119 protein-coding genes (2 of these 119 only partly in view) are annotated in these 110,350 nt (G+C 62.0%); 66 read left to right on the top strand and 53 right to left on the bottom strand.

Annotated features, from left to right (window positions below):
* Window positions 1-528, top strand: the 3' portion of a protein-coding gene (locus V5N13_RS13500) for a helix-turn-helix domain-containing protein (RefSeq protein ID WP_336361181.1). Its footprint begins 117 nt before the window's first position; only the last 528 of its 645 coding nucleotides appear in the window; its start codon lies beyond the left edge, outside the window; the stop codon is at window positions 526-528.
* Here V5N13_RS13500 and V5N13_RS13495 read toward each other — a convergent pair whose 3' ends face one another.
* Entirely contained in the window at window positions 529-1,950 is a 1,422-nt protein-coding gene (locus tag V5N13_RS13495) for a YjiH family protein (RefSeq protein ID WP_336361180.1), read from the bottom strand.
* Window positions 1,951-2,114: 164 nt separating this feature from the next.
* Between V5N13_RS13495 and V5N13_RS13490 the strand changes: the two genes are divergently transcribed.
* Window positions 2,115-3,620 carry an aldehyde dehydrogenase gene (locus tag V5N13_RS13490; RefSeq protein WP_336361179.1) on the top strand — a complete coding sequence of 502 codons (1,506 nt, stop codon included), beginning with the start codon at window positions 2,115-2,117 and terminating at the stop codon, window positions 3,618-3,620.
* Between the two features lie 6 nt (window positions 3,621-3,626).
* Here V5N13_RS13490 and V5N13_RS13485 read toward each other — a convergent pair whose 3' ends face one another.
* Both V5N13_RS13485 and V5N13_RS13480 read right to left on the bottom strand, forming a co-directional pair.
* Entirely contained in the window at window positions 3,627-3,944 is a 318-nt protein-coding gene (locus V5N13_RS13485) for a Zn-ribbon domain-containing OB-fold protein (protein ID WP_336361178.1), read from the bottom strand.
* The gene (locus V5N13_RS13480) at window positions 3,944-5,101 is read right to left on the bottom strand and encodes a thiolase domain-containing protein (protein ID WP_336361177.1); all 1,158 of its coding nucleotides are present in this window, start codon (window positions 5,099-5,101) and stop codon (window positions 3,944-3,946) included. Before V5N13_RS13480 ends, V5N13_RS13485 begins: the two co-directional genes overlap by 1 nt.
* Before the next feature lie 74 nt (window positions 5,102-5,175).
* On the opposite strand from V5N13_RS13480, the gene V5N13_RS13475 reads away from it, so the two are divergent.
* The 10 genes from V5N13_RS13475 (at window position 5,176) to V5N13_RS13430 (ending at window position 15,969) form a co-directional block, all read left to right on the top strand.
* On the top strand, window positions 5,176-5,940 hold the full coding sequence (locus V5N13_RS13475) for an enoyl-CoA hydratase/isomerase family protein (RefSeq protein ID WP_336361176.1): 765 nt from the start codon (window positions 5,176-5,178) through the stop codon (window positions 5,938-5,940).
* Between the two features lie 41 nt (window positions 5,941-5,981).
* Window positions 5,982-7,619 (top strand): acyl-CoA synthetase, encoded by a 1,638-nt coding sequence (locus V5N13_RS13470; protein WP_336361175.1) that lies wholly within the window; start codon window positions 5,982-5,984, stop codon window positions 7,617-7,619.
* A 55-nt stretch (window positions 7,620-7,674) separates the two neighbouring features.
* Window positions 7,675-8,952, top strand: coding sequence for an amidohydrolase (locus V5N13_RS13465; protein WP_336361174.1), 1,278 nt, complete (start codon window positions 7,675-7,677; stop codon window positions 8,950-8,952).
* On the top strand, window positions 8,949-9,941 hold the full coding sequence (locus V5N13_RS13460) for an asparaginase (RefSeq protein WP_336361173.1): 993 nt from the start codon (window positions 8,949-8,951) through the stop codon (window positions 9,939-9,941). Before V5N13_RS13465 ends, V5N13_RS13460 begins: the two co-directional genes overlap by 4 nt.
* 33 nt (window positions 9,942-9,974) lie before the next feature.
* Entirely contained in the window at window positions 9,975-10,958 is a 984-nt protein-coding gene (locus tag V5N13_RS13455) for an NADPH:quinone reductase (RefSeq protein WP_336361172.1), read from the top strand.
* Between the two features lie 264 nt (window positions 10,959-11,222).
* Entirely contained in the window at window positions 11,223-12,683 is a 1,461-nt protein-coding gene (locus tag V5N13_RS13450) for a TIGR00366 family protein (protein ID WP_336361171.1), read from the top strand.
* Window positions 12,684-12,819: 136 nt separating this feature from the next.
* Window positions 12,820-14,502, top strand: a complete 1,683-nt coding sequence (locus V5N13_RS13445; protein WP_332898437.1) for an acyl-CoA mutase large subunit family protein — start codon at window positions 12,820-12,822, stop codon at window positions 14,500-14,502.
* Window positions 14,503-14,549: 47 nt separating this feature from the next.
* The gene (mce, locus tag V5N13_RS13440) at window positions 14,550-14,933 is read left to right on the top strand and encodes a methylmalonyl-CoA epimerase (protein ID WP_336361170.1); all 384 of its coding nucleotides are present in this window, start codon (window positions 14,550-14,552) and stop codon (window positions 14,931-14,933) included.
* Window positions 14,933-15,349: a VOC family protein gene (locus V5N13_RS13435; RefSeq protein ID WP_336361169.1), complete on the top strand. Its 417-nt coding sequence runs from the start codon at window positions 14,933-14,935 to the stop codon at window positions 15,347-15,349. The genes mce and V5N13_RS13435 overlap by 1 nt, the downstream gene beginning before the upstream one ends.
* Window positions 15,350-15,351: 2 nt before the next feature.
* Window positions 15,352-15,969, top strand: coding sequence for a LysE family translocator (locus V5N13_RS13430; RefSeq protein ID WP_336361168.1), 618 nt, complete (start codon window positions 15,352-15,354; stop codon window positions 15,967-15,969).
* Here the strand turns inward: V5N13_RS13430 and V5N13_RS13425 are convergent.
* Window positions 15,928-16,509 carry an NUDIX hydrolase gene (locus tag V5N13_RS13425; protein WP_336361167.1) on the bottom strand — a complete coding sequence of 194 codons (582 nt, stop codon included), beginning with the start codon at window positions 16,507-16,509 and terminating at the stop codon, window positions 15,928-15,930. The two genes, V5N13_RS13430 and V5N13_RS13425, sit on opposite strands and share 42 nt — an antisense overlap.
* Before the next feature lie 39 nt (window positions 16,510-16,548).
* A complete protein-coding gene (locus tag V5N13_RS13420; RefSeq protein ID WP_336361166.1) occupies window positions 16,549-17,184 on the bottom strand; it encodes an FAD-dependent oxidoreductase in 636 nt (211 codons plus the stop codon).
* Between the two features lie 99 nt (window positions 17,185-17,283).
* Here V5N13_RS13420 and V5N13_RS13415 point away from each other — a divergent pair, with 99 nt between their 5' ends.
* Both V5N13_RS13415 and V5N13_RS13410 read left to right on the top strand, forming a co-directional pair.
* The gene (locus tag V5N13_RS13415; RefSeq protein ID WP_336361165.1) at window positions 17,284-19,047 is read left to right on the top strand and encodes a 2-oxoacid:acceptor oxidoreductase subunit alpha; all 1,764 of its coding nucleotides are present in this window, start codon (window positions 17,284-17,286) and stop codon (window positions 19,045-19,047) included.
* Window positions 19,044-19,907 (top strand): 2-oxoacid:ferredoxin oxidoreductase subunit beta, encoded by an 864-nt coding sequence (locus V5N13_RS13410; RefSeq protein ID WP_332898430.1) that lies wholly within the window; start codon window positions 19,044-19,046, stop codon window positions 19,905-19,907. Before V5N13_RS13415 ends, V5N13_RS13410 begins: the two co-directional genes overlap by 4 nt.
* Before the next feature lie 19 nt (window positions 19,908-19,926).
* On the opposite strand, the gene V5N13_RS13405 is transcribed toward V5N13_RS13410, so the two are convergent.
* Window positions 19,927-20,088 carry a hypothetical protein gene (locus tag V5N13_RS13405; RefSeq protein ID WP_336361164.1) on the bottom strand — a complete coding sequence of 54 codons (162 nt, stop codon included), beginning with the start codon at window positions 20,086-20,088 and terminating at the stop codon, window positions 19,927-19,929.
* A gap of 178 nt (window positions 20,089-20,266) precedes the next feature.
* Here V5N13_RS13405 and V5N13_RS13400 point away from each other — a divergent pair, with 178 nt between their 5' ends.
* From V5N13_RS13400 to V5N13_RS13390, 3 genes are read left to right on the top strand one after another with little or no spacing between them, the layout of a single operon-like run.
* Window positions 20,267-21,640: a geranylgeranyl reductase family protein gene (locus tag V5N13_RS13400; protein ID WP_336361163.1), complete on the top strand. Its 1,374-nt coding sequence runs from the start codon at window positions 20,267-20,269 to the stop codon at window positions 21,638-21,640.
* Window positions 21,641-21,691: 51 nt separating this feature from the next.
* The gene (locus V5N13_RS13395; protein WP_336361162.1) at window positions 21,692-22,516 is read left to right on the top strand and encodes an aldo/keto reductase; all 825 of its coding nucleotides are present in this window, start codon (window positions 21,692-21,694) and stop codon (window positions 22,514-22,516) included.
* Between the two features lie 56 nt (window positions 22,517-22,572).
* Window positions 22,573-23,316: a hypothetical protein gene (locus V5N13_RS13390; RefSeq protein ID WP_336361161.1), complete on the top strand. Its 744-nt coding sequence runs from the start codon at window positions 22,573-22,575 to the stop codon at window positions 23,314-23,316.
* On the opposite strand, the gene V5N13_RS13385 is transcribed toward V5N13_RS13390, so the two are convergent.
* Window positions 23,313-23,780 (bottom strand): hypothetical protein, encoded by a 468-nt coding sequence (locus V5N13_RS13385; protein WP_336361160.1) that lies wholly within the window; start codon window positions 23,778-23,780, stop codon window positions 23,313-23,315. The genes V5N13_RS13390 and V5N13_RS13385 overlap by 4 nt on opposite strands.
* A 40-nt stretch (window positions 23,781-23,820) precedes the next feature.
* Window positions 23,821-24,780 (bottom strand): phosphoadenosine phosphosulfate reductase family protein, encoded by a 960-nt coding sequence (locus V5N13_RS13380; RefSeq protein ID WP_336361159.1) that lies wholly within the window; start codon window positions 24,778-24,780, stop codon window positions 23,821-23,823.
* A gap of 90 nt (window positions 24,781-24,870) precedes the next feature.
* Here V5N13_RS13380 and V5N13_RS13375 point away from each other — a divergent pair, with 90 nt between their 5' ends.
* The gene (locus V5N13_RS13375; RefSeq protein WP_336361158.1) at window positions 24,871-24,993 is read left to right on the top strand and encodes a hypothetical protein; all 123 of its coding nucleotides are present in this window, start codon (window positions 24,871-24,873) and stop codon (window positions 24,991-24,993) included.
* Window positions 24,994-25,044: 51 nt separating this feature from the next.
* Here V5N13_RS13375 and V5N13_RS13370 read toward each other — a convergent pair whose 3' ends face one another.
* From V5N13_RS13370 to V5N13_RS13350, 5 genes are all read right to left on the bottom strand, one after another.
* Window positions 25,045-26,004 (bottom strand): phosphoadenosine phosphosulfate reductase family protein, encoded by a 960-nt coding sequence (locus tag V5N13_RS13370; RefSeq protein ID WP_336361157.1) that lies wholly within the window; start codon window positions 26,002-26,004, stop codon window positions 25,045-25,047.
* Window positions 26,005-26,128: 124 nt separating this feature from the next.
* On the bottom strand, window positions 26,129-26,719 hold the full coding sequence (locus V5N13_RS13365; protein ID WP_332898422.1) for a DUF7110 family protein: 591 nt from the start codon (window positions 26,717-26,719) through the stop codon (window positions 26,129-26,131).
* A 169-nt stretch (window positions 26,720-26,888) separates the two neighbouring features.
* Window positions 26,889-27,230 carry a glutaredoxin family protein gene (locus V5N13_RS13360; RefSeq protein WP_336361156.1) on the bottom strand — a complete coding sequence of 114 codons (342 nt, stop codon included), beginning with the start codon at window positions 27,228-27,230 and terminating at the stop codon, window positions 26,889-26,891.
* Window positions 27,231-27,400: 170 nt separating this feature from the next.
* The gene (gene gfcR, locus V5N13_RS13355) at window positions 27,401-28,048 is read right to left on the bottom strand and encodes a transcriptional regulator GfcR (RefSeq protein WP_336361155.1); all 648 of its coding nucleotides are present in this window, start codon (window positions 28,046-28,048) and stop codon (window positions 27,401-27,403) included.
* 141 nt (window positions 28,049-28,189) lie between these two features.
* Complete coding sequence (locus V5N13_RS13350) at window positions 28,190-28,525, bottom strand: 2Fe-2S iron-sulfur cluster-binding protein (protein WP_332898419.1); 336 nt, start codon at window positions 28,523-28,525, stop codon at window positions 28,190-28,192.
* A 131-nt stretch (window positions 28,526-28,656) separates the two neighbouring features.
* Here V5N13_RS13350 and V5N13_RS13345 point away from each other — a divergent pair, with 131 nt between their 5' ends.
* Window positions 28,657-30,027, top strand: a complete 1,371-nt coding sequence (locus tag V5N13_RS13345) for a geranylgeranyl reductase family protein (RefSeq protein WP_336361154.1) — start codon at window positions 28,657-28,659, stop codon at window positions 30,025-30,027.
* Window positions 30,028-30,081: 54 nt separating this feature from the next.
* Complete coding sequence (locus tag V5N13_RS13340) at window positions 30,082-30,876, top strand: hypothetical protein (RefSeq protein WP_336361153.1); 795 nt, start codon at window positions 30,082-30,084, stop codon at window positions 30,874-30,876.
* Here the strand turns inward: V5N13_RS13340 and V5N13_RS13335 are convergent.
* The 3 genes from V5N13_RS13335 to V5N13_RS13325 form a co-directional block, all read right to left on the bottom strand.
* A complete protein-coding gene (locus V5N13_RS13335) occupies window positions 30,873-31,253 on the bottom strand; it encodes a methylated-DNA--[protein]-cysteine S-methyltransferase (protein WP_336361152.1) in 381 nt (126 codons plus the stop codon). The genes V5N13_RS13340 and V5N13_RS13335 overlap by 4 nt on opposite strands.
* Before the next feature lie 103 nt (window positions 31,254-31,356).
* A complete protein-coding gene (locus V5N13_RS13330; protein WP_336361151.1) occupies window positions 31,357-32,646 on the bottom strand; it encodes an amidohydrolase in 1,290 nt (429 codons plus the stop codon).
* A gap of 45 nt (window positions 32,647-32,691) precedes the next feature.
* Window positions 32,692-33,018, bottom strand: a complete 327-nt coding sequence (locus V5N13_RS13325) for an uS10/mL48 family ribosomal protein (RefSeq protein ID WP_336361150.1) — start codon at window positions 33,016-33,018, stop codon at window positions 32,692-32,694.
* Between the two features lie 153 nt (window positions 33,019-33,171).
* On the opposite strand from V5N13_RS13325, the gene V5N13_RS13320 reads away from it, so the two are divergent.
* Together V5N13_RS13320 and V5N13_RS13315 are read left to right on the top strand one after the other, a co-directional pair.
* Window positions 33,172-33,609 carry a bis(5'-nucleosyl)-tetraphosphatase gene (locus V5N13_RS13320; RefSeq protein WP_332898413.1) on the top strand — a complete coding sequence of 146 codons (438 nt, stop codon included), beginning with the start codon at window positions 33,172-33,174 and terminating at the stop codon, window positions 33,607-33,609.
* Between the two features lie 98 nt (window positions 33,610-33,707).
* On the top strand, window positions 33,708-34,673 hold the full coding sequence (locus V5N13_RS13315) for a DUF5787 family protein (protein WP_336361442.1): 966 nt from the start codon (window positions 33,708-33,710) through the stop codon (window positions 34,671-34,673).
* Here the strand turns inward: V5N13_RS13315 and V5N13_RS13310 are convergent.
* A complete protein-coding gene (locus tag V5N13_RS13310) occupies window positions 34,662-35,156 on the bottom strand; it encodes a DUF5797 family protein (RefSeq protein ID WP_336361149.1) in 495 nt (164 codons plus the stop codon). The genes V5N13_RS13315 and V5N13_RS13310 overlap by 12 nt on opposite strands.
* Before the next feature lie 82 nt (window positions 35,157-35,238).
* Here V5N13_RS13310 and V5N13_RS13305 point away from each other — a divergent pair, with 82 nt between their 5' ends.
* Window positions 35,239-36,012, top strand: coding sequence for an enoyl-CoA hydratase/isomerase family protein (locus V5N13_RS13305; RefSeq protein ID WP_336361148.1), 774 nt, complete (start codon window positions 35,239-35,241; stop codon window positions 36,010-36,012).
* Here V5N13_RS13305 and V5N13_RS13300 read toward each other — a convergent pair whose 3' ends face one another.
* A complete protein-coding gene (locus V5N13_RS13300; protein WP_336361147.1) occupies window positions 36,013-37,272 on the bottom strand; it encodes an MFS transporter in 1,260 nt (419 codons plus the stop codon). It lies immediately after the preceding gene.
* Window positions 37,273-37,498: 226 nt separating this feature from the next.
* Here V5N13_RS13300 and V5N13_RS13295 point away from each other — a divergent pair, with 226 nt between their 5' ends.
* The 3 genes from V5N13_RS13295 to V5N13_RS13285 all read left to right on the top strand — a co-directional run bounded on the left by V5N13_RS13295 (window position 37,499) and on the right by V5N13_RS13285 (window position 40,018).
* Window positions 37,499-37,756 carry a DUF5789 family protein gene (locus V5N13_RS13295; RefSeq protein ID WP_332898409.1) on the top strand — a complete coding sequence of 86 codons (258 nt, stop codon included), beginning with the start codon at window positions 37,499-37,501 and terminating at the stop codon, window positions 37,754-37,756.
* Between the two features lie 88 nt (window positions 37,757-37,844).
* Window positions 37,845-38,159, top strand: a complete 315-nt coding sequence (locus tag V5N13_RS13290) for a transcription factor S (RefSeq protein WP_332898408.1) — start codon at window positions 37,845-37,847, stop codon at window positions 38,157-38,159.
* Window positions 38,160-38,329: 170 nt separating this feature from the next.
* The gene (locus V5N13_RS13285) at window positions 38,330-40,018 is read left to right on the top strand and encodes a DUF7096 domain-containing protein (RefSeq protein ID WP_336361146.1); all 1,689 of its coding nucleotides are present in this window, start codon (window positions 38,330-38,332) and stop codon (window positions 40,016-40,018) included.
* Here the strand turns inward: V5N13_RS13285 and V5N13_RS13280 are convergent, their stop codons facing one another.
* The 3 genes from V5N13_RS13280 to V5N13_RS13270 are packed head-to-tail and all read right to left on the bottom strand — an operon-like array spanning window position 40,019 to window position 41,656.
* Window positions 40,019-40,741: a methyltransferase domain-containing protein gene (locus tag V5N13_RS13280; RefSeq protein WP_332898406.1), complete on the bottom strand. Its 723-nt coding sequence runs from the start codon at window positions 40,739-40,741 to the stop codon at window positions 40,019-40,021.
* Window positions 40,738-41,136 (bottom strand): nascent polypeptide-associated complex protein, encoded by a 399-nt coding sequence (locus V5N13_RS13275; protein WP_332898405.1) that lies wholly within the window; start codon window positions 41,134-41,136, stop codon window positions 40,738-40,740. The genes V5N13_RS13280 and V5N13_RS13275 overlap by 4 nt, the downstream gene beginning before the upstream one ends.
* A gap of 52 nt (window positions 41,137-41,188) precedes the next feature.
* Window positions 41,189-41,656 (bottom strand): PUA domain-containing protein, encoded by a 468-nt coding sequence (locus V5N13_RS13270; RefSeq protein WP_336361145.1) that lies wholly within the window; start codon window positions 41,654-41,656, stop codon window positions 41,189-41,191.
* Window positions 41,657-41,805: 149 nt separating this feature from the next.
* On the opposite strand from V5N13_RS13270, the gene V5N13_RS13265 reads away from it, so the two are divergent.
* The gene (locus V5N13_RS13265) at window positions 41,806-41,988 is read left to right on the top strand and encodes a hypothetical protein (RefSeq protein ID WP_332898403.1); all 183 of its coding nucleotides are present in this window, start codon (window positions 41,806-41,808) and stop codon (window positions 41,986-41,988) included.
* On the opposite strand, the gene V5N13_RS13260 is transcribed toward V5N13_RS13265, so the two are convergent.
* Window positions 41,985-42,482 carry a LabA-like NYN domain-containing protein gene (locus V5N13_RS13260; protein ID WP_442905077.1) on the bottom strand — a complete coding sequence of 166 codons (498 nt, stop codon included), beginning with the start codon at window positions 42,480-42,482 and terminating at the stop codon, window positions 41,985-41,987. The two genes, V5N13_RS13265 and V5N13_RS13260, sit on opposite strands and share 4 nt — an antisense overlap.
* A gap of 348 nt (window positions 42,483-42,830) precedes the next feature.
* Between V5N13_RS13260 and dapA the strand changes: the two genes are divergently transcribed.
* From dapA to V5N13_RS13230, 6 genes are read left to right on the top strand one after another with little or no spacing between them, the layout of a single operon-like run.
* Window positions 42,831-43,736, top strand: a complete 906-nt coding sequence (gene dapA / locus V5N13_RS13255) for a 4-hydroxy-tetrahydrodipicolinate synthase (RefSeq protein WP_332898401.1) — start codon at window positions 42,831-42,833, stop codon at window positions 43,734-43,736.
* Window positions 43,733-44,497 (top strand): 4-hydroxy-tetrahydrodipicolinate reductase, encoded by a 765-nt coding sequence (dapB, locus tag V5N13_RS13250; protein WP_332898400.1) that lies wholly within the window; start codon window positions 43,733-43,735, stop codon window positions 44,495-44,497. Before dapA ends, dapB begins: the two co-directional genes overlap by 4 nt.
* Complete coding sequence (locus V5N13_RS13245; protein WP_332898399.1) at window positions 44,494-45,324, top strand: 2,3,4,5-tetrahydropyridine-2,6-dicarboxylate N-succinyltransferase; 831 nt, start codon at window positions 44,494-44,496, stop codon at window positions 45,322-45,324. Before dapB ends, V5N13_RS13245 begins: the two co-directional genes overlap by 4 nt.
* A gap of 5 nt (window positions 45,325-45,329) precedes the next feature.
* Window positions 45,330-46,565, top strand: a complete 1,236-nt coding sequence (lysA, locus tag V5N13_RS13240; protein ID WP_442905101.1) for a diaminopimelate decarboxylase — start codon at window positions 45,330-45,332, stop codon at window positions 46,563-46,565.
* The gene (dapF, locus tag V5N13_RS13235; RefSeq protein WP_336361142.1) at window positions 46,562-47,428 is read left to right on the top strand and encodes a diaminopimelate epimerase; all 867 of its coding nucleotides are present in this window, start codon (window positions 46,562-46,564) and stop codon (window positions 47,426-47,428) included. Before lysA ends, dapF begins: the two co-directional genes overlap by 4 nt.
* A gap of 1 nt (window position 47,429) precedes the next feature.
* Window positions 47,430-48,503 carry a M20 family metallopeptidase gene (locus V5N13_RS13230; RefSeq protein ID WP_336361141.1) on the top strand — a complete coding sequence of 358 codons (1,074 nt, stop codon included), beginning with the start codon at window positions 47,430-47,432 and terminating at the stop codon, window positions 48,501-48,503.
* On the opposite strand, the gene V5N13_RS13225 is transcribed toward V5N13_RS13230, so the two are convergent.
* Entirely contained in the window at window positions 48,500-49,150 is a 651-nt protein-coding gene (locus V5N13_RS13225) for a TVP38/TMEM64 family protein (RefSeq protein WP_336361140.1), read from the bottom strand. The two genes, V5N13_RS13230 and V5N13_RS13225, sit on opposite strands and share 4 nt — an antisense overlap.
* A gap of 74 nt (window positions 49,151-49,224) precedes the next feature.
* Window positions 49,225-50,628, bottom strand: a complete 1,404-nt coding sequence (purB, locus tag V5N13_RS13220; protein ID WP_336361139.1) for an adenylosuccinate lyase — start codon at window positions 50,626-50,628, stop codon at window positions 49,225-49,227.
* Between the two features lie 168 nt (window positions 50,629-50,796).
* On the opposite strand from purB, the gene purH reads away from it, so the two are divergent.
* The 3 genes from purH to V5N13_RS13205 all read left to right on the top strand — a co-directional run bounded on the left by purH (window position 50,797) and on the right by V5N13_RS13205 (window position 55,732).
* Window positions 50,797-52,374 carry a bifunctional phosphoribosylaminoimidazolecarboxamide formyltransferase/IMP cyclohydrolase gene (purH, locus tag V5N13_RS13215; RefSeq protein ID WP_336361138.1) on the top strand — a complete coding sequence of 526 codons (1,578 nt, stop codon included), beginning with the start codon at window positions 50,797-50,799 and terminating at the stop codon, window positions 52,372-52,374.
* A gap of 178 nt (window positions 52,375-52,552) precedes the next feature.
* A complete protein-coding gene (folP, locus tag V5N13_RS13210; RefSeq protein ID WP_336361137.1) occupies window positions 52,553-54,985 on the top strand; it encodes a dihydropteroate synthase in 2,433 nt (810 codons plus the stop codon).
* A gap of 75 nt (window positions 54,986-55,060) precedes the next feature.
* On the top strand, window positions 55,061-55,732 hold the full coding sequence (locus V5N13_RS13205; RefSeq protein ID WP_336361136.1) for a helix-turn-helix domain-containing protein: 672 nt from the start codon (window positions 55,061-55,063) through the stop codon (window positions 55,730-55,732).
* Between the two features lie 196 nt (window positions 55,733-55,928).
* Here V5N13_RS13205 and V5N13_RS13200 read toward each other — a convergent pair whose 3' ends face one another.
* Window positions 55,929-56,990, bottom strand: a complete 1,062-nt coding sequence (locus tag V5N13_RS13200) for a glycosyltransferase (RefSeq protein WP_336361135.1) — start codon at window positions 56,988-56,990, stop codon at window positions 55,929-55,931.
* Window positions 56,991-57,099: 109 nt separating this feature from the next.
* Between V5N13_RS13200 and V5N13_RS13195 the strand changes: the two genes are divergently transcribed.
* Together V5N13_RS13195 and V5N13_RS13190 are read left to right on the top strand one after the other, a co-directional pair.
* Complete coding sequence (locus V5N13_RS13195) at window positions 57,100-58,893, top strand: S9 family peptidase (RefSeq protein ID WP_336361134.1); 1,794 nt, start codon at window positions 57,100-57,102, stop codon at window positions 58,891-58,893.
* A 178-nt stretch (window positions 58,894-59,071) separates the two neighbouring features.
* Entirely contained in the window at window positions 59,072-59,587 is a 516-nt protein-coding gene (locus V5N13_RS13190; protein WP_336361133.1) for an NUDIX hydrolase, read from the top strand.
* Here V5N13_RS13190 and V5N13_RS13185 read toward each other — a convergent pair.
* The 5 genes from V5N13_RS13185 to V5N13_RS13165 all read right to left on the bottom strand — a co-directional run bounded on the left by V5N13_RS13185 (window position 59,584) and on the right by V5N13_RS13165 (window position 68,453).
* Window positions 59,584-60,642 carry an NAD(P)-dependent glycerol-1-phosphate dehydrogenase gene (locus V5N13_RS13185; protein WP_336361132.1) on the bottom strand — a complete coding sequence of 353 codons (1,059 nt, stop codon included), beginning with the start codon at window positions 60,640-60,642 and terminating at the stop codon, window positions 59,584-59,586. The genes V5N13_RS13190 and V5N13_RS13185 overlap by 4 nt on opposite strands.
* 57 nt (window positions 60,643-60,699) lie before the next feature.
* On the bottom strand, window positions 60,700-61,683 hold the full coding sequence (locus tag V5N13_RS13180) for an NAD-dependent epimerase/dehydratase family protein (protein ID WP_336361131.1): 984 nt from the start codon (window positions 61,681-61,683) through the stop codon (window positions 60,700-60,702).
* A gap of 69 nt (window positions 61,684-61,752) precedes the next feature.
* Window positions 61,753-66,282 (bottom strand): glutamate synthase large subunit, encoded by a 4,530-nt coding sequence (gene gltB, locus V5N13_RS13175; protein ID WP_336361130.1) that lies wholly within the window; start codon window positions 66,280-66,282, stop codon window positions 61,753-61,755.
* A 166-nt stretch (window positions 66,283-66,448) separates the two neighbouring features.
* Entirely contained in the window at window positions 66,449-67,906 is a 1,458-nt protein-coding gene (proS, locus tag V5N13_RS13170) for a proline--tRNA ligase (RefSeq protein ID WP_336361129.1), read from the bottom strand.
* Window positions 67,907-67,973: 67 nt separating this feature from the next.
* Window positions 67,974-68,453, bottom strand: coding sequence for a hypothetical protein (locus V5N13_RS13165; RefSeq protein WP_336361128.1), 480 nt, complete (start codon window positions 68,451-68,453; stop codon window positions 67,974-67,976).
* Window positions 68,454-68,779: 326 nt separating this feature from the next.
* On the opposite strand from V5N13_RS13165, the gene V5N13_RS13160 reads away from it, so the two are divergent.
* Window positions 68,780-70,693, top strand: coding sequence for a beta-CASP ribonuclease aCPSF1 (locus tag V5N13_RS13160; protein ID WP_336361127.1), 1,914 nt, complete (start codon window positions 68,780-68,782; stop codon window positions 70,691-70,693).
* Here V5N13_RS13160 and V5N13_RS13155 read toward each other — a convergent pair.
* Window positions 70,690-71,136 (bottom strand): MaoC/PaaZ C-terminal domain-containing protein, encoded by a 447-nt coding sequence (locus tag V5N13_RS13155; protein WP_336361126.1) that lies wholly within the window; start codon window positions 71,134-71,136, stop codon window positions 70,690-70,692. The two genes, V5N13_RS13160 and V5N13_RS13155, sit on opposite strands and share 4 nt — an antisense overlap.
* Window positions 71,137-71,221: 85 nt before the next feature.
* Here V5N13_RS13155 and V5N13_RS13150 point away from each other — a divergent pair, with 85 nt between their 5' ends.
* Genes V5N13_RS13150 through V5N13_RS13140 form a run of 3 tightly spaced genes read left to right on the top strand, consistent with a single transcriptional unit; the run spans window position 71,222 to window position 72,824 of the window.
* A complete protein-coding gene (locus V5N13_RS13150; protein WP_336361125.1) occupies window positions 71,222-71,959 on the top strand; it encodes a DsbA family protein in 738 nt (245 codons plus the stop codon).
* A complete protein-coding gene (locus tag V5N13_RS13145) occupies window positions 71,946-72,368 on the top strand; it encodes a disulfide bond formation protein B (protein ID WP_332898379.1) in 423 nt (140 codons plus the stop codon). The genes V5N13_RS13150 and V5N13_RS13145 overlap by 14 nt, the downstream gene beginning before the upstream one ends.
* Before the next feature lie 39 nt (window positions 72,369-72,407).
* Complete coding sequence (locus tag V5N13_RS13140) at window positions 72,408-72,824, top strand: EamA family transporter (protein WP_332898378.1); 417 nt, start codon at window positions 72,408-72,410, stop codon at window positions 72,822-72,824.
* Here V5N13_RS13140 and V5N13_RS13135 read toward each other — a convergent pair.
* From V5N13_RS13135 to V5N13_RS13120, 4 genes are all read right to left on the bottom strand, one after another.
* Complete coding sequence (locus V5N13_RS13135) at window positions 72,821-73,618, bottom strand: endonuclease III domain-containing protein (RefSeq protein WP_336361124.1); 798 nt, start codon at window positions 73,616-73,618, stop codon at window positions 72,821-72,823. The two genes, V5N13_RS13140 and V5N13_RS13135, sit on opposite strands and share 4 nt — an antisense overlap.
* A 42-nt stretch (window positions 73,619-73,660) precedes the next feature.
* Window positions 73,661-73,843, bottom strand: coding sequence for a hypothetical protein (locus V5N13_RS13130; protein ID WP_336361123.1), 183 nt, complete (start codon window positions 73,841-73,843; stop codon window positions 73,661-73,663).
* 54 nt (window positions 73,844-73,897) lie between these two features.
* Window positions 73,898-74,311, bottom strand: coding sequence for a DUF371 domain-containing protein (locus V5N13_RS13125; RefSeq protein WP_336361122.1), 414 nt, complete (start codon window positions 74,309-74,311; stop codon window positions 73,898-73,900).
* Window positions 74,312-74,448: 137 nt separating this feature from the next.
* A complete protein-coding gene (locus V5N13_RS13120) occupies window positions 74,449-74,625 on the bottom strand; it encodes a hypothetical protein (RefSeq protein WP_336361445.1) in 177 nt (58 codons plus the stop codon).
* Window positions 74,626-75,183: 558 nt separating this feature from the next.
* Here V5N13_RS13120 and V5N13_RS13115 point away from each other — a divergent pair.
* The 5 genes from V5N13_RS13115 (at window position 75,184) to V5N13_RS13095 (ending at window position 80,205) form a co-directional block, all read left to right on the top strand.
* A complete protein-coding gene (locus V5N13_RS13115; protein ID WP_332898373.1) occupies window positions 75,184-76,074 on the top strand; it encodes a coiled-coil protein in 891 nt (296 codons plus the stop codon).
* 103 nt (window positions 76,075-76,177) lie between these two features.
* A complete protein-coding gene (gene sppA, locus V5N13_RS13110; RefSeq protein WP_336361121.1) occupies window positions 76,178-77,200 on the top strand; it encodes a signal peptide peptidase SppA in 1,023 nt (340 codons plus the stop codon).
* Between the two features lie 36 nt (window positions 77,201-77,236).
* A complete protein-coding gene (locus V5N13_RS13105; RefSeq protein ID WP_336361120.1) occupies window positions 77,237-78,373 on the top strand; it encodes a DUF373 family protein in 1,137 nt (378 codons plus the stop codon).
* Window positions 78,374-78,412: 39 nt separating this feature from the next.
* On the top strand, window positions 78,413-79,147 hold the full coding sequence (locus V5N13_RS13100; protein ID WP_336361119.1) for a diphthine--ammonia ligase: 735 nt from the start codon (window positions 78,413-78,415) through the stop codon (window positions 79,145-79,147).
* 8 nt (window positions 79,148-79,155) lie between these two features.
* Window positions 79,156-80,205, top strand: coding sequence for a dipeptidase (locus V5N13_RS13095; protein WP_336361118.1), 1,050 nt, complete (start codon window positions 79,156-79,158; stop codon window positions 80,203-80,205).
* Between the two features lies 1 nt (window position 80,206).
* Here V5N13_RS13095 and V5N13_RS13090 read toward each other — a convergent pair whose 3' ends face one another.
* Entirely contained in the window at window positions 80,207-81,178 is a 972-nt protein-coding gene (locus V5N13_RS13090) for an NDP-sugar synthase (RefSeq protein WP_336361117.1), read from the bottom strand.
* A 199-nt stretch (window positions 81,179-81,377) separates the two neighbouring features.
* Between V5N13_RS13090 and V5N13_RS13085 the strand changes: the two genes are divergently transcribed.
* Window positions 81,378-81,674 (top strand): transcriptional regulator, encoded by a 297-nt coding sequence (locus V5N13_RS13085; protein ID WP_332898367.1) that lies wholly within the window; start codon window positions 81,378-81,380, stop codon window positions 81,672-81,674.
* Here the strand turns inward: V5N13_RS13085 and V5N13_RS13080 are convergent.
* The 7 genes from V5N13_RS13080 to V5N13_RS13050 all read right to left on the bottom strand — a co-directional run bounded on the left by V5N13_RS13080 (window position 81,671) and on the right by V5N13_RS13050 (window position 87,984).
* Complete coding sequence (locus tag V5N13_RS13080) at window positions 81,671-82,087, bottom strand: Rieske (2Fe-2S) protein (RefSeq protein ID WP_332898366.1); 417 nt, start codon at window positions 82,085-82,087, stop codon at window positions 81,671-81,673. The genes V5N13_RS13085 and V5N13_RS13080 overlap by 4 nt on opposite strands.
* 242 nt (window positions 82,088-82,329) lie before the next feature.
* On the bottom strand, window positions 82,330-83,211 hold the full coding sequence (locus V5N13_RS13075; RefSeq protein ID WP_336361116.1) for an aminotransferase class IV: 882 nt from the start codon (window positions 83,209-83,211) through the stop codon (window positions 82,330-82,332).
* Window positions 83,196-83,819: an anthranilate synthase component II gene (locus V5N13_RS13070; RefSeq protein ID WP_336361115.1), complete on the bottom strand. Its 624-nt coding sequence runs from the start codon at window positions 83,817-83,819 to the stop codon at window positions 83,196-83,198. The genes V5N13_RS13075 and V5N13_RS13070 overlap by 16 nt, the downstream gene beginning before the upstream one ends.
* Complete coding sequence (pabB, locus tag V5N13_RS13065; RefSeq protein ID WP_336361114.1) at window positions 83,816-85,291, bottom strand: aminodeoxychorismate synthase, component I; 1,476 nt, start codon at window positions 85,289-85,291, stop codon at window positions 83,816-83,818. Before pabB ends, V5N13_RS13070 begins: the two co-directional genes overlap by 4 nt.
* A gap of 49 nt (window positions 85,292-85,340) precedes the next feature.
* The gene (locus V5N13_RS13060; protein ID WP_336361113.1) at window positions 85,341-85,931 is read right to left on the bottom strand and encodes a helix-hairpin-helix domain-containing protein; all 591 of its coding nucleotides are present in this window, start codon (window positions 85,929-85,931) and stop codon (window positions 85,341-85,343) included.
* A 25-nt stretch (window positions 85,932-85,956) separates the two neighbouring features.
* On the bottom strand, window positions 85,957-86,754 hold the full coding sequence (locus tag V5N13_RS13055) for a shikimate dehydrogenase (RefSeq protein ID WP_336361112.1): 798 nt from the start codon (window positions 86,752-86,754) through the stop codon (window positions 85,957-85,959).
* 57 nt (window positions 86,755-86,811) lie between these two features.
* The gene (locus tag V5N13_RS13050) at window positions 86,812-87,984 is read right to left on the bottom strand and encodes a sodium:calcium antiporter (protein WP_336361111.1); all 1,173 of its coding nucleotides are present in this window, start codon (window positions 87,982-87,984) and stop codon (window positions 86,812-86,814) included.
* An 83-nt stretch (window positions 87,985-88,067) separates the two neighbouring features.
* On the opposite strand from V5N13_RS13050, the gene V5N13_RS13045 reads away from it, so the two are divergent.
* The 5 genes from V5N13_RS13045 to V5N13_RS13025 all read left to right on the top strand — a co-directional run bounded on the left by V5N13_RS13045 (window position 88,068) and on the right by V5N13_RS13025 (window position 92,167).
* Window positions 88,068-89,390: a D-aminoacyl-tRNA deacylase gene (locus V5N13_RS13045; protein WP_336361110.1), complete on the top strand. Its 1,323-nt coding sequence runs from the start codon at window positions 88,068-88,070 to the stop codon at window positions 89,388-89,390.
* Window positions 89,391-89,487: 97 nt separating this feature from the next.
* Window positions 89,488-90,642, top strand: a complete 1,155-nt coding sequence (ftsZ, locus tag V5N13_RS13040) for a cell division protein FtsZ (RefSeq protein WP_332898358.1) — start codon at window positions 89,488-89,490, stop codon at window positions 90,640-90,642.
* A gap of 65 nt (window positions 90,643-90,707) precedes the next feature.
* The gene (locus tag V5N13_RS13035; protein WP_336361109.1) at window positions 90,708-91,508 is read left to right on the top strand and encodes a helix-turn-helix transcriptional regulator; all 801 of its coding nucleotides are present in this window, start codon (window positions 90,708-90,710) and stop codon (window positions 91,506-91,508) included.
* Window positions 91,509-91,554: 46 nt separating this feature from the next.
* Entirely contained in the window at window positions 91,555-91,728 is a 174-nt protein-coding gene (locus V5N13_RS13030; RefSeq protein ID WP_332898356.1) for a protein translocase SEC61 complex subunit gamma, read from the top strand.
* Window position 91,729: 1 nt separating this feature from the next.
* Window positions 91,730-92,167: a transcription elongation factor Spt5 gene (locus tag V5N13_RS13025; protein ID WP_332898355.1), complete on the top strand. Its 438-nt coding sequence runs from the start codon at window positions 91,730-91,732 to the stop codon at window positions 92,165-92,167.
* 75 nt (window positions 92,168-92,242) lie between these two features.
* On the opposite strand, the gene V5N13_RS13020 is transcribed toward V5N13_RS13025, so the two are convergent.
* Window positions 92,243-92,548, bottom strand: coding sequence for a DUF7565 family protein (locus tag V5N13_RS13020; RefSeq protein ID WP_336361108.1), 306 nt, complete (start codon window positions 92,546-92,548; stop codon window positions 92,243-92,245).
* Between the two features lie 120 nt (window positions 92,549-92,668).
* Between V5N13_RS13020 and V5N13_RS13015 the strand changes: the two genes are divergently transcribed.
* Window positions 92,669-93,403, top strand: a complete 735-nt coding sequence (locus tag V5N13_RS13015) for a PHP-associated domain-containing protein (protein WP_336361441.1) — start codon at window positions 92,669-92,671, stop codon at window positions 93,401-93,403.
* Here the strand turns inward: V5N13_RS13015 and V5N13_RS13010 are convergent.
* Entirely contained in the window at window positions 93,400-93,879 is a 480-nt protein-coding gene (locus tag V5N13_RS13010) for a metal-dependent hydrolase (protein ID WP_332898353.1), read from the bottom strand. The two genes, V5N13_RS13015 and V5N13_RS13010, sit on opposite strands and share 4 nt — an antisense overlap.
* A 27-nt stretch (window positions 93,880-93,906) precedes the next feature.
* A complete protein-coding gene (locus V5N13_RS13005) occupies window positions 93,907-94,419 on the bottom strand; it encodes a CinA family protein (protein WP_336361107.1) in 513 nt (170 codons plus the stop codon).
* 78 nt (window positions 94,420-94,497) lie between these two features.
* On the opposite strand from V5N13_RS13005, the gene V5N13_RS13000 reads away from it, so the two are divergent.
* Complete coding sequence (locus V5N13_RS13000) at window positions 94,498-95,595, top strand: pyridoxal phosphate-dependent aminotransferase (protein ID WP_336361440.1); 1,098 nt, start codon at window positions 94,498-94,500, stop codon at window positions 95,593-95,595.
* 163 nt (window positions 95,596-95,758) lie between these two features.
* A complete protein-coding gene (locus tag V5N13_RS12995; protein ID WP_332898351.1) occupies window positions 95,759-96,802 on the top strand; it encodes an ArsA family ATPase in 1,044 nt (347 codons plus the stop codon).
* On the opposite strand, the gene V5N13_RS12990 is transcribed toward V5N13_RS12995, so the two are convergent.
* Genes V5N13_RS12990 through V5N13_RS12980 form a run of 3 tightly spaced genes read right to left on the bottom strand, consistent with a single transcriptional unit; the run spans window position 96,799 to window position 99,297 of the window.
* Complete coding sequence (locus V5N13_RS12990) at window positions 96,799-97,620, bottom strand: SDR family oxidoreductase (protein WP_336361106.1); 822 nt, start codon at window positions 97,618-97,620, stop codon at window positions 96,799-96,801. The two genes, V5N13_RS12995 and V5N13_RS12990, sit on opposite strands and share 4 nt — an antisense overlap.
* A 25-nt stretch (window positions 97,621-97,645) precedes the next feature.
* Complete coding sequence (locus V5N13_RS12985) at window positions 97,646-98,377, bottom strand: endonuclease V (RefSeq protein WP_336361439.1); 732 nt, start codon at window positions 98,375-98,377, stop codon at window positions 97,646-97,648.
* Entirely contained in the window at window positions 98,374-99,297 is a 924-nt protein-coding gene (locus tag V5N13_RS12980) for a rhomboid family intramembrane serine protease (protein WP_336361105.1), read from the bottom strand. The genes V5N13_RS12985 and V5N13_RS12980 overlap by 4 nt, the downstream gene beginning before the upstream one ends.
* Window positions 99,298-99,401: 104 nt before the next feature.
* Between V5N13_RS12980 and V5N13_RS12975 the strand changes: the two genes are divergently transcribed.
* Genes V5N13_RS12975 through V5N13_RS12965 form a run of 3 tightly spaced genes read left to right on the top strand, consistent with a single transcriptional unit; the run spans window position 99,402 to window position 102,012 of the window.
* On the top strand, window positions 99,402-99,836 hold the full coding sequence (locus tag V5N13_RS12975) for a DUF5788 family protein (protein WP_336361104.1): 435 nt from the start codon (window positions 99,402-99,404) through the stop codon (window positions 99,834-99,836).
* Window positions 99,833-101,572, top strand: a complete 1,740-nt coding sequence (gene polX, locus V5N13_RS12970; RefSeq protein ID WP_336361103.1) for a DNA polymerase/3'-5' exonuclease PolX — start codon at window positions 99,833-99,835, stop codon at window positions 101,570-101,572. The genes V5N13_RS12975 and polX overlap by 4 nt, the downstream gene beginning before the upstream one ends.
* Entirely contained in the window at window positions 101,572-102,012 is a 441-nt protein-coding gene (locus V5N13_RS12965; RefSeq protein ID WP_336361102.1) for a Mut7-C RNAse domain-containing protein, read from the top strand. Before polX ends, V5N13_RS12965 begins: the two co-directional genes overlap by 1 nt.
* On the opposite strand, the gene V5N13_RS12960 is transcribed toward V5N13_RS12965, so the two are convergent.
* Complete coding sequence (locus V5N13_RS12960; protein ID WP_336361101.1) at window positions 102,009-102,866, bottom strand: DUF7139 domain-containing protein; 858 nt, start codon at window positions 102,864-102,866, stop codon at window positions 102,009-102,011. The two genes, V5N13_RS12965 and V5N13_RS12960, sit on opposite strands and share 4 nt — an antisense overlap.
* A 151-nt stretch (window positions 102,867-103,017) precedes the next feature.
* Here V5N13_RS12960 and V5N13_RS12955 point away from each other — a divergent pair, with 151 nt between their 5' ends.
* Genes V5N13_RS12955 through V5N13_RS12945 form a run of 3 tightly spaced genes read left to right on the top strand, consistent with a single transcriptional unit; the run spans window position 103,018 to window position 104,469 of the window.
* Window positions 103,018-103,302 (top strand): DUF5789 family protein, encoded by a 285-nt coding sequence (locus tag V5N13_RS12955; protein WP_336361100.1) that lies wholly within the window; start codon window positions 103,018-103,020, stop codon window positions 103,300-103,302.
* 16 nt (window positions 103,303-103,318) lie between these two features.
* Window positions 103,319-103,981 carry a CPBP family intramembrane glutamic endopeptidase gene (locus V5N13_RS12950; protein ID WP_442905100.1) on the top strand — a complete coding sequence of 221 codons (663 nt, stop codon included), beginning with the start codon at window positions 103,319-103,321 and terminating at the stop codon, window positions 103,979-103,981.
* A 38-nt stretch (window positions 103,982-104,019) separates the two neighbouring features.
* Window positions 104,020-104,469, top strand: a complete 450-nt coding sequence (locus V5N13_RS12945) for a DUF302 domain-containing protein (protein WP_336361098.1) — start codon at window positions 104,020-104,022, stop codon at window positions 104,467-104,469.
* Here V5N13_RS12945 and nreA read toward each other — a convergent pair whose 3' ends face one another.
* Window positions 104,470-105,732 (bottom strand): DNA repair protein NreA, encoded by a 1,263-nt coding sequence (nreA, locus tag V5N13_RS12940; protein ID WP_336361097.1) that lies wholly within the window; start codon window positions 105,730-105,732, stop codon window positions 104,470-104,472.
* A 170-nt stretch (window positions 105,733-105,902) separates the two neighbouring features.
* Complete coding sequence (locus V5N13_RS12935; protein ID WP_332898340.1) at window positions 105,903-106,868, bottom strand: transcription initiation factor IIB; 966 nt, start codon at window positions 106,866-106,868, stop codon at window positions 105,903-105,905.
* 180 nt (window positions 106,869-107,048) lie between these two features.
* Here V5N13_RS12935 and rnhA point away from each other — a divergent pair, with 180 nt between their 5' ends.
* Together rnhA and V5N13_RS12925 are read left to right on the top strand one after the other, a co-directional pair.
* A complete protein-coding gene (rnhA, locus tag V5N13_RS12930; RefSeq protein WP_336361096.1) occupies window positions 107,049-107,642 on the top strand; it encodes a ribonuclease HI in 594 nt (197 codons plus the stop codon).
* Window positions 107,635-108,186 (top strand): DUF7108 family protein, encoded by a 552-nt coding sequence (locus V5N13_RS12925; protein ID WP_336361095.1) that lies wholly within the window; start codon window positions 107,635-107,637, stop codon window positions 108,184-108,186. The genes rnhA and V5N13_RS12925 overlap by 8 nt, the downstream gene beginning before the upstream one ends.
* Here V5N13_RS12925 and V5N13_RS12920 read toward each other — a convergent pair.
* Complete coding sequence (locus V5N13_RS12920; protein ID WP_332898337.1) at window positions 108,181-108,540, bottom strand: PadR family transcriptional regulator; 360 nt, start codon at window positions 108,538-108,540, stop codon at window positions 108,181-108,183. The genes V5N13_RS12925 and V5N13_RS12920 overlap by 6 nt on opposite strands.
* Before the next feature lie 188 nt (window positions 108,541-108,728).
* Here V5N13_RS12920 and V5N13_RS12915 point away from each other — a divergent pair, with 188 nt between their 5' ends.
* Together V5N13_RS12915 and V5N13_RS12910 are read left to right on the top strand one after the other, a co-directional pair.
* Window positions 108,729-109,262 (top strand): inorganic diphosphatase, encoded by a 534-nt coding sequence (locus tag V5N13_RS12915; protein WP_332898336.1) that lies wholly within the window; start codon window positions 108,729-108,731, stop codon window positions 109,260-109,262.
* Window positions 109,263-109,464: 202 nt separating this feature from the next.
* A protein-coding gene (locus V5N13_RS12910; RefSeq protein WP_332898335.1) for an alkaline phosphatase family protein crosses the window boundary here: on the top strand, window positions 109,465-110,350 show its 5' portion. Its footprint extends 458 nt past the window's final position; only the first 886 of its 1,344 coding nucleotides appear in the window; the start codon lies at window positions 109,465-109,467; its stop codon lies beyond the right edge, outside the window.

The raw sequence follows: 110,350 nt of genomic DNA, 5'->3' as shown, positions 1-110,350 counted from the left end.
GGCGAGCACACAGACGACGTGCTCGCGCGCGTCGAAGCGGAGGTGGGCGTCCGCGAGCGCATCGATAACGGCGCAGACCAAGTCATCATCACGAACGCCTGTCTGAAAGAACACGGCACAGACTACATCGAATCGTATCTCGCCGACCACGACTGCTTGCTGTTGCCGCCGCTTCGCTACGAGAAGGGGGCGAAAATAGTGCGCGTGCTGGCCCTCGACTCGGCGAATCTCACCAACTTCTATCGGGCGATTACCGCAGACCAGCAGGTGACGGTCGAATCGAAACAGGAACTCGAAAGCATCGCCTCGGACACGCCGCTCATGTCGATTGAATCGGCGCTTCCGACGCTCTCTGCTCGCCAACGCGAGGTGTTCCTCGCGGCACACGAGGGTGGATACTACGAAATTCCTCGGGGGACGACGACAACTGAAATCGCTGAACAAGTCGGCGTGGGACGGCGAACCGTCGAACACCACCTCAGACGCGCAGAACAGAAATTTGCGGATATGCTGGTTGAATTTCTCTGATTAGAGCAGGCCCAATGCCGCGACGAGATGGGTCATCCCGGCGATGACCGGGACGAGGATGACCGTCCGGATGACGAACAGCCCCACGAGGTCGCGAAAGCGAATCGGCACGTCGCTGAACATGTCCATAATCATCGGCCCCACAGAGGAGAAGAAGATGAGCTGGGACACGGCGAGGACGGCGATGAAGAACTTCGCCATCGGTGCGGTCTCGGTCACAAGCAAGACGGGGACGTACATCTCGGTGATGCCGACGATGGTCGCGGGCGCGACGGCGGCGGCATTCGGGATGCCGAGGGCAGCGATAATGGGAACCAAGGGCCGCCCGAGGATGTCGAAGACGGGCGTGTTCGCAGACAGCAGGGTGGCTGCCAAGCCAACGGCGAGGATGGTTCCCAAGATGAGGCTTGTAAGTTTGAGACCATCGACGAACCCGCGGGTTGCGGCTTCAAGGAACGATTCACCCTCGTCCGCCTTTTTGACAGCTTCAGAGAGCGCAAAGCGGGCGTAGTCTGCGAGTGAGCCGGTGAAGCCGACTTCTGGATCCGGCTCTGCGATGTACTCTTTCGGCGTCGTGGAGATGGGTGGGATCCGGACGAGGATGATGCCCGTGAGGACGACGCAGACGAAGTACGCGCCAAAGATGACGGGGAACAGTGCAAGCATGTCGAGGGTAGCGGCAACGACGCCGACAAAGCCGATGCTCACCGTCGAAAAGCAGGTTGCGATGGTGAACACGTCGCGCTTGTGGTAGCCGCCCTGTTCGAACACGTTGCGAGTGACGTAGAGGCCGACGCTGTAGGAGCCAACCCACGACGCGAGGCTGTCGAGGGCGGCGCGGCCGGGCACCTTGAACAGCGGCTTCATCACCGGCCGCGAGAGGGTTCCGACGAATTCGAGGCCGCCGAGTTCGACGAAGATGGTGATGAACACCGCGCCGATGGGGATGATGATGCCGACGCTGTAGACGAGCGTTCCCCACATCAATCCACCCGTGCCGGGCGTGTGAAGCCACGCCGGGCCGAGGTTGAAGAACATGATGGGGGCGAGCACCAGCCCAGCGAGTCTGAGTATCCAAAACACGACCGAAGTCTCGAAATACGAGAGGTCAACGCCCACAATCGGTTCGTCGGTGAGCATCGCAAGCGTCGTCAACACGCCGCCCGCGACGATAATCGCCAGCGCGTAGACGCCGACTGCGCCGGGGAAAGTTTCGGTGATGTAGCTCACCGCGATGTCGAAGGGAACCGTGATTTCGCCGCCGTAGCGAACCGGCAGCAGGAAGAACACGCCGCCGATGAGGAAGGCGAGCAGGAATTTCAGCACCGGCTGCATCGCCAAGTCGTGTAAGTCAATCTCCTCGATACTCCGTGCCCGTTGGTCGCCGTCGACCGTCCACGTTCTGCCGCCTTCAGTAGCCATACTCCCGTCCAATGTGAACGTATTGCATAGACGTTCGATTTCCGTATGGAGGGTAGTTTAACAGTGCCTCCTGCAGTAATCATCCGTATTTGTCACGTTCCAGTCGCCTGTCTTGCAGTTGTCCATGCGCTTATTAACGAGTACCTGAACCACTCAATTGAGCCATGTCAACAACAAACATCGAGGGAGTCACAGACTACGAGTTGTTCATCGACGGTGCGTTCCGGGCATCCCACGGCGACGACCGTATCGATGTGTCGTTCCCGTACGACGGAACGGTGTGGGCGACCGTCCCAGATGCGACCGAAGAAGACGTAGACGACGCTGTCGCCGCGGCACGCGCCGCCTTTGAGCGCGACGAGTGGCGAGACACCAAGCCGAGCGACCGACGCGTCATCCTAAACCAAATCGCCGACACCATTGACGCGCACGCAGACGAACTCGCCGAACTCGAAACGCTCCAGAACGGCAAGCTGCTGCGCGAAATGAAAGAGCAACTGAGCGGGTTGGGGGAGTGGTATCGCTACTACGGCCGCATCGCAGAGGAGGTCGAATCCGGGCGCACGGTTCCCGTCGATAAGAAAGACGGGCAGATGTTCAACTACATCCGCCACGAGCCGTTCGGCGTCGTCGGCGCGATTACGGCGTGGAACTCGCCGTTACTCCTGACGGCATGGAAACTCGCACCCGCGCTCGCAGCGGGCAACACGTTCGTCCACAAACCGAGCGAAGAGACGCCCGTGAGCGCGCTCCGATTTGTGGAACTCATCTACGAGCACACCGACTTACCAGACGGCGTGTACAACGTCGTACCTGGACAGGGGCAGACCGGCGCGGCGCTCACCGCACACGCGAACGTGAACAAACTCGCATTCACCGGGAGTACCGCCGTCGGACGCAAAGTGGCGAAAGCGGCGGGCGAGAACCTCACCAAAGTCTCGCTCGAACTCGGCGGGAAGAGTCCGAACGTCATCTTCTCTGACGCCAACCTTGATGACGCGGTAAACGGCGTGATGAAGGGCATTTTCGCCGCGACGGGCCAGACCTGCATGGCGGGGTCGCGCGTGCTCGTCCACGAAGACGTTCACGAGGAGTTCGTGTCGAAATTGACCGAACGGGCGGGCGACATCAAGATGGGCGACCCCCGGAACATGGACACGCAGATGGGACCGGTCGCCTTCCGCGGGCAGTGGGAGACTGTCCACAAGTACGTCCAGTCAGGACTCGAAGAGGGTGCAACGCTCGAAATCGGCGGCGAGATGCCCGCAGACCAGCCGGGTGAGTGTTTCATCCAGCCAACGGTGTTCGTGGACGTGGAAAACGACATGACCGTCGCCCGCGAGGAGATTTTCGGCCCCGTTGCGAGCGTCATCTCATTTTCGAGCTTAGACGAGGCGCTCGAAATCGCCAACGACACCGACTTTGGCCTCGCGGCGGCCATCTGGACCCAAGACATGGACCGCGCAAACGAGTTCGTCGAAACTGTCGAGGCCGGGACGGTGTGGGTAAACGAGTATCGCCTCATCGCGCCGAACTCGCCGTTTGGCGGCTACAAGGCGAGCGGCCTCGGCCGCGAGAACGGCCGCGAAGGCCTAGAGGAGTACTATCAGACCAAAAGCGTCTGGTACAACCACGCGGGCGAAGTGGGCGACCCGTTCGTGCTCGAATAAGCTGCGTCAGGCCGCCTCAAAGAAGAAAACGCCGTCGCGGGCTTCGACAAACTGTACAGAGTCGCCCGGAGAAAGGCCGGGGTTGTCGAGAATCCGTGCGGTGATGCGGATGTCGGCTGCGAGGTCGACGACGCACACCTCGAACGGCTCTTGGCCCTGATGGTCTGCGCCAGGCACGCGGATGGTTGTCCGAGCGTAGACGGTTCCCGACCCGTCTACGTCGTGAGCCTCGAACGACTCGCTCCCGCAGGCGCGACAGGCGACGACCGGGAAGCCATACAGTTCGCCACAGTCGGCGCACTCCGTGGCGGGGAACGCGGGCATCACGCATCCCTCCCGAGGACGGTGACCGTACAGACGGCACCGCTCCCACCCAGATTGTGCGTGAGCGCGAGTTCTGCACCATCGACCTGATTTTCGTGTTCGCCGAACAGTTGGAGACAGACTTCGTACACCTGCCCGATACCCGTCGCGCCGACCGGATGCCCTTTCGAGAGCAGGCCACCGCTCGGGTTGATTGGCACGTCGCCATCGACCGCGGTCACGCCCTCTGCGGCCGCCGTTGCTCCCTCGCCTTTCTCGAACAGCCCAAGGTCTTCTGAGTCGCCGATTTCTGCGGCGCTGAAGCAGTCGTGGAGTTCGACCACGTCAAGGTCGGTCGGTGAAATGTTCGCCTGCGCGTAGGCGTCGGTCGCGGCAGTGACCGTCGCGTCGAGCGTGGTCAGGTCGTCGTAGCGATACGCGCCGCTTCGCCCGCTCGCGTGGCCGCTCCCGAGCACCTGAATTGGTGTCTCGGTTAACTCGCGCGCTCGGTCGCTCGCGGCGATGACGAGCGCTGCGCCGCCGTCTGCGGCCGGACAACAGTCGTAGAGACGCAGCGGGTCTGCGACCAGTCTGGACTCGACGACATCGTCGATGGTGATTGGGTCGCGGAATCGCGCTCGTGGATTGGTCGCCCCATTTTTGCGATTTTTCACTGGAATCGCGGCCACCTCCTCGCGGGTCGTCCCGTGTTCGTACATATAGCGGTCAAGCCAGAGGCCGTAGAAGCCGGGGAAGGTGAGGCCGGTTTTCCCTTCGGTTTGGGTGTCTGCGGCGCTGTTGAGTGCGCGGGTGAACTCCGTGGTTTCGGCGCTCGTCATGCTCTCGACGCCCGCGACGACCACCACGTCGTGGACGCCGGTGGCGACGGCCTGATAGGCTTGCCGCAGGGCGATACCCGAACTCGCACACGCACCTTCGGTTTTCATCGTGGGAATGCCCGTGAGTCCCACGCTGTCTGCGACGAGCGGCGCGATGTTCTCTTGTCCTTCGAGAATCCCCGCGACGAAGTTGCCGAGATACAGCGCATCGACGTCCGCCCTACTCACGTCGCACGAGCGCAATGCTCGTGAGACGGCCCGTACCCCGAGGTCTTTGACGCCAGCATCGAGCACCCCGAACTCGGTCGTGCCCATGCCAACGATACTCACATCTCGCATGGTGCTAGCTTCCGGTGGAGGCGAATAAGCCTACCTGTGTTACCGTTTATCACCGTGGCCGTGGAGTGTGGCGTATGACTGACCACGTCACCTACGACCTCGAAGCCGGCGTTGCGACGATTACCCTCTCACGGCCGGAGAAGCTGAACGCGCTCACGCTCGAAATGTGGGAAGCCGTAGACGACTTGCTCACCCGAGCAGACCGAGACGGCGCGCGCGTCGCGGTGCTCACGGGCGAAGGGCGCGCCTTTTGTGCGGGCGACGACATCGCCACGTTGCGCGACATCGACGACACGCGAACAGTGCGTGAACTCACCAAAATTGCCTTAGACTGCTTTGGCGCGATTGAAGACGCACCGATGCCCGTGGTCGGGAAAGCTAATGGTTCGGCCTACGGCGGCGGCTTCGAGTTGCTCCTCGCCTGTGACCTCACCGTGGTTCCCGACGACGCGGAATACGCCCTGCCGGAGGTGCAGATTGGGGCGTACCCGTTCTACGGCGCAAAGCGCCTCGCGCGGATGATTGGCCGCCAGCGCGCCGCCGACCTCGCGCTCGCGGGGCGCACGCTCTCCGGTGAGGAGGCCACAGAGTGGGGACTGTTCGCCAGAGCCGTCTCCCGCGACGACGTGGACGAAACCGTCGAATCGCTCGTGGCGAACCTCAAACGCGGGTCGCCGCCCGCCATCGAGACGACCAAAGCGTGGCTGAACACGAGCCTCAAGTTCGCGGGTGAAGACGACGCGATGCGAACCGGGCTTGGCTACCTGTTCGCCGGACCGGAGGCACACGAAGGGGCACTCTCGTTTCTCGAAAAGCGCGACCCGGACTATGCTGAATGAGAACAACACACACATAGTTCTGGGGGTGAAAACCTGCAGCCATGACGGGCATTCCAGCAGCCAACGAGTTCTCTTGGGAGGCGGTCTGGGCACAGTTCGATTGGGACGCACCCGCAGAACTCAACATCACCCACGAAGTCGTGACACGGAACGTCGGGCGCGGCACGGCACTCTCGTGGTTCGGCGCAGATGGCGAGCAGGTCGAACAGACCTACGAAGACCTCGAAGCCGAGAGTTCGAAGGTGGCAAACGCCCTCGCGCACCTCGGCGTCGAACGCGGCGACCCCGTGGCGACGCTGGTTCCCCGAGTTCCAGAACTCTATCCGCTTTTTCTCGGCATCTGGCGGACCGGCGCGGTGTATGTCCCACTGTTCACCGCCTTCGGTCCTGATGCGATTGCGGCGCGGGCGGGCGACGCCGACGTGAACGTAATTTTCACGACGCCCGAGTACCGTGACCGCGTGGCCGCCGTCGAGGACGAAATCGGTTTCGAACACATCGTCGTGCTCTACCGCGAGGACGTCGGCATAGAGGGCGACGACATCTCTCACGAGAGCCTCCTCGCAGACCAGTCCACCAGCCACGAGACGGTCAAAACGAGCGCAGACGACGTGTGCACGCTCGAATACACCTCCGGTACGACGGGGCCGCCGAAGGGCTGTCTCCTGACCCACCGCGTGCTCGGCGCGCTCTACCCCTACCTCTGGTACGGCATGGGCCTCACCGGCGATGAGGTGTTCTGGGGCGCAGCAGACCCGGGTTGGATGTACGGCCTGCTGTCTGCGGGCGTCGCGCCCGTGAGCATGGGTGTCCAGAACGTGATGTACGCGGGTGAGTTCGATCCGACGGCGTGGTACGACGTGATGGAGCGCGCGGGCGTCACCATGCTTGCGAGCAGCCCGACCGCGTATCGCGGGCTGATGGCCGAAGCCGAGTTGCACGAACAGTACGACCTCGCGCTCGAACGTGGCAACAGCGCGGGCGAACCGCTCAACCCAGAGGTCGTCCGCTGGTTCGAAGACGAACTCTCGGTTCCCGTTTACGACCAGTACGGCGTCACCGAGGCGGGCATGGTCGTCTGCAACCAGCACGCAGCACCCGAGCAGTTCGTGCAAGGGAGCATGGGAACGCCACTGCCCGGCTTCGAGGTGGCAGTGCTCGGCGATGGCGAGCGTGTCCCGGAAGGTGAGACGGGCGAACTCGCAGTCAAGCGCACCGACGGCACGTACTTTTCCGGCTATCTGAACCGTCCGCAGGCGACCGAGAAGGCGTGGACGACGCTCGACGGCGAGGAGTACTTCCTGACCGGCGACGCGGTCACCAAAGAGGACGGTGTGTACTGGTTCGTCGGGCGGGCAGATGACGTTATCATCTCCTCTGGGTATCGCATCGGCCCCTTCGAGGTCGAGAGCACGCTCCTCGAACACGAATCGGTCGCGGAGGCGGCGGTCATCGGCGTGCCGGACGACCAACGCGGCGAGGTCGTGACGGCGTTCGTCGTCCTCCGTGGCGGGTTTGAGGCGAGTCCCGGCCTCCGCGAGGACATCGTCTCGTTCGTGAAAGGAAAACTCGCGCGCCACGCCTATCCGCGGCGGGTGCACATCGTCGACGAACTGCCGAAAACGTCGAGCGGGAAGATTCGGCGCGTTGAACTCCGGAGTCGCGCGCGCTCGCTGTAACCTCGCCGCCACCCTGAACACTATATTCTTCTCTCGCATCGTGGGTGGTGAACCCATGAGCCAAGGAATCAGAGACCGGGCAGTCGAGATTCGGCGGACGTTCCATCGATATCCGGAGCCGTCGTGGCGCGAATTTCTCACGACCAGTCGGCTGGTGGACGAACTCGAAGCGCTAGGCGTAGACGAACTACACGTTGGGTCTGACGTGCTCGTCTCCGAGTCGCGGATGAGCGTCCCCGACGACGCTGTCCTCAATGAGTGGTTCGAGAAAGCGCGCGAAAACGGCGCACGCGAAGACGTGCTCGAAAAGACGAAAGGCGGCCACACCGGCGTCGTCGCCGTCATCGAGAAGGGCGACGGTCCCGTGCTCGGCCTGCGCGTGGATATCGACGCGCTACCGCGGCCCGAATCGACCGACGAGAGCCACTATCCGAACCAAGAAGGCTTCCGTTCCGAGAACGACGGCGCGATGCACGCCTGCGGCCACGACTCGCACATGACGATGGGCCTTGGCACCATTGAAGCCATCCAGCAGAGCGACTTTTCGGGCACGCTCAAGGTGTTCTTCCAGCCCGCAGAGGAAGTCCTCGGTGGCGGCAAGCCGATGTCAGAATCGCCGCTCGTAGACGACGTCGAAGCGCTCCTTGCCGTCCACATTGGCCTCGATCACCCCTCCGGCGAAGTGGTTGCGGGGAGCGACAAGCCGCTCGCTGTTCGCCAATCGCGCGTCACCTTCACGGGTGAGTCGGCCCACGCAGGACTCGCACCGAACGAGGGACGAAACGTCATGCAAGCGGTCGGGACGGCCATCCAGAACCTCTACGCGATTCCGCGCCACCGTGACGGCCTGACGCGCGTGAACGTCGGCTGGGCGGACGTGGGAGAGGCGACGAACGTCATCGCGGACGACGGCGAACTCGGCATCGAAATCCGTGCCGAGACGAACGAACTGCTCGACTACATGAACGAGAAAGTCGAGCGCACGCTCCGGGCGGCCGCCGACATGCACGACGTGGAAGTCGAAACCGAACTGCTGAGCATCGCCCCGCGCGAGGACAGCGACGAAGCCGCCGTTGACGCCGTTGCGACCGCCGCAGAGAGAGTCGAAGGCGTCACGTCGCTGGTGCGCCGGGCGGACTTCGGCGCGAGCGAGGACGCCACCTACCTGATGAAAGCGGTCAAGGAAAACGGCGGAATCGCCGCATTCCCTATCATCGGCACCGACCACCCCGGCGGCCACCACACCGCGACGTTCGACGTGAACGAGGACGACATCTTCGTCGGCATCGACGTGCTCTCGGGCGCACTGCTGGAACTTGAAAACCGAGTATGACCCCACACATTACCGTCCTCTCGACAGGCGGCACGATTGCGAGCACCGGCACGTCCGCGGGTGCGACCCCGACGAAAGAAGGCGGCGAACTCGTCGAGGCGGTTCCCGAACTCACCGACTACGCCGACATCAGCGTCGATGAGGTGGCCCAGATTTCGAGTTTCGCCATGAACTTCGAGACACTTGCCGCGATCGCAGCGCGCGTGCGAGAACTGGCCACAGACGGCACCGACGGTGTCGTAGTCACCCACGGCACGGACACGATGGAGGAATCGGCCTACTTCGTTGACGTGGTCGCGGGCGATACAATTCCCGTGGTGTTCACGGGCGCACAGCGACGCCCGGACGAGCCGGGCGCAGACGGGCCTGCAAACCTACTCACCGCGGTTCGTGCGGCGAGCAACGAGCGCATTCGGGAAGCGGGTGGTGCGTACATCGCGTTCGCTGACAGCCTCTATTCGGCGCGTACCGTGACGAAGGGGCACACGAGCAACCTCGACACGTTCTACGCGCCGGATGCAGGCCCCGTTGCCAACTTCCTGCGCGGGGACGTGCGCTTTTTCCGCCAGCCGGGAAGCGAGACGGTGTCGATTCCAGTGAGTGAAATCACCGCCAGCGTCGAGATGGTCAAAAGCGGCGCGGGCGTCGACGGGCGACAAATCGAACGCGCCCTTGACGCCGGTGTGGACGGTCTCGTGCTCGAAGGAACCGGCCTTGGAAACACCACGCCTGCACTCGAATCGGCCGTCGCAGGTGCGATTGCAGACGGCGTCCCCGTCGTCGTCACCTCGCGGTGTCACGGCGGCGCAGTCAACGGAATTTACGGCAAGGGTGGCGGCGCGCGCACGCTCGAAGACCACGGTGCGATACTCGGCGGCGACCTCCCGACACACAAAGCGCGACTCGCGCTCGCGCTCGCGCTCTCTGCGAGCGACGACCCAGCCGAGGTGCGCGAGTACGTCGAACTTGCGTCGATGTCCGGCATCTGAAGCGTTTTCCGGGTGCTCTCCATAGCACCCACTATGCGTGCTATTCGATACCACGACTACGGCGACGAGTCGGTGCTCTCGCTCGACGAGGTTCCGCGCCCGGAACCCGCGGCAGGCGAGGTTCGCGTCGCCATCGAGGCGGCGAGCGTCAACCCAATCGATGCCAAACTCCGCGAGGGGTTGCTCAAGCCAACGGCGGGGCTCCCCCACGTCTGCGGCGTTGACCTCGCTGGCGTCGTCGACGAAGTCGGCGCGGGCGTCACCCGTCTCGAACCGGGCGACCGCGTGTACGGCACCGGGTTTGGCTGGCAAGACGACGGGACGTACGCGGAGTTTGCGGCGGTTCCGGCAGACCGACTTGCCGTGCTTCCCGAGGGCGTTTCCTTCGAGACGGGTGCGGCCGCCGCGCTCGTCTGTACGACGGCGTGGCGCGCGCTCGTGACGCGCGGTGACCTCCGCGTCGGGGAGACGTGTCTGGTTCACGGGGCGAGTGGTGGCGTCGGTCACGTTGCCGTGCAAATCGCGGCTCGTGCTGGCGCGACCGTTGTCGGTACCGCCCACGGCGCGGAAGCGGCCGAGTTCGTCACCGGACTGGGCGCGGATGCGGTGCTCGACTACCGCGAGGACGAGTTGGCCGACGCCGTCCACGAGGCTCTCGGCGGACGGCCCGCAGACGTTGTGCTCGACGCCCACGCCGCCAAACACCTCGAAACCGACCTCGCCGCGGTTGGTCGTGGCGGTCGCATCGTCGTCATCGGGCAAGGTGCCCCCGTGACGCTCTCACCGTCGGTATCGCTCGCTGCAATGTTTGACGACGTGGATGTGCGCTTCATGTCAATTATGGCGTCAACGGATGACCAGCGACGGGTTCTTGACGCCGTTTCGCCGTTGCTCGAAACCGGAGAAATTAGCCCGAGTATCGAAGCAACCTACCCACTTTCTGAGGCATCGGCTGCGATGAAACACGCCGCGTCATCGGGAGTGTTAGGAAAAATAGTGATAAATGTAACTAACTGATGTTTTACATTTAGGAAATTCGTGATGATCAGCGGTGTGAACACGACGAATCGTTGGGACAAAACCACTGAACTGACCATTCCACTCTGGAGAATATTGTGTGTGTGGCATCCAGCAATGTAGCATGATAATTCCGGACACTCTCTGCAGAAATATCTTTATTTCTACATTATTTCTTAATCAATTAACAATATGATTGGTGACAACGTGTGCCAAACCATTATATAGCACTTCTTCAATGGATGAACACGGTGCAGTAAGGTAATGGCAATCACAGATCCAATACGTCGTCTTGGTGGCATTTTCGCAGAGCTTTCACTGAGATACGTTCCAAACCCGTACGTTCTTGTAATAATATTAACAGTACTTGCATTTGGTGGTGCAATTGCTGTTGGGTCGTCCCCAACAGCCGCGATGGACGCCTGGGTCGGTGGCGTGTGGACGCTCCTTGGCTTCATGGCCGCGTTCGCCGTGACGCTGATGATGGGAGACGCTATCGCAAAATCACCTGCAGTAACTCGTTTCCTCGCACGGATTGCGAAGCTGCCATCCAGCCCGTTCACCGCGGTGGCCTTCGTTTCGTTCGTCGGAATGGTCGCTGGCCTCATCTCCTGGGGGCTTGGTCTCATCGTCGGTGCGGTGATGGCAAAGCAAGTCGCCTACCAGGGCAAAGAAAAGGGGATGAATCTTCACTACCCACTGCTCGCCGCAGCCGGGTACACCGCGCTCATGATTTGGCACTCCGGGCTGACCACCTCAAGTGGGCTCATCATGGCCGACCCAGCGCTCATCCCACCAACGTTCGAGGCGGCACTCGCGCAATTCCCGAACGAGAACGTCATGGAGAATGGCTTCTCGCTCGGTCGAACCATTGGCCACCCAGTGAACCTGGTGACGGTTGGCCTCATGCTCGTCCTCATCCCACCGCTGATGGGTGCACTTCACCCCAAAGAGGATGACGAAATCAAAACGCTGCCCGACAAAGTCTACCGGCAGATGTCCGGTGACAAAGCCGCCACCGACGGCGGCGTGGCAGAAGAATCGAAGACGGGCGTCGCATCCGGCGTTGCTGGGACGACGTTCGCAGACAAACTGAACAATTCGAAAATTCTCGGACTCATCATCGCACTGTTCCCACTCTACTATGTCATAGACGCGTGGATCCTCAGCGGAGGGGGCATTTCCAGCCTCACGCTGAACAGCATCAACGCGATGTTCATCTTCCTCGCGATGATTCTCTGGGTCACCCCAAAGCGCATCGTCCAGCAGATGGACGAATCCGTCGAAAACGTCGGTGGCATCATCTTCCAGTTCCCGTTCTACGCGGGTATCTCTGGACTGCTCACCGGCACCGCGCTGACCGCAACTATCGCGAACTTCTTCGCGTCCATCGCCACGCCAACGACGTGGCCAGTTATCGGCCTCATCAGCGCCGGAATCGTCAACATCTTCGTGCCATCCGGCGGTGGCCAGTGGGTCGCACAGGGTCCAATCCTGCTCGACACCACCGCACAACTCGGGATGCCACTCGAAACGGCAATCCTCATCGAGATGATGGGCGACCAGCTCACCAACATGGTGCAGCCGTTCTGGGCGCTCCCACTGTTGGCACTCGCAAACCTGCGTGCCCGTGACATCATCGGCTACTCCACGGTCGCAATGGTTGGCGGCTTCATCATCATGGCCATCACCATGACCGTGATGCTCGGCCTCCCAGCAGCGTAATCTCGACTTTCGACCACTAAACACCCGATTTTTCGGGTACTTTTCACCGCACACTCACGAAACCGAGCCGCAGGCTCACGGCAAGGTTGGGATGGTCTCTCAAACCTTAAGGCGGCGGGTCACCTCGCTTCTATTCATGTTTGACCCCGACGAGCTTGCGCAGATTCGGGAGGAAAAAGAGACGTGGGAGGACGCACAGGTCTCCCCGACCGTCGAACGATTTGGTGAGCGCGAAGACGAGTTCACGACCGATACGGGCGGTCAGACCGTCAGGCGTCTCTATACGCCTGCCGACATTGCAGACCTCGACTACGACGCAGACATCGGCTTCCCGGCGCAGGAACCCTACACGCGCGGCGTCTACTCCACCATGTATCGCGGGCGGCTCTGGACGATGCGCCAGTACGCCGGATTCTCCACCGCAGAAGCGACCAACGAGCGGTTCAACTACCTCCTCGACAGCGGGTCGTCCGGGCTCTCGATGGCCTTCGACTTGCCGACGCAGATGGGCTACGACTCAGACGCGACGATGGCGCAGGGCGAAGTCGGGAAGTCCGGTGTCGCCATCGACTCGCTCGCGGACATGGAAACGGTGTTCGACGGGATTCCACTCGACGAGGTTTCGACGAGTATGACCATCAACGCGCCCGCCTCCATCCTGCTCGCCATGTACATCGCCGTTGGCGATAATCAGGGCGTCTCTCGCGAGCAGTTGCGTGGGACGATTCAAAACGATATTCTCAAAGAGTACGTCGCGCGCAACACCTACATCTTCCCGCCAGAGCCGTCGATGCGCATCATCACGGACATCTTCGAATTCTGTGCAGAGGAAGTCCCCAAATTCAACACCATTTCCATCTCTGGCTACCACATCCGCGAGGCCGGTTCGACAGCCGCCCAAGAACTCGCCTTCACGCTTGGTGACGGCATCGAGTACGTCGAAGCCGCCTTGGACGCGGGCCTCGACGTGGACGACTTCGCGCCACAACTCTCCTTTTTCTTCAACGCCCACAACAACATCTTCGAAGAGGTCGCCAAGTTCCGCGCCGCCCGCCGCCTCTGGGCACGCATCATGGAAGAGCGCTTTGACGCACAGAACCCGAAATCGAAGCAGCTCAAGTTCCACACCCAGACCGGTGGCTCGACCTTGACTGCCCAACAGGTCGAGAACAACGTCGTCCGCGTGGCGTATCAGGCGCTCGCGGCGGTTCTCGGCGGCACCCAAAGCCTCCACACCAACGGGAAAGACGAGGCCATCTCGTTGCCGACCGAACAGTCGGTGCAAACGGCCCTTCGCACCCAGCAGATCCTCGCCCACGAGTCGGGTGCGGCCGACACCATCGACCCGCTCGCAGGCTCCTACTACGTCGAGAGTCTGACCGACACCTTAGAAGAGGAAGCGATGGCGCTCATCGAGGACGTAGACGAGCGCGGCGGCATGCGCGAGGCAATCGAAGACCAGTGGGTCCAGCGCCAGATTCAGGACGTGGCCTTCGAGCGCCAGAAGGAAATCGAAAACGAGGAGCGCATCATCGTCGGCGTGAACAAGTATCGCGTCGACGAAGATCCACAGCCGGACATCCAAGAAGTGACCGAGGAAGACGAGCGCCGCCAGATTTCGCGGTTAGAGGACGTGAAGGCAGACCGCGACGAGGAAGCGGTCGAAGCCGCCCTCGAAGCACTCACAGACGCCGCAGAAGGCGACGAGAACCTCATGCCATACATCATCGACGCGGTGAAGGCTTACGCGACGACCGGCGAGGTGTCGAACACCCTGCGCGACGTGTTCGGTGAGTACCGCCCCGGCGCGGCGCTATAAGTTCGCACTCCCTCGATTTTATCACCTGTTCGGCCCCTACGTCAGCCATGCACTTCGACCACGCGGGGATTGCCACCGACGACGCAGACGCGCTCATCGACCTGTACGGTGACCTGTTTTCGATGCCCGCCGTCCACGAAGAGGAGTTCGGTGACCTGCGCGTCGTCTTCTTAGACTGCGGCGACGGCTACTTCGAACTACTCGAACCAATCGAGGAGGGCACGGTGTCGCGCTACCTCGAAAAAAACGGGCCGGGCATCCACCACCTCGCGCTGGCGACCGACGACATCGACGCCGCGCTCGACAACGCCCGCGACCACGGCGTGACGCTCATCGACGAGGAGCCGCGCCCCGGCGCGTGGGGCCATGACGTGGCCTTCCTCCACCCAAAATCGACCGGCGGTATTCTCATCGAGTTCGTCCAACACTAATGCCCACCGTCAAAGCCCTCGGCGAAATCGCCTTCCGCACGGAATCGCTCGACGAGATGGTGGAGTTCTACGAGAACGTGGTCGGCTTGTCCCTGCTGAAACGCGGCGACACGTACGCCTTTTTCGACCTCGGTGAGTCCTACGGCGGGCACACGCAGGTGTTCGTCCTGTTCGACCGCACCGAGTTGGACGAGTATGAGGGACTCGACAAACGGCACACGACGATGGACCACGTCGCCTTCGCCATCGACCTCGCGGACTTCGACTCGGAGAAAGACCGACTGGAAGCCGCGGGCCTCGACGTTCGGACGGCGACCCACGGCTGGGTCAAGTGGCGCTCGCTCTACTTCGAGGACCCGGACGGCCACTCAGTTGAGTTCGTCGCCTACGACGAGTCGGTTCCGACGGACGAGTAACGATGCCCGCACCGCTTGAGACGTTCGTGCTCGGGGCGGTGTTCGGCGTCTCCATCGCCGCGCCGGTTGGCCCAATCGGGATTCTCTGTATCCAGCGGACGCTGACTCGCGGCTGGCGGTCGGGCGTCGTCTCGGGGCTTGGTGCGGCGTCTGCGGACGCGATGTACGGCGCGGTTGTCGCCTTTGGCGTGACGGTAATTTCGTCGCTGCTGCTCGCTTATGCGTCACCGCTGCGGCTGGTTGGCGGGCTGTTGCTCATCTGCCTCGGGGTTCAGACGCTCCGAGCGTCACCGGCCACCGAGCCAGCAGACGAATCGAGTGGCTGTGGCCTCGTTTCTGACTACACCACGACGCTCGCGCTCACGCTTGCGAACCCCGTCACGATTCTCGCGTTCGTCGCCATCGTCACGGGCTACAGTGTGGCCGTTGGCTCCGCGGTCGAAGCCGGGGCGCTCGTCGCAGGGGTCTTTCTCGGGTCGGTCGCGTGGTGGCTGTTTCTCGCAACGCTCGTCTTGCGCATCAGCGCGCGCGTGACGACGCAGTGGCTCCACTGGGTCAATCGCGCCGCAGGAGTGGTGCTACTTGGATTCGGCATCGGTGCGCTCTCCGGCCTGCGCTGACTCCCACGCCTCGACCGTCGGCCGGAGCATCACTGGGATGGTGTCGAGCGGCGGCGGCGTCTCGAACCACCGCGCTTCTAGCACCTCGTCGTTCGGCGTCGAGAACGCGCCGCCGGTGGCTATCGCGTCGAAAAACACGCCGAACGCGAGAATCGTCTCGTCGCGCGTGTCGGTCGTGTAGTAAAAGCGGTAGGGGAGACACACGCCGGTCGACTCGCACTCGATGCCCGTCTCCTCTTGTGCCTCGCGCACTGCCGTGGCTTCGAGCGACTCGTCGTCGGGTTCGACCCCGCCACCGGGGAACGTCCAGTCATTCGGGTCGTCCCGGTCGCGCAGCATGAGCAGACGCCCCGCCTCGTCTACGACGCGCGCGCCAGCCGCCGAGACGAAGCCGTCCTCAGCGTAGTCCCAGAAGCCGTCAAAGCGCGCGCCCGAGATTGCCAGTGTCTCCTCGTACACGTCGGGCAGGTCGCCGTAGTCGGCGCACAGGCGGTCTGTGAGCCGCGTGGCTTCTCGCTCTGCGTGCGGGGTGTGGGACACGAACCGACCGTTGGGTTCGCGCAGGAAAACGCTACTGGCTTAGCCGAAGTTCTCGACTTTCGCGGTTTCGGGGTCTGCACCTGCCGCCTGCAGGGCGTCGGTTGCGGCGTCTAAGAAGTCCGCAAAGCCGTAGATGAACAGCTGTTCGTCGCCGGTCAGCACCGACGCAACGGCGTCGGTCATCGACTCGCCTGCGTCGAGAATAAACACGGCTGCGCCCTGCTCTTCGAGCGCGGCGAGTCTGGCTTCGTGGACGGGCGCGTCGTCGAGATAGACGATGCCCGCTTCGCCGCCGTCTTCGAGCGCGCGCTCTGCGATGCCGATTGCTGGCCCGACGCCGGGGCCGCCCGCGAGGATGACGACGCGCGCCTCACCTTCGTAGTAGTCGTTGCCGAATGGCCCGGCGATGGTGACCGTGTCTCCGGCTTCGAGCGCTTCGATGTGCGGGGCGACATCTCCTTCGGGGTCGATGCCGACGGTGAGTTCGAAGGTGTCGGTCACGCTCGGAGAGGAGAGCGTATAGAAGCGTGAGACGGATTCACCCTCTACGTCAAGGGTGAGTTTGACGAACTGGCCGGGCTCTGCGCTGAAGCCATCCGGCGTTTTCACGTCCAGTGCGACCGTATCTGGGCCGACGCGGCGATTCGCAGCGACGGTTACTTCGCGTGGTTCCATACCCCACACATGTGGGTTATCGGCAAATGCACTTTCGTTCCCAGTTTACTGACTGATTCAGAAGCCTTTTGCACCGGTACAGCAAACCCATCACCGACAATGCCAGAGGACCTGAACTGGGCCATCGGCGGTGAAGCCGGCGATGGAATCGACTCCACTGGGAAGATTTTCGCCCAGGCACTCTCTCGCGCAGGCCGACACGTCTTTACATCCAAAGACTTCGCATCGCGTATTCGTGGTGGCTACACCGCATACAAGATTCGAACCTCGGTCGACCGCGTCGAGAGTGTCGTAGACCGACTCGACATTCTGATTGCACTGACCCAACGCACGGTCGAAGAGAACATGGAAGAGCTCCACGAGGGCTCGGTCATCATCTACGACGGTGAGCGAACTACGATGAAGGACTTCGAAGCCCCAGACGGCATGATTGGGCTGAACGTCCCGCTTCGCCGCCTCGCAGAAGAGGCCGGGGGAGCCATCATGCAGAACATCGTCGCTCTCGGCGCGGCGTGTGAAGTCTCCGAGTTCCCCATCGAGAACCTCGATGAATCGCTCGAAAAGCGATTCGGACAGAAAGGTGGCTCCATCGTCGAGAACAACTCGAAAGCCGCGCGCGCGGGCCAGGAGTACGTCCGCGAGAACTACGACTTAGACCTCGATTACGAACTCGAAACCACCGACGCAGACTACGTGCTATTGAACGGTGACGAGGCGATTGGCATGGGCGCAATCGCGGCTGGCTGTCGGTTCTACGCTGGCTATCCAATCACGCCCGCGACCAACGTCATGGAGTACATGACCGGACGCGTAGAGCAGTTCGGTGGCGCTGTCGTCCAGGCAGAGGACGAACTGTCCGCCATCAACATGGCCCTCGGTGCGGCGCGCGCCGGTGCCCGTTCGATGACCGCAACCTCTGGGCCGGGCATCGACCTCATGACCGAGACGTTTGGCCTCATCGCAACGAGCGAGACGCCGCTCGTCATCACGAACGTCATGCGCTCTGGCCCATCCACTGGGATGCCAACCAAGCAAGAGCAAGGCGACTTAAATCAGATGCTCTACGGCGGCCATGGCGAGATTCCGCGCTTCGTCCTCACGCCAACGAGCATCTCCGAGTGTTTCCACAAGACCGTCGAAGCGTTCAACTTAGCAGAAAAGTACCAGACGCCGGTCTATCTGGCCGCAGACCTCGCGCTCGCCGTGAGCGAACAGACCTTCCCACCGGAAGAGTTCGACATGGACAAGGTCGAAATCGACCGCGGCAAGGTTGTCGACGAAGAGTCCCTTGGCGAGTGGGTCAACGACAAACAGCAGTTCAAGCCACACGCGCTCACCGAAGACGGCGTCTCGCCGCGCGCGTTCCCCGGCACGAAAGGCGGTGCGCACATGTCCACTGGTCTCGAACACGACGAACTCGGTCGTCGTACCGAGGACACGGATATGCGCGTAGAACAGGTCGACAAGCGCAACCGCAAAGTCGAGACGGCAATCGAAAACGAAGACTGGTCGCCACGCGAGTTCGGTGACGCAGACTCCGGTAATCTCGTCATCTCGTGGGGGTCGAACGAAGGCGCAATCCGCGAGGCGATGGAGTTCCTCGAAGAAGACGACGTCTCCGTGCGCTTCCTCTCTGTGCCGTACATCTTCCCACGGCCAGATCTGACCGAGGAAATCGCCGCTGCAGACGACGTTATCGTCGTCGAATGTAACGCGACCGGTCAGTTCGCAGACCTCATCGAACACGACGCACTTCGCCGCGTAAAGCGCCTAAACAAGTACAACGGTGTCCGCTTCAAGGCAGACGAGCTGGCAGCAAAAATTAAACAGGCTCTCTCCGAGTCTGTGGAGGCAACCCCATGAGCTCCGACGTTCGATTCACTGATTTCAAATCCGACAAGCAGCCGACCTGGTGTCCCGGATGCGGTGACTTCGGGACGATGAACGGCATGATGAAAGGCCTCGCCGAAACCGGCAACGACCCGGACAACACGTTCTTGGTCGCCGGGATTGGCTGTTCGGGCAAAATCGGGACGTACATGCACAGCTACGCGCTGCACGGCGTCCACGGTCGCGCCCTCCCCGTTGGCATCGGTGCCAAACTCGCAAACCCGAACCTCGAAGTGATGGTTGCGGGTGGCGACGGTGACGGCTTCTCGATTGGCGCGGGCCACTTCGTCCACGCCGTTCGCCGGAACGTCAACATGACGTACGTCGTGATGGACAACCGCATCTACGGGCTGACGAAGGGACAGGCATCCCCGACCAGCCGTGAGGACTTCGAGACCTCAACGACGCCCGATGGCCCGATGCAGGCCCCGGTCAACCCACACGCGCTCGCGCTCGCTGCGGGTGGCACGTTCATCGCCCAGTCGTTCTCCTCTGACGCACTGCGTCATGTCGAGATCATCAAACAGGCAATCGAGCACCCCGGCTTCGCGTTCGTCAACTGCTACAGTCCGTGTGTCACGTTCAACGACGTGGACACCTACGACTACTTCCGCGACTCGCTCGTGGACCTCAAAGAAGAAGACCACGACCCAACGGACAAAGACGCCGCGAAGGACGTCATCTTCGACTCCGAAAAGGAGTACATGGGCGTCATCTACAAAGACGAGAACTCGGTTCCGTTCGAGGAACGCTGGGGCATCTCAGAGGACATGTCCCAAATCGAGGACAAGCCGCCGGAAGGCGCAATGGACCTCGTCCGCGAGTTCTACTGAGCGAAACCCAATTTTTTGTTTATTCGTCGGTGAGCGGCGCGTCTTTTCGCTTTACTACGACGTGTTCCGGGAGGATTACGCACGGTTCGTCCCCAGAGAGGTCAACGGTGATGACGCCCGTAAATCCGTCTACGGGGATGGTTCGGTTCAGGAGGCTATTGGTGAGTTTGATGTGTCCCATGGGTGATTTGACGCCGACGATACGACGCCTTGTTCGAACACATATTACCCAAATAACAAGTATGTGTTGGCCATCTAACCTATTTTCGGAAGGGGCGACAGGCAAACAAAGTGAAAAACGACCCGAGAGCAGGGGCACATACATCGTTTTTTTAAGACCCGACGGTATAGTGGGTGTAATGGCAGCCGAACGCTACGATATTATCATTGTTGGGGGTGGCACCTCCGGGACCTTTGCGGCCGCTACGGCTGCAAACGAGGGTCTCTCCGTCGTTATTCTCGAGCGGAAGTCCAGAGAGGATGGTGGCATGATTGCCTGTGGTGATGCAATCAAGGGGAAAAGTACGTTCCCCGACGTCATCGACCGCGAGTATCTCCGGGCCGAATCGTTCACGAACGAGAACATCCTGAAAGCGCGCTTCGAGAACCCGCTGACCGAGTCGCACTTGGACATCCCGTTCCGGGCACCGGGAGCAGTCGTAGACCGCAAGCGTTACGGCGAGGTGCTGCTCGAAGAAGCAGAGCGCGCCGGTGCAGAGATTCACTACGACACGGTCGTCCGCGATGTCATCCAAAACGACAGCGGGCGGGTCACCGGCGTCACGACGACGCGAAAAGGGAACGTTAAAAACTACGAGGCAGAAATCGTCATTGACGCCGCCGGTTCCCTTTCATTGCTCCAGGACAAAGTCGACTTCTCGAACACTACCTTCGACACCAAGGTGAGCTACTCGCAGTTCTGTTCTGCTTACCGGGAAGTGCTCATCACGAAAGAGCCGGTTGACTACCACGACGCCATCGTGTTCAAGCCAACCGAAGAACTGGGCTACCTCTGGTACTTCCCACGTTCGCCGACGGAAATCAACGTCGGGCTTGGCTTCCAGATGAACAAGCCGCCGATGAAGCTCGTCGAGGTGTTGAAAAACGACATTCGCTCGCGCCCTGAATTCGACGGCGCGAAAATCAAGAACAAGCTCGGTGCGGCGCTGCCGACCCGGCGGCCGTACGATTCTGCGACCGCAAACGGCTACATCGCGGTGGGCGACGCCGCGGGCCACGTCAACCCAACGACGGGCGGCGGCATTCCGGGTGCGGCGAAAGCCGGCCACTGGGCCGCGCTCGAAGCCATCGACGCAATCAGCGAAGGCGACGTGACCGAAGCAAACCTCTGGAACTACAACCAGCGCGTGATGCAGGACTTCGGCAAACGGTTTGCGGCGATGGACATCTACAACATCTTCGGTGGGGCCCACGACGTGAACGAACTCGTGAAGGTCATCAGTGCGCTGCCGGGCCAACAGCTCCTCGACACGCTTGGCAAAGAAGGCACGGCATCGATGAGTTTCGGCCTCAAAGTCAAAACCGCGCTCAAGACCATCGGACACTGGAACGTCCTCTACGAGCTCTATAAGGTCCAACAGAAGGCAAACGAACTGCGGAGCGTGTACGACGAGTACCCAGACGACCCGAGCGGGTTCGAGTCGTGGCGCGAGTCGCGCGACGCCGTGATGGACGACGTGTACCGAATCACGGGCGCGACCCCGAAGTACTGAGTTCCGCTTTCCCAATCCCTTTTCTGCTGGCTCACATAGGGCCGGGTGATTATGTCCCTGCCAACCAGTGACGACTGTCCGCGTACCGACGGCATGCCGCTTCTCGGCCTCGGCACGTGGGAGAACGAAGACCAAGCACAGTGTGCAGAGAGCGTCAAAACCGCCCTCGAAATGGGTTATCGCCACATCGACACCGCCCAGATTTACGGCAACGAGGAGGGCGTTGGCCGCGGTATCGCGCAGGCGGACGTGTCCCGTGAAGACATCTTCCTCGCGACGAAGGTGTGGATTGACGAACTCGCACCCGAAGACGTGAAAGCCTCCACGGAAGAGAGCCTCCACAAACTCGGTGTGGATTACGTAGACCTGCTCTACGTCCACTGGCCCGCCCGCGAATACGACCCAGAAGCGACCTTGGCGGCGTTCGAGGAACTAAAAGCCGAGGGGAAAATTCGCCGTATCGGCGTGAGCAACTTCGAACCCGAACAACTTGAAACTGCCCAAGAAATCCTCGGTGACGACGTGTTCGCCAATCAGGTCGAACTCCACCCGCTGCTCCCCCAACACGACCTACGCGAGTACTGTGAAGCACACGACATCGAACTCGTCGCCTACTCGCCGCTCGCCCGCGGCGACGTTTTTGACGTCCCTGAACTCACCGCGATTGCAGACGATCACGACGCCTCCGCCGCACAGGTCAGTCTTGCGTGGCTGCGCGAGAAGGGGATCACGGCGATTCCGAAGGCGACGAGCGAAGCCCACATCAGCGACAACTGGCAGTCGCTCGACCTCGACCTCACCGACGCAGAAATCGCTGCCATCGACGAGCTCGACCAGACCGACCGAAAGGTCGACCCGTCGTTCGCGCCGTGGTGACAGTCTCGGTTCCAGAAGGTTGAGAGTTAAGGGCACGCGCCCGAAATTCAGGTGCAATGTCGGTCGGTGAACGAAACAGCGGGCTGGTGTCGGGCATACGCGTCGACGTGACGCGCTTACACGAGACGTGGATGGAGCTAGTGTTCCCGCGCCAGCTGGACACAGCGCACACCGTTCTCGGGAAGTGGAAGCCGAACAACACCCTCGGGATGGTCGCCTATCGTCTCTGGGGTGCCCTCGGCGTGCCGCTCGTCGCCATTCTCTACCCGCTCGCCCTCTTTGGCTACATGACGCGGTTTTACACACGAAAAATAGACGGGACAGCCACGCGCCTCGGCGTCGTCGGCGTCCTCTTGCTCTCGCTGCTCGTCTGGGGTGGACTCACCGCGCTCGCCCGAATCCGCTTTTCTGCAGACGGTTTCATCGCCGTCGCTGCCGCGAGCGTCGTCGCCACCCTCGCTGCGGTGCTCGCCGTCCTTTTCAACCGCGTCGGCGGCAGGGGCACGACCGTCATGCTCGCCTATCCGTTCGGGATGACGGCGCTGTTTCTCCCGCCGGTCGTGGCGGCGCTCTACTCGCCCACGCTCGCAGACGCCATCTTCCCCCAGAGCACGACGCTCGCGCGGTGGATTCTCGACAACCTGCTCTCGATTGGCAATCTGAACACCTACATCCGCACGAGATACGACTTAGAGGGCGTGGCCTACGTTGGCATGTGGTTCGGCATCGCGGTGCCGCTTGGCTGGCTGCTCGGCATTCTCGTCACCATCGCAGACGTGTTGCGACCGGCGCGCGACTAACGGCCAAGTCGGTCGAGTGCCTCGATAAATTCTCGTGGTTGTTGTGTCCCGACGAGCAGCGTTTTCCCCCGGTATCTGAGTTCGACGCCCGCTGTTCCGCGCACATTGTACGCCCAGCCGTTTCTCCCCCGGCGAATGCCCCAGCCGCCGTACTCGGCAAGCGGGCGGTACTCGCGGGCGTCGAAGCCAGTGAGTTCGTTGGCGGAAATGTGGCGTTCTGAAAGGTGCAGCGGGAAGAATTTGAGGTGAATGCCGTCTTCGCGTACCTCGGTTCTGAGGCCGAGGACGGCGAAAAACAGCAGAAAGACGAGGCCGAGCGCTCCAAACAGGACGCGCTGAAATACGGATTCTGCCTCAGCGAGCGCCGCCCAAAACAGGATGAGAGACACAAAAATGAGAATCGCCCACAGCCACGGCTGTCTGAAGCGTTGGGTCTCACGGAAGTAGACGGGTGAGTCGGTCACAGTAGCTGATAGACGAACCGCAGGCAAAACGGTTTCCCGCTCACATGTAGCCGAGGTCGCGCAGGCGCGCCATCAGCCCCTCTTTGTCCTGGGCGCGACCGGCGCGTTCGGTGGTGTGCTCTAAGTCCTGGAGCCACGCCGGGCGGTCGTCACTCTTCGCAGAACCCTTTGAGGTTCCAAGGCTGCGGAAACCTTCGAAGTATTTTGGCCCAACCGGCAGGTCTTCTGGTGTCAGGCCGTTCGGCAGGTCGTCGTAGCCCTGTGGCACGTAGCCTTCCTGTGGGTAGTCGGCCACGAGGTCGGGGACGAGGTAGTACCAGAAGGCGTCCCAGAGCGACCGTTCGTTGAACTGGAGAATCGGGTGCACCCGGTCGTGTGGCGGGTACTTCTCCGAGTCGTGGCGCGGGCTGAAGAAGGTCTCATTCTTGCGGGCGTCCTGTTCGTCCCAGCGCACGCCGGAGAACACGCCGTCGATGTCGTGTTCGGTGATGGTGTTGTTGAGCGCGACGGTCTTGAGCAGGTGATTGCCCGCGTACGAATCCGCAGAGAGCACGAACGTGTCGTCGGTGTGGTCGAGCCGGTCGCGCAGTTCGCGCTGGTTTTGCGCGCTCAGGTCAGAAACGAGAATCTCGTCGCCCGGCGATGCGCCGAGGCGGGCGAAGTCCTCGTTGCGCGAGATGATGAGGTCTAAATCGAGCTTGTCGGCCCAGTGGTGGACGAACGCCGTCACGTCGTCGAAGTGTTCGTAGTGGTCGATGAACACGACCGGCGGCATCTCGTAGCCGAATTCGTCTGCCACTTCCTTTGCGAAGTAGAGCACGAGCGTCGAATCCTTCCCGCCGGTCCACATGATGGCGGGGTTCTTGTACTGCGAGAGCGCGGTCTGGGTGACGTTGATTGCCTTTGCAATCTTCTCGTCTACGCTTGGGTAGTCTGCGGCGCTCTGCGAGTGACCGTCTTCGTAGTCTACGCTGAGATACGAAGGAAACCCTTCAGGCATTGGTATCTGCATTTGCGCGCCCGCGGCATATTGGTATGGGCTGCCTACCGGGCTACGGACAGTCGGTTGGCACTGCTTACTCGACACACCATGGCAGCACAGCTCACGGGCGTGAAAACGGAAAAAGCCGACTCCTCGGTGGCGAGTGTGGAACCCAACCATGCGTGTGTCGGAGCCTCCCCAGACCCCGAGTATGCCACCGTGGGAGCGTGAACGGAGCCCGACAGGGATGACAGCTGTCGGGTGTAAGTCAGCCGACCGACTTCACATGTAGCCGAGGTCGCGCAGGCGCTCCATCAGGTCTTCTTTGTCCTGTGCGCGGCCCGCGCGCTCGGTCGTGTTGGCCAAGTCCTGCAGCCATGCAGGCTCGGTGTCGCTCTTTTCGGTGCTGACTTCGCTGCCGAGGCTGCGGAAGCCTTCGAAGTACTTCGGGCTGACCGGGATGTCTTTGTGCGTCAGGCCGTTTGGCAGGTCGTCGTAGTCCTGTGGGACGTAGCCTTCTGCCGGGAAGCCTTCGACCGTCTCCGGGACGACGAAGTTCCAGAACGCTTCCCACACGTCTGCCTCGTCGAACTGGAGAATCGGCTGAATGCGGTCGTGCGGTGGGTAGATGTCGGGGTCGTGTCGAGGGCTGAAGAACGTCTCGTCTGCGCGCGCTTCCTGTTCGTCCCAGCGGATGCCGGAGATGACGCCATCGATGTCGTACTCCTCAAGGGCGTTGTTGAGCGCGACGGTCTTGAGCAGGTGGTTGCCGACGTAGGTGTCGAGCAGGAACGGGAACGTGTCCTCCTCGTATTCGAGGATGTTGCGGACGTGGTGTTGGTTCTGCTCGTTCAGGTCGGAGACGTTGATGGTGTCGCCCGGCTCGTCTGCGAGCGAGCCAACGTCGTCGTTGCGGGCGTAGATGACCTCTACGTCCCACTCGTCGGCCCAGTGTTCGACGAAGTCGAGCAGATCATCGAAGTGCTGGAAGTGGTCGATGAACACCGCAGGCGGCATGTCGAGGTCGAATCGCTCTGCGACCTCTTTGACGAAGTAGAGCACGAGCGTCGAGTCCTTCCCGCCGGTCCACATGATGGCGGGATTCTCGTACTCTTCGAGGCCCTTTTTGGTGACCTCGATTGCTTTCTCGATTTTATGCTCGATAGATGGGTAATCTTCGGGGTTCTCGCCTTCGCCGTCGGTGTAATCGACGGTGACGTAGTCGGGGAAGTTCGTTGCCATCTTCGTAATTAGATATAATTAGGTGTGTAAAAGGCGTTACGGCCCCGGAAACGGGTGATACTGACACACATGGGGCGGGTGGAGCAGTGGCTCACAGGAGAGAGAGCCGAGAAAACCAACCGCGTTACGAGATGAACTTGTTGTCGCGCCAGTTGACACCTTTCTTCGAGGCGGCGTCTTCGGTCGGGTTCTCGACGACGTCGATGGATGCTGGCCGGACTTCGCCGTCTACGATGCGCGTGGCGACGAGGTCGTCGTCCACGGCCGAGATGGCCGTGAGCGTGCCTTTCTCTGCAATCTTCGCGAGCGAGCAGAGCACCTCGAACATCGGGTACTGGAGTGCGGTATTTTGTAAGACAGTCTCGCGGTCGCCTTTGAAGCAGGCGTACTCGACGAGTTCGGATGGGGGTTTTTCCTGCTCTTCTTGCTGGGCGGCTCCCCAGTTGGGTGCGCCGCCGCGCTGGGCTTTGTTCCACTCGTCGAGTGGGACTTCGTACACGCGGTTTTCCGTGACGCTGGCTTTCAGCTGCGCCGTTGGCGTGTACTTGCTGATGCTGTCATCAGCGGAGACGGCGCTGATGATGAGCGTGTTATTGCGTCGAGTGATGTCGATGTCCGCGATTTCTTCGGGGAGTTCTGGATTGTCGAAGAACTCATGGACATCTTCGAGAGGCAGTTCGAGCGTTGAATGGAGTCGATATACGCGGCTGGTCATGTGTGTGGGGCGTTAGCAGAGTCGAAGTGGCTCTGTATAGGGTCGAATGTACATAGGCGTTCGGGGCTTATATGGGCTACCCTTTCGTTTCGGCCGCGTTTCGAGCGACGCAAGCCGCCGGGCTGTCCGGCGATTATCTCCCACAAGGTGGGGAGACGGAACTCCGATTTCAGGCGTCGAGCGCCGCTTCGAGCTCGCCACGTTTGTCTAATTCGGCCAAAATGTCGCTGCCGCCGATGAACTCGCCGTTCACGTAGGTCTGGGGGATGGTTTCCCAGCCGCTGTGTTCTTTGAGCGCGACACGGAACTCGTCGAGCGAGGCGAGCGCGTCCACCGTCTCAAAGTCCTCGCGGTACTGGGAGATGAGTTCGACCGCGCGCATCGAAAAGCCACACTGGGGCATGAGCCGGTTACCTTTCATGAACAGCACGACTTCGTTGTCCTCGATGGCCGTGTCTACGCGTTCTGTGACTTCGTCTTGGCTGAGTGACTCGCCGGGCTGGAATGTCATGGCCCATCGTAGCCACTCGCGGTCTAAAATCCTTGCGCCGAAGACCCACTGGCGGCGCCCGCCCCACGAGCGCCGACATCGAATCACCCTGATTCTGTGGGTTGGTGTGACATACCTCGGCGGGTGAAAAGAAGGTTTTCCCTAACCAGTACGGGCTGAACGGCGCTGGCTTACTCGCGGTCGACGCGCATGACTTGAACGAGCGAGTGGACGGGGACGCCTTCGAGTTCGGAGACGCCCTGTTTGTCCACGAGCACGACACAGGCAACGACCTCGCCGCCTTCGGCTTTGACCGCTTCGATGGTCTCGGTCATCGTCGTCCCGCTCGTGATGGTGTCGTCTACGATGACGCACTTTTTCCCCTCGACCTGCGCGAAGTTCCGCGAGAAACTCCCGCCGAACTCTTGGTCTTCGATGTCGCCTTCCTCCCAGCGGTGTTTCGCCGGGGCGTAGGCGGCGAGTTCGGTGTCGAGCGCGCGAGCGACAGCGGTGGCGAGCGGGACGCCAGCTTTCTCGATACCGACGGTCGATTCGATGGTTTCTGCCTCCGCGTCGATGACGTTCGCCATTGTCTTGGCCGTGTAGGCGAGGCGCTGGCTGTTGCGGCCAAGCGAACTCCAATCGACGTGGATGTCGTCGGGGCTCGTGTCCGTGGTATCCGACGTGCTGGCCGGGCGACGCGCGGTCTTCGCGCTCTGTTCGACCAACCACTTTGCGGTTTCACGCGAGACGTTGAGCTCGTCTGCAATCTCGCCTTTCGAGAGGCCGTGGGCTTCGAGTTCCCGCGCACTTTCGATGAGGTCGTCTACGTTCTTCATGTGCCTGCCTTCGGGGGCCGTTTTTATCATCGTTTCGTCGGCCACATTCAGCACCGAAACTGGCCCTGAGTTCGTGAAAGTCGCCCCGCCACCCAGCGCAGCCGCTCACTGGCAGTGGAGAAAACCGCAAAAACAGGCGAGTTAGTCGTCTGCGGCGGCGGGTTCCGCGCTCGCGTCGGAGGTCGCGTCGTCTTCGATGCTCGGTGGGTACTTGCCGCGGTCGATTTTCAGGTCGGAGAGTGGGCGGGCCATGCAGGTGAGCGCGTAGCCTTCGCGCTCTTCTTCGGTGAGGCCGCGGGCGGCCGGTTGGGCGACTTCGCCTTCGACGATTTCAGCAGAACACGCGAGACACATGCCAACGCGACACGAGTACTCCTGGGCGACACCTTCTTCGATACATCGCTTCAGGATGGTTTGCTTGTCGGAGACGGTGATTTTCTCGCCCGTGCCGACAAACTCAACGGTGTAATCAGTCATTACTACGTCTACGAAAGACCGCACCTTTACTCTTTATGTAGGCATTCGACTCCCCCTGTCGCCCTCGTCGAGAGAATCGAACGACAGGGCCAAGATAAAGAGTTTTCTCCGTTGGGGGAGCAATCGTGTGCATGACCACATATTCTCCTGACGTCGCCATCGTTGGCGCAGGCACGTCAGGCTGTTACGCCGCAGCAACCCTCGCAGACGCGGGCTACGAGGTCGTCGTCATCGAGCGAAAGACCGAACAGGAAGCCGGGCACATCGCCTGCGGTGACGCACTCAAGGGCGCGGACGCCTTCCCCGAAGCCATCCCGAAAGAAAAGATCATGCCGGCGTTCACCAACACGGACGTAGACCACGGCCGGTTCGAGATTCCACAGGAAGATGTGGTTCTCGACATCCCGATTCCGGGCGAACTCGCCGTCATCGACCGCTGGGAGTACGGACGGCTCATCATCAAAGGCGCAAAAGAAGCCGGGGCGACCTTCCACTACGACACCGTCGTTCAGGACGTTACTCAGGACAAATCTGGCCGGGTTACGGGCGTCCGTAGCAAGCGCAAAGGCGACGTCGTCGAGTACGACGCCGACATCACCATCGACGCCGCGGGCGCGCTCTCGCTCCTGCAGGACAAGGTCGACTTCAACGGCTCGACGTTCGACACGAATGTCAGCTACTCGCAGTTCTGTTCTGCCTACCGCGAAATCATTGAAGTGCCAAACGAAGTCGAGTGGAGCGACGCGCTCGTGTTCAAGCCAACGAAACGCGCGGCAGGCTACCTCTGGTACTTCCCACGCACGGGGACGGAAATCAACGCCGGGCTTGGCTTCCAAATGACCGAACAGCCGATGAAGCTCGTCGAGGACCTGAAACAAGACCTCCGCAATCGCCCCGAGTTCAAAGGTGGGAAGGTCACCGACAAACTCGGTGCGGCGCTGCCGACGCGTCGTCCCTACGACTCGGCCGTCGCAGAGGGCTACATGGCGGTTGGTGACGCTGCAGGCCACGTCAACCCAACCACCGGCGGCGGCATCGCCGGCGCGGCCTACGCCGGAAAGTACGCCGGCGAACAGGCCATCAAAGCCCTCGAACAGGGCGACGTCTCAGAGGAACTGCTTTGGCGGTACAACACCCGCATTATGGAGCACTTCGGCGGGCGCTATGCCGCCCTCGACATCTACAACATTTTCACCACCGCCTACGACACGGACGTGCTCCAAGGGCTGATGGCGGCGCTGCCGATGGACAAACTCTCAGAGGCGCTCTACTCGGGCAGCGCGAACGTCGGCCTCGGCCTCAAACTCCAGACGGCGCTCAAAAGCTACGGCTACTGGGGGACGCTCTATGACTTCTACAAGACGAAGAACCTCGCAGACGACCTGCTGACTCACTACGAGACGTATCCGACCTCACCGATGGGCTTCGAATCGTGGCAGGCAACCCGCGACGACATCATGGACGATATCTACGCAACGACCGGCGCAGACCCGAAGTACTGAGTGCATAACGAAGTCTGAATCTCCCGTTTGGTGGGATAACTCGGTGTCCCACTTATGACGTCCGCCATTCTCACACGATTCACCCAACCGGCGTACACTGGCGAGAACCGCTGTCTGCCGTGTACTGTCGTGAACGTCACCATCGCCGCCGCAGGGAGCCTCTTGCTCGCGGTCTGGTCGCCACCCGTCGCGCTCGCCGCGTTTCTCGCAAGCGTGCTCATCATCTACGTCCGCGGCTATCTCGTCCCCGGCACGCCCGAACTCACGAAACGCTACCTGCCAGCCCGCATCCACCGGCTTTTCGGCACGCATGCGCCAACAGAGCCAACCACGAAGGGGCCAGTCGATATCGAAGCCGAACTCACCGCGGAGGGAATCATCGTCGACGCAGGCGACGACCTCGCGCTCGACCCGCAGTTTACCGCAGAGTGGGAAGCCGCCATCGCACACGTCGGAGCGGACTCGCTTATGGACGCGCTCGGCGCGTTTTTAGAAACCGACGAACCGCTCATCATCGAAGACGACCACACTCGCACGATGGTGTTCGCAAACGGGGCTCCGGCTGGAAACTGGGAATCACAGGCCGCACTCATCGCGGACGTGGCGGCCCACCAGACGCTCATCTCTGCGCTCCCGAACTATCTGGACTACGATCGCGAGACGAGAGCGAGAATGGTTGGGGCGATTCGAATGTTCCTCGAAGCCTGCCCAACCTGCGGTGGCGAGGTAGAAATCGGTGAAGAGGTCGTCGAGTCGTGCTGTCGCGCGTTCGACGTGGTCGCGTTCTCGTGTCGTGACTGTGGCGTGCGCCTCGCCGAGTTCGAGCTGCTCGAAGCCGAACCGGCCTAAACCTCTGCGCCCTCTAAGGCCAGTAACTGTTCTTTGAGGCCGGGATACGCGAAGTTCCCGATGCCGTCGTGGCGGACGATGCGGTGGCATGGGACGACCAGCGGCACGGGATTGCGCGCACACGCACTGCCAACGGCGCGCGCTCCCGAGTCGATACCGGCTGCGACTTCGCCGTAGGTTTTCACCTCGCCGTAGGGAATCTCCGCCATCGCCTGCATCACACGGCCCGTGTAGCTGTCTGGATAGCGAACCGTGAGGTCGAAACGCGTGCGCTCGCCGGATTCGTACTCGCCGACTTGCGTGCGGATTTCGTCGGGTGATTCTTCGACCAGCGACTCGTCGATGGTCACTTCAGTATCGAAAATCGTGACGTCCATAGACGGGGATTATCGGGGGCGAGCAAATCTGTTTCCTCAGCCGTCGTCGCGAGAGTCAGTGTCGTTATCCAATCCCAGCCCGCAGAACGCCGCGGTTCAGAGCTTAGGGACGTCGAGCAGCTATTTCGAGAATCGAGTTCGAAAGCACGTCGACCGCAACGTCAATGCTCTTTTCTTCGACGTCGAACGTCGCGGTGTGGTGGCCCGTCGGGTGAGAAGTACCGATGCAGATATAGGCGGCGTCGCCGCCGTGTTGCTGGACTTCCTGCATGAGGAACGTCGCATCCTCGCTGCCGCCCAAGTCGTCGCGTTCGACGGTCGAGGTGACGAACTTTGAGCCTTCAGAGACGCGCTTTACGATGTCCACGAGCGACTGGTCGCTCGTCGCGCTCGGGGCTTCGCCAATCTCCTCGAACTCGACAGTGCAGTCGTACATGTCGGCCGACGATTCGATGACGCGAACCGCCTTCTCCTTCATGTAGTCCATGAGTTCGGTCGTCTTCCCGCGCACCTCTACGTGCATGAACGCCGATTCGGGGATGATGTTGGCTGCCGTCCCGCCGCCGACGACGCCGCAGTTCACGCGGGTGTCTCCGTCTCTGTGGCGCGGAATGGCGTAGCAGTTCTGGATGGCGGCGGCGAGTGCTTGGACCGCGTTTTTCCCTTCGTTCGGCGCAGCACCCGCGTGGGCGGGGAGGCCGGTGAACTCGACGTTGAAATGGTTGACCGCGAGGAAGCCGTCGATGCCTGCGACGACTTCGCCCGTCGGGTGGTCGAGCCCGACGTGGACGCCGAGGAGGTAGTCAACGTCGTCGAGATGGCCGCTTTTCGCCATTGGCTTGCCGCCGCCGATGACCTCCTCTGCGGGCTGGAAAAACACCTTGAACGTCCCCGAGAAATCGCTCTCTTTGACGCGTTCTAAGACGCCAATGCCGAACGTGATGTGGGCGTCGTGGCCACAGGCGTGCATCGCGTTGTCGTGCGGTGGGCGGAAGCCTTCAGCGGCGGGGAAATGGTCGTCTGCGGTGGACTCTGGCTGGGGTAGGGCGTCGATGTCCACGCGCAGGGCGACGGTTGGCCCCTCGCCTTTTTCGAGGACGGCGACCGCGCCGGTGTAGCCGCCGCGGGTCTGTTCCAGCACGTCTGCGCGCGCACCGTCTGCGCGCGCCTGTTCGAACCACTCCTCGAGGACGGCGTCGTCGGGAACCGCAAGTCGGAGGTCGCCGTGTTCGGTTCCGAGGGCGTCTTTGCCCACATATAACTGGTCGACGCCGATGCGTTCGAGTTCGTCAACGATGCGACTCGTCGTATAAAATTCGCGCCACGCGGGTTCCGGGTGGCGGTGGAGGTCACGGCGGAGCGAAACGAGATGGTCGTGCACACTCTGTTGCATAGAACACTCTCTGCAACGGAGGCTCTTAAGATAGTGTTAGAAGAATCAGCGACCGGCCGCACGAACTTGCTTGATTTCTGCTTCGACATGGACGCCTGCGGGGAAGTCCCACTGGGTTGCTGCGCGGGCGAAATCGTCGTGGCCCTCGATTTCGATAACGCGCGTGTAGACGGTGTACTCCCACTGCGGGTAGGAGTCGCCGGTCGGATGGAGGCACTTTGCCTGCGGAGCGGCGTGGACTTCCGTTGGTTTCGTGTGCGGACCGTGGAGTGCGGCCCCTTTTCGATTCGCGGTTCGTTTGATTTCGGTTACAACCTCGTCGAGGACGTTTCGGTCCCCGCTCGTGAGTGTGAGAGTAGTCGTGAAGCTCATAGAGTTGGGTATCACGTCCCTGTGTGCTCAACCCCTAAAAACTCATCCAAAGCCGCTCGTCGTCGATACTGTCTCTCGCTGGAGAAGTTTCGGCCTCGCTGGCGGCCAGCCGAAGCAATAAGAAATTAAACCACCACGCAGTATCAACGTGTAATGGCTGTCAAAGCGACAAGCGCGGGGGCTATCCTCTTTCGCGATACGAGGGGCCGCCGTGAATATCTCCTGCTGAAGAGCCGTCCCGGGGATTGGGAATTCCCCAAAGGCGGTGTCGAAGGAGAAGAAGAACTCCAGCAGACCGCGATTCGTGAAGTGAAAGAGGAGGCGGGCATCAGTAAGTTCCGTCTCATTGACGGGTTCCGTGAGGATTACCACTACGTGTTCGAAGCGAACGGGAAGACCATCCACAAGACGGTCCACCTGTTCATCGCAAAGTCGTTCGAAGCGAGTGCGGAACTCTCGAAAGAACACCGCGACCTCCAGTGGCGCGACTACGAGCAGGCAATCAACACCATCACCCAAGATGGGCCACGCGACATCCTCAGAGACGCCCACGCGTTCTTAGATGAGCTGAACGAGAACGGCGACCTCTGAGTCGGCGTCGCAAGCCTGCACGAACGCCTTAGTTCTCTGAGTGCAAACTGCGTCTCGTGTGCAACCTCGGTGACGCAGAGTTCATCTTCGAGTTGGTGATGTGCCAGTGGGCAGAGCGCCACTGGCCACCGACGGGTACGCGCGACCCGGACACCGCGCTCGTCGTCGCCCGCCAGTTGGGGACGCGCGGGCGGCGCTGGGATACGATTGTCATCGAGGCAGACCGCGAGTTGCTCAGACAGCGCGCGCTGTTTGGCCCACAGGAACTCGATTCTGACCTGCTGCACGTTGTTCGCCACGCGCCCGAGTCGTGGGCGTGGTACAAAGACGCCCTGCCGAATCCGGGCTATCCGTGGCGCTACGTGCGCGAGACGATTCACGAAGCCGCAGACCGTGGCATCCTGAAAACCCGACGCAACGGCAATAAAATCGAGATTCGACGCATTGGCCCGTATCCAGACTGGGTGTCACGCATCGTCGCCATCGAGAACAAGCCGGACTTGGATGCGAGTGCCGCGCGCGCCCTTCGCGGCCAAGTCGAGAAGGACACGAACCTCGCACTCGCCGACGAGGTGTGGGTGGCAACAAACCAGACCGGCGAGTCAATCGAACCTGCACTGCTCGAACGGATGCCCGTCGAAGTCGGGATTCTGACGCTGGATTTCCCCGACGCGAGCGTTGAGTGGTATCCGAGTTCGCTCCCCGTCACAGAAGCGGGTACGACCGCAAAAGGACACGAAATGTCCGCGGAAACGAAGGCGAAAAAGCGCCTCGCACTCGCAGAGCGCGCCTACGCCCGCGGCTGGCGCTCGTATGCGGACACGATGCGTCCTGATTGTTCGCACTTCAAACTCAAACACGAGGCGGAGACGTGGCTGCCGTGGTGTGCGGCGAAAGAAGTGTTCCCGACGCGCGTCGCGTGTTCGGGGTCGTGTCCGAAGTTCACGCCCGAACCACCGGCAGCCCGGATGGGTGGCTGGCCCATCGAGGGCGGCCCCGGCAAGGCAATCAAACGGTTTCTCGCCCGCAAGCGCTGCGAGAATCGGCCCGGGTTAGTCGAGTAGCTCGACCGTCAGCGAGTCGCGCTCGATGGCAAGCCGGAACGTCGGGACAGTGCGGTATTCGATTTCGATAACGCCTTTCTGTTCGAGACTGCGCAGCCCGGAGCGCACGTCTTCGACGTCGGGGTCTACGTCGAACGCGTCGCGGATGGCGTGGAGAATGGCGACGACGCTTTTGGACTCTGTGTCGTGGTCGGGGGCGACTTCGACGATTTGTTTCTGAAGCAAAGGGACGCGAATCGCCCGCGGGCCGTCGCCTTCATCGACGAGGCCGGGGTCTACACCGACGAGTTCTGCAGCCTCCGGCGTCGCGCGGATGAGGCTGTTTTCGTCGCGGTAGTAGTACTCTTTGAGTTCGTTTTCCAAGTACTGGTGGACTTCACTCCCGCTTTCTAGGCCCCACCGCTTTTGGAGGTCTTTGTTCTTCGTGGGCTGGAGCGCCACGATGTCAGCGAGTCGCTCCTCGGCCTCCTCGGACAGCGTCATATGTCGCCGTACGAACGGGTGGTACATTGGCCTTTCTGACTGCGGGGGAACGATTAAGCCCGTCCTTCCCATCGGTGTTGCCATGTCATGGGACACCGTGAACCTGGAGTGGGAGGGCGAAGTTGCGACGATTACCGTCGACCGGCCAGACCGGCTGAACGCGATGAATACGGAGACATTAGATGCGCTCGAAGCGGCCCTCGGTGAGGCGAAAGACGAGGGTGCGCGCGTCCTCATCCTCACCGGCGCAGGCGACAAAGCGTTCGTCGCGGGTGCGGACATCTCCTTCATGAAAGACCTCTCGGTGGCGGAAGGACAGGCCTACGCAGAGCAGGGCCACCGTGTCACCGACCTCATAGAGGAGTTCCCCGCGCCGGTCATCGCGGCCATCAACGGCTACGCCTTCGGTGGCGGGTGTGAACTCGCCCTAGCCTGTGACCTCCGTGTGGCGAGCGAGCGGGCGGTGCTCGGCCAGACCGAAATCGACCTCGGCATCATCCCCGGCTGGGGTGGCACCCAGCGCCTCTCGCGCCTCGTTGGCGACGAACTCGCCCGTCGCCTCGTCTTCTTCGGCGAGCGCGTTGACGCACAGGACGCAAACGAGATGGGGCTCGTCGGAGAGGTCGTCGCACACGACCAACTCGACTCGCGCGTGATGGAGATGGCAAAGGAACTGGAGGCGAAACCGAAGTTCGCCATGCAGGCGGCAAAAGAGTCGCTGAATCAGGTCCACGAGATGACCCTCGATTCGGGGCTGACCTACGAACGGCGCATCTGGAGTTCCCTGTTCGGCACCGACGACCAGCGCGAAGGCATGACCGCCTTCGTCGAAAAGCGCGACCCAGAGTTCGAATAATCAGGCGGGCAGCGTTTCTTCTACCTGCGAGTACACGAGCGCGAGCGCGACCACCGCGAGCACCGCGGAAAACGCGAACGGCGTGAGGAAGCTAAAGCGCACGAGATAGCCCGAGGCGAGCGGCCCGATTGCGGTTCCGAGGCCGAACGCCATCGTGAGCACCGAGAGCGTGGTTCCCGACTGGCCCTCTTTTGCGAGGTCGCCAGCCACCGCGAGGCCGGGGGCGAACACCATCGCCACCGCGACGCCGTGGATGAGGCGGGCGACAATCATGGTGATCGGCGAGGTCACGATGCCTTGGACGAAAACGGCGGGCGCGAGCAAGAGAAACCCGCCGAGCAGGAAGGGGCGACGGCCATACTGGTCGCTCGCGCGGCCGATGGGAACCTGCAGGAGGACGTTTGCGATGATGACGGCGGCGAACTGGATGGAGAACAGGAACTCGCCTTGGCCGAGGCGGGTGTTCACGTTCTCTTGAAGGGTGGCGAACAGCGCAATCGAAATGCCCATGAACAGCGTCGCCACGCCGAGGGCGAACACGGGGTCGAGCGCCTGCTTTCCGGTCGAATCACGCACCTGAAACGAGAGGTCGTCTGCGGCGAGGTCGTCTGTTTTCTCGGGGTCTGAGACGAACGCGGTGACGAGACCGAAACTGATGAACGCGCCGAGGGCGGCGGCGTAGAAGGCCGCATCGAAGCCGCTCAGCGAGATGCCGGAGAACGTGTAGGGTCCTGCGGCGACGACGAACCCGGCGATGATGGGGCCGAAGCCAAAGCCGATGAGCCGAAAGGTGTTGAACACGCCGAGGTTGCCCCCGCGCGACTCGGTGGTGGCGAGTTCGTTTACGAGCGCGATGGTGACGGGGATGGTGAAGGCCGCGCCCAGTCCTTGCAGGGCCCGCAACAGAACAAGCGTCTCGTAGTTCGGTGCGAAGACGTAGGCCGCACTCGCCGCGCCGAGCAGGACGAGGCCAAAGAGGATGTAGATGCGGCGTTTGCCCGTGCGGTCTGAGAGCCGACCGGTAAACGGCTGGGCAAAGGAGTTCAGGAAGCCAAACAGCGAGAGCAACACACCAATCAGGAGTTCGGTGGTGACGGTGATGCCGAGGACGGGGACGGTTGCCCCGAGTAAGCCCTCCAACGGAATGATGTCCGAGGCGAGATACAACGGCAAGACGATGATGAGAAAGGAGTTACCAATGGCGTCTGCCATTCTCGCCAGTGCGAGGACGAGGACGCGCCGGTCTGTTCCGAGGACCATTCGTTGTTCGTGATATGGTGATGCGCCCGAAAACGGTTTCCAATGCGGTCAATCAGCGCGTGTATGAGGTAATGCGTGGCGAACGCCCGTTGTGTGTGATGGTTTGTGGTTCTGAACATACTCGGCGCGCGCCGTTTGTGGGCGGCAGTTGTGGCAGGCATCAAGGCACAAATTATTCATGATTAATCGCATCATACTAATACTCCTCCCAACAGACTCTCCTGCCATGACACGAGTCGTTAAATTAAGCCGCGTCGATGGGACGCTTTCTGAACTCTCCTACCCAATCTCGCGGACGGACGCGATGGCGGAACTCTCCGATGTGACGGTGCTACTCGCGGACGGCGAGGCGACGATTCCGAGCGTCATGAAGCAGGTGCCAAGCGCGATGTACGAGACCGTCGAAGAACTGCGAAACGACCTGTTCATGTACATGCCAATCGCGGCGGTTGGCGAGCCGGGGCAGTCGGAAGGCGACGCCTGAGCACACTTTTTCGATAGCGGTTGTTAGCTATCATCCACCGTGAGCCGACAACCAACAATATAAGTGAACCCAGTTTCCTAAGCGTGATATGGAATTCTGCGACGAATGTGGCTCGATGATGCGCGCAGAGGACGGCGAATGGGTGTGCAGTCAGTGTGACTTCACAAAACTCAAAGACGCGAACAAAAACTACGTCCTCACCGAGAGTCAGGAGGTCTCAGAGATTGTCGACGTGAGCGACGCCGAAGACCGTGGCCTCCCGACCACGAAGGTGCACTGCCCACAGTGTGAGAACGACGAAGCCTACTGGTACATGCAGCAGATTCGGTCGGCAGACGAAAGCGAGACGCGCTTTTTCGTCTGTACCAACTGCGAACACCGATGGCGCGAAGACGACCACTGACCACAGCCAGCCGCTCTTAGCAAGGGTATAAACCCCCTGAGACGCCCACAGAAACGAGCGTCAGACGTTCGTCAGACAGTTCATACCTGTCGAATTCGGGGAATGAACGGTCTCAAACCGATTCGAACGTTCGCGCCCTTTTATAGTGTAATAGGATAGAAATACTGACAATGACACTGGGGAAGAACCTCGCTGTGCTCCTCGCCGCGATACTCGTCATCGGAGGAGCCGCCCCTGTGCTGGCTCTCCCATTCGACGCAAGCGGTGTTGCTGCGAGTGCGAGTGCCCAGCAAGCGGCGGAAAACGATTCGAACGTGTCTGTTACTGTTGGTGCCCAACTCTCGACAGTGATGGCCACGACGGGCGATAGCCTCCAAACTGAGTTCGATGACGAAGTGTTCGAGAGTCAAGTAGGCGAGGCGAACGCGAGCACTCAGGCTCGAATCGTCGCCAAACGCATCGAGCGACTCGACGCGAGAGCAGCGGACATCCGGGCAGCGTACGAACGAGTGACGGCGCAGTACGAAGCAGGCGACCTCACCCGCGCACAGTACGCCCAGCGGCTTGCCATGTTGAACGCGCGCGCCGAGAACGTCCTGCGGAGCATCGAACAGACCGAAACCCGCGTCGAACGGCTTTCGGGCCTCGACCTTTCTGCGGTGGGTGTAAATCAGAGCACGCTCGACGGAGCGGCGACCGACCTCGAACCGCTCACCGGGCCGGGGGCGTCCGCGCTCCACAAGCGGTTCGTCGGTGAAGGTACCGGCAACGTCCACCTCGAAACGGACAACGGGCTGACCATCCGGGTCGAAGACGGCGACACCGACCGCTCACGGACGACGAAACACCAGCGAGACGATGACAACAGCGTCTCTATCACTCAGCAAGAGGCGCTTGACGCCGCGCGCGACGCCCTTCGCGGCCCAGCAGACGGCTGGCGGCTCACCAAATCGAGCGTGAACGAACGCCGCGGGTTCTACCGCTTCGAATTCCGACTCGACACGGCGACTGGCGCTGGAACGGCGACCGTACTCGTAGACGCCTCAACCGGGACGGTGTTCTCGCTCGATGAATCGCTCAAACGCGGGAACGGAGCTGATGACAAACGCCAAGAAGAACTCGCGCTCGTCGTCGCACAGGGAACGGCCGCGCCCGGTCAAGAAGTGACGATTCAAGCGTTTTCGAACGGCGAGGTGGCCGGTGATGTCGCCATCTTGGTGAACGGCGAGCGGGTGGGGACGACGAATGCAGACGGACAACTCACGCTCACGTTGCCCGAAGAAGACGTGACTATCACAGGCGTCCGCGGTGATGCAGAAGGCGAACTCGAATTCGATTTTAATACCAAGAACCAACGCGACTCGGTTTTTCGTGATTTAGATGCCACAGCCACCGTCGAAAATGGCGTTGCGACGGTGACCATACTCTACAACGACAAACCCGTTCCGGGCGCACTCGTTTTCGCTGAGGGCCGCGAGGTTGGCCGGACGAACGCAGACGGCACGGTGGAGTTTGCGACTGACGCCACAGACACCCTCGACATCGAAGTTGCGAAAGGAAAGCTCGGCGCGGCGTTCACGTTCGTCATCGAAAACGGCACGGCGACGCTCGACGGCGGTGCCCGAGAGAGCGATAAAACGGACGAGCCGACCACCAGACCCGCATCTGACTCCCGTGAAACCGATTCGACAACCACGCCGGAGACGACCACTGACGCCCCGGACACCGTGACGCAAGACCCGATTGGCGGAAACGTCACCGACGACCCGACCAACGCGACTGACGAGGTGGTGACGGCGGTTCGGAATACCTCGGAAAATGTGACCGACGGCGGCACCGACACGTCGGTGACGGCCTGATTAGCTGTTTCTTGCGAACGTGAGATAGCCCGTGTGCCCGACGCCTTTCGTCGAGGGCCGCGAGCCGCGTTCGTCGAAGTCCATCTTGCGCTGGATAGTCTCGATTGTCTCGATGTCACTGAGGCCAGCCTCGCGGGCGGCCTCGACCGCATCGCGCGTGTGTTCGACGAACGGCGAGTAGATAGCGACGAACCCGCCGCTTTCGAGCAGGTCCGGGGCGTGCGCCACGACGGCTGCGGCATCGCCCGTGTCGAGGGTGAGTACGTCGAACTCGCCAAGGTCGTCCAGATTGTCGGTGATGTCGCCGGTTCGCACGGAAACCGTGTCCGCGACGCCTGCCATCTGCATGTTCTGGCGCGCAACCGCTGCGAACTCCTCGTTTCGCTCGAAGGTCGTCACGTCTGCGCCCATGCGACCCATGTACGCAGAGAGGATGCCGGTGCCCGTACCCGCATCGAGGACGGTGTCGTCTGCGGCAAGGCCCACGGTGCCGACGATGAGGCCGATGTCGCGCGGGAGCATCGGCGCGCCCGTCCGCTCTAAGTGGTTGAACAAGTCGGGGCCGCGCATCCGGCGGACGGTGAACGGCTCATCTAAGTGCGTATAGAGCGTCTGGCCGGGTTCTACGTCTTCCGGAATTTGCAGCACGCCGAGGTCTGTTTGTAACTCATCGCCCGGCTCGCGCAGGTACTCACGAGAGCCGTGTACCAGTAGGACGGTCACTCTAACCGGGAGATTGCGGCGGCGAGGTCGCCGTTTTCCGCTTCGAGTGCGTCGCGGGCCTCGGTGGCGCTTGCGCCCGTTCGCTGGGCGACGATTTCGACGTCCGAGTCAGGAATCTCCACCTCGGTGGACGCGTCTTCTTCGGCCACGGCGTCACCTTCGACCGCTGGCGTACTGTCGCCCGCACCGCGTGGGCGGGATTCTGGCTCGCCAACGATCTGGTAGGTTTTCTGGCCCTGAGCGTCCATCTGCTGGACGTCGGCGTCAGTGAACACGAGGTCTTCGTCTTTCGTTCGGATGATGACCTCTTCTGCATCGATGTCTTCGACTTCGATGCCCATCTGTTTCATCATCTGCTTCATCTTGCGCGGGTTGAGTCCGCCTCCTCCAAACATACCTGCAGACTTGAAGCCCGGAGGCAAAAGACTAGCGACCGGCCGCTCTCAGCTACTGCTCTGACGCGCCGTGTCTGACTTTGACCGCCATCCCCGTCTCGAAGTCGCGCATGGCCGCTGCCGACAGCTCTGCGCGCCCGACCGCAAGCAGGGAACCGGTTTTGTGTACCACGAGCACCTCGTCGCCGGGGCGAATTTCGGGGTCTACGTCGCTCACGAACTTTGCGAACACGTTCTTGCCGTCGCGGACGAACGGCTCGCTCTCGTCTCCGACGACGACTCTGGCCTGTGGCGCAGGCAAAGCGTCACGGAGGCGACGACCGCCGCGGGCGCCGAGGGTAAATCGGCCGTCGAGACCGAACGAGACGATGCGCTCGCCCTCAACGCGAATCTGCTGAGGGCGGCCGTTGCTGGAGCGCTCGATTGCGATGTCGCCCGCAAAGAGCCCCTCGCCTGCGCCCGCGCCGAACTGATAGTCTGCGATGGTGCGGAGGTCCGCACGCTCGCCTGCGTTACTCATTGCCCGGAGTTTGGGACTCGGAGATAAAACGCCTTTTACCCGGCCGTGTTAATTGTACCCATACCACAATCACGAATTATCATTGGTATTGCGCCGCAGTGTCACGGTTTTCCAGAACGCTCATATGGGAGAACTGCTATAGCCCGGGTATGAGCAACGAGAAAACGAGAGTAACTTTCGGCACGCTGGCCCTGCTGGTGAGCACTATCGTGCTGTTCGCGATTAGCTTCCTCGGTTCCCCAGTACCCGTCGTCCTTGGCGCACTCGCCGCGCTTGGCATGGCTGCAGGGTCGCTTCTCATCGGCACGTCGGAAACCGGTCGCCCGGTCTAAAGCAAGAAGTCGTCTCGATTTTCGCTGAAGTCAGTAAAGGAGTCTGCGGCGTTGATGAGTGACTCCGAGGTCGATTCTTTGAACGCCATCACCTCGACGCGACAGCCCTGATGGCGGACGTGCGAACAAAGGCGGCTGAAGTCACCGTCGCCGGTACAGAGCACGAGCGTGTCGTGGTGTGGCGCGAGGGTGACCGCGTCTAAACTCATGCCAACGTCCCAGTCGGCCTTTTTCGAGCCGTCTGCGAACGTTTGGATGTCCTTGATTTTCGTCTCAAAACCGATGTCGTTCAGTGCATCAAAAAAACTCTCTTCGTCTGGGGAATCTGCCCGAATCACGTACGCAATCGCCCGGGTAAGTCTGCGGCCATCGACCGCCTCGTTGAGAAGCGTCGTATAGTCGATATTCCGTGAATAGAGGCTCTGTGCGGAGTGATAGAGATTCTGCGCGTCAACGAGAAGGGCGACGCGCTGGCCCGTATGGTGAATACCCATGTCCACCATTCAGACGCCTGAAAGAAAGGTGTTACCCTCGCCGGTTTTTTGCGACGGTGGTTGGGCATGGACCGTGTGCACACATGTCATGAGACTCTAAGACGGCGACGGCAGGGTTCGCAACTGGCGCAATGCCTAAGTAGCGGCGACACTGTGAGATTTGTATGCGACGCGCCACACCAACGACCACCACGATAACAGCCAGTGGTGTGGGTGGCGTGCGACGTTTTTGGGGCCCTAAACGCAAACGTGCGTGAGCACACCTTGTTCGCGGCGGAACTGGCACCTCCGTTGTGAGCTACTCTTTGACCGCAGAGCGCACGTAAATTACGACAGACCCCAACCACAATGACAGACCAAACATTCAGTGGCGTGTTCCCCGCGATGGTCACGCCGTTCGCAGACGACCTGAGTATCGACTTTGACCAACTTGCAGCAGACGCCCAGCGACTCGAAGAAGCTGGCGTAGACGGCCTCGTTCCCGTCGGGACGACTGGCGAGAGCGCGACGCTGACCCACGACGAACACATCGAGGTCATCGAGTGCGTCGTCGATGCCGTCTCCGACGTGCCCGTCATCGCTGGCTCCGGCTCGAACTCGACCCGAGAAGCCGTCTCGCTCTCACACCGCGCGGCGGACGCGGGCGCAGACGCCCTCTTGCTCATCTCGCCGTACTACAATAAGCCGGAACCGGCGGGCATGGAAGAACACTTCCGGACGGTTGCAGACGAGGTTGACCTTCCACAGATTATCTACAACGTCCCGAGCCGCACCGGGCGAAACATTGCGGTACAAACCGCCGTCAACCTCGCCAGCCACCCAAACATCCTCGGCTACAAGGCCGCAAGCGGCGACCTGAATCGGGTCGGTGAAGTGTTAGAGAAGACCCAAGACGAGGACTTCGCGGTGCTCTCCGGTGACGACGGCCTCACGCTCCCGATGATTTCGATGGGCGCGACCGGCACCATCAGCGTCGCCGGAAACGTCGAACCAGAGCGCACCTGCGCGATGGTCGGCGCGGCACTCGACGGCGACTACGAGATGGCCCGCGAACTCCACTACGAACTCGGGCCACTGTTCCGCGCGCTGTTCATCGAGACCAACCCGATTCCAATCAACGAAGCGCTCGCCATCCGCGGGCACGGCACGGGTGCGATGCGCCCGCCGCTGTCGCGCATGGGCGAGAAGAACCTCGACGCACTCCGTGAGGTGCTCGCAGACTTACAAGACGCGGAGGCACCGCTCGCCCGATGACGCGGGTTGCGGTCACCGGTGCGACGGGCCGGATGGGACAGGAGGTCATCGCGCTCGCGCGCGACCGTGACGACGTTGAACTCGTCTTCGCCGTGAGCCGCGATCCAGAAGACGTCGCGATGGACGTGACGCTCGAAGCAGACGACGCCCTGCCCGCCTTGCTCGAAGAACACCAACCCGACGTGCTCGTAGACTTCACCGTCCCCGAGTCGTCGGTCGAATACGTCACCGCCTGTGCGGAGGCGGGCGTCGCCGTCGTCGTCGGGACGACCGGATTCAGTGAAGAACAGTACGCCGCGCTCGAAACGGCGAGCGAATCGGTTCCAGTCCTCGAATCCTCGAACTTCGCCCGTGGGATTCAGGCGTTGCTCAATGTCGTAGACGAGGCCGTTGCGGCCCTGCCCGACTACGACATCGAACTCGTCGAAACCCACCACAACGCAAAGCGCGACGCGCCAAGCGGGACGGCGAACATGCTTTTAGACCGCATCGATGAACAACGCGACCTCACTCGCGTGTACGGCCGCGAGGGAGACGCCCCGCGTGCAGACGACGAAGTCGGCGTCCTCGTGCGACGAGCGGGCAACATTCGCGGGGAACACGAGGTACTCCTTGCTGGGAACGATGAGGTAGTCACACTCACCCACCGCGCGGAAAGCCGCGGGGTGTTCGCCGCCGGCGCGCTCGATGCGGCCGTGTGGGTCGCCCCACGCGACGCTGGCTGGTACGACTTTGCAGACGTAATTGGAGACGCTCAATGAGCTTACAAGCGACAATAGAAACCCTGTGGCAACGAAAGCAAGACGGACTGACGGCCGCCGACGTCGGCGACGCCGAACTCGCAGAACTCGACGCGTTCTTAGAAGCGCTCGAAGCCGGTGAGATTCGCGCCGCCGAAAAGCGCGGCGGCTCGTGGGAGGCAAACGAGTGGGTCAAGCAGGGCATCCTGCTGAACTTCGGTCTCCGTAACACCGAACCGCGCACCTACGGCGACGTGACCTACCACGACGTGCTCCCGCTGCGCGACACGAGCGACCTGCTGGAGAAGGGCACGCGCAACACGCCGGACGGGACGGTCATCCGCCGCGGCGCGTACATCGGCTCGAACGCGATTTTGATGAGTCCGGCCTACGTCAACATCGGCGCGCACGTCGGTGACGGCACCCTCGTCGACTCCTGTGACACCGTTGGCTCCTGTGCCCAAATTGGCGAGAACGTCAAGCTCGGCGCGAACACGCTCATCGGCGGCGTCTTAGAACCCGTCGAGAACGCGCCCGTCATCGTCGAAGATGGCGTCTCGCTCGGTGCGGGCTGTCGGGTGACCTCCGGGTTCGTCGTCGGTGAGAACTCGATTGTGGGCGAAAACACACTGTTGACCCCGCGTATCCCCGTCTACGACCTCGTCTCTGAGGAAGTCATCTACGGCGAACTGCCCGCAAACCGCCGCGCCTTTACGCGCTTTGTCGAGTCCTCGATTGGCGACCACGACCTGTTTGCCGGCGGGGCGTACAAGCCAGCCGTCGTGGCGACGGACATCGAGGCGACCACGCTCGAAGCGACCGCCCGCGAGGAGGCACTGCGCGAATGAACGACGTGAGCGGCGTGAACCCCGACGTACGCAGACTCAGCGAGTGGGGGGCAGACCGCCTGCACCAGCTCGCAGAGGCCTACGACACGCCGCTGTACGTCTACGACATCGCTCGCGTCCGTGAGAACGCCCGGCGCATCCGCGCAGCGTTCCCCGACGCTGAGGTGAGCTACGCGACGAAGGCAAACACCTCGAAGCCCGTCCTCCGAGCCCTGCAAGATGAGGGAGTTGGCGCGGAGTGCGCCTCAGCAGGCGAAGTCCAGCGCTCGCTGGACGCCGGTTTCACGGGAAGTGAGGTGCGCTACACCGCGGTTAACCCCCCGAGTGAGGATTTAGACCACGTGTGCGCGCTCGCAGCCGACCACCCGCTCACCATCACCATAGGGGCCGCAGACACGCTCGACCGCCTCGCAGAGCGCGACTTTTTCGGCAAGCTCGCCGTCCGCGTGAATCCGGGCGTCGGCGCGGGGCACCACGCGAAGGTGACGACGGGGACCGACCCGAAGTTCGGTGTCCCGTACGACGAGGTTCCATCTTTGCTCGCAGCCGCCGCAGACCGCGGCTTCGACGTGGTCGGAATCCACGCCCACGCGGGCAGCGGCATCTCGGGCGACGACCTCTCCGCCCACCGCGAACTCGTGAGCCGAATGGGCGCGCTCGCCCGCGAGTCGCCCGTCTCGCTTGAGTTCGTCAACGTCGGTGGCGGCTTCGGCGTTCCATACAAAGAAGCCGAACCGCCGCTCGACATCGCAGCAGTGGCCGAGGCGACCCGCGAGGCGCTCGGTGAGGTGGACGCCCAACTCGCCATCGAGCCGGGTCGCTACTTCGTCGCCGACGCGGGCGTGTTGCTCACCCGCGTCAACACCGCGAAGCCGACGCCCGAGACGCTCGTCGTGGGCGTCGATGCCGGAATGACGACGCTCGTCCGACCGGCGATGTACGGTTCGTACCACGAGATTCGAAACCTCGCGCCCGATGCAGGGGAGCGCGAGGCCGTAGAAACGCTCGTCGCAGGCCCAATCTGTGAGACGAGCGATATTTTCGCCACCGACCGGGTTCTGCCAGCACCCGCCCGTGGCGACCTGCTCTGTATCGGTAACGCTGGCGCATACGGCTACGAAATGGCCAGTCAGTACAACTCGCGACCGCGACCCGCGGTCGTCTGTCTCGACGAGGGCGAGGCGTATCTGGCGGTACGCCGCGAAACCCTCGCCGACGTAACCAGCTTAGAAGAACCATGATTCGATTCGACAAGTACCACGGAACCGGAAACGACTTCGTACTAGTAGACGCAGCAGAGGCAGTCCCCGACCGACGGGCGCTCGCCACCTCGCTGTGTAACCGCGAGACCGGCGTTTCAGACCCCGCAAGCGACCGCGTGGGCGCAGACGGCGTGCTCTTTCTCGCGCTCGAAGACCGCTACTCGCCGCCGCGCGTCGTCATGACGCTCGTCCAGCCAGACGGCTCGACGGCGGCGATGTGCGGCAACGGCGCGCGGTGTGCGGCGGCGTGGGCCGCAGAACGCACCGGCGAAGCGGAGATAATGATTGATACGCAGGCGGGAACCCGTCACGCCCGCATCGAACCCGACGGCGTGACCATCGAGATGGGAAAGCCCGCATTCGAACCCGACGCCGTTCCGGTCGTCGCAGACGCGCCGGTCGTAGACCAGGAAATCGAAGGCTACCGCGTCACGGCCGTGAACACGGGCGTCCCGCACGCCGTCATCTTCGTGGACGACGTTTCCGAGATCGACCTCGAAGCGGTGGCCCCGGCCATCCGCCACGCAGAATGCTTCCCCGAGGGTGCGAACGTCAACTTCGCCAGCCAGCGCGCAGACGGTGGGTTCGACCAGCGCACCTTCGAGCGCGGCGTCGAAGGCGAGACCAAGTCGTGTGGCACGGGCGCGGTCGCAATCGCTGCCGCGGCGCGCGAACTCGGCCTCGTTTCGGGGGCAGACCCGGTTCCCGTTACGCCGCCCGGCGGCGACCTCGAAGTCACGCTCACCGACGGCCCCGCCTACCTCTGGGGGCCAGTCGAACTCGATTTTCGGGGTGAGGTGGCCGGAAGCAAGCCTGGACGGCTTGACCCGACGGAGGCCTGAGGTGGCGTTCGACCCCGAATCATTTCTCGAAACTGCGGTACAGACACCCTCAACCGAGGATGTGTCTGCGATGCGTGAGTTGCTCGTTTCGACCATCGAAGCCGAAGGCTTTGACGTGCGCGTAGACGACGCGGGCAACACCATTTCCACACGCGACGGCGACGAACCCGGGACACACGTCGTCCTCAATACCCACATCGACACCGTCCCGCCGCACGTCGAGTTCTCGCGCGACGGCGACATCATCCGCGGGCGCGGGTCGTGCGACGCGAAGGGGCCGCTCACCGCCCTTCTCGTCGCGTTTTTCAATACCAACGTAGCGCGCGGCAAACTCACCCTCGCCATCACACCCGACGAGGAAGTGCTGTCGCTCGGCGCGGCCGCCCTCGACATTTCAGCAGACGCCTACATCGTTGGCGAACCCACCAACCTCGACGTGTGCAACGCGGCGAAAGGCCGCTTCGAGGGGACGATTACCGTCCACGGCGACAACGCCCACGCCGCAGAGCCACAGTCGGGGAAAAACGCCGTCTCCGGGGCGGGGCAAGTGCTTCGTGCGCTCGAAACGTTCCTCGAACGCGACGACGCCCCGCCGGTGCATCCCGAACTCGGCGCAGCGACGCTCACGCCCACGATGATTGACGGCGGAACCGCGTCGAATCAGGTTCCTGCCGAGTGTCGCATCACCGTCGACCGCCGGAGCGTCCCGCCCGAAACCGCAGACTCGTTCACAACCTCGCTCGAAGCCCACCTCCGCGAACACGTCCCCGACTTCGAGTGTACGTTCGCGCTCACCGAGCGCCCGACGCCGTTTCTCGAAGCGTTCGAGACCGACGACGACGGCAAACTGGCGCAGACGCTCGCGGCCGCGTCGGGTGGCGACATCCGCCCGTTCTCGGCGGCGACCGAAGCGTCCTACTTCGCCACAGACGCGCCGACGGTCGTGTTCGGCCCCGGCGTGCTCGCAGACGACGAGGGCGCAGTTGCCCACGCGCCGCGCGAGTACGTCCGCTTCGCAGAGGTCGAAGCAGCGGGTGCCGCCATCACCGAAACCGTCGCGTCGTTCCTCTCCTAACTCCCGTCGCCTGCGACCCACGCGGCGAGCGCCTCACGATTCGCGTAGCCGAAAATTGAGAGCGCGAGCACCAGCACGCCGAGTATCGCCGCCGTCGCAAGATTCCTGCTGGCGAGTTCCGCGCCCACCAGATTCGTGAGCAAGAGCGACGGGGCGCGCCCGAGAATGGCGATGAGGACGATACGCGACAGCGAGAGCCGAGTGAGTCCGGCGACGAAACAGATGGCGTCATCTGGCAGGCCGGGAACCAGAAAGGCGAGAAACAGGCCCGCTGCGCCCCGGCGGTCGGTAACACCGTCGAACCGAGCGAGCGTGTCCGGGTGGACGACACGGGTGACGTAGGGGCGGCCAAACCGCCGGGCGATGCCCGCGGCGAGAAAGCTCCCGATGGCCGCGCCAATCACGCTGTAGAGCGTGCCGAGGGCCGCGCCAAAGAGGTAGCCACTCACCACGCCCATCGCCTGCCCGGGGATGGGAGCGATGACGACCTGCGCGATTTGGAGGGCGATGAAGACGAGCGGCGCGAGCGAGCCGTAGCCTGCGATGAGCGTGCGAGCATACTCCGGGTTTGCGAACAGCGGGAGTGCCTGTCGACTCACCAAGAGGAGGGCGGCAAAAAAGAGCACGAAGGCGGCTACACGAAGCACGAATCCGCGCCGCCCGTCAGCCGAAACGAAAATTTTCACGTACCTAGCTGTACGCGAGGGACGTGGATAACTGTCTACGCCGAATCGAGTTCGTCTACGAGGTCGGCCGCGATGCCCGTGTAGCCCGCAGGCGTGAGCGCGTGGAGTTCGTCGCGCACGTCCTCTGAGACGTCTAAGTCATCAAAGAGCGCACGGAAGTCGTCAAGGGTGACGCGCTGGCCCCGCGAGAGGGCCTTCACGCGCTCGTAGGCGTCCTCGTGGCCCTCGCGTCGGAGGATGGTCTGGACGGCTTCCCCGATGATTTCCGGCGTCGCATCCAGCTCTTCGCGCATGACTTTCTCGTTCGGGACGACCTTCGAGAGCCCTTTTTGCACCTTACCGTAGGCGATAAGGCAGTAGGCGAACGCCGCGCCGATGTTGCGTTTGACGGTGGAATCCGAGAGGTCGCGCTGGAGTCGGGAAGTGGTGATGTAGTCACCTAAGAACACGAGGTCTGCGTTGGCTTTCGAGAGGTTACCCTCGCTGTTCTCGAAGTCGATTGGGTTGACCTTGTGGGGCATCGTCGAACTGCCCGTCTCGCCTTCGACCGTCTCCTGCCCTAAATACCGATCTGAAATGTAGAGCCACATGTCGCGGTCTAAGTCGATGAGGACGGTGTTCGCGGTGCGGATGGCCCCGAACAGCGCGGCGAGGTCGTCACACGGGTTGACCTGCGTGGCCAGCGGGGTGTAGTCGAGGCCGAGTGAGGTGACGAACTCGCGGGAGAACGCGCGCCAGTCAACGTCCGGATAGGCGACGTGGTGGGCAGCGTACGTGCCGCTTGCGCCCGCGAGCTTGCCCGAGATTTCGTCGCTCGCGCGCTCGAGGGTGGCGATGGTGCGCCCGAGGCGGGCGGCGTAGACGGCCATCTCCTTGCCGAACGTCGTTGGCGTGGCTGGCTGGCCGTGGGTGCGCGCGAGCATCGGCAGGTTGCGGAACTCGCGGGCCATGGCGATGAGCACGTCGCGGGTTTCGTAGAGTTCGGGCAAGAGAATCTCTTTGACAGCGGGCTTGACGAGCAAGCGGTGGGCGAGGTTGTTCACGTCCTCGCTCGTGAGGCCGAAATGCACCCACGGTCCGGCGTCTGCGAGCGACGCGGGGAGGCCCTCGCGGATGAAGTACTCGACGGCTTTCACGTCGTGGTTGGTCGCGGTGTACTCCTTGTAGCCTGTCGTTTCCAGTTGCTTGATGATGTCCGCGTCGTCTGCGTCGAACTCCTTGTAGAGGGCGCGCAGCGTCTCGCGGTCTGTGTCAGTGATTTCGAGGGGCGTCACGTCGAGGTCGGCGAGCGCGATGAGATACTCCACTTCCACTTGCACACGGGCGCGCATGAGCGCGGCCTCGCTGGCGTAGGGCGCGAGCGGTTTGGTGTAGCGCCCGTATCGCCCGTCGAGCGGCGAGACGGCGAACAACGGGCCGTCTGCGTCGAATGATGACATACCTTCGACTGCCGCCCGGCATAGCAAAAGCGTGTCGGTCGAGGGACACAGGGGCGTGCATAGAACCGCTGGACGAGTGCTGTTTTCGCACCCATTTTATGCACGAACTCGTATAGAATAGCTCCAGCAATCGCAATTACTTTACTCCCGGCGGACGCGCTCTCGCACATGACACGAATCGCTGGTCTGGCGAGCAACCGCGGACGGAATCTCATGCACATCGCAGACCTCGCGCCCGGCGGCGCGGCAGTCGAGGTCGTCCTTACGAACCAAGAGGGCGCGCCGGTGCTCGACGCCGCAGCAGAGCGCGGCATCGCCACGGAAGTCGTCGAACGCGAGGAGGGCGAATCGCGTGAGTCACACGAACAGCGCATCCTCGCACGCCTCGCTGACTACGATTTCGACCTCGTCTGTCTCGACGGCTACATGCGCGTCCTGACCGGCGAATTCTTGAACAATGCTCCGACGACGCTCAACGTCCACCCCTCCCTGCTCCCGATGTTCAAGGGAATGGACGCGTGGGGCGACGCGCTCTCCGCGGGCGTGAAGGTCACCGGCTGCACTGTCCACGTCGTCAACGAGGAGGTCGATGCCGGGCCAATCGTCACCCAAGAGCCGATTCCAATCTACGACGGCGACACCGAGGAGACGCTCAAAGAGCGCGTGCTCTACGAGGGCGAGTTTAAGGCCTACCCGCGCGCCATCAAGTGGTTCGCTGACGACGCCGTCACGGTGTCAGAAGACGGCGTCGAAATCGATGCCGACGTAGGCGGCGAGTTCCCGGCCCGCCGCGTCGAAACCGCAGATCACCTCACCGACCTGCGGTACGGGGAAAACCCCCACCAAGCAGCCGCCGTCTACGCCGACGCGACCTGCGAAGAGGCGAGCGTCGTCCATGCAGACCAGCTCAACGAGGGCGCGAAGGCGCTGTCGTACAACAACTACAACGACGCCGACGCCGCGCTGAACCTCATCAAGGAGTTCGACGAGCCCGCCGCCGCGGTCATCAAGCACGCAAACCCCGCAGGCTGTGCGACCGCCGACACTCTCGCTGAAGCCTACGAAAACGCGCTCTCGACCGATCCGATGAGTGCCTTCGGAGGCATCGTCTCGCTCAATCGCACGTGTGACGCGAAAACGGCAGAGCGCATCATCGATTCGTTCAAAGAGGTCGTCGTCGCGCCGGGCTACACCGAAGCCGCCCTCGACGTACTCACCGAGAAGAAAAACCTGCGCGTGCTCGACGTTGGCCCGCTCAACGAGATTACGTCCACACTCGTGGAGAAACCAATCGTCGGCGGCCGTCTGATTCAGGAACGCGACCTCCAGAAACTCACCGTCGATGACCTCGAAGTCGCCACCGAAAAAGAGCCGTCCGACGAGGAATTGGAGACGATGTTGTTCGCGTGGCAGACGCTGAAGCACGTCAAATCCAACGGGATTCTCTTTGCGAAGGGCACGGAAACCGTCGGCGTCGGCATGGGACAGGTTTCCCGCGTGGACGCCGTCCGCCTCGCCGCGATGAAGGCCGAGGAACACGCAGAGGGCAAGGACGCGAAGGGTGCAGTGATGGCTTCAGACGCCTTCTTCCCGTTCCCAGACGGCATCGAAGCCGCCGCGGAAGCCGGTATCACCGCCGTCATCCAGCCCGGCGGCTCGGTCAACGACGACGACGTGATTGCTGCCGCAGAAGAACACGGCATGACGATGGTGTTCACCGGCCAGCGTTCCTTTAAGCACGATTGAGCACAGTGAAATCGTGCTTAAAGCTCGTTGCGAGCGAAGCGAGCAACGGTGTTTCAAACACGACTAAACGTAGTGCAGGAGTGTTTGAAGTTCGGCGCGAGTAGCACTCACCTCGCGTGTGACGCGACACCCACCGACGTTCGACAGGCTAAAGCGGACACCTCAAGATTCCATCTGTATGGAGTTCCACGACGCCGCGAACTTTCTTTTCGACCTGCGGCGGTTCACCCCACGGGCGGGCACCGAGGCCACGCGGGCCCTGCTCGACCACCTCGGCAGTCCCGACGACGACATCGATTTCGTACAGGTCGCGGGGTCAAACGGCAAGGGCAGCACCGTTCGGATGCTCGAATCGACCCTCCGCGAAGCCGGGCTGTCGGTCGGGCTCTACACCTCACCGCACTTAGAGGACGTCCGCGAGCGCGTCCGCGTGAACGGTCGGATGATTTCGAAGCAGGCTCTCATCTCGTTTGTCGAACAGACGAAACCGTATCTCACCGAGGCGGCCGCGGCGGGCGAATCCCCAACTTTCTTCGAGACGCTCACCGCGCTCGCCGTGTGGGAGTTTGCGAGAAAGGACGTAGACGTGGCTGTCCTCGAAGTCGGGATTGGTGGAAAATACGACGCGACGAGCGCCGTTTCTCCGATTGCGAGCGCCGTGACGAACGTCTCGCTCGAACACACCCAGTACCTCGGGGATACGGTCGAGGAAATCGCCACCGATAAAGCACACGTCGCCTCCGGCGTGAACCCGCTCGTGACCGCCGCAACCGGCACGGCACTCGATGCGGTTCGCAAGCAGGCGGGCGACATCGTCACCGTCGGCGGCGACGACGCGGACGTGACGGTCGCCTACGACGGGCGCGACGGCCTCGAAGGCCGCGTCAGGCTCTCCGGCCCCGACTGGCACATTGAGGCGCGTCTCCCCGCGCTTGGCGACCACCAGGCGGCGAACGCGGGCATCGCGGCCACGCTTGCCCGACAGGTCGCAGACGTAGACGAAGCAACCATCGCCCGCGGCCTCCGCAAAGCCCACTGGCCGGGGCGCTTCGAGGTGATGAGTCAGTCGCCGCTCACCGTGCTCGACGGCGCGCACAACCCCGGTGCGTGCGAGGTCGTTGCTGACTTGCTCGCCGAATTTGACTACGACAACCTCCACCTCGTGTTCGGTGCGATGAGCGACAAAGACCACCGCGCGATGGTGGCGGCGCTCCCGACGCCCGACTCGGTGGTGACCTGCCAGCCAGATTTAGACCGCTCACAGGACCGCGCGGTGCTCGCGAGCATCTTCGAGGACGCGGGTGTCGCAGACGTGTCGCGTCGGAGCGCTGTCGAAAGCGCCGTCGAGCTCGCGCTGTCGAACGCCGGACCGAACGACTGTGTCCTGATTACGGGGTCGCTGTTCGTCGTCGCAGAAGCCCGCAGGCGCTGGACACGAGCCGAAATTCCAAAGCGCATCGTGGACTTAGACGACGCGCGCAAAACGCTCTCGGGCGCACACGTCACCGACGCAGGCGTCTGGCGAATGCGGGGCAAGGCCGTCCATCGCGTGCTCAAAACGCGAGTCCAAAAGCGCCAGGCACAGTACCTGAAAGAGGAGATGCTCTCACTCGGCGGTGAGTGTGCGCTGTCGGGGCTCAACGACCAAGACGACGAGACGTTCGACGTCGTGTTGATGGGGACGCTCGCGCAGTTCAAGCGCCTCGCAGACAAACTCGACGGCCAACCCTACGGCCTCTCGCCGTTCGCAGACGACATTCGCGAGGCGCTCTCGATTCAGACGCGCCCCGAAAAACTCGGCTATCCGTGGGAGGACGGCCCCGTCGTCATGGGAATCTTGAACGTCACACCGGACAGCTTCCACGACGGCGGCCGGTACGAGGCCATCGAGGATGCCGTTTCACGCGGAAAAGAAATCGTCGCAGAGGGAGCCGATATCATCGACATCGGCGGCGAGAGCACGCGCCCCGGCGCAGACGAGGTGAGTACCGAAGCCGAAATCGCGCGGGTCGTTCCTGTGGTCGAACAACTCGCAGACCTCGACTGTCTCATCTCGATTGACACGCGAAAGGCGGCCGTCGCGCGGGCGGCGCTCGAAGCCGGTGGCGACATCGTAAACGACGTGACCGGCTTAGAAGACCCGGAGATGCGCTTCGTCGCTGCCGAGTTCGACGCGCCCATCGTCGTCATGCACAGCCTCGACGCGCCCGTCGTCCCGGAACACACCGTGGAGTACGACGATGTGGTCGAGGACGTCATCGCGGAGTTAAACAAGAAGGTGTTGCTCGCAGAGAAGGCAGGACTCGACCGCCGACAAATCATCGTTGACCCCGGCCTCGGCTTCGGGAAATCGCCAGCAGAGAACTTCGAGTTGCTCGGGCGCGCGAACGAACTCCACGCCCTCGGCTGTCCCGTCCTGATTGGCCACTCCCATAAATCGATGTTCGACCTCGTCGGGCAGGAGACCGACGACCGGCTGCCTGCGACCATCGCGGGGACGACGCTCGCGGTCGAACGCGGGGCGGACATCGTGCGCGTCCACGACGTAGACGCAAACGTCGCCGCGGTTCGTGCCACACAGGCGGCGCGCGACCCTACTCAGTTCGAGTGAGTCACGCCTGCATGACACAAACACAGTAGTTCTCAAAATACAAACATTTCTAATGGTTGGCGTCCTAGGACGTGTATGGGCACGATCATTGAGTTCGTACTCCCCGCAGAGTCGTTCATCTTTGGGCCTGCACTCACACAGTTGTCGGGCGTCCATATCGAACTCGAACGTATCGTCCCACTTGGCGAGCAACCGGTTCCCTACATCTGGGTTTCCGGCACCGCAGCAGAACCGTTCGAACAGTTCGCCATGGAGTCTCCGGAGGTCGAATCGGCTACCCTCCTTGACCAGATTGACGACCGATTGCTGTATCGCGTCGTCTGTACACCGGCCGCAGGGACTCTGCTGAGCGCACTGTTCGAGACTGGTGGCACGATTCTCGAAGCCCATGGCGACGACCACTGGTTCTTTCGAGTTCGATTCCAGAATCACGACTCAGTGACGGCGTTCCATACGGCCTGTGACGCCAACAACATCCCCGTCACAATCGAGCGCATCACTACGCTTGACACCGTAGACGGGGCAGATTTGCCCGTCGAACTCACCAAAGAGCAGCAAGAAGCCCTCGTGTTGGCCGTGAAACACGGCTACTTCGAAAGTCCTCGGCTCGTGTCGCTCGACGAACTCAGCGACGAGCTCGGTATCACACCACAAGCCGTCTCAAAGCGACTTCGACCCGCGATAAAGAAAACCGTGTACCACGCCGTTCGCTCGCTCAACGGCAGTGAAGTGGGCGAACGACGGTAATAAATCCGTTAAACAGCCAACCGAACGAAACAAGCCTGTGGTGTGGTAATTGTTACCTGCTCGCGTGGCTGCGTATGACTCGTGGGGTGTGCGTAGCCCGCGAGAAGTGGGGGCAAGAGCGTGGAACGAATGCTCACGTGGCGTCACACGCGTAGAGGGGGGCCGACCACGACCCACGCCCCTGCTACTTTCACGATTAGAAGAGTCCGGCGTCGTCACGCACCGCGGCGTAACAGGTGAGATACCGGGACAGCAATGCGTCGTGGCTGTACTTGAAAAACCGCTCGTCGGTCGTTCGTGTGTCGAGCGACCCCGCTTTTTCGATTGCGTTTGCGATTTCCTGTGGTGAGGTGGCCCGAAAACCCCGTTCTAAGCCTTCGACGAGTTCGTGGGCCGCAGAGTCGGTGTGGTACTCGACGATGCCGATACAGCCACACGCGAGCCCCCAGAGCAGGTCGGTGGCAAACGGCGTTCGCGTGCCCGTGTGGGTGAACACGTGGGCACCCTTGTAGTAAGCAACGCGCTCTGCGGGCGAGAGCGACCCGGTGAACGTGATTCGGTCTGCGATTCTGAGGTCTGTGGCCTGTTGTTCGAACGCCGCACGATGTGGGCCGTCACCGATGACGACCGCGTGCCAGTCGCGATCGCGGAGTTCTGCAAGCGCGAGAAACAGGCTGTCGAGATTCGCGTGCTCGTCCATCGAGCAGGCGGTGACGACATCGACACCATCGGTTGGGTCAGTGTCCTCGATGAGCGACACATCGACGCCCTCTGGGATGATTTCGACGGCTTCTGCTGACGCCCCGCTCTCTCTGACCCACGTACTCACCATCCGTGAGGGTGTGATGACCGCCGTTGGGGCACGGGCCGGATACCGCCCGCTCCAGGACTCGGGCGGGTCGTCATCGCCGTACCAATCGACCACGAGCGGCGTTCGCGAGAACAGCGTTGAAAGCCGCGCACCGACCACCTGTGCCGGTGGCGTTGGCGTGGCGTGGACGATGTCGGGGTCAAAAGACGACAACGCAAACGGCACTTTGGCGGCAAACGTGAGCGGGGCGGGCGTGTCGGTGACGGCGTGGTAGGTAACGCCGTCTCGCTCGAACTCCGCGACCGTCTCGCCCTCCCACCACTGGGTACAGAACACGGCAACCTCGTGGCCCTTCCGTGCAAGGCCTTCTGCGACTCTGCGAACCCGGCGGTTGCCCGGGGTGTCTCGTCTATCGGTCGTGTGAGACGAGACGAACGCGACGCGCATACACCTCGGGACGAAATCAATTGATAAAAAACCACCCGAACGGCTTGCTCGTCCAATATGACACTCCGACGATAAAAACGGCTTTGCGGGCGAACGGAGAAGCAGTCGTATGGTGTATGATGTCGAGCGGTATCTCAATATTCGCAGTGCGGGGTCCGCGTCGTTTGGCCCCCACGGCGAGCTCGCTTTCTTGATGGACACGACGGGAACCTCCCAGATTTGGTCGCTGCACGAACCCGGCCGCTGGCCAGAACAGCGCACCTTCTACGACGAGCGCATCACCTTCGCCTCGTGGTCACCCGAGAACCCGGAGCTCATCTTCGGCATGGACGAGGGCGGCAACGAACGCGAACAGCTGTTTCGCCTCGACAGCGACGGCCTCGTCACAGCGCTCACCGATACGCCCGAGGCCAAACACTGGTGGGGCGGCTGGAGCCACGATGGCGAGCGCTTCGCCTTCTCTTCGAATCGCCGGGAGGGGAGCGTCTTCGACATCTATGTCCAAGGCCGAGACGAGACCGGGGCAGCCGCCGAGTTGGTGTACGAAGGCGACGGCTGGCTAACGGTGGGCGGATGGAGCCCGGATGACACCCGTCTCATCGTCTCCGAGGCGCACTCCAGTTTCGACCAAGACGTGTACGTCCTCGACGTCGAAACCGGCGAGTTGACCCACGTCACGCCCCACGAGGGACACGTCCGCTACGGGAGCGTCCAGTGGGGGCCGGATGGCGAGAGCCTCTATCTCGTCACCGACCGCGATTCTGACTTACTTTGGCTCGCTCGCCTCCCACTCGACACACTCGAACTCGAACCCGTCGTCGAAGACCCAGCGTGGAACGTCGCCGGGGCGGCCATCGACGAGGACACCGGACGCATCATCTACGCTCGGAACGTCGAAGGCTACACGAGCCTCACCGTTGGCGACCTCACCGCCCCCACCGAAATCGAGGAGTATCCAGAGCCTGCGCTCCCCCGCGGCGTCCAAGGCGGCATCAGCTTCAACGACGACGCGAGCGCGTTCTCGGTTACGGTCACCGGGAGTTCCGAGAACGCGAACGTCTACGTCGTGGACGTGGAGACGGGCGACGCAGAGCGCTGGACGAACGCCTCGACTGCCGGGATTCAAAAAGACACGTTCCGCGAACCCGAAGTCATCCGCTACGAGTCGTTCGACGGCCGCGAGATTCCGGCGTTCTTCACGCTCCCACAGGACGCCAGAGCGGGCGCGACGCCCGTCGTCGTCGACATCCACGGCGGCCCGGAGAGCCAGCGTCGACCGTCGTTCAACCCCGTCAAACAGTATCTGGTGAATCGCGGCTACGCCATCTTCGAGCCGAACGTGCGCGGCTCTACGGGCTACGGGAAGGCCTACACGCGCTTAGACGACGTCGAAAAGCGCATGGACTCGGTGGCGGACATCAAAGCCGCCGTCGAGTGGCTCCACGCCCACCCGAGCGTCGACCCAGACCGTATTGCAGTGATGGGCGGTTCGTATGGTGGATTCATGGCGCTCGCCGCGCTCACCGAGTACCCGGATCTCTGGGCTGCGGGCATCGACATCGTCGGCATTGCGAACTTCATCACGTTCCTCCAGAACACCGGCGACTGGCGGCGCAAACTCCGCGAGGCCGAATACGGCTCGCTTACAGACGACCGCGAGTTCTTAGAGTCGATTAGCCCCATCAACAACATCGACGCCATCAGCGCGCCGCTGCTCGTCCTCCACGGCAAGAACGACCCGCGCGTCCCGGTCGGAGAGGCAGAACAGATTGCCGCAGAAGCGAGCAAACACGTGCCCGTCGAAAAGCACATTTTCGACGACGAGGGCCACGGGTTCTCGAAAATCGAAAATCGGGTCACCGCCTACACGACCGTCGCGGACTTCCTCGACACCTACGTCTGAGGCAGGAAAACGGACACACATGTCGGCTTTAGCGAGACGTTTTCTGCGAAAGGCATGTGAACCCACAGACTGACCGGATACGGTTATTCTCAAACGCAGTTTGTTATCGTTACAGGTCAGCTACCCGCACATTTCCCGTTGTAGAAGACTTATTACAACTGGTTGTTTTGGGGCGGCTATGACCGTCTCAGAACGCTCCCGCGAGCAGGTCGGGGAGCTTCTTTCTACGCTTTCGACACAGTACGGGTCGGTTTCGGTAGACCAGACCACGACTGCGCTGCCGCCGGCCGCCTACGAGCGGGCGTGCGAGCAGTTCGCAGCGGGTCGCGTCGCCTGCGCGGGCGTCCGCCTCGAAGACGCAGAAGAGCGCGTGTTGCTGGTCAAAGACGAGGAGGGGACGAACCGCTGGGCCGAACCCGGCGGAACGGTGAACGCAGACGAGACCCTCGAAGCGGGCGCAAAGCGGCTCGTGAAACGAACAACAGGCCTCGACTGTGACATCGACGAAGTCACACGGGTGTCGATTGTGGGGATTGGCGACGAACGAAACGTCGAGCGGCCCCCCGTGTATCAACTCCAAATCATCTTTTCTGGCGTTCCGGCTGGCGGCGAACTGTGTGAAGGCGACGGGGTTACCGCCGTCGAATGGTGGAAAAATCCGCCCGCTACGGTTTCTGACGCGCTTCCGGCTTAGATAACGCCCGTGACGGTTACGACTTCAATCGCGGCATCCTCGCTCACGCCATCGCCGAGAATCGTATAGCGGTCGCGAATCTCGTGGGCCGTCGTCAGGGCTTCGATGACGGTTTCTGGAGCAATACCAAGTTCCTCTGCGGTCGTCGGCGCACCGAGTTTATCGAGCGCGTCGCGGATGTTCTGCCACTGACCGTGTTCGCCCGAGTGGAGATACTCGATGAGAATTGAGCCGACGCCGACCTGATGGCCGTGAAGCGCCGCCCCGGGCGCGAGCCGGTCGAGCTGGTGGGAAAAGAGGTGTTCTGCACCGCTTGCGGGCCGCGACGACCCGGCGATGCTCATCGCCACGCCCGAGGAGACGAGCGCCTTTACGACCACCCACGAAGACTCTTCGAGGCCGGGTTTGATGGCGTCGATGCGTTCTACGAGCAACTCCGCGGTCATCTGAGAGAGCGCGCCCGCGTACTCTGAGTACTCGACGTTCTTCAGGCGGTGGGCCAACTGCCAGTCTTTGACGGCGGTGTAATTGGAGATGATGTCCGCACAGCCCGCAGTTGTGAGTTCCCACGGCGCGTTCGCGAGCAATTCGGTGTCCGCGACGACGGCGAGCGGTGGGTCTGCAGCCACGCTGTGACGGGTGTCCCCCTCCGGGACCGACCCTCGCCCGCTCACGATGCCGTCGTGACTCGCCGCCGTCGGCACGGAGATGAAGCCACGGTCGATGCGGTCTGCGGCCATCTTCGCAATGTCAATGGCCTTGCCGCCACCGACGCCGACGAGGAAGCCCGCGTCCACCGACTCTGCGGCGTCGATGACGCGCTGTACCTCCGCGAAGCTCGCCGTCTCGACGACGACGACTTCGGGCGAAAAGCCGGCGGCTTCGAACTGTTCGATGATGCGGTCGGCCGCGATTTTCCGCGGCGTCGGACTCGTGACGAGAACCGGCGTCCCGCGCAGGTGGAGTTCGGAGACCGCCTCCACCGTCTGGTCTAAGACCCCGTGACCCACCAGGACGTTTCGTGGCAGCCGAATCCACGACGACTTTGTAAACATACCATGAGATGAACCGCCCGCCATGATACCGTTTACTCTCTGTCGGCTGACGTGTGCTCAGATGGTGTCGAGAACCGAAAGGAGCCGTTCCTCATTTTCGCGGCCGGGGTCGTGTTCGCTCCCGTCGCGGTCGCTTTCGAGGTGGTCATCGACTGTGCGTTGCATCGTCTCGTGCAGGGGCGTCGATTCCCAGCCGAGGGCGGCGAGTTTCTCCGTCGCGAGGACGTGCGGGTAGTCGCGCCAGAGGATGAAATCGTCGGGCGTGAGGTCGACTATCGACAGTTCGCGTTCGCCCGCGTGAACGACGTCGATGTCGGTGTCGAGCGCGTCCGCCATGAGATGCAGCATCTCCTCTAAGGTCACGAGCCGCTGGTCGCCAACGTTGTACGCCTCGCCGGGCTCGCCCTCTTCTGCGACGGTACGCAGCGCGCTCGCCACGTCTTCGACGTAGGCGCGATGCCAGAGGTTCGTCCCGTCGCCGGGGATGATGACGCGGTCGTAGGTTCTGACGCGGGTAATCCAGTAGTCGAAACGCTCGCCGTAGTCGTCCGGACCGTAGACGATACACGGGCGGACGCTCATCGCGTTCACGCCGCGGTCTGCGGCGGCGAAGATGGCGCGGTCGCCCTCTGCCTTCCGCGGGCCATAGGATTCGGCCGAGTCCTCGTCTGCCTGTTCGTTCGTACACTCGAAGAGTCGGGTGACGCCCTCGCGTTTCGGGATTTCTTCGTCGCCATAGGCGCTCCCACTCGAAATGTAGACGTAGGCGTCCACGTCCTCGAAAATTCGGGTTGCAGTGCGTACCTCGCGGGGCTTGTACGCCACGCAATCGATAACGACATCGGGGTCGGCCTCGGTCGCCGCGGCGGCGAGCTCGGCGTCGTTCGTCCTGTCACCTTGAATGTGCGTGACCGTCTCGCCAAACGGATTCTCGTGGTTCCCGCGATTGAAAATCGTCACGTCGTAGTCGTGGTCGAGGAGTTCTCGAACCGTCCACTTGCCGATAAACCGCGTGCCACCGATGACGAGGGCGTTTGTCATGTCTGGTGCTGGGTGACGGGTGCGCAAAATAGTGGCGGACGCGGTCAGTCGAACGATGGCGCTCTCTGCTCAGTCGTCAGAGAGCGCGATACTGTTTCCCGTGTTCCCCTCCGCGTACTCCGAGGCGGCGCGCGGCAGTTTCGTGCGCACGTCCTCTGAATCGTGTTCTGCGATGACCTCGGCGTAGGCGTCGGGCATGACCTTCACGAACGAGGAGAGCGTTTCCTCCCAGTTTGCGAGCAGTTCTTTGGCGCGCTCGCTGTCGGTGTAGGCTGCGTGGTTTTCGACGAGGCGACGAAGCATCCGGCGGTCGCGCTCTGAGAGGGTGTTGTCGAGCGTGACCATTCCCGTGTTCGCTTTCGAAGCCAGCGTGTCGTTTTCGTCTACGACGTACGCGACGCCGCCGGACATGCCCGCGGCGAAGTTCTTGCCCGTCTCACCGAGGACGACGGCGACACCGCCGGTCATGTACTCACAACCGTGGTCACCAACGCCTTCGACGACGGCTTTCACGCCGGAGTTGCGCACACAGAACCGCTCGCCTGCGATACCGTTGATGTACGCCTCGCCCTCGGTCGCACCGTAGAACGCGACGTTGCCGATGAGGACGTTTTCGTCGGCCTTGTACGACGCCGTCGGTGGCGTCTGGACGGCGATTTTCCCGCCCGACAGTCCCTTCCCGACGTAGTCGTTTGCGATGCCGGTCAGGTGCATCGTGACGCCCGAGGCGAGGAACGCGCCAAAGGACTGGCCCGCCGTCCCCTCGAAGTCGATGGCGATGGTGTCGTCTGCGAGGCCGTCGCCGCTGAACTTGTTGGAGATGCGATTCGAGAGCATCGCACCGACCGCGCGGTCGACGTTCGTAATCCCGCTTTCGAGCACGACGGGTTCGCGGCGCTGCAAGGCGGGCATCGCCTGCTTGATGAGCGCGTGGTCGAGTTGCGAGTCGATATCGTGGTTCTGTGCTTCTGTTTTCGTGCGTGCGTCGCCCGCAAGTGGGGCGAGCACAGACGAGAGGTCTACCTTCTTCGCCTTTGGCTGTTTGACGTCGGTGCGCTGTTTGAGCACTTCGACCTGTCCAACCATCTCCTCGACCGTGCGGAAGCCGAGCTCGGCCATGATTTCGCGCAGTTCCTCCGCGATGAACGTCATGTAGTTGATGACGTGCTGTGGTTCGCCGGGGAACCGGCGGCGCAGGTTCTCGTCTTGGGTCGCAACGCCGACCGGACAGGTGTTCTTGTGACACTGACGGGCCATCACACAGCCGGAGGTGACGAGGCTCGCCGTCCCGAAGACGTACTCCTCTGCGCCGAGTAAGGCGGCGACAGCAACGTCGCGGCCCGTCTTCATCCCGCCGTCTGCGGTGACGCGAATGCGCGAGCGAAGCCCGGTCTGACAGAGCATCTGGTTGGCCTCTGCAAGCCCGAGTTCCCACGGCAGGCCCGCGTTCTTGATGGAGGTGCGCGGACTCGCACCTGTCCCGCCGGAGTGGCCGCTGATGTGCACCACGTCGGCGTTCGCCTTTGCAACCCCCGCCGCAATCGTGCCGATGCCGGCCTCGGAGACGAGTTTCACGTTGATGTCCGCGTTCTCGTTTGCGACTTTGAGGTCGTGGATGAGCTGTTTCAGGTCCTCGATGCTGTAGATGTCGTGGAGCGGTGGCGGCGAGATGAGGCCAACGCCCGGCGTCGCGTAGCGGACGTGGGCAATCATCTCGTTTACCTTCTGGCCAGGCAGATGGCCACCCTCACCGGGTTTCGACCCCTGTGCCATCTTGATCTGGAGTTCGTCCGCCGACGCGAGGTAGTGGCTCGTGACGCCGAATCGACCGGAGGCGACCTGTTTTACGTTACACTCCTTTTCGGTGTCGAAGCGCTCTGGCGGTTCGCCGCCCTCACCGGTGTTCGATTTCGCGCCGAGGCGGTTCATCGCAATCGAGTTGTTCTCATGGGCTTCCGGCGAGAGCGAACCGAGGCTCATCGCGGCCGTCGAGAAACGTTTGACGATGGACTCGATGGACTCAACCTCCTCGATTGGAATCGACTCGCGGCTGTCGTCGAATTCGAGCAGCCCCCGCAGCGTCTGAAGCTGCTCGTTCTGGTCGTTCATCATCGCCGCGAACTCCTTGTAGCGCTCGTAATCGCCGCTGCGTACCGACTGCTGGAGCGTGCCGACCGATTGTGGGTTCCAGCCGTGGAAAATCCCGCTCGACCGGTGTTCGTACTCGCCGACGCGTTTCATATCGGCTTCGTCGGTGAAGGCCGTCGCGTGGCGGTCGAGCAGGTCGGCTTCGATTTCCTCGATGCCGATACCCTCGGTGCGGTTTTCGGTGCCCTCGAAGTATTCGGCGACGAAGCCGGAATCGAGGCCGACGGCTTCGAAGATTTGCGCGCCTTGGTAGCTCTCGACCGTCGAGATGCCCATCTTCGCCATGATTTTGAGCAGGCCGTCTTCGAGCGCGCCGACGTAGGCGTCGATGGCCGCGACGGGGTTTGCGCCGTCAGGCCCGGCGACGACGTCCGCGATGGTCTCGAAGGCGAGGTACGGGTTTACGGCGTCCGCGCCGTAGCCGACGAGCGTCGCCATGTGGTGGACCTCGCGTGGGTCTCCGGATTCGATGACGAGTCCACAGTGGTTGCGAAGCCCGTTGCGCACGAGGTGATGGTGGACGCCCGAGGTGAGCAAGAGGCTTGGAATCGGGACGCGCGTCTCGTCTGCGGCTTTGTCAGAAAGGATGACGATATCGTTCGCTGCGGCCGCGTCGGTGGCCGCCTCGCGAACGGCTTCGAGGCCCGCTTTGAGCCCGTCGTCTGGGTCGTAGGTGGCGTCGAGGGTCGTCACCGACAGCGTGTTGAGGTCGCGGATGGCCGCGATTTGCTCGTCTTTGAGGATGGGCGAGTCACAGACGAGCTGCTTTGCGTGTTCCGGCGACTCTGCGAGCAGGTTTCGCTGGTGGCCAAGCCGCGATTCGAGCGACGTGACCAGTTCTTCGCGGATGTAGTCGAGCGGCGGGTTCGTCACCTGCGCGAACAGCTGTTTGAAGTAGCTGAACAGGGGACGGTTGTAGTCAGAGAGTACGGACAGCGGCGTGTCGTCACCCATCGACCCAACGGGGTCTTTCCCTTTACTCGCCATCGGCTCAAGCAGGTTGTCGAGTTCGTCGTACGTGTAGCCGAACAGCGCCTGTTTGTTGCGGAGGTCTGCTGACGTGGTCGCGTCCGCATCTGTGAGGGTGAGGTCTGCGAGGCGCACCTGCTGGTCTGCGACCCACTGGCCGTATTTCGAGTCAACGAGGTCTGCGAACACTTCGTCGTCCGGGACGACGCGGCCCTCTTCGGGGTCTGCGAGGAACAGTTGGCCGGGCTGGAGGCGACCGCGCTCTTTGATGTTCGACGGGTCGGTTTCGAGCGCGCCGACCTCAGAAGCCATGATGAGGCGGTTGTCACCCGTGATGTCGTATCTGCACGGACGCAGGCCGTTGCGGTCGAGGACGGCACCGACGCGGTCACCGTCGGTCGCGGCGACGAGCGCGGGGCCGTCCCACGGTTCGACGAGCGAGGCGTGGAAGTCGTACCAGTCGCGGCGGTCGTCGTCGATGTCCACGTTGCGCCACGCCTCGGGGATGAGCATCCGCAGGGCGTGGGGGAGTTCGCGGCCGTTTGCGAGCAGGAGGTCTAACACGTTGTCCACGGACGCCGTGTCGCTCTGGTTCTCGTCTGCAACGATGGGGCGAATCGTGTCGAGGTCGTCGCCGAGGACGTCGCTTGTTAAATCCGTCTCCCGGGCGCGCATCCAGTTGATGTTCCCGCGGATGGTGTTGATTTCGCCGTTGTGAATCATCCGGCGGTACGGGTGGGCGAGGTGCCACGCGCCGAGCGTGTTCGTCGAGAATCGGGCGTGGACGAGCGCGAAGTTCGAGGCGACGCGGTCGTCTTCGAGGTCGGGGTAATAGCCAGCGAGTTGGTCGGCTTTTAACAACCCTTTGTAGACGAGCGTTTTGCGGTCGAGAGAGCAGAGATAGAAACGGTCGCTCCCGTCGATATCCGCAGCAGACACGGCCTTTTCGACGGCGCGGTGGGTCACGTAGAGACGGCGGTCGAAAGCGTCGCCCGAAATGTCTCCAGCCGGTTTGACGAACAGTTGGGCGACGTGTGGCTCGGCTTCGAGCGCGGTTGCGCCGAGGTCTGCGTTATCCGTCGGCACGTCGCGCCAGGCGACGGCGTCTAGCTGTTGGTCTGCGAGGGTGTCTTCGACGACGGCTTTGACGGCGTCGCGGGCGTCTGCATCCTGTGGCAAAAAAAGCGAGCCGACGGCGTAGGTGCGCGGGTTTCCGAGGGATGCGTCGACCTCGGCGGAAAAAAAGTCGTGGGGAATCTGCAGCATGATACCAGCGCCGTCGCCCGTGTTCTCCTCTGCGCCGGTGGTGCCGCGATGTTCTAAGTTTACGAGTAGTTCAACGCCATCTGCGACGACGGCGTGGTCTACGCCGCCATCTAAGTCCATGACGACGCCGACGCCACAGTTTGCCCGGGCGTCGGTCGGGTCCGCGAGGCCCCGTACCAGTGGGGACTCACGGCTGTCAGGTGAGAGGTTAGCCATGTGCCAACCGTACGCACTCACCAATAAGAGGTTACCCCTCAAGGACTAAGGGACTGTTTAACTCACTTAATTGGATATATATGCCACTATATTGTTCTAATTCCTCATGGGCAGGCGTCGCGTGCGAAGCGGAAAAAGCTGAAAACGTCCCGAAAATCGCCGGGAATCAGTACGATTTGGCGAAATACGCCGTCTCGTTGGCAGCTTCGTCACAGATAGCACAGGTGTCGCCAATCGGTTCTTCGTCGCGGTCGAGAGGAACCATCACGATTTCTGCGGCGATAGTGTCCTTGATTTCCGTCTCACACGATTCGTCACCACACCACGCGGTCTTCACGTAGCCGCCGTGTTGACCAATCGTGCCGAGGATTTCGTTGCGATTCTCGGCTTCGCGGATGTTCTCCTGTAAGTTCTCTTCTGCGGTGGCGTAGAGTTTGTCGTAGATGGTGTCGAGGTGTGCTTCGATGGTTTCGACGAGGTTCTCGTCGTTGTCCTCGGTGACGTTTTCGCCGTCTGGCCGGTGGACGAGCGTGACCTCCTCGTCTGCGACCTCGTAGCCGCCGACTTCGATGCGCAGGGGAACGCCCTTCAGTTCCCACTCGTTGTACTTGAAGCCGGGATTGCGCTCGTCGCGGTCGTCGAGTTCGACGCGGATACCACCTGCGTCGAGTTCGTCGGCGATATCCTGGGCGTACTCCAACACTTCTTCGCGGTTGTCCTCGTTCCAGATGGGGACGATGACGACCTGCTCTTGGGCGATGGTCGGCGGGACGATGAGCCCTTGGTCGTCCGAGTGCGTCATGATGAGCGCGCCGAGTGCGCGCCACGACAGCCCCCACGACGTGGTGTGGGCGACCTGCTCGATTTCGTCTTCGTCGGTGTAGGTGAGGTCGAAGGCTTCTGCGAAGCTCTGGCCGAGGTAGTGGCTCGTCGCGCCCTGCACCGACTTGCCGTCGGGCATGAGCGCCTCGGTCGTGGTGGTGGTGTGTGCGCCGGGGAACTTGTCGTGGTCCGGCTTCCGCCCCTTGAGGACGGGGATGGCGAGCACGTCGGTGTAGAGGCGTTCGTACTGGTCGAGGCGCGTCATCGTCTCGTCCCACGCTTCGTCCTCCGTCTCGTGGGCCGTGTGGCCCTCCTGCCAGAGGAACTCCTTGGTGCGGAAAAACGGCTTCGTGTCCGTCGCTTCCCAGCGCACGACCGAACACCACTGGTTCAGGCGAAGCGGCAGGTCGCGGTGGCTGCGAACCCACTTTGCCATGTACGGCGCGATGATGGACTCACTCGTTGGCCGCACGGCGAGGCGTTCTTCGAGTTCGTTGTGGCCGCCGTGGGTGACCCACGCGACCTCCGGGTCGAAGCCTTCGACGATGTCCTTCTCGCGTTCGAGGTAGCTCTCAGGGATAAAGAGCGGGAAATACGCGTTCTGTGCGCCGGTCTCTTTGAACCAGGTGTCTAAGTTGTCTTGAATCCCCTCCCAGAGGGCGTAGCCGCGGGGTTTCGTGACGATGAAGCCTCCCATCGGCGCGTAGTCCGCGAGGTTCGCCTTCTGGACGACCTCGGCGTACCAATCGCCGGGGTTGTGCTCCTTGCTTTCTGTGACACCGAGTTCCTGCTCTCCGCTCATTGATAGAGCAGTGACGGAGGCCGCTATTAAACCCGGTGTTGTTGCGATATGGCCGACGACGGCCCTATCAGTCGATGACCGAAAACGGACTCTCACCTTCGGTCCACGGCCAGCCCGGCAGGCGCGTCTGGAAGCCTGCGGCGAGGGCGGCATCCAAGTCGTCCGCGCCCGCGACGCCCGCGGTGTGCGTGTGCACGTCCGCGTAGTGAAACGTGGCCTGCCCGAGCAGGTGCAACGGCTGGTTGCCCGCAATCATCGCCGCGAGTTCGCGCCCGAGCAGTTCGTCCACGACGAAGCCGGGATAATCGCCCTCACAGTCGAGGTCGCGGAGGATGGCGACGAGGCCCGCGACGTTCACTGCGAGGTCGCCGTCTGCGAACACTGCAGTGACCGCCTCGCCGTATGCGTCTTCGGTGACGGGTGAGACGGTGACAGAGAACTGTTCACCGAGGGCTTCTCGGACGGTGTTGATGAGTGGAACGACGACGGACGCGCGATTTTGGACCCAGTCTCGTTCGTCACGCACCATCGCAGGAGTGACTCGCATACGAACGGCTAGTGGGCAGATAGCTACAATTTTGCGAAGGCTTTTATAACTAAGAAGTGTTACCGAGAATTACGTGCGGGTTTTCCGGACTCTTCCCGCAACCTCCGACACCAGGTTCGGAGAGCACTGCTCGGTTCGGTAGCGGATACGACCTACACAGTACCTGTTATGCTACACAGTTTACGTACTGAGAATGCCACTCTGGGTCACGTCAGCGGCGAGGTGACACAGTGAGCGACCGGCATCCATGGCACTCGCCGTTGGCGTGCCACCGAGCAGTGGGCAGATGGAAGACCCCCCACACAAATTGCAGCCAATTTTAACCTATGAGTACTGTAGAACGGCAACTTGAGGATTTGAAAGAAACGATTACGAGCGAACTGCCGAGTAACATCACCGTCTCCGACGTCAAGTACGAAGGGCCGGAACTCGTCATCTACACTCGCGACCCGAAGGAGTTCGCCCAGAATGGTGACCTCATTCGCACCCTCGCAAGCAAGCTCAGAAAACGCATCACGGTGCGCCCCGACCCCGACGTCCTGACCCCGCCCGAGAAGGCGCGCGAACAGGTCATGAACGTCATCCCCGAGGAAGCGGGCGTCACCGACTTAGACTTCCACATCGACACGGGCGAAGTCGTCATCGAGGCGGCGAAACCGGGCATGGTCATCGGTCGACACGGCTCGACGCTCCGAGAGATTACGCAGAAAGTCGGCTGGACGCCGGAAGTCGTCCGCACGCCGCCAATCGAGTCTTCGACGGTCTCAAACGTGCGCAACTTCCTGAAACAGGAGCGCGAAGAGCGCCGCGACATCTTAGAGCGAATCGGTCGCCAGATTCACCGCCGCGAGATGTCCAAAGAGGACTGGGTTCGCATCACGACGCTCGGATGCTGTCGCGAAGTCGGTCGCGCAAGCTTCCTGCTCTCGACGCCAGAGACGCGCATCCTCATCGATTGCGGTGACAAACCGGGCGCAGAGGACGAAGTGCCGTACCTTCACGTCCCCGAAGTCACGCCGCTCAACTCGATTGACGCGGTTGTGCTGACACACGCCCACCTCGACCACTCCGCGCTCCTGCCGCTTCTGTTCAAATACGGCTACGACGGTCCCGTCTACACGACGGAGCCAACCCGTGACCTGATGGGCCTGCTCCAACTCGACTACTTAGACGTGGCCGCGAAAGAAGGCCGCACGCCGCCGTACGAGTCCGAGATGGTGCGCGAAACGATCAAGCACACAATCCCGCTCGAATTCGGTGACGTGACCGACATCGCGCCGGACATCAAACTCACGCTCCACAACTCTGGGCACATCCTCGGGAGTGCGATTGCCCACTTCCACATCGGCGATGGCCTCTACAACGTGGCATTCTCCGGCGACATCCACTACAAGGACACGCGCCTGTTCAACGGCGCGGTCAACGAGTTCCCGCGCGTCGAAACGCTCGTCATGGAGTCCACCTACGGTGGGCGCAACGACTACCAGACCGACCAGGCGGATTCGGAAGCGCGCCTCATCGAAATCATCAACGAGACCCACGACAAGGGTGGGAAAATCCTGATTCCAGCGTTCGCTGTCGGTCGTTCACAGGAAATCATGCTCGTCTTAGAAGAGGCGATGCGCAAGGGCAAGATTCCGAAGATGCCCGTCCACTTAGACGGGATGATTTGGGAGGCGACTGCGATTCACACGACCTACCCAGAGTATCTGCGCGACGACCTGCGCGACCGCATCTTCCACGAGGACGCAAACCCCTTCCTCGCCCCTGAGTTCAACCACATCGACGGCGGCGAAGAAGAGCGCCAAGACGTGACCGACAGCGGCCCTGCAATCATCCTTTCGACCTCCGGGATGGTCACCGGCGGTCCGATTATGTCGTGGCTCGAACACCTCGGCGGCGACGAGCGCACGACGCTCGTCTTCGTCGGCTACCAGGCACAGGGGACGATGGGCCGGCGCATCCAGAACGGTTGGGACGAAATCCCAATCAACGACGGCAACGGCCGCTCGAACACGCTGAAGCTCAACATGAACGTCGAAACCGTAGACGGATTCTCCGGCCACGCAGACCGCAAGGGGCTGATGGACTTCGTCCGAACGATGAACCCACGTCCAGAGAAAGTGCTCTGTGTCCACGGTGACGAGTCGTCGACCCAAGACCTCTCGTCTGCACTCTACCACGAGTTCAACATGCGCACCTTCGCGCCGAAGAACCTCGAAACCTTCCGCTTCCTCTAATCCGCCGCTCGCCGTTCGACAATCACGTGGTCGCGGTACGTGACCACCACGTCTTCGCGCTGATTTCTCACCACTACGTCGTAGTCTACGTCGCCACGACCCTCGTCTCGCGGGCGTTTTGCGACCAGTTCCACCGAAACCAGCAACTCGTCTCCCGGCCGCACCGGTGTTAGCCACCGAAGCTCGTCGATTCCCCAGCCTCCCGCAAACGCCAACTCGGAGAACACGGCGTCTACGATGGGGCGAAACGTCGCCGCGCAGGTGTGCCAACCGCTTGCGACGAGACCGGAAAACGGGCCGTCTGCGGCGGCGTCAAGGTCTGTGTGAAAGGGCTGTGGGTCGTACTGCTCTGCGAACGAGATGATAGCTGACTCTGTAAGCGAGACGGGGCCGACCTCGACACGTTCACCGACGGCGAGGTCTTCGAAATAGCGCAGCGCCATACCCCCTGCTTGTCGCGTGTTATCAAAGGTCTCTGGGTAGCCGAAGCCGTTACGTTCTCGGGTACGTAGAGGCGAGCACGAACAAATGTCCCTCACGCGACGACAACTCCTCGTGGCTGGTGGCGCGGTCGGAACCGCAGCCCTCGCTGGCTGTCTTGGCGGTTCCGGCGGCGACAGCTACCAGCTCGAAGACGGCCGCAGCGACGCTGCCCTCGACAAACCCGCCGCAAACGCCCCGCTCCCCGAGAATCCGGGTGACCACACCTACGCGCTGATGGGGTCTGCGTCCGCCCCGAAAATCACCTACTTCGGGAACTGGAAGTGCCCCGCCTGCAAGCTGTTCTCGACCGACGACCAGCGCGCGCTCGGCCTCTCACAAATCGTGACCGACTACGTCGAACCGGGCGACCTCTCGCTCGAATTTCGTGGGCTGTCCTACGGCAGCGACGGCAGTCCATTCCTCGGCGAAGACGCGCCACGCGCCGCCCGCGCTGGACTTGCGATTTGGCACTTAGACCCCGAACACTACTGGCCGTATCACGAGTACGTGTACGCGAACCAGCCGCCGGAAGAAGAGGTGTGGGCTACCACTGAAAACCTCGCCATCCTCGCAGAGGAGGCTGGCGTTGGTCCAATCGACGACCTCAAAACTGCCCTCGAAGACGGCGAGTACGAAGACGACGTGAAAGCAACCACGGACGCCGCAGGCAAAGCAGGCGTGAGCGGCACGCCGTCGCTCGTCATCGACGGACAGGTATACTCCCCGTTCGAGCCGGAGAAGACGCGAAACGCGCTCGACGCGCTCGTCAATGGCGGCAACTGACGTCGCGCCGAAACACCTGCTCGCCGCAGCAACAGCCGTCGCCACGATAGCCACGCTCGGCAGTCTGTATCTGAGCCTCGGCCTCGGCCTCATCCCGTGTGAACTGTGCTGGTATCAGCGCATTCTGATGTACCCGCTCGTCGTGATTCTCGGCGTTTCGACGCTCGAATCCCGCGTCGAGGCGTTCAAGATGGTACTCCCGCTTTCGGTGCTCGGCCTCACCGTCGCGGCGTACCACTCGTACATCCAGTTGGTTCCAGACTTCACGTCCGGGTGCAGTTTCGGCCCCGGCGCAACCGGCTGTACCAGCGTCCAGTTCAAAGTCGCCATCTTCACCGTCCCGAACCTCTCGCTTATCGCCTTTATCCTCATCACGGGCCTCGTCGCGGCCGCCGCGTTCCGGCGCTGAGTCGAAGCGACTACAGCCCCCTCCTTCGTTTTTGCCGACATGAGCAACAACCTCGCCGTCATCTTCGCCCTCGTCGCCATGGTCTCGTGGGGTATCTGGGCCATCTTCGCGGATATGGCCACCCAGTCGATAGAACCCGAGGTGGCGATGATTGTCTCCTACGTCGTCGGCGTCGCCATCGCGCTTGGTTACGTCCTCGCGCTCGGCAAAGACCTCTCCGTCGGCGGCCCGGGACTCACCTTCGCCGTCCTCGCGGGCGTGTTTTCGGGCATCGCCGCCGTTGCCTTCTACACGGGCCTGAGCTACGGGCGGACGGGAATCGTGACCACCGTGAGCGCGCTCTACTTCGTGGTGGCCGCGCTACTCGGCGTGCTGGTTCTCGGGGACTCAATGGACATAACAGACGTTGCGGGCGTCGGTTTCGGCGTGCTCGCCGTCGTGATGTTGGCGCGTTAAACTGTCTCTGCGGGGTCTACAACGTCGCCGTCTACCGGATACACGCCTACTTGGTCGCAGAGGTCTGCCATCGGACAGGCGTCCGGGTCGTCCAGACACGCCGGTTTTCTTGCAGTGCAGTACTCTCGTCCGAACTGAATGCTCGCGGTGTGCCCGAAGCCGCACTTTTCTGCGGGAACCTCGCGTTCGAGCACTGCTCGCACCTCCTCGTGGTCTGCGTCCGGCGGCGCGATTCCCAGCCGGCGGTAAATTCGGTGGACGTGGGTATCCACGGGGAACACGCCGTCTCTGCCACCCCCAAAGAGCAGGACGCAGTCGGCGGTTTTCGGGCCGACGCCGCGAATGTCGAGTAAGGCGGACCGAACCGTCTCCGGAGTTTCGTCTCTGACGAACTCGTCAAAGGAGGCTGCGCTGCCGTACTCCTCAAGAATGCGCGAGGCAGCGTCGATGATGACCGTGGCCTTCTGGTTGTAGAGTCCGGCTGACTTGATTGTCGCTGCGAGTTCGTCGTGGGCGGCGCCAGCAAGAGAGACGGCAAGGTCATCCCTGCCGTAGCGGGAGAGAAGCGAGTTGTGGGCCGGTTGGCTGGCCACGTCGCTCGTGTTCTGGCTCAGGATGGTTCGTACGAGGCAGGTGAAGGCGTCTTGGCCGCCGTACTGCTTTTGCCAGTACAACTCGCCGAGCCGGTCGATAACGGCTTCGGCGCGCGAGGCTGGCTCGCCGTGGGAGAACTCGGCGGGCCGGCCGCCGCCGTCAATCCCGCCGCTGATGTTGTTTGCGGGTTCCTCGGGCATGGTCGCGTCTTGTTCGTCGGCGGACAAAGGTCGTCCGGCAGGTCACGCGTAGTCGATGGTACAACATGCACCCGTCGTGAGGTGGTTTTCCTCGATATAGACGGCCAGACAGGCGTAGTTGCAGAACTGGCCAGCTTCAACGCGCTCGCCAACATCGAGTTTCTCTACGAACACCGGGTCGTGATCATACACGTCCTTGCCACAGTAGGTACACGCGTCGGTCATAGCCATCCATAGGCGCGCAAGAGAATTGTTTCTACTGGTTGCGAATGCGAACGTCTATTCGACAGAGAGCGTGAGCGTGCAGGCTTCACCGGCTGCGAGTGCGGCGATGAGGTCGCGGTCGATATCCTCGGCGGCTTTGTCCGCGCCGACCATGACGGTGCGATCGTCCACGTACTCGCTCGTCCGGAAGACGAGGCTGCGCTCGTTCTCGAAGGTCATGTCGGGGTGGCCACGGCCGGTGACGGTTTCGGTCAGGTCACCGACTTCGAGGGTGGCGGTGAGCGTGGCGTCTGTGGACTGACACGCCTCGACGAATGCGTCTGCGAAATCGGCCGGAACGCGGTCGGCTTCGATACCGAGAATGCAGTCGCCTGCAGGCGTGAGGAAGTCGTCGCTCGTGAGTTCGAACGTCGAAGAATGGTGTCCTAACACGTTTTCGTGCCCGTGGGCGCGTACAACTTCGTCCATGGCCCCGCTAATAGGGGGTCGCATATACGAGTCACCATCGACGGTGCACGTCGGAAGCGCGAACAGGGCTGTGAGACCGCCGTGGCGAGCTGCTGTGGCCGACGGCTGGCACGGCTGGAAGTCTGCGTGCGACGAGCCTATCGCACGACGGTCACGGTCACTGCACCACACGCACACTCGTAGGCGCGGCGCTCGCCCACGTCGGTACGCATCGAGAGCATGAGCCGGTCTTCGTGGAGCGTCCGACCACACTCGGGGTTCTCGCAGGTGCAGGTGAGTTTTTCGAGCATGTCTGCGAGAACACCCCCGACCACTGTTAAATCGACCCGTGTGCGGAGTGAAAGTGAAAGTATGAGAGAGCGTCCGGGTTGCTGTCGATTTCGGCCGAACTCTATCTGTTTAGGTATCACGTGTATACGTGTGGAACTCCTCGCTATTGATGAGGGGTAACTAACCGCTCGATAAGCGGAGAACATTCGACGCCCGGGTAGGGAGGGTTCGATACACGAGTCGAACGTATTGGATGCCACAAATCGGATGCCTCCGCAGGGGCCATATGGGGGGTTGAACCAGACAGTCTGGTTTTTGTATGCCTTAACGTGGCATGGATTGCCGCGAGTTGTTTAAATACTATTTTCATGGCATGCTACAGCTTATCGTGGCCCCGTCTTGCGATTGTTACGTGATTACATAGCTCATAGAATGCACAATCTTTATATGGTCGGAGGAGGTATTACCGAGTACCAGAACGCCACCGGCGTTTGGCAGTATCGCACGCAGAATGACAGGGACAACGTGTTATCGGCTGCTTATCATCCCCACTGAGTGGCAACTGCCCCGCGCCGGTGCGGTAATGGAATCGTGAGTTAACTATGGTACAAACGCTAGACCAGACTAAAAACATCGAACTGACAGAAGACGACCTCGCAACTGATTCTAAAGGCCAACTAATCAAACTCGCTGGACAGCTCCGCGACCGACGGAACGAGCTGAACCAGATGGCTTCAGAGCGCGCAGGCAAGCGCGACGAACTCAACGCACAGACGCGTGAAGCCGTCGACAAGGCCCAAGAACACCGCGAACAGCGCGACTCGCTGAACGAGCAAGTCCAGGAGCACAAGAAGCTCCGCAACGAGCTCAACGCGCAGGCAAACGAGCTGTTCGAGAAGGTCGAATCGATGAAGTCCGACCTCGAACTTGACCAGGGAAAGGGCCTTGAGGAGCTCAAAAAGGAAATTGAGCAACTCGAATTCAAACAGCAGACCGAAGTCCTTTCGACCGAAGACGAACGCGAGCTCATCGAGAAAATCGAGAACAAGCGCGAGGAGTATCTGAGCCGCAAGGAGAAACTCGACGACAACGACAACCTCGAAGAACTCGTCGCCGAAGCCGAAGAAGTGCGCGCCGAAGCCAGCCAGCACCACCAGGAAGTGACGGAGCTCGCTGACAAGGCCCAACAGCACCACAACGAGATGATCGAGGCCTACCGCGAGGCCGACGACATCCGTGACAAGGCAGACGACATGCACGAGAAGTTCGTTGAGGCACAGGAAGCCGCAGACCAGCACCACAACGACTTCGTGCGCGTCCAAAAGCGCCTCCGCGAGATGGACAAGGCAGAGGAGAAAGAGCGCCGCTCCGCCCGCGAGGAGAAGCGCGAGGAAGCCAAGGCAGAAGCCGAGGAGATCTACCAGCGCTTCAAGGACGGCGAAACCCTCGACACCGAGGACCTCATGAAGCTCCAGAAGACCGGAATGCTCTAAGTTCGGTACGCCGCGTTTTTCAGTTTTCTCAGCAGGCCTGAGCGACGCCGCTGTCTCGAAAATCGGCTAAAGGCTTTTCTCTGCGTGTCACCACCCGAGAGACATGGCAGCTGACCAAACTGACCGACGACAGACTATCGGTCGGATTCTCATTCTCGCAGTCGGCGCGATTGTCGCATTGTTCGCCGGATGGTGGGCGTTCGTCACCATCCCGGATGGCTCGCTCGCAATCTTGCTCGGCGTTCTCCTGACGATTGCCACCGTGATTCTCGGCCTTCGCTTTGCCTCGCGGGTCGCCCAATCTCGATTCCCCGGCTACAACGTCGCGGAAGTCGCCGTCGAAGGCCCCATCAGCCGCGATGGCGGCGGGCGCTTTCCCTCCACGCCGGGTGGCGCACACGCAGACCAAGTCGTCGAGCAAATCGACGCCGCAAACGACGACGGGAACGTCTCTGCGCTCATCGTCCGGCTGAACACGCCCGGCGGTGAAGTCGTCCCGAGCGACGACATCCGGCTCGCCGTCGAACGCTTTGAGGGACCGACCGTCGCCTACGCGACCGACGTGTGCGCGAGCGGGGGGTACTGGATTGCCTCCGGTTGCGACGAACTCTGGGCACGCGAGGCGACCATTGTCGGCTCGATTGGCGTCATTGGCTCGCGCGTGAACGCGACCGAACTGGCCGACAAACTCGGCCTCTCCTACGAGCGTTTCGCCGCGGGCAAGTTCAAGGACGCGGGCACGCCGCTCAAAGAGGTGTCTGACGCAGAACGCGACTACTTACAGGGCATCATCGACGACCTCTACGACCACTTCGTCACGCGGGTGACCGAGGCGCGAGACCTCTCTGAGTCAGAGGTTCGGGCGACCGAGGCCAAAGTGTACCTCGGTGAGGAAGCAGTGGACCTCGGGCTGGTTGACGCGCTCGGAACGCGCGAGAGCGTCGAAGACCGGGTCGCAGAGCTGCTCGGCCTGCCGTCGGTGTCGGTCGTGGAGTTCGTCCCCCAACGCAGCCTCACCGAACGCTTCAGCCTCGGCGTCGAACGCATCGCCTTCGCGGCTGGGTCGGGCGTCGGGCGCGTGCTCACCCGCGAGGGCGAGTCGAGCGAGATGAACATTCGACTGTAGGGAGGTTTTTTATTCGACCGGCGTCTGGCTTTTACCGTGACAACGCTGGTCGTCTGTGTCGACCGCGGCGACGTCATCCCACAGACCGGCATCGACACGCCGGTTTCCGGGTGGGAATCGGTCGCCTCGCTCGTCACCGAAGTGGGACTTGCAGACCCCGAAGACAGCCATGTCAACTGTCTGCTCGAAGCGCTGCGCGTCACCCGCGACCTGCGGGATACCGACGAAGACGCCGTCGTCGCCGTCGTCTCTGGGGCGGGCGACGCCGTGAGCGCAGACCGGGCGGTTGCCCGCCAACTCGACCAGCTCATCGACCGCTACGACCCCGATTCCGCTGTCGTCGTCATCGACAGCACCGAAGACGAACGGCTCGTCCCCATCATCGAAAGCCGTGTGCGCGTCGATGCGGTCGACCGCGTCGTCGTCCGACAAGCGCGCGACTTAGAATCGACGTACTACCTGCTCAAGCAGTTCCTCGCGGACGAAGAACTCAGACAAACGATTCTCGTCCCCATCGGGGCGGGTCTGCTCGTCTTTCCCGTCTTGTTGTTGCTCGCAGACAGTCCGGCGGTCGCTATCGCCGCCATCACCGCCGTCATTGGCGTGTTCTTGCTGTACAAAGGCCTCGGCGTAGACGACGCCATCTCGACGTTCGCCTCGGGCGTCCGCGATGCGCTCTACTCCGGACAGGTGTCGATTGTGACCTACGTCGTCGCCGCCGGACTCGCCCTCGTCGGCGTGTTCGCGGGCGCGATTGGCGTCTCCAGTTTGGAAGCGACCGACGCCGTGTTCGTCCTCGCCATGCTGTTCATCTTCGACAGCGTCCCATGGCTTGCGATGGCCGCGCTCACCGCGAGTACGGGGCGGCTCATTGACGAATCGATTCGCGAAGACGCCATCCGCTCTTCGTACATGAACCTCCCCTTCGGCGTGGTCGCGGTTGGCCTCGTCATCCGCGGCTTTTCGGCCTACTTCTTAGAACGTGCAGGCATCATCGGCCAGTTTACCGTCCCTGCGCTCGAATTCGGCGCAGTCTCCGTCGCTGGATTCACCCTTTCGACGGGAACGCGCCTCGCCGCGTTCGTCATCGTGGGCGTGCTCATCAGCCTCGTCGGCGTCCGCCTCACCTCCTACGTCACGGGTGGGTCTATCCGCGACGAACTCCCCGAGTGAGTCCGCGGCGTGTAAATCCCCCCGCCGCGAACAGCGAGTATGGCAGACGACGCAGACGGCACGTGGGTCAGCCTCTTTTCGGGCGGCAAGGACTCTTCGTGGGCGCTCTATCGGGCACTCGAAGAAGGCCTGCCCGTCTCTCACCTCCTCACCGTTCACCCCGAAGGCGACTCCTACATGTACCACGTTCCGGCGACGAACCTCGCAACCCTCGCCGCAGAGAGCATCGGCATCCCCCTCATCGACGTGCATCCGGGCGACCTCGGCGCAGAATCGGCCGACGCATCCGGCGAGCAAGGAGACGCCGAACTCGAACCACTCGAAGCCGCACTCCGCGAGTTGCTGGAAGAAGAGAACATCGTTGGCGTCACCGCCGGAGCCATCCAATCCGAGTTCCAAACGAGCCGGATTCAAGCGATGTGCGACCGTCTCGGCATCGAACTGTTCGCCCCGCTCTGGCAGCGCGACCCCGAGGAACTCGCCGCGGAGATGTTTGAGGCGGGCTTCGAAATCAAAATCATCCAAGTCGCCGCCTACGGCCTCGACGAGTCGTGGCTCGGGCGCACCTTAGACGCCGACTCACTTGCAGAACTCCGCGACCTCAACGACGAATATGGCGTCCACATTCTGGGAGAAGGAGGCGAGTTCGAAACGTTCGTCGTGGACGGCCCACACATGCACCGACGAATCGCGCTCGACTACGAAACCGAATGGGAGGGCACGCGCGGGCGGATTCACGTGACGGACGCAAGACTCGAACCGAGCGATACCTGAAGCTTCCTATGACCCACCCCCCGCTCTTTTTCGACGGACACAACGACACGCTGTTGCACCTCCACCTCCCCGAACGCGGACAGGGCCGCTCGTTTTTCGAGGCATCTGAACTCGGCCACATCGACCTCCCTCGTGCCCGCGCCGCGAACTACGCGGGTGGCTTGTTCGCCATTTTCGCCCCCGGTGACGGTACTGCTGAGATCATCGAAACCGCAGACGGCTACGAGGTTCCGCTCGCAGACGCCATCGACACAGGCAGAGCGAATCGGGTCACCTACGACGTGCTCGAACGGCTCTACCGACTCGAAACCGAAGCAGACGGCGCGGTTCGCGTCGTGCGTGACACGGCCGACCTCACCGCCTGTCTCGCAGACGACGCGCTCGCGGTCGTCGTCCACCTAGAGGGAGCAGAAGCCGTCGAACCGGACTTGTCGAATCTCGACTTTCTCTATGCGGCGGGCGTCCGCTCGATTGGCCTGACGTGGAGTCGGCCGAACGCCTTCGGCCACGGCGTGCCCTACCAGTACCCCCACTCACCAGATACAGGTCCCGGACTTACCGACGCCGGGCGTGACCTCGTCCGGGCGTGCAACGACCGCGGTATCGTCCTTGACCTCGCGCATCTGAACGAGGCGGGCTTTTTCGACGTGGCAGCACTGAGCGACGACCCGCTCGTGGTGAGCCACACCGGCGCGTTCGCCTTGAACGAGACAACGCGGAGCCTGACCGACGAACAGTTAGACACGGTCGAGAAATCGGGCGGCGTCGTCGGTATCACGTTCTGCGTGACGAACATCCGCGCCGACGCCGACAACAATCCTGACACGGCGATTTCCACGTTCGTAGACCACATCGAGTACGTTGCAGCGCGAATTGGGGTCGAACACGTGGCGATTGGGACGGATTTCGACGGCGCGACCGTCCCCGACGCCGTGGGCGACGTGACCGGAATGCCCGCGGTGTTCGCGGCGCTCGGCGAGCGAGGATTCAGTGAGGAAGCGATACGGAAAATCGCGTTTGAAAACTGGGTGCGCGTGCTCGAAGAGACGTGGACGTAGGCTACTTGCTGTTGCCGTTGGTCAGGTGCGTGTGCGCGCCGATGAGCGCGCCTGCGAGGTTCACGTTTGCGACGTGCGTCTCTTCGTCGATGATGCACTCACGGAGGTCGCAGTTTTCGATGGTCGCGTTGGCGAAGATGACCGACTGGTCGACCGCGGCGTTTTCGAGCGTCGCACCCGGCATGATGAGCACGTTTTCGCCAAGCGTGACGTTGTCGAGGGTTGCGGACTCTGCGACGAGGTTCTCACCGCCGAGCGACCACGCGACTGCGTCGAGGTAGCTCTCTGGCGTACCGATGTCGTACCACGCGCCCTCGAAGGTGAACGCGTTCACTTCCTGGCGGCTGAACAGCCACTGGATGAACCAGCCGGGTTCGTCCGGGTTGTTGTCCGCGTCAAGGTACTCATCGAACAGAATCGAATCCTCGGGGAAGGCGTAGCACGCGATGGAGACGAGCGTGCTCTTTGGGTTGTCAGGCTTCTCTTGAAAGTCGACGATAACGTCGCCGTCTAAGTCCACGAGGCCGTAGGATTTCGCGCGTTCGAGCGACCCCACGTCGTAGGCGGCGAGCACCGGATTCTGCTTTTCGTCGAAGAAGTCGATGAAATCGCTCACGCCAAACGAGATGAGGTTGTCACCGGCGATGACGAGCAGGTCGTCGTCGATACCCTCGCGTTCGACCAGTTGGGCGAGCGCGCCGATGACGCCGAACTTCTCGTCTTCTGCGGTCGTGTCCTCGACCGAGAGTCGAGGTTTTTCGAACGGGCTCGCTTCGAGGTGCTGTTCGAAGTCCTCTGCGAACCGCTCGTTCGTGCTCACGAACACTTCATCGATGCGGTCGTCCGCTTCGAGTTGTTCGAAAATGCGGTCGATGACCGTCTCCTCGCCAACCGGGAGAAACATCTTCGGTCGATGTTTCGTAATCGGCCACAGACGCGTCGCATACCCACCAGCCAAAACGACTGCTTGCATAGTTCGACTACTCAAAGCGAGTGGCTAAGACCTTTTTGCCTCAGGCCGGACAGTCAGCACATTTGAACTGGCGAGAAACCGAGCGCCGATGCGCGAATTGGTAGCGTGGCCCAACGCGCCAAGTATAAAAGTGGTCGGCGTGGCGCCAGTGGGTCGCCTTGCCAATAAGTAATTACTTACGGCGGACGCACCCTCGGGTATGCGCGAAGCAGAGCAGACGACTCGACAGCGCATCGCAGACCACCTTCGTGGCGAAACCGCAACCGCGAGCGAACTCGCCGTGGCGCTCGACCTGACACCACACGCCGTCCTCTCGCACATCCAGCACGTCGCAAAAACGCTCGACGGAACCGGCGAACAGCTCCTCGTCGCGCCGCCCGCGTGCAAGAGCTGTGGGTTCGACCGCTTCGACGACCCCGCAAACCTCCCCTCACGCTGTCCCGAGTGCAAACACGAGGGGTTGACCGAACCAGCCTTCCGCGTCGAGGCGACCTAATTTCCGGTGAAATCGATACGCCCACCAGAGGAGAGGTCGTACTCGCCAGATGGTCCGAGGTGCTCGAACTCGTAGCGGTCGTCGGTCAGGTACACGTCGCCGTCTTCGACGGTCACGTCCACGTCGTTGAGGACAGCGCCCTCACACGGCCCGAGCGTACACAACCCGGAGTCGCCCTCGAAGTACGCGCCGTGTTTCTCGCAGACGATTTCGCCGTCTCTGACGTACGCCCCGCTTCCCTTGTCGAGGCGCACGTCCGTCCAGTGCTGGCAGTAGTTTCGCCACGCGGCGACGCCATCTTCGAGTTCGATGAGGATGATTTCGACCTTGTCAAACCCCTCACGGGCGGTGAAAAGGAGCGTGCTGTCCGTGGGGATGTCAGCGAGCGGCGCGATACGACTTGCCTCGTCCATAGGTCAGCTTAGGACAGGGTGGGTTCAACGTTTGTGGTTCTCGTTGTGGCTGAGAAGAATTGTAGAATCAGTGACTTCCACACAGCAGTGACCGCGAGTGGATGAGAGCGAACCTGAACACGAATAATCGACCGCAAACACGTGACCGGGAAAAGCCGACGTTCCTGAACCGCACCGCCTCCGCAACAGCACCGCACAGCCTTCCGCACAACCCCGCATCGCAGTTCCTCAATCAGAGAATTTCACTCGCCGTAATGGCGTTCTTCGACGTACTCGTTGAACACGAGCGAGAGCAGGTCGGTGACGGGGCCGCTGCCGACCTCGATGCCGTCCACTGTTTCGATGGGGCGGAGTTCCCACGTCGTGTTCGTGAGGAAGGCTTCGTCCGCGCGGCGGAGGTGGTCTGGCGTGTAAGTCCCTTCCTCGACCGGGATTCCCTGTTCACGGGCGAGTTTCAGGACTACGTCGCGGGTGACACCCGGAAGGACGGGGCCGGTCGTCGCGGGCGTCCGGAGCGCGTTGTCGATGACGAAAAACACGTTGCTCGTCGCCCCCTCGGCGATGTTCCCCTCCGCATCGCGGATGAGCGCCTCGTCCGCCTGATAGGTGTCTGAGGCAGCGCGCTGGAGTTCGAGACGCGCGAGAATCCCGTTGAGGTAGTTGTGCGTCTTCGCTGCGGCGGGAATCGCCTCGTTCGGAATCCGGCGGGTCTTCACCGTCTGGACGACGGCCGGGCCGTCCCAGACCGGCGTGCCCGTGGTGCCCCCACGCGGCAGTTCCTTCACCATGACGACGACCGTCGGGTGGATTTCGGGAGACGGTGTCAGTTTGCCGGGTTGGACGCCGCGCGAGATGGAGAGTTTGACGTAGGCTTCGGTGAGGTCGTTCGCCTCCAGAGTCTCGTGAATCCGGTTGAGTAACTCGTCGTCCGACAAACCGTGGTCGAGCGCGAGCGTCTCGCACGTACGGGAAAGGCGGTCTGCGTGGGCCTCCCATTCGAACACCTTCCTGCCGTAGGCGCGGAGCGTCTCGAAGGCGGCGTCGCCGTACATGAACCCGCGGTCGCGCACCGAGACGGTGGCCTCCTGTTCGGGCACGAGGTCGCCGTTTACGTGGAAGTACATTGGTCGATGAAGTTCGCAATGAGTTGCTTGCCCGCGTCGGTCAGGATGCTTTCGGGGTGGAACTGGACGCCCTCATGTGGCTTTTCTGCGTGGCGCACACCCATCACGACGCCGTGTTCGTCCTCGGTGTACGCCGTTTCGGTGAGGCTGGCGGGGAGGTCTTCGCGCCGGACGGCGAGCGAGTGATACCGCCCGACTTTGAGCGGGTTCGGCAGCCCTCGGTAGATGCCTTCGCCGTCGTGGACCATCTGCGAGAACTTGCCGTGGATGACCTCGGGGGCGTGGCCGACGGGCGCGCCGTTCGCCGCACAGAGCGCCTGATGGCCGAGGCAGACGCCGAGCGTCGGGTAGTCGAGTTCCCCGAAGATGGCCATCGAGATGCCCGCTTCTTCGGGTGTTCCGGGGCCGGGAGAGACGACGATGCCGTCGGGGTCGAGGTCGCGAATGTCTGCGATGGTGAGCGCGTCGTTGCGCTTGACAAGTACATCCGAATGAAATTCCCTCTCATCCTGCGGTTCCGCCGCAGGGTATGGAGAGGCGACTGCCTCTCCAACGTACTGCACGAGGTTGTAGACGAACGAGTCGTAGTTGTCGATGACGAGAATCACTCTTCGACCTCCATGGCGGCCTGCTCACCGAGCGCTTCGTCCATGGCGTTCACGAGCGCCCGGCCCTTATCCAAAGTCTCGTCGTACTCGCGGTCTGGCACGGAGTCGTGGACGATGCCCGCACCGACGCGCAGATAGTACCGGTCTGCGTGGCGGACCAGCGTGCGGATGATGATGTTCAAGGTGGCTTTCCCGTCGAAGCCGAACACGCCCATGCTCCCGGTGTAGGGGCCTCTACGAGTCGTTTCGACCTCGTCGATAATCTCCATCGTCCGAGGTTTCGGTGCACCCGTGATGGTTCCACCGGGGAAAACGGCGGCGACGGCGTCTGCGAGCGACACGTCTTCGCGCAGGATGCCTTCCACGAGCGAGACGAGGTGCATGACCTCTGAGTAGCGGTCGACGCGGCGGTACTCGCTCACTTCGACCGTCCCATACTGACAGACCTTGCCGAGGTCGTTTCGCTCCAAATCGACGAGCATGGCGTGTTCTGCGCGCTCTTTTTCGTCACCCAATAGGTCGGCTTCAAGTTGGGCATCTTCTTCGTCGGTGTGCCCTCTCGGTCGGGTGCCCGCGATCGGCTCGGTAGTCACGTGGTCGCCGGCTACGTCGAGGAGGAGTTCCGGACTCGCGCTCACGAGGTCCACGCCGGGAAACTCCAGCAGCCCGGAGTAGGGCGCAGGGTTCACCCGACGAAGGGCGGCGTACGCCTCAACGGGGTGGATGGTGGCGGGCGCAGAGAGGCGTTGGGAGATGTTCGCTTGAAAGGTGTCGCCGTCGCGGATGTACTGTTTCACGCGCCGGACGCGAGCGGCGAACTCATCGCGGTCGCAATCCGATTCGAAGGTGACCGGTTCGGTCGTCGGAGCCGGGGGTGAAACGCTCGGGTCGCCTGCGAGCGCGGCGGTTGCGAGTTCCATCGCCCGTGCTTTCCCGTCGTCGTAGGCCGCATCCACGTCGTCGCCAACCACGGGACACGCGGTGATTCGAAGGGTTACCTCGCCATCGTGTGGCTCCTCCCACGAGGCGATGCGGTCGTAGACGCCGACTTGGAGTTGGGGAAGGCCGCGGTCGTCTGCGGTCGTGTCGGGGAGGCGTTCGAGTTCACGGGCGAGGTCGTACGACAGCCAGCCGAGCGCGCCACAGGGGTAGGGAACGTCGCAGTCGCCGCGGACGAGCGTCTCGCGGTCGAGGCGGGCTGCGAGTGCCGCAAGCGAGGGCGAGCCGTCGGGAGAATAGCCAGTAAACGGCGTTTCGAGGTGGTCTACGGGGTCGGTGGCGAACACGCCAAAACCAGTTTGCCCACCGGTCGTCTCCAAAAACACGCCGCCTGCGTCCTCACGGGCGCGGCGGTAGGCGAGAAACGGGTCGGCAACCGTGACCTGCACCTCGACCGGCACACGCGCCCCGTGTGCGTCGCGCGCCGCTGCCCGGAACGAGGCCCTGTCGGTCACGACGGATGGCCCAGTCATGCAGAATCGAAGACGGTGTGCGACTAACCCTCTTGCGGTTCGCCGCGTTTTAGACGCGGTGTTTTGCGCGCTCAATCCAGCGCCCGACGCGCTTTGGCGACACGTCGATTGCCGCGCCAATCTCCCCCGGGTCGGCCGCGGCGAGGTCGGCAATCGAGCCGATACCGGCCGCTTCGAGGCGGTCTGCGTAGGCCGGACCGATGCCTTTGATGATGGTGAGTGGCTCGCCCGTGTCGCCTGTCGGCCCGGCGGCCTCTGCGGGTTCTGCCGCGCCGACTTCCTCGTCGGCTTCGTCCGTCATCGTTTCCGTGGAGGCAGCCGCGTCCGTCTCTTCTGCGGCCGCATCGTCCTGTTCTTCTGCCGCCTCGCGGATTGGTTCCGCCTCCATGTCTTCCGTGCTCGTGTCCGCAGGACCGACCGCCTCTGCGGGTTCCGCCGCGCCGACTTCCTCGTCGGCTTCGTCCGTCATCGTTTCCGTGGAGGCCGTCGCCGTCGTCTCAGTGGACGCCGCGGAGGAGGAGGAGTGAGAAGAGGTGTCCGCACGGTTGGCGCTTTTACCGCCGACACGCTCGCTGTCGCGCTGGTCAGGGCGCGACCCGTTCATTCCGAGTACCGATTTCAGCCAGTCAAACAGACCCATGACAGTCGATAGAAAGGCGTCGCACTTAAAGACGTTCACGTAACGCGATATTCATCACGGACACGGGCGCGTCGTTCCCCGTCCACCGTTCGAAGGCTTCGATACCCTGATAGAGCAACATCCACGCGCCATCGACCGTCGTCGCACCGACGGCACGAGCGTCGCGCAGGAGGCGGGTTTCGAGCGGGCGATACACCGCATCGAGCACAGCCAACTCGTCGTGGAGGGCGGCTTTCGGGACCGGCGTCTCGTCTGATTCCATGCCCACGCTCGTCGCGTTCACGAGGACGGACGCGTCTGCAAGGAGTGTCTCGAGGTCTGCGAGGCCGTGGCCGGTCGCGTTCGGGATGACGGCGGCGAGGTCGTGGGCTTTCTGCTCGGTGCGGTTGGCGATACGCACGGTCATGCCCTCGTCTGCGAGGCCGAAGACGATAGCACGCCCCGCCCCGCCCGCACCGACGACGACGGCGGTTCCGTCGAGTGCCACGTCGTGGTCGCGCAGGGCGCGCACCGCGCCAATTGCGTCCGTGTTGTGTCCCGTCGGCGTCTCGCCCGAGAAGTCGATGGTGTTGACCGCGCCGATGCGCGCGGCGAGGTCGTCCGGTTCGACGAAGTCGAGGACGTCCTGTTTGAACGGAATCGTCACGTTGAGGCCCGCGATGCCGAGCGCCTGTGCGCCGCGGATGGCGGCTTCGAGGGCTTCAGACGCGGGTTCGAAAGTGACGTAGCGTGCATCGAGATCGAGTTCAGCGTAGGCCGCTTCGTGCATCGGCGGCGAAAGTGAGTGGGTCACGGGGTTGCCAAGAAGGCCGAACACCTGCATGGCAAGGGACACGCGGTAGCACCGAATAAAACAGTCGCCTCGGGGCAGCAATTGAGGTCAGTGACCGCCCACGACGGACAGGTTGAGAACCACGACGTGGTAGACGAGGACGATGATGAACACGACATAGAACGCCCCGCCGATGAGGAACGGCAGCGGGTTCATGTTACGCTCGTTGACCGCTCGGGCGCGGACGTAGAGCAACACGGCCGAGACGATGGCGAGAATCGCAGAGAAGGCGTTCAGGAAGCCGGCAGTCCCCCATTCGAGGGTGAGGTTCCACGAGGTGAACAGGATGCCAAGCGTGACCGGGAGCGTGCCCTGAAATGCCATCGCGCCCGTGATGTTGCCAATCGCGAGCGTGTCTTTGTCCTGTGAAATCCAGATGATGCTGTTGAACTTCTCTGGTAACTCCGTGGCGAGTGGCGCGAGCAAGAGCGCGACCACAGCGGCTGGGATGGTGAGCACTTCAGCAGAGAAGAACTCGATTTCCGTGACGAACAGCTGTGCCCCGCCGATGATGAGGCCGAGCGCGATGAGCGTCTGGACGATGACCAGTCCCCGGGAGGGGTCGCTGCTGTACCCATTCGCCGCGTCACCGACGCCGGGAATCGGCCCCCAGCCCCGTTCGATAAACAGGCCGAGATGCAGGTCCTCTAACGCCTCGCCTTCGATGAGTTCGCCGCTTTTGAGCGAGCGATAGACGTAGAAGATGTAGAGACCGACGAGCGTGATGGCGATGGCGATTTCGAGGCTTCGCTGTTGGATGAGCGCGGCGATGAACGCGAGCGTGTAGCCAACGAGAAAGAAACTCAGGTCGCGTCGGGTCGAAACCTCGTTGAAGTGAAATTCGGGGCCGTACGCCCGACGGCGGGCGAAATACAGGACGCTCACGCCGATGAGGAACATCGCAATCGTCGCAAGCATGAACGGCGCGCCGAGAATCGCGCCGACACCGACTTCGTCCGCGCCCGAGGTGTCGCCCGTCGCAACCCCTTGGAGGATGGCAATGACGGGAATCATGGTTTCTGGAAGCGCCGTCCCCACCGCCGCGAGGATGCTTCCAGTCGCGCTTTCTGAGACGCCGAGTCGATGGCCGAGCCACTCGACGCCGTTCGTGAACACCTCTGCACCGAGGAGGAGGAGGGCGAACGAGCCGAGCAAAAGAAGACCGTTTCCGACCGTGCGGGGCAAAAACGGCACGGAAACCAAGCCGAGGTGCGGTGCCATGGACGTGCTTCTCGACAAACTCAATTAAGCGATTCTATCCACACTCCGACGGGCTTTATTGCACGTCTCTGTTAGCCATCAGCGTGATTGCACTCGTCGTGAGCCGTGCCGACTCCGCCTCCGTCCACATCGGTGAGCACCTGCGCTCGCTCGCTGACTGGACTGAATCAGAAGACGACAGCCGACCGGACGCGCGCGGTGGTGGCACCGTCTACCGCACAGACGGCTTCTGTCTGCGTGAGTTCGACGACCTGCACTTAGAACTCGAAAGCGTCGCGGACGCCTTCTCTGACCCCGAATACATCGTGTTCGCCTCGCGCCACGCGGGCGACACCGGCCCGGTGTTGACCGCCCACTTCACCGGTAACTTCGGCCCGGCCGAGTACGGCGGCGTCGACGGCGGCCTCGCCCGCGCCTGCCCGAACGCACACAAAGCCATCATCAAGGCGCTCGAAGAAGTCGCCCCGGAGGGCTACGACGTGGGGATGGAGTGTACCCACCACGGTCCTTCTGCGGTGGGCGTCCCCTCTATGTTCGTGGAACTCGGAAGCGGCGAAGAACAGTGGGAAGACCCCGAGGGCGCACGTGCGGTGGCAAAAGCCATTCTCGCGCTCAAGGGGGTTCCCGCCGACAGCGAGCGCCACCTCGTCGGCTTCGGCGGCGGCCACTACGTCCCGCGCCCGACCCGTATCGTCAAGGAGACGGCGTGGGCCGTGGGCCACATCGCTGCCGACTGGTGTTTGGCTGATATGGGTGACCCACACGAGCATCGTGACGTGCTCGCCCACGCCTTCGAGCAGAGCGCCGCCGAGTTCGCCGTCGTCGACGGCGAAAAACCCGCCCTCAGAGACGCCATCGATGCACTCGGCTACCGCGTCGTGAGCGAGACGTGGGTTCAGGAGACGAGCGACGTACCGCTCGCAGCCGTCTCGGAACTCGAAGCGGCGCTGTGCCCGGTCGATGACGGCCTTCGATTTGGCCAGATAGAGACGTGGCCGGTCGCATTCGAGACCGTCTCGCTTCCGGTCGCGCTCATCCAAGAGGCGGAAGGCACCGACCGCGAGGCAGTACGGGCGGCCGCAGAAGCACACCTGCTCGCATTCACGACCGACGAAGCTGGGACTCGGGTCGGGGGGCGCGCAGCGATTCCAAACGAACCCGCCCGTGATGCCTTCATCGACGCGCTCGTTCCGATTCTCCGCGAGAAGTACGACGAAGTCGTGCGCGAAGCCGACGCCGTCGTCGCGCGCGTTTCGACGTTCGACCCCGAAAAAGCCGCGACGCTCGGCATCCCCGAGGGGCCGAAATTTGGGAAGCTGGCAAGTGGGCAACCTGTCACGATTCGTGGTCGTGAGATACCTCCTGAAGAGGTGCGGACGTACCGGGAGCAGACGTTCACACTCTAGTTTTAACTAACATATTTTTTAATGAAATAATCGTCTGACGTGCGGCAGACAAGAGGGGAAAAATAATTACCTCTCGTCTTGAACCCATCCGTATTACATGGACTCAATTATTGAGGACGCTATCGAGGAAGCCGAGCAAGACCGAGGCGGCGAGGCTCCTCCGGGGGCAGAAAACGGTTCTAAAGGGAAGGGTATGAAAACATCCGGGACGATGACCGACGAGGAGCTGCTCTCGGTCGTAGACGACCTCAAGACGGAGATTACGGTCGTTGGCTGTGGTGGTGCAGGGAGCAACACCGTGACGCGCATGGCAGAAGAGGGGATCCTCGGCGCGACGCTCGTCGCCGCGAACACCGACGCCCAACACCTCGTCAACAACACGAAAGCAGACACGAAGATTCTCATCGGCCGAAAACGCACCGGCGGCCGCGGGGCCGGGTCCGTCCCGAAAATCGGTGAGGAAGCCGCACAGGAAGACATCGAAGACATCAACGAATCCGTCACCGGCTCCGACATGGTGTTCATCACGGCCGGTCTCGGCGGTGGCACCGGCACCGGGTCTGCGCCCGTCGTCGCACAGGCCGCACAGGACGCAGGCGCGCTCACCATCGCAATCGTCACGATTCCGTTCACTGCAGAAGGTGAACGACGTCGCGCGAACGCGGACGCTGGCTTAGAACGCCTGCGCTCGGTCGCGGACACGGTCATCGTCATCCCGAACGACCGCCTGCTCGACTACGCGCCGAACATGCCGCTGCAGGACGCCTTCAAAATCTGTGACCGCGTCCTCATGCGCTCGGTGAAGGGCATGACCGAACTCATCACGCGCCCCGGCCTGGTCAACGTGGACTTTGCCGACGTTCGCACCATCATGGAGAACGGTGGCGTCGCCATGATTGGCCTCGGAGAGAGCGACACCGAGAGCAAGGCGAAAGACTCCGTCCGGTCTGCGCTCCGTTCGCCGCTGCTCGACGTCGAGTTCAAAGGCGCGAACTCCGCGCTCGTCAACGTCGTTGGTGGCCCGGACATGAGCATCGAAGAAGCCGAAGGCGTCGTCGAAGAAATCTACGACCGCATCGACCCAGACGCACGCATCATCTGGGGCGCAACGGTCAACGAGGACTACGAGGGCAAGATGGAGACGATGATTGTCGTCACCGGTGTCGAATCACCACAAATCTACGGCAAGAGCGAAGCAGAGCGCGAAAAAGCGGCCCAGCAGGTCGGCGACGACATCGATTTCGTCGAATAATCCCGACTGTTCAATTTTCCGAACAATCTAGCGAACCTCATATAGCGCGCAGACTCACTATAGGTATGGACCACCCGTTGGCGGACATCGAGTTCCTCGCCCGCTCCACCAACCGGGTTGTGGTTCTCGACACACTCGCGACGCGGCCGTGCACCCGAGACGAACTCATAGACGCGACCGGTGCTTCCCGAGTGACACTCGGTCGGATTCTCACAGACCTCCAGACGCGTGGTTGGATTCGCAAAGACGGAAACGAGTATCGCGCAACCTCGATTGGCCGGTTGGTCGCAACCCAGTTCAACGAACTCATCGAGACGACGGAGACCGCAAACAAGCTCCACGACATCATCCAGTGGCTCCCCGCAGACGAATTCGATTTTCCGCTCACGTGTCTCCACGACGCAACCATCATCCGTCCCTCACAGAGCGACCCGCTCGCGCCGATTCGCTGGGCAGCAACCTACCTGCGACAAGCAGACGAGGTCGAAATGCTCACACACTCGGTCGCAGCCGAGAATCTCGAAGCCAACTGGCAGGCCGTCGCCAACGGCACCCAGCAATTGAGCGCCGTGCTCACCCGGGGAGTGGTCGAAACGATTCGTGAAGACGCCGTCCTCGCCACCCAAATGGCAGAGATGGTCGAAACGGGCAACGCCTCCATCCACGAATACGACGGGGACGTCCCGTACGTCGTGATGGTCACCGACCACAAGACGTTGCTCGGGGTCGATGACGACCAGCGAATGCCACGTGCGCTCATCATCACCGAAGACGAACACGTTAGGGCGTGGGCGAGCGACACGATTGCCGAATATCGACGGGCTGCGACCCTTGTGACCCCCGAACTGTTCTCGGTTGAGGGGTGAGGCTGTAAGCAATAAATAGAAAAAGGCGGGGAGGTAACACCTCGGCATGGAAGTTCCGTTTAAGCTCTCGTCATACACACGAGTGCTCAAGCTTGCGAGTACGCCATCGCGAGAGGAGTTCTCTCAGATTGCGAAGATTGCCGGAGCAGGCATCGTGTTAGTTGGGCTGCTCGGATTCGTCATCTTCGTAATCATGAGCTTCGTCCCGGGCGGTGCGTAAAATGCCGATTTACGCCGTCAAGACGACAGCCAGCCAAGAGCGCACCGTCGCAGACATGATTATCAACCGCGAGGAGGACGAGATTCACGCCGCACTCGCCCCCGACTCGCTCACGAGCTACGTGATGGTCGAAGCCGACAACGACGCCGTCATCAAGCGCGTTTTAGAGGAGATCCCCCACGCGCGCACCATCGTCCCCGGTGAGAGTTCGATCGGTGAAGTCGAACACTTCCTCTCGCCAAAGCCCGACGTCGAAGGGATTGCAGAGGGCGACATCGTCGAACTCATCGCTGGGCCGTTCAAAGGCGAGAAGGCGCAGGTTCAACGCATCGACGAAGGCAAAGACCAGGTGACGGTCGAACTGTACGAAGCGACCGTTCCGATTCCGGTCACCGTGCGCGGCGACCAGATTCGCGTGCTCGACTCAGAAGAGCGATAATCGCAGGTTTCTCGCGTTTTCCCAGGATACAGAGCCACGGCTCTCCCCACTAACGTAGTCGAAAACGTGTCGGCCTCAGACGGCGTGGCCAGCCTGTTCGATGCGTGCGAGCACTTCGTTTAAATCGACTTCCGATTCGATATCTTCGAGAATCTTCTCACGGCGGCGTACATCTGCGGCGTTCGCGCCGTAGGCGCGGACGTACTCTGCGCGTGTGTGTTCCTCGAACGCGTGTTTGATGGCGAAGTAGCCGTCCGGCATGACCGTGCCACACACCTGACATTCGTGGTGTGTGTGGTCGGTTGCTTGATGGACGGCCGCACTTTCTACGCTCTCGAACTGGTTACCACAGCCCTCGATGGCGCACTCCCAAGGTGACATCCGTACTGAATTGTTGCGGTGGGTGATATATACAATTTCCTCCGTGTTGCGCAAATCAGAATCACTTAATCCCTTGCGACGAAACCAACGGCCGTGAGTCGTGACGAGTTTCGTGTCGACATGCACGTCAAAATCCTCGATGAGAAGGTCGTAGCCAGAGCCAAAGCGCGTGGAATCGACGCGCTCGTCTACGCGCCCCACTTCACGCGTCTTTCGACCATCAACGCGCGAGCGGCCGCCTTTTCAGACGACGACCTCCTCGTCATCCCCGGCCGCGAACTGTTCACCGGCGACTGGAAGACGCGAAAGCACATCCTCGCCCTCGGCCTTTCCGAACCCGTCCCGGATTTCATCACGCTCGACGGAGCGATGACCGAACTCGCCCGCCAGAACGCCGCGGTTCTCGTCCCACACCCGGAGTTTCTCACCGTCAGCATGGAGCAACCGGACATCGAACGCTTCGCAGACCGCATCCACGGCGTCGAAGCCTACAACCCGAAACACTGGCCCCACCAGAACCGACGGGCAAAAGAAATCATCCGCGAGACCGGACTGTCGGGGTTCACCTCGTCGTACGCCCACATGCGCGGCACCATCGGTGAGGCGTGGACGGCGTTCGACGAACGCTTCGAGACCACAGCTGACCTCGTCACCGCCCTCCGCGAGGGCGTTCCTCGCCGGGTGATGCATCGAACCGGTATCGGACACAGGCTGCGCTGTCTCGCTGAGTTCGCCCACCTCGGCTACGAGAATAGCTACGGGAAAATCGACCGCCTCTTTCTCTCCGGCACGGAGCCAACCCACCCAGACCACATCGCCTACGGCGGGCGGTTCGACGACATCAGCGTCTACTAAATCAAGCCGAGTGACTGGAAGGCGATCTGGGAGAGCGGTTCGCGGTAGATGATGACTGCTGCACCGATGAGTTCAACTGCCGTCACCGCGAGCATCACCGCATCCGCGTAGCGGCTGCTCACGGGCACGCCGACGGGCAGATTGTACTCCTTTTCGAACGGATAGAACAGCGCAATGCCGCGTTTCGACCCGAGGATGTCGAGGATGTAGTGCGTCAAAATACCAATCCAGACGTAGTGGAGGTTCCCGAAGTAGGTCGGCCACGCGGCGAACACGCCGAGGACGAGCAGATTGTGGAGCGTTTTTCGGTGGCGGCCAAAGTCCGTGTCAACGTCGGGGAAGAGCGCACCAAGCACGACGGGGACACTCACTTCGGCAATCGTTCGGAGCGTCTCGATGTCGCCGCTCGGATGGAGGATATAGCCCAGTCCGATGCTCAACAACAGGGCGTTCAGCACGTGGCCTCGTTTGTTCATCGACAGCGAAGCGAACGCGACGCCACCCTACAAGGTTTTCCGTTTTTCTATCGCAGAGAGTAGGTCTGAGAGCGCTTGGTGGGCGATGTGTCGTTTGATGTCTGTGCGTGTTCCCTCGAACTGGTGGCGAGTAACGGTGGTTTCCGAGGTTCCGGTTCCCCACTCCCCCGCAAAAGAGACGCCGATGAACACCGTTCCAACGGGTTTCTCGGGCGTGCCACCGTCCGGCCCCGCGATTCCAGTGGTCGCCACACCCCACGTCGTGTCGGCGGTGTCGCGGACGCCCCGTGCCATCTCACGGGCGACCTGGTCGCTCACCGCGCCGTGTTCGTCGAGCGACTCGCGGTTGACCGCAAGGAGCGCACGCTTCGCGTCGTAGGAGTAGGTGACGACGCTCCGGTCGAAGTAATCACTCGACCCGGGAACGTCGGTGAGCAGCGAGCCAACGAGCCCACCGGTACAGGATTCGGCTACGGCAACGGTTTCTCCCTGTGCGCGCAGCGCATCGCCAACGCGCACCTCGATTGCGTCATCGGTCATGGCAGCGTAATGGGTCGCCGCGCGCAAGAAACCCACTCCCAACGAAAGAACAACCATGCCGGACTCCATGGATGGCATATGGACTACGAGACGCCGCTGTTCTTTCGCGTGATGCAGTACGCGGCGAACGCAGACCGAGACGTCATCGACATGGTGAGCGGAAATCCTGATTGGGGCTCGCCGCCTGCGCTGAGCCAGGGGTTGCACGACTACGCAGACCTCGGCGGTGACGAGTTCCAGTACCCGCCGAGCGAAGGACTGTTCGAACTCCGCCAGGAGATTGCGGCGCGCAGAGATGTGTCTATAGACCGTATCGTCGTCACGAACGGCGCGGGCGAGGCGAACTACCTCGCCATGGCGGGTGCGCTTGAGCGCGATGCCGGAGACGAAGTCATTCTGACTGACCCCGTCTACCCCTACTATCCGGGCAAGACGAAGATGCTCGGTGGGAGGCCGAAATACGTCCCTGCAGACGAAAACGGGACGCTCAACCCAGGGGCCGTGCGTGAAGCGGCGAGTGAGGAGACGGCACTCATCGTGGTGAACACGCCGAACAATCCGACGGGGGCCGTCTACGACCGTGAGTCGATGGCCGAGTTCGTCGCCATCGCAGAGGAGTACGACGCCATCCTCGTGAGCGACGAGGTGTACGACGAGTTCGACTACTCGGGGACGTTCACGAGCGCGCTCTCGTTCGACTCAGACCACTACGTCGTCACCAACGCCTACTCGAAGTCGTTCGCCATCACGGGATTTCGCGTGGGCTACGCCATCTTCCCCGAGGAATTGGTCGCCGGAGCGAAAACCCGCCACATGCTCGTGAACGTCACTGGGCCACGGCCCTCGCAGTACGCCGTGTTGCAGGCGCTTAGAGAGACGCCCGCGTCGTACCACGCAGAGACCCGTGAGCTGCTCGCTGAGCGTATCGAGACGTTCACCGACGCGCTGGACGAAGCCGGGGCTGCCTACAACCGACCTGCTGGTGGCTTCTACGTCATGGCGCGCTTCGACGGCTTCCCGGGGACGCTCGACAACGTCTTTCGCCTCATCGACGAGGCGGGCGTCGCGGGGATGCCCGGCGAAGCCTTCGGTGAGAGCAGAGGCGACTGGCTGCGCTTTGCGCTCGTGACGCCGCGCGCGACGGAGGCGGCCACCCGACTGGCCGACTACTTCTAGCGAAACCCTCTCGGGGTAGTCGGACTGTTGGTCACGGGTTTGCGTGACCACCTCACACCGGTCTGGCGGTGTGAATGCGTCCGCATTGTGCTGGTTTTGCCTTCGTATCTAAACCCCCGGGGCGACCGAGAAGTACACAAACCCCCGCGAGTAACGGGCGACCATGAGTGAACTGACCGTCGAGCCGGTCGAATCAATCGACGACGCAGACGTTCCGGTCGGTGTTGACGCCCCGAAATACGTGTTGTACGGCGGCAAAGGCGGCGTCGGAAAGACGACGATGGCCGCGGCGACGGCCCTCGCGAGCGCCCGTGACGGCACTGCCACGCTCGTCGTTTCGACCGACCCGGCCCATTCGCTCTCGGACACGTTCGAGACGCAGATTTCTCCAGAGCCAGCCCGTATTCGTGACGACGTACCGCTCTACGGCGCGGAAATCGACCCCGATGCGGCGATGGAAGACGGCATGTTCGGCGCGGGTGGGAGCATGGACGGTATGGGCGGCCTCGGTGAACTGCTGCCTGGGGATGACGAGGATGAAAATCCGCTCATGGGCGGGACGATGCCCGGCGCAGACGAGGCGGCCGCGATGCGTCTCTTGCTCCAGTACATGGACGACGAGCGCTTCGAGCGCGTCGTCATCGACACCGCTCCCACGGGCCACACGCTGCGCCTACTCGAACTCCCCGAGGTGCTCGACTCGATGGTCGGGCGTTTCATCAAACTCCGCCAGCGCTTCAGCGGGATGATGGAGGGACTCAAAGGGATGTTCGGCGACGGCCAGAACCCGGAAGAAGGAATCGGCGACTTAGAGGAGTTCGCCGCCCGCATCGAACGCCTGCGTGCGACGCTGCGCGACCCCGCACAGACAGACTTCCGCATCGTCATGGTGCCGGAGGAGATGAGCGTCGTCGAATCCCAGCGCCTGCTCTCGCGGCTCACTGAGTTCAAAATCCCCGTCAGCACCGTCGTCGTGAATCAGGTGATGGAGAATCTGACGGACGTGACGGGCATCGAAACCGACTGGTTCGTCTCGCCAAACCTCGACTCCTGTGAGTTCTGCCAGCGCCGCTGGAAGGTCCAACAGAACGCGCTCACGAAGGCCCAAGACCTGTTCATGGGGCACACGGTAAAGCGCGTGCCGCTGTTCGCAGACGAAGTACGCGGAGAACAGATGTTGCGGGTCGTCGCCGCCTGCCTCGATTAGAGGAACCGGCGCGCCTGCCGGTAGGCGAAGTCAATCCAACTTGCAGGAATGAATCGGGCGTACTCGCCGTATTTGGCCGGTTTGCCGACCTGATAGCGGGAGTGTGGATTCGGCGAGAACGCGGCTTCGATGATGTCTTCTGCGACGCGCTCAGGGGTGACCGCACCAATGCTTCCGCCACCGAGCAGCGACGTGTCGTCGAACAGTTTGTAGAACGTTGCGTACGCCTCAGACCGGTCGAGTTCATTGAGTTCGTCATCCACGCGAGCTGAGAACTTCGTTTCAACCGGGCCGGGTTCGACGAGCACCACGTCGATACCGAACTCCTCGACTTCGACGCGGAGGGCGTCTGACATGGCTTCGAGCGCGAACTTAGAGCCGCTGTAGACGCCGGTTCCGGGCATGGAGATGCGTCCGAGCACCGATGAGACGTTGATGATTTTCCCCTCGCCTTCCTCGCGCATGTGCGGGAGGACGGCGCGAATCAGGCGATGTGGACCGAACACGTTCACGTCGAACTGCTGTTGGGCCTCTGCGGGTGTGATGTCCTCGACGGGGCCGAGTTTGCCGTAGCCAGCGTTGTTCACGAGACAGTCGATGCGACCGTGTTCCTCGATGATTCGGTCGACAACGCGCGCTACATCCTCGCCTTTGGTCACGTCCAACTCGGCGGTGTGCGCGCCGGCGTCTGCGAGGGCTTCGATGTCGGCGGTGTCGCGGGCGGTCGCGTACACTTCCCACTCCGTATCGAGAAATTCTTGGACGGTTGCACGGCCGATGCCGGACGAGCAACCAGTGATGAGGGCGGTTTTCGTCATTGTTTGACCCTCTTTCTGTGGACAGTTAACTGTCAGTGGTTCGCTTCACTTCTGCCGCGTAGGTGTCGGCAAGCCGCGTCGGTTCTGGCAGTTTGTATTTTGTTGAAGTCGCTTCCACGAGGGTTGCGGCGGTTGCTGCGCTCACCCGGTGGCCCGGACTCACGTAGAGTGGGTTGATTTGTTTCGAGTTCGGGTACTGGCGCGTTTGGACGGCGTAGCCAATTATCTCCCCGGTGGGTGCGTCCACGGAATCGTCGGCTTCGATGGGGACGCGCGTGCCCGCCTCGCGGCCGGAAACAGAGCCTTTAGGGTTCCCACAGAGCAGGCTCTTTGCCACGCCAATCGACGGAATGTCGAGCATGACGCCGATGTGCGTGGCGATGCCCGCCTGCCTGAAGTGGATGCGCCCGCTGCCGTCGAACATAACGAGGTCGGGCGTTGTTTCGAGGGTTTCGAACGCATCGAGAATCGGCCCACCCTCGCGGAACGCAAGGAGGCCGGGAATGTACGGAATCGAAATCGGCGAGATGGCGGACGTGCGCTCTACGACCTCGCCACCTCGCATGACGACGATGGCGCTCACGGCGGTCTCGTCGTCGAGAAACGCTTGGTCAACGCCTGCGATGAGCGCGGTTTCAGGGTCGATTTCGACAGTATCTTCAAACACAGCGACTTCTGCGAGTTCGCGCTGAAGGTGCTCCATCTCGGCACGCGAGAGCGCCGGGTCGGGCGCGAACTCCGGATGTTTCACGGTCAGAATGGGCCGCGTCTCCGTCCGGGGCCGCCGCGGCCACCGCCGCCGAACTGGAGTTGTTCGGGGGCGCGCTCACCGCGCTGTTTCAGCAGGTAGCCGTAGATGAGGCCGATGCCAAGTCCGGAGAGGTGAGCGAGTTGGGCAACACCGCCTGCGCCGATACCGAAGGAAGCGGAGACGAGCACCGAGTAGCCGGCGAACAGCGCCGTCGCAGCCCACAGCGGCATCGGGATGATGAAGTACAGGTAGATGCGCAGGTTGGGATTGAGCACGGTCAAGACGCCCATGAGCGCGGCGATTGCGCCGCTCGCACCAACCACGCCACCGCCCCCAGCACCACCAGTCAGAATCGCCGCGCCGATTTGGGAGAGGCCAGCAATCATCCCTGCGCCAAGGAACAATGCGCTGAACTTGAGCGACCCGACCCGGCGTTCGACAATCGGGCCGAAGAAGTACAGCACGATGCTGTTGATTGCGATGTGGGTGAAGCCGCCGTGGGAGAAGATAGACGTGACCCACGTCCAGACGTACTCTGGATGTTGCGGAGTTAAGACGAACACCGCTCGCCACAGCGGGGAGTTCTGGGGCGCAACGAACAACGGGAAGACAGCGATTTCGATGATGAACCAGACCCACATCAGCCCGAGGAAGACGAAGGTCATGTTGTTGCGGAAGTAGCCGAGGAACCCGCCGGTTCCGGTGTTCACGTTCACGCGGTTGAATACGGCTTGCGAACGGCCGCCTTCGTTCCGGACGCTGTCGTCGAAATCACTCGCGAAGATGCCCTGCGGGTCGTTCCAGTTTTCCAGCCCGGGGCAGTGGTGATTCTCGGGTAGTCGGTGGTCAGAACAATAGGTTCCACCGCAGTGTCGGCAGTTGTAGGGTAGATTCTCGTGTCTGCCACACTGGTCACACGTCGCCATTGGCTTCGATACGAACCCGAGCATAAAAAGGGGTTGGGGTAAGCCCCGGGGCTCACAGGGGCGCGGGGCTGTAGATTTTTGCCCGTCCACCCTGTAGTCTGGGTGTGAAAGAGTTCGAGCGAAAACAGCGCCTTGAACGCATCGAACGCGAAGGCGCGACGGTGGGTGCGGACATTCCAGACCGCATCGTGGTACAGGGAGAGCCGCTCGACCTGCGGTCGTTCGTCTTCGAAATCAAACGCCTCGACACGGTTCCGCCGGGAAAACAGGACGAGGTTGACGAAGCGAAAAAGAATCTCAGACGCGAGCGAAACGAGCGCCGAGACCGCCTCGAAGAGGGCGACATCTCGGTCGAGGAAGCAGACGACCTCGTGTCCGCGATTATTGGCATCGACCGGGCGCTGAACGCGCTCCAACAGCTCGGCCCGGCGAACTTAGAACAGCAGATATCGGCCCAACAAGCCGCAGACCAGAAACGCTGGATGAACTTCCTGAAACAGGCGCTTGGCAAGCAGAAAAGTCAGGGACGCGGTCGATGAGCCGCAATCACGAAGTCGCCGCCCTGTTCGAGGAGTTCGCAGACTTACTCGACGCGAAAGGCGTCGAGTACAAGCCTCGCTCGTACCGGCGGGCGGCAGAGAACATCCGCGAACACCACCGCGACATCGAAGTGCTCGCGGCAGACGGCCAAGACGCAGTCGAGGAGATTTCGGGCGTCGGTGACGCCATCTCCTCGAAGGTGGTCGAGTACTTCGAAACCGGTGAGATTGCAGAGTTAGTCGAACTCAGAGCGGAGTTGCCGGTCAACATGGCCGAACTCACCGCCGTCGAAGGCGTCGGCCCGAAAAGTGTGGGAAAGCTCTACGAAGCGCTCGGCATCACGACGCTCGATGAGCTTGAGGAAGCCGCAAAAGCCGGAAAGATTCAGGAAATTTCCGGGTTCGGCGCGAAAACCGAGGAAAACATCCTCGAAAACATTCCGTTCGCCCGCGAATCGCAGAGCCGTGAACTGCTCGGAGAGGCGCGCCCACTCGCGGAGTCCATTCTCGCCTACTTCGAGGACGTTTCGGAAGCCGAGAAGTGGGAGGTTGCGGGATCGCTGCGCCGGTGGAAAGCCACTATTGGCGACATCGACATCCTCGCCGCGAGCGACGAGCCGCAAGCGGTCATCGAGGCGTTCACCGACTGGGCCGATGTAGACGACGTCATCGAAGCGGGCACGAAAAAGGCAGCCGTCCGCGCTGGCGGCCTCAGAATCGACCTCCGGGTCGTGGATGTCGCAGATTTCGGCGCGGCGCTCCAGTACTTCACCGGGAGCAAAGCCCACAACGTCCACCTCCGGAACATCGCCATTGACCAAAATCTGAAGATGAACGAGTACGGCGTCTTCGACGTTTCAGCGGTTGACGACCCGGACGCGGGCCAGCGTGTTGGTGAGCGCGTCGCGGGCGAGACAGAGGAGAGCATGTACGACGCCCTCTCGGTGCCGTGGATGCCGCCCGAACTCCGCGAAGACCGCGGCGAAATCCAAGCCGCACTCGACGGTGACCTGCCGACGCTCATCGACGAAGACGACATTCGCGGCGACCTCCACCTCCACACCGAGTGGTCTGACGGGAACAACACCATCGAAGAGATGGTCGAGGGCGCGGCCGCGTTCGGCTACGACTATCTCTGCATCTCAGACCACGCCACGGGGCCGGGAATGGTCGGCGGCGTTGGCTTAGAAGACGACGAACTACTCGACCAACTCTCGGAGATTCGAACCGTCGCAGAAGACGCCTCCATCGAGGTGTTCGCGGGGGTCGAAGCCAACATCGACGACGAGGGCGGCATCTCGATTGGCGAGGAAGTCGCAGCGGCACTCGACATCGTCGTCGCGTCGCCACACAGCAACTTAGACGGCGATGCAACGGACAGGCTCGTCGCGGCCGTTTCGAACCCACACGTGGCCATCCTCGGCCACCCGACCGGCCGCCTGCTCAATCAGCGCCCGGGTCTCGAATTCGATATCGAGGAAATTGCCAAAGCGGCTGCGGCACACGACACGGCGCTCGAAATCAACGCCAATCCCCGCCGTCTCGACCTCTCCGGGAGCATGGTTCAACAGGCGCTCAAACACGGCGCGACCATCTCCATCAACACCGACGCTCACCGACCCGAGAATTACGAACTCATCCGCTACGGCGTCCACACCGCTCGGCGCGGCTGGGCGGAAGCAGACGACGTGCTCAACACGTGGTCGGCCGACGACGTGCGCGACTTCTTTGGCTGATGGCCCGGCGTCTCTTGCTCGACGTGATGCTCGGGCGGCTTGCAAGCTATCTGCGGATGTGTGGCTACGATACCGTCTACGCGCTCGACCGCGATGTCGAAGCAGACGACGCGCTTCGCACGATTGCTGAACAAGAGGGGCGAACGCTAGTGACCCGAGACGTGTCGCTGGCAGCACAGGTTCCAGAGAGCATCCTCCTACGCGAACGCGAGGTGACAGACCAACTCCGCGAACTGCAGACGGCTGGACTCGCGCTCGAACTCGAAGCGCCCACCTATTGTGGACGGTGTAACGGTGCGTTGGCCGAGTCGTCACCGGAAACGCCACCTGAGTACGTTCCCGATGGAGTGAGCACGCTCTGGCTGTGTGTAGACTGCGGTCAGTACTTTTGGAAAGGAAGTCATTGGAAGCGAGTCGGAGAGACGCTTCAGTCGCTTTAGCGGTCTAAGTTGTAGTGCCACTGCGCACACGGCTCCATGTCGTCCATGACCTCGTCGTGTGCGCCACAGTAGGGTTTGCGACCCTGTGGCGTCTGAACGTACTCGAAATGCGAGCAATTGCCACAGTAACGGTCTGCCGGGCGTGGCGGCGTTGGCTGGTCTAAGAGTTCTGCGCCGTCGTCGGTCGGCACGTCCCGTACCGTCTGCGTGTTTGCCCCGCCGTCGCTGATGTGGCGCGCGTGGCGCGAGGTCTGGCGGGCGTTTTGCACTGCCGTTTGGGTTTCGACTTCGCCATCCGGTTGGACACCGAGCAGGCCAATTCCGCCAAGGCCGCCCGAGAGCGCCGGGCCATCGACAGCCACGATACGCGTTTTCCCTTCCTTGGTGACTTCGAGTTTGACCGTCCCGCCGGGTTTGTTGCGGACTTTGAAGTTCGCAACCCCAGCGAACAGACACCAGAACGTGGTCATCGTTCCGAAGAAATAGATTGCGACCACGGGGAGTGTGAGGTCGACGGGGTCGCGAAACCACATCGTCGGGAAGGCGTACCAGAACAGCGCGACACCGGAGAGCGCGATGCTTGCGCCGCCTGCCGCGAGCAGTCGCGTTCTCCGACCTGCCGGAAGCACGCTGAAGATGCCGACGAACACCGCGGGAAGGCCCACACCAGCGAGCACGCCCGCGATTTCTCGTGACTGCCAGAGCGCGTCACCGACGACGTTCGTCGTCGCAATGACGATGCCGAGGACGACGAGTACCGACCCGACGGCGAACAGACTCAAGCCGAGGTACAGCCGTTGGAGGCTCGCTTCTGTGCCGATATTCCCCTCGTACACCTCCGTCAGGCTGGTCATGCGGGAATCTACACTGGCCTTCCACAAAACAGTACGTCAGACACCACTCCGAATTCTGTCACAATGCGCGCAAAGCGCGGGCGAGACTCCTCACAACTGGAAAACGCACCGAGTCGAAAGGTCTAATCACGGGGCGGGCAAACGTCGTCTCATGGCAGACGAAGCGGAAGAAGAAGCCGCGCCCGCAGTCGAGCTTGGCGAGGGCGAGTCCGTCGAGGGCATTCCACTCGCACGAGTCGCCTCCCGACTGACGTGGGGCATGGAGCACAGTGAACTCAAACGCCGCGAGGGAGACACCGTCATCCGAACGCCGGATGGCCCACAGGCACTCGGTGACGTCCTCGATAGCATCGACACACCATACTTCGAAACGCGTCAAGAGTTCGTAGATGACGTGCGAACGGCCATCGGCACTGGCCCGGTTCCAACTGAATAAGGTGTCCACAGAGGCGTTGCGTCAGCGACTCCCCTCGCTGTCCTGGGTGCAAGTTGCCCTTCTCTGGGGAGCCATCCTCACCATTATCTGGATGGAGTGGGAGATTACCGGCCTCGAACAGCGTGTCTTCCACGACACGGTCGTGTACATCCTTGGCCCCGCTATTCTCGCGGTGTTCTACGGTCGGCACCTCGGTTGGCGCGTCGACCGCCTCGCGGTCAAAAACACCGTCCTCCTCGCGCTGTTCGTGCTGCCGTTTTACATCGTCGGCTCCTCGCTCCCCTCGGTCAGAGCCTACTACCCAATGTGGGAAACGGGCGCGGCGCTCAATCAGTACCTCCCCCACGCACTCAAGCAGTTCGTGGTCGTGGTCGCCGCGGAGACCTACTTCAGAGGTCTGCTGTGCGTCGGTATCCGCGAAATCGGCTTCAAGAGCGTGTTCGTCAGCCCGATAATCTACACCTTCCAGCACTTAGGCAAGCCACCCATCGAAATCATCCTCTCCGGGCCAACGGACGTGCTGTTCGGGGCAGTTGATTACAAGAGCGACTCCATTCTCCCCTCGATTGTCGCCCACGGTGCGGGCCTCGCACTGCTCGATTGGCTCGTGCTCCACGAGCCGCTGTTGCCGCCCGAGCAAGTGCTCGCGTGGCTGCGCTGGCTGCCGCTTCCCCTCTAGCGGGAAGTCTTTTTGCTGACCCACCCGTTCTCCCGGCTATGAGCCTGCCGTTCGACCCCGCACACCTCGATGCAGAAGACATCGGCGAGGAAACCGCCATCCTCCACATGGAACACGAAGCCGCCATCGAGCACGTCCGTGAGGCGTTTACGGACGCCGGCTTCGGCGTCGCCACCGAGTTCTCACCCTCTGCGCTGTTGAACGAGAAGGTCGATGCAGGCCGCGACCCGTACTACGTGCTCGGTGCGTGCAACCCGAAGATGGCCGACTGGGCGCTCTCTGCGAGTGAGAACAAGATTGGCGCGCTGTTCCCGTGCAACGTCGTCATCTGGGAAGAAGAGCCGGGCGTCCAGCAAGTGTATCACATCAGCATCATGCGCGCAGCGCGCCTGCTCGGGATGGCTCCGGACAACGAAGAGTGGGACGAACTCGTTGGCGAAACCGGGAAGCTCGTCGAGAAAGCGTTCGCGAACCTCGACAGCGAATAATCAAGAGAAGTCGGTAAGGTTCGCCTGAATCCCCGACACCATCGACGATTTTCTGCGCAGGTCGTTGAGCGAGACTGGCAAGAGCGGCGCGACCTGCCGGACGGCATCGTGGAACGTCTCTGCCTCGCCGTGGTCGCCGTCGAAGGCGTTGCGCACGCTCTCTCTGACCTGCCAGACGCCCACTGGCCCCCAGTAGTCGTCTGAGACGTGCCGGAGGACGAGGCATTTTGCCTGTCTACCGATGGACTCTAAGTATTCGAGGACGCCGAGTCGGGAGGCGTAGTAGGCTCCCGACGTCTCATCGACGTAGGCGGTGCGGCCTTCGTAGCCCTCCGAATCGGCCCCCATCCAGAGTGCACCACCGGGGTCGGGGTTCCAGATGCTCCCCGGCGCTTTCATCTCGACCAACTCGTACTCCCAGTTGCCCGGCGCGAGGACGACCCAGAACTGGTTGCCCATATACTCGTTCGTCCAGACCTGCACCGTGTCGATGCTCGGCGCGTTGCGGATTCTCCCTCTAAGATACTGGCCGAGCGTGTCGTCAACCGCCGTAATCGACCAGCGCGTCGGGACGAGCTTTCTGCTCTCTGTTTGGCCGAGTGCGCCCGCAGAGAGAATTTTGTTGATGTCGTACACGTCGAAGCCCCGCCGGTAGAGATAGTTCATCGCGCCCTGTGCCTGCCAGTCGTCGTCTTCGAGCGTCTTCTGCACCGGACGCGGAATGTAGGGGTTCTCTGCGAGGTCGGCCGACCGCGCGCGAGCACGGGGACCAGTCGGCGTCGAAATTTCGTCGACGTTCGGCTGGAAATCGAGCGCAGAGGCGTTGTCGAGGCCAATCTCCACGTCCACGGGTCGGCCCGCGATGGCGACCTCTCGCTGGACGCCGACGAAGCCGTCCCACACGTCGTTTACGTCCACGGCTGCAGAGCGCGTCGAGTTGAGCAGGCCGGTGCGACGCTGGAACACGTCGTCAATGCTCAAGCCTTGACGATACCACTCGCCGCTCGTCGCAAAATCCGCGGCGTTCGAATCGGGGTCCATCGGTGAGAGGAGGCCCGTCGAGACGCGCGGGTAGTTAGACCGGCCGACGAAGATGGAGGGTGCGGTGCTCCCGAACAGCGAATCGCCTTGGAGGACGTTCTGGAAGGACTGCTTCGCGGTGTCCATGTAGTCGAGAATTTCGTAGGACTTCTCGGCCGCGAGACGCCGTCGCTCTGCGTCCGGGTCGGGTTCAAGTCCGTCGATAAATTCGTCGAGCCGCATTCACCGATAGCGAGGGGTGGAACAGCCTTGAATGTTCGTTCGTGGCGAGCAGGCGACACGCGACCACCCACGAGACGACGTGTCGCACAACCGCGGCCCGTCTCGTGGCTCACACAGCGGAGATGCCACTGGCTGGGCACGGTTTCGGTGATAAAAGTACGGATGTGGGCTTAGTTGTGAATGCCCATCGCTTCGATCTGTTCTTGATAGCGGTTCCGGATGGTGACCTCGGTGACCTGCGCGACATCTGCGACTTCGCGCTGGGTCTTCTTCTCGTTGCAGAGCAGTGAGGCCGCGTAGATAGCAGCAGCCGCGTAGCCGGTTGGTGATTTCCCAGAGAGGAGGCCTTTCTCGGCCGTCGTCTCGATAATCTCGTTGGCTTTCGACTGGACTTCTTCGGAGAGGTTGAGTTCAGAACAGAATCGAGGGACGTACTTTTTGGGGTCTACCGGTCGCATTTCGAGACCAAGTTCCTGTGAGATGTAGCGGTAGGTACGTCCAATCTCTTTGCGTTCGACACGCGAGACTTCAGAGATCTCCTCTAAGCTACGCGGGATGCCTTCCTTGCGGCAGGCGGCGTAGAGTGCAGAGGTGGCGACGCCCTCGATGGAGCGCCCCCGGATGAGGTCTTCTTTGAGTGCGCGTCGGTAGATAACACTCGCAACTTCGCGGACAGACCGTGGCACACCGAGCGCGGAGGCCATGCGGTCGATTTCAGAAAGTGCGAACTGCAGATTGCGCTCGCCTGCGTCCTTCGTACGAATGCGCTCCTGCCATTTGCGGAGCCGGTGCATCTGACTGCGTTTCTTTGAGGAAATAGAGCGACCGTAGGCGTCTTTGTCCTTCCAGTCAATCGTAGTGGTAAGGCCCTTGTCGTGCATCGTCTGCGTCGTCGGTGCACCCACACGCGACTTCTGCTGACGTTCCTGGTGGTTAAATGCTCGCCACTCCGGGCCTGGGTCGATGTTCTCCTCCTCGACGACTAAACCACAGTCGTCACAAACAATCTCCCCCCGGTCTGTACTTTTGACAAGATTATCAGACTCACATTCTGGACAAGTGCGAACCCCCTCTCGCTCCTCCCCCGTTGATTCCTCCTCGAGCGTGCGCTCCCGTGTTCGGGTGGACCGTGTCATCGCATTTTTATAGTAGTAACACCGACGTACTTAAACCCTTGGTATGAGTTTTGTGGTCCGTCAGAGGACAAGTATTGAATCTGACATTGTGGAATCGCATGACAGCGGCCGCGTTAGACAGTCCGCCCGGGGCGACAAACCGGAAATCGTATATTAGAGTATCAGTGACTTCACGTTCAGATGCCAGTCATTGAGTGCGACGTCGCCGAGGCGCGAAACCGCTTGGAAGCGGCGGGGATTTCCGTGCAACCAGGCAACACAGACCACGAGCAGTGGCGCGCTTCCTACGAAGGAGCGACCGCTGTGGCCTACGCCGAAAAGGTCGTCATACAGGGCAAAAACACCGCGCGACTGACTGGCTTGCTCTCCGGCAACGGCGGGCGCGCGCACCTCTATTTCGACGGCGCGAGTCGCGGCAACCCCGGCCCGGCATCGGTTGGCTGGGTCATCGTCACCGGCGACGGCATCGTCGCCGAAGGGTCAGAGCGCATCGGGGATACGACGAACAATCGCGCCGAGTACGAAGCGCTCATCAAAGTCCTCGAAGTGGCGAGAGACTACGGCTTCGACGAGGTACAGATTCGTGGCGACTCCCAACTCGTCGTCAAACAGGTGCGCGGCGAGTGGAACGCGAACGACCCCGGCATGCGCGAACGGCGCGTGAAGGTACACGAGCTGCTCTCCGCGTTCGACGACTGGTCGCTCTCGCACGTTCCGCGAGAGATAAACGAGCGCGCTGATAACCTCGCAAACGAGGCTCTCGACAATGCCTGAAGTCCCTGACGACGTAATCACAGAGGCAGAGCGACTGACCAGACTCGCGTTGAACGCGGTCGACGACGGCGAGGCCGACGCCTACCGCGACCGGCGAGACGCGCTCGTCGCGGAGTACGACTTCGTCGCCCGGGTGCGCGAAGAGGGTGTTCGCCACACGCTCGTGCTCTATCCCGCCGAGTGGGTCGAAGACGGCGAAGTACAGTTCGACCGCATCCACGATACCACTCGCGCAGTCGAGCGCGTCATCGACGGTCCCGGCGTCGAAAACGAGTGGGAGAACGTCGAAGCCCACAACCAGGCGCTCGTCGGTCAGGTCGAAGCCGAGTTCGGTGACGACCACGCCGCGAACGCCCGGATATTCGCGGATTTCATGGGCAACCACTACGTTCGGCCGATGGACTCTGCGACGAGAGACGAAGTCGAAGAGTTCCTCTCAGAGTATTACCAGCGCAATGCCTGGCCAACGGAGTCACAAAAAACGATTGTGCAGGCGAGTTTGTCGCGAGTGTTCGAACTCGCAGGCAAACCGTCGCCGCTATAACTGCGCGTTGATGATGTCGCGGACCGTGTCAGCGCGGTCGTCTTCGTTCACGAACTTTGCGAGAATCCACTCGAGCTTGTCCACGACGGCACCTTCGCCATCGCTCGTAAGCGCGTACTGATTGGTGCGCTTGTCGAGTTCGCTCTTTTCGACGAGTCCCATCTCTACGAGGTCGTCGAGGTTTGGATACAGCCGTCCGTGATTCACTTCCGAGCCGTAGTACGACTCAAGTTCTCGCTTGATTGCGAGCCCGTACATCGGTTGCTCGCTCAAAATGACGAGAATGTTCTGTTGGAACGCCGTTAGGTTCCGAACCATGCCCAGTTCGTCCGATACTGCTTGTGCCTCTGACATGCTTGAATATATGTCATCAATCCATTTAACACTTCTCAACCATCCAGCGGTTTTCGGGTGCAATTGCGGATTTTGTTGCCGAGGGAACCCGCCTGTCAGTTCGCGCATGTATGTGGCACCGTTCGAGAATATTCAGGCCACAAGCAGGCCGAAAGGACTTTTGGGACGCCTGCCAGAGACGCAGGTGCATGGCGAATCTCTGGGAAGATCTGCAGACAGGGCCGAACTCGCCCGAAGTGATCAACGTCGTCGTCGAATGCCTGAAAGGTGAACGCAACAAGTACGAGTACGACAAGGACATCCCCGGCGTCGTCCTCGACCGCGTGCTTCACTCGAACGTCCACTATCCGAGCGACTACGGGTTCATCCCCCGCTCGTACTACGACGACGAAGACCCATTCGACGCGCTCGTCCTCGTAGAGGACGCGACGTTCCCCGGGTGCATCATCGAAGCGCGTCCCGTCGCCCTCATGAAGATGGACGACGACGGTGAGCAAGACGACAAGGTCATCGCGGTGCCAAACGAAGACCCGCGCTTCGACCACATCGAAGACTTAGAGGACATTCCGAACCAGCTGCGCGAGGAGATTGACGAGTTCTTCTCGACCTACAAGAACTTAGAAAAGGGCAAGGAAGTCACGACCCAAGGCTGGGAGGACAAGCAGGCGGCGTACGACGCCATCGAACACGCCCGCGACCTCTACGAACAGCACTTCGGATAATCGTTTTTCGGGGGCTTTCACCGCCCACCACTTCATCGCACCGCGCCGTGAGCCGACGGGCTGGTTCCCGCAACGTTGCTCGCGCGAACAGACACCTCCGTCAGCAGAGAGAAATGACCCCTCGTTTGCCGCCATCACTGAGTCCACCCGATTTTCGCGGTCGAAACGAAACTTCATGTGCCCCACGGCGGAAAGGGTGTGTATGGGTCTGTTCGACCGGCTACGTGGCGACGATACCCCTCGCGTCGCTTTCTTCGGTATCGACGGGGTGCCGTACAGCCTACTCTCAGAACACGAGGATGAATTTCCGAATCTCGCCGCGCTCGCGGCCGACGGTGCAGCCGGTGCGATAGACAGCATCGTCCCACCCGAATCGAGCGCGTGTTGGCCATCGCTCACGACGGGGAAGAACCCCGGCGAGACCGGTGTGTACGGCTTCCAAGACCGCGAAGTCGGGTCCTACGACACGTACGTTCCGATGGGTCGTGACGTGCAAGCAGAGCGCCTCTGGGACCGCGTGACCTCCGAAGGACGAAACGCGACGGTGATGAACGTCCCCGTCACGTTCCCCCCGCAGCGCAACGTCCAGCGCATGGTCTCTGGGTTCCTCTCGCCGGGTCTCGATAAGGCGACCTATCCAGAAGACCTCGAAGGGCCGCTCTCGGAGATGGGCTATCGTATCGACGTAAACGCCAAACTCGGCCACGACGACGACAAAACCGCGTTTATCGAAGACGCCCACAAGACGCTCGACGGGCGCTTTAACGCGTTCAAACACTTCGTCGAGAAGGACGACTGGGACCTGTTTTTCGGCGTGTTCATGACGACCGACCGGGTCAACCACTTCCTGTTCAAAGACTACGAACACGACGGCGAGTACAAAGAGGAGTTCATCGAGTTCTACCGAAAGGTCGACCGCTACCTCGGCGAACTGCGGGACGCCCTCGCAGACGACGTGACGATGGTCGTCGCAAGCGACCACGGCTTCACGACGCTCAACTACGAAGTCCACTGTAACGCCTGGCTCCACGAGCAGGGCTGGCTCGACTACGAGTCAGACGACCATTCGGGTCTCGGCGACATTTCTG

The sequence above is a fragment of the Haladaptatus sp. ZSTT2 genome (assembly GCF_037081775.1).
Taxonomy (GTDB): Archaea; Halobacteriota; Halobacteria; order Halobacteriales; family Halococcaceae; genus QDMS2.
Note: the sequence above shows the minus strand (reverse complement) of the source record. Positions and strands in the feature narration are given on the sequence as shown.

Bases quoted from the DNA above. Each gene is read 5' to 3' on its own strand.
- V5N13_RS13310 (WP_336361149.1), bottom strand. From the start codon at position 35,156: ATGACGCTGTCCGAGGAGGCCGAGGAGCGACTCGCTGACATCGTGGCG.
- V5N13_RS13275 (WP_332898405.1), bottom strand. From the start codon at position 41,136: ATGTTTGGAGGAGGCGGACTCAACCCGCGCAAGATGAAGCAGATGATG.
- V5N13_RS13415 (WP_336361165.1), top strand. From the start codon at position 17,284: ATGCCAGAGGACCTGAACTGGGCCATCGGCGGTGAAGCCGGCGATGGA.
- V5N13_RS13035 (WP_336361109.1), top strand. From the start codon at position 90,708: ATGGACCACCCGTTGGCGGACATCGAGTTCCTCGCCCGCTCCACCAAC.
- V5N13_RS13360 (WP_336361156.1), bottom strand. From the start codon at position 27,230: ATGACATTCCAGCCCGGCGAGTCACTCAGCCAAGACGAAGTCACAGAA.
- V5N13_RS13125 (WP_336361122.1), bottom strand. From the start codon at position 74,311: ATGGACGAAGTTGTACGCGCCCACGGGCACGAAAACGTGTTAGGACAC.
- V5N13_RS13405 (WP_336361164.1), bottom strand. From the start codon at position 20,088: ATGGGACACATCAAACTCACCAATAGCCTCCTGAACCGAACCATCCCC.
- V5N13_RS12990 (WP_336361106.1), bottom strand. From the start codon at position 97,620: ATGACGAAAACCGCCCTCATCACTGGTTGCTCGTCCGGCATCGGCCGT.
- V5N13_RS13455 (WP_336361172.1), top strand. From the start codon at position 9,975: ATGCGTGCTATTCGATACCACGACTACGGCGACGAGTCGGTGCTCTCG.
- V5N13_RS13420 (WP_336361166.1), bottom strand. From the start codon at position 17,184: ATGGAACCACGCGAAGTAACCGTCGCTGCGAATCGCCGCGTCGGCCCA.
- polX (WP_336361103.1), top strand. From the start codon at position 99,833: ATGAGCCGCAATCACGAAGTCGCCGCCCTGTTCGAGGAGTTCGCAGAC.
- dapB (WP_332898400.1), top strand. From the start codon at position 43,733: ATGACGCGGGTTGCGGTCACCGGTGCGACGGGCCGGATGGGACAGGAG.
- V5N13_RS13375 (WP_336361158.1), top strand. From the start codon at position 24,871: ATGGCAGCACAGCTCACGGGCGTGAAAACGGAAAAAGCCGACTCCTCG.
- V5N13_RS13165 (WP_336361128.1), bottom strand. From the start codon at position 68,453: ATGCGAGTCACTCCTGCGATGGTGCGTGACGAACGAGACTGGGTCCAA.
- V5N13_RS13050 (WP_336361111.1), bottom strand. From the start codon at position 87,984: ATGGCACCGCACCTCGGCTTGGTTTCCGTGCCGTTTTTGCCCCGCACG.
- V5N13_RS13430 (WP_336361168.1), top strand. From the start codon at position 15,352: ATGCCCGCACCGCTTGAGACGTTCGTGCTCGGGGCGGTGTTCGGCGTC.
- V5N13_RS13350 (WP_332898419.1), bottom strand. From the start codon at position 28,525: ATGACTGATTACACCGTTGAGTTTGTCGGCACGGGCGAGAAAATCACC.
- V5N13_RS13005 (WP_336361107.1), bottom strand. From the start codon at position 94,419: ATGACCGATGACGCAATCGAGGTGCGCGTTGGCGATGCGCTGCGCGCA.
- V5N13_RS13465 (WP_336361174.1), top strand. From the start codon at position 7,675: ATGAGCCAAGGAATCAGAGACCGGGCAGTCGAGATTCGGCGGACGTTC.
- V5N13_RS13130 (WP_336361123.1), bottom strand. From the start codon at position 73,843: ATGACCGACGCGTGTACCTACTGTGGCAAGGACGTGTATGATCACGAC.
- V5N13_RS13450 (WP_336361171.1), top strand. From the start codon at position 11,223: ATGGCAATCACAGATCCAATACGTCGTCTTGGTGGCATTTTCGCAGAG.
- V5N13_RS13480 (WP_336361177.1), bottom strand. From the start codon at position 5,101: ATGCGAGATGTGAGTATCGTTGGCATGGGCACGACCGAGTTCGGGGTG.
- V5N13_RS12995 (WP_332898351.1), top strand. From the start codon at position 95,759: ATGAGTGAACTGACCGTCGAGCCGGTCGAATCAATCGACGACGCAGAC.
- V5N13_RS13285 (WP_336361146.1), top strand. From the start codon at position 38,330: ATGACACTGGGGAAGAACCTCGCTGTGCTCCTCGCCGCGATACTCGTC.
- V5N13_RS13075 (WP_336361116.1), bottom strand. From the start codon at position 83,211: ATGTACTTCCACGTAAACGGCGACCTCGTGCCCGAACAGGAGGCCACC.
- V5N13_RS13400 (WP_336361163.1), top strand. From the start codon at position 20,267: ATGGCAGCCGAACGCTACGATATTATCATTGTTGGGGGTGGCACCTCC.
- proS (WP_336361129.1), bottom strand. From the start codon at position 67,906: ATGAGCGGAGAGCAGGAACTCGGTGTCACAGAAAGCAAGGAGCACAAC.
- V5N13_RS13410 (WP_332898430.1), top strand. From the start codon at position 19,044: ATGAGCTCCGACGTTCGATTCACTGATTTCAAATCCGACAAGCAGCCG.
- nreA (WP_336361097.1), bottom strand. From the start codon at position 105,732: ATGCGGCTCGACGAATTTATCGACGGACTTGAACCCGACCCGGACGCA.
- dapF (WP_336361142.1), top strand. From the start codon at position 46,562: ATGATTCGATTCGACAAGTACCACGGAACCGGAAACGACTTCGTACTA.
- V5N13_RS13080 (WP_332898366.1), bottom strand. From the start codon at position 82,087: ATGGACGAGGCAAGTCGTATCGCGCCGCTCGCTGACATCCCCACGGAC.
- V5N13_RS13150 (WP_336361125.1), top strand. From the start codon at position 71,222: ATGTCCCTCACGCGACGACAACTCCTCGTGGCTGGTGGCGCGGTCGGA.
- V5N13_RS13095 (WP_336361118.1), top strand. From the start codon at position 79,156: ATGACCCACCCCCCGCTCTTTTTCGACGGACACAACGACACGCTGTTG.
- V5N13_RS13195 (WP_336361134.1), top strand. From the start codon at position 57,100: ATGGTGTATGATGTCGAGCGGTATCTCAATATTCGCAGTGCGGGGTCC.
- V5N13_RS13380 (WP_336361159.1), bottom strand. From the start codon at position 24,780: ATGCCTGAAGGGTTTCCTTCGTATCTCAGCGTAGACTACGAAGACGGT.
- V5N13_RS13370 (WP_336361157.1), bottom strand. From the start codon at position 26,004: ATGGCAACGAACTTCCCCGACTACGTCACCGTCGATTACACCGACGGC.
- V5N13_RS12960 (WP_336361101.1), bottom strand. From the start codon at position 102,866: ATGACCAGCCTGACGGAGGTGTACGAGGGGAATATCGGCACAGAAGCG.
- V5N13_RS13330 (WP_336361151.1), bottom strand. From the start codon at position 32,646: ATGCAACAGAGTGTGCACGACCATCTCGTTTCGCTCCGCCGTGACCTC.
- V5N13_RS13445 (WP_332898437.1), top strand. From the start codon at position 12,820: ATGTTTGACCCCGACGAGCTTGCGCAGATTCGGGAGGAAAAAGAGACG.
- V5N13_RS13290 (WP_332898408.1), top strand. From the start codon at position 37,845: ATGGAATTCTGCGACGAATGTGGCTCGATGATGCGCGCAGAGGACGGC.
- purB (WP_336361139.1), bottom strand. From the start codon at position 50,628: ATGTCATCATTCGACGCAGACGGCCCGTTGTTCGCCGTCTCGCCGCTC.
- V5N13_RS13260 (WP_442905077.1), bottom strand. From the start codon at position 42,482: ATGGGTATTCACCATACGGGCCAGCGCGTCGCCCTTCTCGTTGACGCG.
- V5N13_RS13365 (WP_332898422.1), bottom strand. From the start codon at position 26,719: ATGACCAGCCGCGTATATCGACTCCATTCAACGCTCGAACTGCCTCTC.
- V5N13_RS13135 (WP_336361124.1), bottom strand. From the start codon at position 73,618: ATGCCCGAGGAACCCGCAAACAACATCAGCGGCGGGATTGACGGCGGC.
- V5N13_RS13340 (WP_336361153.1), top strand. From the start codon at position 30,082: ATGACGTCCGCCATTCTCACACGATTCACCCAACCGGCGTACACTGGC.
- V5N13_RS12925 (WP_336361095.1), top strand. From the start codon at position 107,635: ATGCCTGAAGTCCCTGACGACGTAATCACAGAGGCAGAGCGACTGACC.
- V5N13_RS13325 (WP_336361150.1), bottom strand. From the start codon at position 33,018: ATGAGCTTCACGACTACTCTCACACTCACGAGCGGGGACCGAAACGTC.
- V5N13_RS13155 (WP_336361126.1), bottom strand. From the start codon at position 71,136: ATGGCGCTGCGCTATTTCGAAGACCTCGCCGTCGGTGAACGTGTCGAG.
- V5N13_RS13270 (WP_336361145.1), bottom strand. From the start codon at position 41,656: ATGAGTAACGCAGGCGAGCGTGCGGACCTCCGCACCATCGCAGACTAT.
- V5N13_RS13245 (WP_332898399.1), top strand. From the start codon at position 44,494: ATGAGCTTACAAGCGACAATAGAAACCCTGTGGCAACGAAAGCAAGAC.
- V5N13_RS12965 (WP_336361102.1), top strand. From the start codon at position 101,572: ATGGCCCGGCGTCTCTTGCTCGACGTGATGCTCGGGCGGCTTGCAAGC.
- rnhA (WP_336361096.1), top strand. From the start codon at position 107,049: ATGCCAGTCATTGAGTGCGACGTCGCCGAGGCGCGAAACCGCTTGGAA.
- V5N13_RS13160 (WP_336361127.1), top strand. From the start codon at position 68,780: ATGAGTACTGTAGAACGGCAACTTGAGGATTTGAAAGAAACGATTACG.
- V5N13_RS13490 (WP_336361179.1), top strand. From the start codon at position 2,115: ATGTCAACAACAAACATCGAGGGAGTCACAGACTACGAGTTGTTCATC.
- V5N13_RS13185 (WP_336361132.1), bottom strand. From the start codon at position 60,642: ATGTTTACAAAGTCGTCGTGGATTCGGCTGCCACGAAACGTCCTGGTG.
- V5N13_RS13085 (WP_332898367.1), top strand. From the start codon at position 81,378: ATGCGCGAAGCAGAGCAGACGACTCGACAGCGCATCGCAGACCACCTT.
- V5N13_RS13200 (WP_336361135.1), bottom strand. From the start codon at position 56,990: ATGCGCGTCGCGTTCGTCTCGTCTCACACGACCGATAGACGAGACACC.
- V5N13_RS13495 (WP_336361180.1), bottom strand. From the start codon at position 1,950: ATGGCTACTGAAGGCGGCAGAACGTGGACGGTCGACGGCGACCAACGG.
- V5N13_RS13295 (WP_332898409.1), top strand. From the start codon at position 37,499: ATGACACGAGTCGTTAAATTAAGCCGCGTCGATGGGACGCTTTCTGAA.
- V5N13_RS13010 (WP_332898353.1), bottom strand. From the start codon at position 93,879: ATGAACAAACGAGGCCACGTGCTGAACGCCCTGTTGTTGAGCATCGGA.
- V5N13_RS13300 (WP_336361147.1), bottom strand. From the start codon at position 37,272: ATGGTCCTCGGAACAGACCGGCGCGTCCTCGTCCTCGCACTGGCGAGA.
- V5N13_RS13265 (WP_332898403.1), top strand. From the start codon at position 41,806: ATGAGCAACGAGAAAACGAGAGTAACTTTCGGCACGCTGGCCCTGCTG.
- V5N13_RS13320 (WP_332898413.1), top strand. From the start codon at position 33,172: ATGGCTGTCAAAGCGACAAGCGCGGGGGCTATCCTCTTTCGCGATACG.
- V5N13_RS13025 (WP_332898355.1), top strand. From the start codon at position 91,730: ATGCCGATTTACGCCGTCAAGACGACAGCCAGCCAAGAGCGCACCGTC.
- gfcR (WP_336361155.1), bottom strand. From the start codon at position 28,048: ATGAAGAACGTAGACGACCTCATCGAAAGTGCGCGGGAACTCGAAGCC.
- V5N13_RS12980 (WP_336361105.1), bottom strand. From the start codon at position 99,297: ATGGCGACGTGTGACCAGTGTGGCAGACACGAGAATCTACCCTACAAC.
- V5N13_RS12920 (WP_332898337.1), bottom strand. From the start codon at position 108,540: ATGTCAGAGGCACAAGCAGTATCGGACGAACTGGGCATGGTTCGGAAC.
- V5N13_RS13180 (WP_336361131.1), bottom strand. From the start codon at position 61,683: ATGACAAACGCCCTCGTCATCGGTGGCACGCGGTTTATCGGCAAGTGG.
- gltB (WP_336361130.1), bottom strand. From the start codon at position 66,282: ATGGCTAACCTCTCACCTGACAGCCGTGAGTCCCCACTGGTACGGGGC.
- V5N13_RS12935 (WP_332898340.1), bottom strand. From the start codon at position 106,868: ATGACACGGTCCACCCGAACACGGGAGCGCACGCTCGAGGAGGAATCA.
- mce (WP_336361170.1), top strand. From the start codon at position 14,550: ATGCACTTCGACCACGCGGGGATTGCCACCGACGACGCAGACGCGCTC.
- V5N13_RS13470 (WP_336361175.1), top strand. From the start codon at position 5,982: ATGACGGGCATTCCAGCAGCCAACGAGTTCTCTTGGGAGGCGGTCTGG.
- V5N13_RS13205 (WP_336361136.1), top strand. From the start codon at position 55,061: ATGGGCACGATCATTGAGTTCGTACTCCCCGCAGAGTCGTTCATCTTT.
- V5N13_RS13140 (WP_332898378.1), top strand. From the start codon at position 72,408: ATGAGCAACAACCTCGCCGTCATCTTCGCCCTCGTCGCCATGGTCTCG.
- V5N13_RS13030 (WP_332898356.1), top strand. From the start codon at position 91,555: ATGGAAGTTCCGTTTAAGCTCTCGTCATACACACGAGTGCTCAAGCTT.
- V5N13_RS13145 (WP_332898379.1), top strand. From the start codon at position 71,946: ATGGCGGCAACTGACGTCGCGCCGAAACACCTGCTCGCCGCAGCAACA.
- V5N13_RS13015 (WP_336361441.1), top strand. From the start codon at position 92,669: ATGCACGTCAAAATCCTCGATGAGAAGGTCGTAGCCAGAGCCAAAGCG.
- V5N13_RS13395 (WP_336361162.1), top strand. From the start codon at position 21,692: ATGTCCCTGCCAACCAGTGACGACTGTCCGCGTACCGACGGCATGCCG.
- V5N13_RS13345 (WP_336361154.1), top strand. From the start codon at position 28,657: ATGACCACATATTCTCCTGACGTCGCCATCGTTGGCGCAGGCACGTCA.
- V5N13_RS12945 (WP_336361098.1), top strand. From the start codon at position 104,020: ATGAGCCTGCCGTTCGACCCCGCACACCTCGATGCAGAAGACATCGGC.
- V5N13_RS13190 (WP_336361133.1), top strand. From the start codon at position 59,072: ATGACCGTCTCAGAACGCTCCCGCGAGCAGGTCGGGGAGCTTCTTTCT.
- V5N13_RS12915 (WP_332898336.1), top strand. From the start codon at position 108,729: ATGGCGAATCTCTGGGAAGATCTGCAGACAGGGCCGAACTCGCCCGAA.
- V5N13_RS13115 (WP_332898373.1), top strand. From the start codon at position 75,184: ATGGTACAAACGCTAGACCAGACTAAAAACATCGAACTGACAGAAGAC.
- pabB (WP_336361114.1), bottom strand. From the start codon at position 85,291: ATGACTGGGCCATCCGTCGTGACCGACAGGGCCTCGTTCCGGGCAGCG.
- V5N13_RS13055 (WP_336361112.1), bottom strand. From the start codon at position 86,754: ATGCAGGTGTTCGGCCTTCTTGGCAACCCCGTGACCCACTCACTTTCG.
- ftsZ (WP_332898358.1), top strand. From the start codon at position 89,488: ATGGACTCAATTATTGAGGACGCTATCGAGGAAGCCGAGCAAGACCGA.
- V5N13_RS13060 (WP_336361113.1), bottom strand. From the start codon at position 85,931: ATGGGTCTGTTTGACTGGCTGAAATCGGTACTCGGAATGAACGGGTCG.
- V5N13_RS13090 (WP_336361117.1), bottom strand. From the start codon at position 81,178: ATGCAAGCAGTCGTTTTGGCTGGTGGGTATGCGACGCGTCTGTGGCCG.
- dapA (WP_332898401.1), top strand. From the start codon at position 42,831: ATGACAGACCAAACATTCAGTGGCGTGTTCCCCGCGATGGTCACGCCG.
- V5N13_RS13305 (WP_336361148.1), top strand. From the start codon at position 35,239: ATGTCATGGGACACCGTGAACCTGGAGTGGGAGGGCGAAGTTGCGACG.
- folP (WP_336361137.1), top strand. From the start codon at position 52,553: ATGGAGTTCCACGACGCCGCGAACTTTCTTTTCGACCTGCGGCGGTTC.
- V5N13_RS13000 (WP_336361440.1), top strand. From the start codon at position 94,498: ATGGACTACGAGACGCCGCTGTTCTTTCGCGTGATGCAGTACGCGGCG.
- V5N13_RS13390 (WP_336361161.1), top strand. From the start codon at position 22,573: ATGTCGGTCGGTGAACGAAACAGCGGGCTGGTGTCGGGCATACGCGTC.
- V5N13_RS13485 (WP_336361178.1), bottom strand. From the start codon at position 3,944: ATGCCCGCGTTCCCCGCCACGGAGTGCGCCGACTGTGGCGAACTGTAT.
- V5N13_RS13335 (WP_336361152.1), bottom strand. From the start codon at position 31,253: ATGGACGTCACGATTTTCGATACTGAAGTGACCATCGACGAGTCGCTG.
- V5N13_RS13460 (WP_336361173.1), top strand. From the start codon at position 8,949: ATGACCCCACACATTACCGTCCTCTCGACAGGCGGCACGATTGCGAGC.
- sppA (WP_336361121.1), top strand. From the start codon at position 76,178: ATGGCAGCTGACCAAACTGACCGACGACAGACTATCGGTCGGATTCTC.
- V5N13_RS13315 (WP_336361442.1), top strand. From the start codon at position 33,708: ATGTGCCAGTGGGCAGAGCGCCACTGGCCACCGACGGGTACGCGCGAC.
- V5N13_RS13020 (WP_336361108.1), bottom strand. From the start codon at position 92,548: ATGTCACCTTGGGAGTGCGCCATCGAGGGCTGTGGTAACCAGTTCGAG.
- V5N13_RS13475 (WP_336361176.1), top strand. From the start codon at position 5,176: ATGACTGACCACGTCACCTACGACCTCGAAGCCGGCGTTGCGACGATT.
- V5N13_RS12955 (WP_336361100.1), top strand. From the start codon at position 103,018: ATGGCAGACGAAGCGGAAGAAGAAGCCGCGCCCGCAGTCGAGCTTGGC.
- V5N13_RS13435 (WP_336361169.1), top strand. From the start codon at position 14,933: ATGCCCACCGTCAAAGCCCTCGGCGAAATCGCCTTCCGCACGGAATCG.
- V5N13_RS13100 (WP_336361119.1), top strand. From the start codon at position 78,413: ATGGCAGACGACGCAGACGGCACGTGGGTCAGCCTCTTTTCGGGCGGC.
- purH (WP_336361138.1), top strand. From the start codon at position 50,797: ATGACACGAATCGCTGGTCTGGCGAGCAACCGCGGACGGAATCTCATG.